This window comes from Streptococcus thalassemiae, from assembly GCF_903645285.1.
Taxonomy (GTDB): Bacteria; Bacillota; Bacilli; order Lactobacillales; family Streptococcaceae; genus Streptococcus; species Streptococcus thalassemiae.
In genome coordinates this window covers 57,672-173,014 of sequence record NZ_CAHJXN010000002.1, presented here as the reverse complement: position 1 = coordinate 173,014, position 115,343 = coordinate 57,672, and the positions used below count along the sequence as shown (strand labels likewise).

The 115,343-nt window shown below is 41.0% G+C and carries 104 protein-coding genes, 1 other RNA gene, 2 pseudogenes and 2 riboswitches (1 of these 109 only partly in view); of the genes and pseudogenes, 81 read left to right on the top strand and 26 right to left on the bottom strand.

All coding sequences use genetic code 11. The annotated features are described in order from the left end of the window. Both pbp1a and recU read right to left on the bottom strand, forming a co-directional pair. Positions 1 to 307, bottom strand: the 5' portion of a protein-coding gene (gene pbp1a, locus HWX15_RS03415; protein ID WP_175880288.1) for a penicillin-binding protein PBP1A. 1,847 nt of this gene lie to the left of the window's left edge; only the first 307 of its 2,154 coding nucleotides appear in the window; its start codon is at positions 305 to 307; the stop codon falls past the left edge of the window. Then, entirely contained in the window at positions 304 to 900 is a 597-nt protein-coding gene (gene recU / locus HWX15_RS03410; protein WP_000248777.1) for a Holliday junction resolvase RecU, read from the bottom strand. The genes pbp1a and recU overlap by 4 nt, the downstream gene beginning before the upstream one ends. Before the next feature lie 66 nt (positions 901 to 966). Between recU and HWX15_RS03405 the strand changes: the two genes are divergently transcribed. From HWX15_RS03405 to tig, 20 genes are all read left to right on the top strand, one after another. Next, on the top strand, positions 967 to 1,494 hold the full coding sequence (locus HWX15_RS03405; RefSeq protein ID WP_175880287.1) for an SLOG family protein: 528 nt from the start codon (positions 967 to 969) through the stop codon (positions 1,492 to 1,494). 69 nt (positions 1,495 to 1,563) lie between these two features. Next, positions 1,564 to 1,905, top strand: coding sequence for a cell division regulator GpsB (gene gpsB / locus HWX15_RS03400; RefSeq protein ID WP_000200644.1), 342 nt, complete (start codon positions 1,564 to 1,566; stop codon positions 1,903 to 1,905). A 20-nt stretch (positions 1,906 to 1,925) separates the two neighbouring features. Beyond that, an RNA gene (rnpB, locus tag HWX15_RS03395) (RNase P RNA component class B) lies at positions 1,926 to 2,306 on the top strand. Positions 2,307 to 2,390: 84 nt separating this feature from the next. Continuing rightward, positions 2,391 to 3,548: a THUMP domain-containing class I SAM-dependent RNA methyltransferase gene (locus HWX15_RS03390; RefSeq protein ID WP_000711397.1), complete on the top strand. Its 1,158-nt coding sequence runs from the start codon at positions 2,391 to 2,393 to the stop codon at positions 3,546 to 3,548. Between the two features lie 12 nt (positions 3,549 to 3,560). Continuing rightward, a complete protein-coding gene (mapZ, locus tag HWX15_RS03385; RefSeq protein ID WP_175880286.1) occupies positions 3,561 to 4,973 on the top strand; it encodes a cell division site-positioning protein MapZ in 1,413 nt (470 codons plus the stop codon). A 75-nt stretch (positions 4,974 to 5,048) separates the two neighbouring features. Next, positions 5,049 to 6,473 carry an NADP-dependent phosphogluconate dehydrogenase gene (gene gndA, locus HWX15_RS03380; RefSeq protein ID WP_175880285.1) on the top strand — a complete coding sequence of 475 codons (1,425 nt, stop codon included), beginning with the start codon at positions 5,049 to 5,051 and terminating at the stop codon, positions 6,471 to 6,473. 11 nt (positions 6,474 to 6,484) lie between these two features. Continuing rightward, a complete protein-coding gene (locus HWX15_RS03375; RefSeq protein WP_175880284.1) occupies positions 6,485 to 7,174 on the top strand; it encodes a response regulator transcription factor in 690 nt (229 codons plus the stop codon). Positions 7,175 to 7,272: 98 nt separating this feature from the next. Then, complete coding sequence (cbpF, locus tag HWX15_RS03370; protein WP_175880283.1) at positions 7,273 to 8,268, top strand: choline-binding protein CbpF; 996 nt, start codon at positions 7,273 to 7,275, stop codon at positions 8,266 to 8,268. A gap of 367 nt (positions 8,269 to 8,635) precedes the next feature. Then, positions 8,636 to 11,713 (top strand): SHIRT domain-containing protein, encoded by a 3,078-nt coding sequence (locus tag HWX15_RS03365; protein WP_175880282.1) that lies wholly within the window; start codon positions 8,636 to 8,638, stop codon positions 11,711 to 11,713. Positions 11,714 to 11,886: 173 nt separating this feature from the next. Further along, on the top strand, positions 11,887 to 12,765 hold the full coding sequence (mvk, locus tag HWX15_RS03360) for a mevalonate kinase (RefSeq protein ID WP_175880281.1): 879 nt from the start codon (positions 11,887 to 11,889) through the stop codon (positions 12,763 to 12,765). Then, a complete protein-coding gene (gene mvaD / locus HWX15_RS03355; protein ID WP_175880280.1) occupies positions 12,747 to 13,700 on the top strand; it encodes a diphosphomevalonate decarboxylase in 954 nt (317 codons plus the stop codon). The genes mvk and mvaD overlap by 19 nt, the downstream gene beginning before the upstream one ends. Next, positions 13,687 to 14,694 (top strand): phosphomevalonate kinase, encoded by a 1,008-nt coding sequence (locus HWX15_RS03350; RefSeq protein ID WP_175880279.1) that lies wholly within the window; start codon positions 13,687 to 13,689, stop codon positions 14,692 to 14,694. Before mvaD ends, HWX15_RS03350 begins: the two co-directional genes overlap by 14 nt. Next, positions 14,678 to 15,688 (top strand): type 2 isopentenyl-diphosphate Delta-isomerase, encoded by a 1,011-nt coding sequence (fni, locus tag HWX15_RS03345; protein WP_175880278.1) that lies wholly within the window; start codon positions 14,678 to 14,680, stop codon positions 15,686 to 15,688. Before HWX15_RS03350 ends, fni begins: the two co-directional genes overlap by 17 nt. 76 nt (positions 15,689 to 15,764) lie before the next feature. After that, positions 15,765 to 16,463, top strand: coding sequence for a cell wall-active antibiotics response protein LiaF (gene liaF, locus HWX15_RS03340; RefSeq protein ID WP_119948206.1), 699 nt, complete (start codon positions 15,765 to 15,767; stop codon positions 16,461 to 16,463). Further along, positions 16,460 to 17,455 carry an envelope stress sensor histidine kinase LiaS gene (locus tag HWX15_RS03335; RefSeq protein WP_175880277.1) on the top strand — a complete coding sequence of 332 codons (996 nt, stop codon included), beginning with the start codon at positions 16,460 to 16,462 and terminating at the stop codon, positions 17,453 to 17,455. Before liaF ends, HWX15_RS03335 begins: the two co-directional genes overlap by 4 nt. 13 nt (positions 17,456 to 17,468) lie before the next feature. Continuing rightward, the gene (locus HWX15_RS03330; protein WP_175880276.1) at positions 17,469 to 18,101 is read left to right on the top strand and encodes a response regulator transcription factor; all 633 of its coding nucleotides are present in this window, start codon (positions 17,469 to 17,471) and stop codon (positions 18,099 to 18,101) included. A 280-nt stretch (positions 18,102 to 18,381) separates the two neighbouring features. Further along, positions 18,382 to 19,287 (top strand): C40 family peptidase, encoded by a 906-nt coding sequence (locus HWX15_RS03325; RefSeq protein ID WP_175880275.1) that lies wholly within the window; start codon positions 18,382 to 18,384, stop codon positions 19,285 to 19,287. A gap of 88 nt (positions 19,288 to 19,375) precedes the next feature. Beyond that, positions 19,376 to 20,557 (top strand): N-acetylmuramoyl-L-alanine amidase family protein, encoded by a 1,182-nt coding sequence (locus HWX15_RS03320; protein WP_175880274.1) that lies wholly within the window; start codon positions 19,376 to 19,378, stop codon positions 20,555 to 20,557. Positions 20,558 to 20,645: 88 nt separating this feature from the next. Next, positions 20,646 to 21,824 carry a PspC-like choline-binding domain-containing protein gene (locus HWX15_RS03315; RefSeq protein WP_175880273.1) on the top strand — a complete coding sequence of 393 codons (1,179 nt, stop codon included), beginning with the start codon at positions 20,646 to 20,648 and terminating at the stop codon, positions 21,822 to 21,824. 221 nt (positions 21,825 to 22,045) lie between these two features. After that, positions 22,046 to 23,329: a trigger factor gene (gene tig / locus HWX15_RS03310; protein ID WP_175880272.1), complete on the top strand. Its 1,284-nt coding sequence runs from the start codon at positions 22,046 to 22,048 to the stop codon at positions 23,327 to 23,329. Between the two features lie 47 nt (positions 23,330 to 23,376). Here tig and recD2 read toward each other — a convergent pair whose 3' ends face one another. The 3 genes from recD2 to rnhC form a co-directional block, all read right to left on the bottom strand. After that, on the bottom strand, positions 23,377 to 25,743 hold the full coding sequence (gene recD2 / locus HWX15_RS03305) for an SF1B family DNA helicase RecD2 (RefSeq protein WP_175880271.1): 2,367 nt from the start codon (positions 25,741 to 25,743) through the stop codon (positions 23,377 to 23,379). A 128-nt stretch (positions 25,744 to 25,871) separates the two neighbouring features. Beyond that, positions 25,872 to 26,486, bottom strand: a complete 615-nt coding sequence (gene lepB / locus HWX15_RS03300) for a signal peptidase I (protein WP_175880270.1) — start codon at positions 26,484 to 26,486, stop codon at positions 25,872 to 25,874. Between the two features lie 3 nt (positions 26,487 to 26,489). After that, entirely contained in the window at positions 26,490 to 27,371 is an 882-nt protein-coding gene (rnhC, locus tag HWX15_RS03295; protein WP_175880269.1) for a ribonuclease HIII, read from the bottom strand. 86 nt (positions 27,372 to 27,457) lie between these two features. Here rnhC and zapA point away from each other — a divergent pair, with 86 nt between their 5' ends. From zapA to HWX15_RS03265, 6 genes are all read left to right on the top strand, one after another. Continuing rightward, entirely contained in the window at positions 27,458 to 27,760 is a 303-nt protein-coding gene (gene zapA, locus HWX15_RS03290; protein WP_000002019.1) for a cell division protein ZapA, read from the top strand. After that, entirely contained in the window at positions 27,757 to 28,305 is a 549-nt protein-coding gene (locus HWX15_RS03285; RefSeq protein WP_000624509.1) for a CvpA family protein, read from the top strand. Before zapA ends, HWX15_RS03285 begins: the two co-directional genes overlap by 4 nt. Before the next feature lie 198 nt (positions 28,306 to 28,503). Then, positions 28,504 to 30,840: an endonuclease MutS2 gene (locus tag HWX15_RS03280; protein ID WP_173214203.1), complete on the top strand. Its 2,337-nt coding sequence runs from the start codon at positions 28,504 to 28,506 to the stop codon at positions 30,838 to 30,840. Between the two features lie 163 nt (positions 30,841 to 31,003). Then, positions 31,004 to 31,092: riboswitch (glycine riboswitch) on the top strand. Between the two features lie 90 nt (positions 31,093 to 31,182). Next, complete coding sequence (locus tag HWX15_RS03275) at positions 31,183 to 32,505, top strand: alanine/glycine:cation symporter family protein (protein ID WP_175880268.1); 1,323 nt, start codon at positions 31,183 to 31,185, stop codon at positions 32,503 to 32,505. Positions 32,506 to 32,721: 216 nt separating this feature from the next. Further along, positions 32,722 to 33,270 carry a carboxymuconolactone decarboxylase family protein gene (locus HWX15_RS03270; RefSeq protein ID WP_175880267.1) on the top strand — a complete coding sequence of 183 codons (549 nt, stop codon included), beginning with the start codon at positions 32,722 to 32,724 and terminating at the stop codon, positions 33,268 to 33,270. Between the two features lie 108 nt (positions 33,271 to 33,378). Beyond that, the gene (locus tag HWX15_RS03265; RefSeq protein ID WP_175880266.1) at positions 33,379 to 34,278 is read left to right on the top strand and encodes a TDT family transporter; all 900 of its coding nucleotides are present in this window, start codon (positions 33,379 to 33,381) and stop codon (positions 34,276 to 34,278) included. A 24-nt stretch (positions 34,279 to 34,302) separates the two neighbouring features. Here HWX15_RS03265 and serS read toward each other — a convergent pair whose 3' ends face one another. From serS to HWX15_RS03250, 3 genes are all read right to left on the bottom strand, one after another. After that, the gene (serS, locus tag HWX15_RS03260) at positions 34,303 to 35,577 is read right to left on the bottom strand and encodes a serine--tRNA ligase (protein ID WP_175880265.1); all 1,275 of its coding nucleotides are present in this window, start codon (positions 35,575 to 35,577) and stop codon (positions 34,303 to 34,305) included. 213 nt (positions 35,578 to 35,790) lie between these two features. Beyond that, the gene (locus HWX15_RS03255) at positions 35,791 to 36,162 is read right to left on the bottom strand and encodes a DUF956 family protein (RefSeq protein ID WP_000079350.1); all 372 of its coding nucleotides are present in this window, start codon (positions 36,160 to 36,162) and stop codon (positions 35,791 to 35,793) included. Positions 36,163 to 36,164: 2 nt separating this feature from the next. Beyond that, positions 36,165 to 37,529: an aspartate kinase gene (locus HWX15_RS03250; RefSeq protein ID WP_119919960.1), complete on the bottom strand. Its 1,365-nt coding sequence runs from the start codon at positions 37,527 to 37,529 to the stop codon at positions 36,165 to 36,167. A gap of 187 nt (positions 37,530 to 37,716) precedes the next feature. Here HWX15_RS03250 and HWX15_RS03245 point away from each other — a divergent pair, with 187 nt between their 5' ends. From HWX15_RS03245 to HWX15_RS03180, 14 genes are all read left to right on the top strand, one after another. Further along, the gene (locus HWX15_RS03245; protein ID WP_173254662.1) at positions 37,717 to 37,962 is read left to right on the top strand and encodes a hypothetical protein; all 246 of its coding nucleotides are present in this window, start codon (positions 37,717 to 37,719) and stop codon (positions 37,960 to 37,962) included. Then, on the top strand, positions 37,937 to 38,722 hold the full coding sequence (locus HWX15_RS03240) for an enoyl-CoA hydratase (protein ID WP_175880264.1): 786 nt from the start codon (positions 37,937 to 37,939) through the stop codon (positions 38,720 to 38,722). The genes HWX15_RS03245 and HWX15_RS03240 overlap by 26 nt, the downstream gene beginning before the upstream one ends. Before the next feature lie 93 nt (positions 38,723 to 38,815). After that, on the top strand, positions 38,816 to 39,250 hold the full coding sequence (gene fabT, locus HWX15_RS03235) for a fatty acid biosynthesis transcriptional regulator FabT (RefSeq protein WP_175880263.1): 435 nt from the start codon (positions 38,816 to 38,818) through the stop codon (positions 39,248 to 39,250). After that, a complete protein-coding gene (locus tag HWX15_RS03230) occupies positions 39,250 to 40,224 on the top strand; it encodes a beta-ketoacyl-ACP synthase III (RefSeq protein WP_175880262.1) in 975 nt (324 codons plus the stop codon). The genes fabT and HWX15_RS03230 overlap by 1 nt, the downstream gene beginning before the upstream one ends. Before the next feature lie 57 nt (positions 40,225 to 40,281). Beyond that, a complete protein-coding gene (locus HWX15_RS03225; protein WP_000257838.1) occupies positions 40,282 to 40,506 on the top strand; it encodes an acyl carrier protein in 225 nt (74 codons plus the stop codon). Between the two features lie 117 nt (positions 40,507 to 40,623). Next, positions 40,624 to 41,598, top strand: a complete 975-nt coding sequence (gene fabK, locus HWX15_RS03220; RefSeq protein ID WP_175880261.1) for an enoyl-[acyl-carrier-protein] reductase FabK — start codon at positions 40,624 to 40,626, stop codon at positions 41,596 to 41,598. After that, positions 41,591 to 42,514 (top strand): ACP S-malonyltransferase, encoded by a 924-nt coding sequence (gene fabD / locus HWX15_RS03215; protein ID WP_175880260.1) that lies wholly within the window; start codon positions 41,591 to 41,593, stop codon positions 42,512 to 42,514. The genes fabK and fabD overlap by 8 nt, the downstream gene beginning before the upstream one ends. A gap of 40 nt (positions 42,515 to 42,554) precedes the next feature. After that, positions 42,555 to 43,286 carry a 3-oxoacyl-[acyl-carrier-protein] reductase gene (gene fabG / locus HWX15_RS03210; protein WP_175880259.1) on the top strand — a complete coding sequence of 244 codons (732 nt, stop codon included), beginning with the start codon at positions 42,555 to 42,557 and terminating at the stop codon, positions 43,284 to 43,286. A gap of 21 nt (positions 43,287 to 43,307) precedes the next feature. Beyond that, positions 43,308 to 44,543 (top strand): beta-ketoacyl-ACP synthase II, encoded by a 1,236-nt coding sequence (fabF, locus tag HWX15_RS03205; RefSeq protein ID WP_175880258.1) that lies wholly within the window; start codon positions 43,308 to 43,310, stop codon positions 44,541 to 44,543. A 2-nt stretch (positions 44,544 to 44,545) separates the two neighbouring features. Beyond that, complete coding sequence (gene accB / locus HWX15_RS03200) at positions 44,546 to 45,031, top strand: acetyl-CoA carboxylase biotin carboxyl carrier protein (protein WP_175880257.1); 486 nt, start codon at positions 44,546 to 44,548, stop codon at positions 45,029 to 45,031. Further along, complete coding sequence (gene fabZ, locus HWX15_RS03195) at positions 45,028 to 45,450, top strand: 3-hydroxyacyl-ACP dehydratase FabZ (RefSeq protein ID WP_175880256.1); 423 nt, start codon at positions 45,028 to 45,030, stop codon at positions 45,448 to 45,450. The genes accB and fabZ overlap by 4 nt, the downstream gene beginning before the upstream one ends. 11 nt (positions 45,451 to 45,461) lie before the next feature. After that, the gene (accC, locus tag HWX15_RS03190) at positions 45,462 to 46,829 is read left to right on the top strand and encodes an acetyl-CoA carboxylase biotin carboxylase subunit (protein ID WP_175880255.1); all 1,368 of its coding nucleotides are present in this window, start codon (positions 45,462 to 45,464) and stop codon (positions 46,827 to 46,829) included. Between the two features lie 36 nt (positions 46,830 to 46,865). Continuing rightward, positions 46,866 to 47,732, top strand: a complete 867-nt coding sequence (gene accD / locus HWX15_RS03185; protein ID WP_175880254.1) for an acetyl-CoA carboxylase, carboxyltransferase subunit beta — start codon at positions 46,866 to 46,868, stop codon at positions 47,730 to 47,732. Further along, positions 47,729 to 48,496 (top strand): acetyl-CoA carboxylase carboxyl transferase subunit alpha, encoded by a 768-nt coding sequence (locus HWX15_RS03180; RefSeq protein WP_173229353.1) that lies wholly within the window; start codon positions 47,729 to 47,731, stop codon positions 48,494 to 48,496. Before accD ends, HWX15_RS03180 begins: the two co-directional genes overlap by 4 nt. 265 nt (positions 48,497 to 48,761) lie before the next feature. On the opposite strand, the gene nusB is transcribed toward HWX15_RS03180, so the two are convergent. The 4 genes from nusB to HWX15_RS03160 all read right to left on the bottom strand — a co-directional run bounded on the left by nusB (position 48,762) and on the right by HWX15_RS03160 (position 50,700). Further along, entirely contained in the window at positions 48,762 to 49,187 is a 426-nt protein-coding gene (gene nusB, locus HWX15_RS03175) for a transcription antitermination factor NusB (protein WP_000203638.1), read from the bottom strand. Then, on the bottom strand, positions 49,180 to 49,569 hold the full coding sequence (locus HWX15_RS03170) for an Asp23/Gls24 family envelope stress response protein (RefSeq protein WP_175880253.1): 390 nt from the start codon (positions 49,567 to 49,569) through the stop codon (positions 49,180 to 49,182). Before HWX15_RS03170 ends, nusB begins: the two co-directional genes overlap by 8 nt. A gap of 21 nt (positions 49,570 to 49,590) precedes the next feature. Continuing rightward, positions 49,591 to 50,151 carry an elongation factor P gene (gene efp, locus HWX15_RS03165; RefSeq protein WP_000568643.1) on the bottom strand — a complete coding sequence of 187 codons (561 nt, stop codon included), beginning with the start codon at positions 50,149 to 50,151 and terminating at the stop codon, positions 49,591 to 49,593. Between the two features lie 339 nt (positions 50,152 to 50,490). Then, the gene (locus HWX15_RS03160; RefSeq protein WP_175880252.1) at positions 50,491 to 50,700 is read right to left on the bottom strand and encodes a hypothetical protein; all 210 of its coding nucleotides are present in this window, start codon (positions 50,698 to 50,700) and stop codon (positions 50,491 to 50,493) included. 31 nt (positions 50,701 to 50,731) lie between these two features. On the opposite strand from HWX15_RS03160, the gene HWX15_RS03155 reads away from it, so the two are divergent. After that, on the top strand, positions 50,732 to 59,269 hold the full coding sequence (locus HWX15_RS03155; RefSeq protein WP_175880251.1) for a MucBP domain-containing protein: 8,538 nt from the start codon (positions 50,732 to 50,734) through the stop codon (positions 59,267 to 59,269). Positions 59,270 to 59,454: 185 nt separating this feature from the next. Here the strand turns inward: HWX15_RS03155 and gatB are convergent, their stop codons facing one another. Genes gatB through gatC form a run of 3 tightly spaced genes read right to left on the bottom strand, consistent with a single transcriptional unit; the run spans position 59,455 to position 62,665 of the window. After that, complete coding sequence (gene gatB / locus HWX15_RS03150) at positions 59,455 to 60,897, bottom strand: Asp-tRNA(Asn)/Glu-tRNA(Gln) amidotransferase subunit GatB (RefSeq protein WP_175880250.1); 1,443 nt, start codon at positions 60,895 to 60,897, stop codon at positions 59,455 to 59,457. Beyond that, positions 60,897 to 62,363 (bottom strand): Asp-tRNA(Asn)/Glu-tRNA(Gln) amidotransferase subunit GatA, encoded by a 1,467-nt coding sequence (gene gatA, locus HWX15_RS03145; RefSeq protein WP_175880249.1) that lies wholly within the window; start codon positions 62,361 to 62,363, stop codon positions 60,897 to 60,899. Before gatA ends, gatB begins: the two co-directional genes overlap by 1 nt. Further along, positions 62,363 to 62,665 carry an Asp-tRNA(Asn)/Glu-tRNA(Gln) amidotransferase subunit GatC gene (gene gatC / locus HWX15_RS03140; protein WP_000705419.1) on the bottom strand — a complete coding sequence of 101 codons (303 nt, stop codon included), beginning with the start codon at positions 62,663 to 62,665 and terminating at the stop codon, positions 62,363 to 62,365. The genes gatA and gatC overlap by 1 nt, the downstream gene beginning before the upstream one ends. A 213-nt stretch (positions 62,666 to 62,878) precedes the next feature. Between gatC and HWX15_RS03135 the strand changes: the two genes are divergently transcribed. Together HWX15_RS03135 and HWX15_RS09865 are read left to right on the top strand one after the other, a co-directional pair. Next, positions 62,879 to 64,423 carry a peptide chain release factor 3 gene (locus tag HWX15_RS03135; protein ID WP_175880248.1) on the top strand — a complete coding sequence of 515 codons (1,545 nt, stop codon included), beginning with the start codon at positions 62,879 to 62,881 and terminating at the stop codon, positions 64,421 to 64,423. Positions 64,424 to 64,794: 371 nt separating this feature from the next. Then, a complete protein-coding gene (locus HWX15_RS09865; RefSeq protein WP_367948259.1) occupies positions 64,795 to 65,070 on the top strand; it encodes a glycosyltransferase in 276 nt (91 codons plus the stop codon). Between the two features lie 131 nt (positions 65,071 to 65,201). On the opposite strand, the pseudogene HWX15_RS03125 reads toward HWX15_RS09865, so the two are convergent. Both HWX15_RS03125 and HWX15_RS03120 read right to left on the bottom strand, forming a co-directional pair. Then, positions 65,202 to 65,363 (bottom strand): annotated as a pseudogene (locus tag HWX15_RS03125) (ISNCY family transposase); the annotation flags it as partial. 346 nt (positions 65,364 to 65,709) lie between these two features. Beyond that, positions 65,710 to 66,876: an IS30 family transposase gene (locus HWX15_RS03120; protein WP_175880220.1), complete on the bottom strand. Its 1,167-nt coding sequence runs from the start codon at positions 66,874 to 66,876 to the stop codon at positions 65,710 to 65,712. 236 nt (positions 66,877 to 67,112) lie between these two features. Here HWX15_RS03120 and rpmB point away from each other — a divergent pair, with 236 nt between their 5' ends. The 10 genes and pseudogenes from rpmB to HWX15_RS03075 all read left to right on the top strand — a co-directional run bounded on the left by rpmB (position 67,113) and on the right by HWX15_RS03075 (position 75,768). Then, positions 67,113 to 67,301 carry a 50S ribosomal protein L28 gene (gene rpmB, locus HWX15_RS03115; RefSeq protein WP_001140948.1) on the top strand — a complete coding sequence of 63 codons (189 nt, stop codon included), beginning with the start codon at positions 67,113 to 67,115 and terminating at the stop codon, positions 67,299 to 67,301. 154 nt (positions 67,302 to 67,455) lie between these two features. Beyond that, a complete protein-coding gene (locus tag HWX15_RS03110; protein ID WP_050089938.1) occupies positions 67,456 to 67,821 on the top strand; it encodes an Asp23/Gls24 family envelope stress response protein in 366 nt (121 codons plus the stop codon). A gap of 2 nt (positions 67,822 to 67,823) precedes the next feature. Then, on the top strand, positions 67,824 to 69,491 hold the full coding sequence (locus HWX15_RS03105) for a DAK2 domain-containing protein (RefSeq protein WP_175880247.1): 1,668 nt from the start codon (positions 67,824 to 67,826) through the stop codon (positions 69,489 to 69,491). 201 nt (positions 69,492 to 69,692) lie between these two features. Next, entirely contained in the window at positions 69,693 to 71,393 is a 1,701-nt protein-coding gene (locus HWX15_RS03100; protein WP_175880246.1) for an acetolactate synthase large subunit, read from the top strand. After that, positions 71,386 to 71,862, top strand: coding sequence for an acetolactate synthase small subunit (gene ilvN / locus HWX15_RS03095; protein WP_175880245.1), 477 nt, complete (start codon positions 71,386 to 71,388; stop codon positions 71,860 to 71,862). Before HWX15_RS03100 ends, ilvN begins: the two co-directional genes overlap by 8 nt. Positions 71,863 to 72,031: 169 nt before the next feature. After that, positions 72,032 to 73,054, top strand: coding sequence for a ketol-acid reductoisomerase (ilvC, locus tag HWX15_RS03090; protein ID WP_000290683.1), 1,023 nt, complete (start codon positions 72,032 to 72,034; stop codon positions 73,052 to 73,054). 83 nt (positions 73,055 to 73,137) lie between these two features. Next, positions 73,138 to 73,494 (top strand): ketol-acid reductoisomerase, encoded by a 357-nt coding sequence (locus tag HWX15_RS03085; RefSeq protein ID WP_175880244.1) that lies wholly within the window; start codon positions 73,138 to 73,140, stop codon positions 73,492 to 73,494. A 49-nt stretch (positions 73,495 to 73,543) separates the two neighbouring features. Beyond that, entirely contained in the window at positions 73,544 to 74,794 is a 1,251-nt protein-coding gene (ilvA, locus tag HWX15_RS03080; RefSeq protein WP_000952975.1) for a threonine ammonia-lyase IlvA, read from the top strand. A 529-nt stretch (positions 74,795 to 75,323) separates the two neighbouring features. Further along, a pseudogene (locus HWX15_RS09860) lies at positions 75,324 to 75,446 on the top strand (SPFH domain-containing protein); the annotation flags it as partial. A gap of 106 nt (positions 75,447 to 75,552) precedes the next feature. Then, a complete protein-coding gene (locus HWX15_RS03075; RefSeq protein ID WP_001130036.1) occupies positions 75,553 to 75,768 on the top strand; it encodes a capsule biosynthesis transcriptional regulator in 216 nt (71 codons plus the stop codon). 106 nt (positions 75,769 to 75,874) lie between these two features. Here the strand turns inward: HWX15_RS03075 and HWX15_RS03070 are convergent, their stop codons facing one another. After that, on the bottom strand, positions 75,875 to 76,615 hold the full coding sequence (locus HWX15_RS03070; protein WP_000189477.1) for an amino acid ABC transporter ATP-binding protein: 741 nt from the start codon (positions 76,613 to 76,615) through the stop codon (positions 75,875 to 75,877). Next, entirely contained in the window at positions 76,615 to 78,180 is a 1,566-nt protein-coding gene (locus HWX15_RS03065) for an ABC transporter substrate-binding protein/permease (protein ID WP_175880243.1), read from the bottom strand. The genes HWX15_RS03070 and HWX15_RS03065 overlap by 1 nt, the downstream gene beginning before the upstream one ends. A gap of 138 nt (positions 78,181 to 78,318) precedes the next feature. Here HWX15_RS03065 and HWX15_RS03060 point away from each other — a divergent pair, with 138 nt between their 5' ends. Next, positions 78,319 to 80,208, top strand: a complete 1,890-nt coding sequence (locus HWX15_RS03060; RefSeq protein WP_175880242.1) for a DUF2207 domain-containing protein — start codon at positions 78,319 to 78,321, stop codon at positions 80,206 to 80,208. A 60-nt stretch (positions 80,209 to 80,268) separates the two neighbouring features. Further along, positions 80,269 to 81,114: an undecaprenyl-diphosphate phosphatase gene (locus tag HWX15_RS03055; protein WP_175880241.1), complete on the top strand. Its 846-nt coding sequence runs from the start codon at positions 80,269 to 80,271 to the stop codon at positions 81,112 to 81,114. A gap of 32 nt (positions 81,115 to 81,146) precedes the next feature. On the opposite strand, the gene dinB is transcribed toward HWX15_RS03055, so the two are convergent. Next, positions 81,147 to 82,208 (bottom strand): DNA polymerase IV, encoded by a 1,062-nt coding sequence (dinB, locus tag HWX15_RS03050; protein WP_175880240.1) that lies wholly within the window; start codon positions 82,206 to 82,208, stop codon positions 81,147 to 81,149. A gap of 237 nt (positions 82,209 to 82,445) precedes the next feature. Here dinB and pflB point away from each other — a divergent pair, with 237 nt between their 5' ends. Beyond that, the gene (gene pflB / locus HWX15_RS03045; protein WP_000260628.1) at positions 82,446 to 84,770 is read left to right on the top strand and encodes a formate C-acetyltransferase; all 2,325 of its coding nucleotides are present in this window, start codon (positions 82,446 to 82,448) and stop codon (positions 84,768 to 84,770) included. 336 nt (positions 84,771 to 85,106) lie between these two features. Here the strand turns inward: pflB and HWX15_RS03040 are convergent, their stop codons facing one another. Next, positions 85,107 to 86,546, bottom strand: a complete 1,440-nt coding sequence (locus HWX15_RS03040) for a TrkH family potassium uptake protein (protein WP_173214313.1) — start codon at positions 86,544 to 86,546, stop codon at positions 85,107 to 85,109. Between the two features lie 3 nt (positions 86,547 to 86,549). Further along, the gene (gene trkA / locus HWX15_RS03035; protein WP_049521075.1) at positions 86,550 to 87,899 is read right to left on the bottom strand and encodes a Trk system potassium transporter TrkA; all 1,350 of its coding nucleotides are present in this window, start codon (positions 87,897 to 87,899) and stop codon (positions 86,550 to 86,552) included. Between the two features lie 188 nt (positions 87,900 to 88,087). Here trkA and HWX15_RS03030 point away from each other — a divergent pair, with 188 nt between their 5' ends. The 11 genes from HWX15_RS03030 to HWX15_RS02980 all read left to right on the top strand — a co-directional run bounded on the left by HWX15_RS03030 (position 88,088) and on the right by HWX15_RS02980 (position 98,225). Then, the gene (locus HWX15_RS03030; protein ID WP_001063590.1) at positions 88,088 to 88,936 is read left to right on the top strand and encodes an SAM hydrolase/SAM-dependent halogenase family protein; all 849 of its coding nucleotides are present in this window, start codon (positions 88,088 to 88,090) and stop codon (positions 88,934 to 88,936) included. Between the two features lie 15 nt (positions 88,937 to 88,951). Beyond that, entirely contained in the window at positions 88,952 to 89,497 is a 546-nt protein-coding gene (locus HWX15_RS03025; RefSeq protein ID WP_173277116.1) for an ECF-type riboflavin transporter substrate-binding protein, read from the top strand. Positions 89,498 to 89,779: 282 nt separating this feature from the next. Further along, entirely contained in the window at positions 89,780 to 91,462 is a 1,683-nt protein-coding gene (locus tag HWX15_RS03020; protein ID WP_175880239.1) for an ABC transporter ATP-binding protein, read from the top strand. Beyond that, positions 91,447 to 92,277, top strand: coding sequence for an energy-coupling factor transporter transmembrane component T family protein (locus HWX15_RS03015; RefSeq protein WP_175880238.1), 831 nt, complete (start codon positions 91,447 to 91,449; stop codon positions 92,275 to 92,277). The genes HWX15_RS03020 and HWX15_RS03015 overlap by 16 nt, the downstream gene beginning before the upstream one ends. A 192-nt stretch (positions 92,278 to 92,469) precedes the next feature. Beyond that, positions 92,470 to 92,973: a tRNA (cytidine(34)-2'-O)-methyltransferase gene (locus HWX15_RS03010; protein WP_175880237.1), complete on the top strand. Its 504-nt coding sequence runs from the start codon at positions 92,470 to 92,472 to the stop codon at positions 92,971 to 92,973. Positions 92,974 to 93,026: 53 nt separating this feature from the next. After that, a riboswitch (FMN riboswitch) is annotated at positions 93,027 to 93,245 on the top strand. 163 nt (positions 93,246 to 93,408) lie between these two features. Continuing rightward, positions 93,409 to 93,972 (top strand): ECF transporter S component, encoded by a 564-nt coding sequence (locus tag HWX15_RS03005; RefSeq protein ID WP_000185823.1) that lies wholly within the window; start codon positions 93,409 to 93,411, stop codon positions 93,970 to 93,972. Continuing rightward, a complete protein-coding gene (locus tag HWX15_RS03000; RefSeq protein WP_303048044.1) occupies positions 93,962 to 94,612 on the top strand; it encodes a phosphatase PAP2 family protein in 651 nt (216 codons plus the stop codon). The genes HWX15_RS03005 and HWX15_RS03000 overlap by 11 nt, the downstream gene beginning before the upstream one ends. Positions 94,613 to 94,639: 27 nt before the next feature. Further along, on the top strand, positions 94,640 to 95,059 hold the full coding sequence (locus HWX15_RS02995; protein ID WP_175880235.1) for a chromosome partitioning protein ParB: 420 nt from the start codon (positions 94,640 to 94,642) through the stop codon (positions 95,057 to 95,059). Positions 95,060 to 95,063: 4 nt separating this feature from the next. Then, positions 95,064 to 95,513 carry a GNAT family N-acetyltransferase gene (locus HWX15_RS02990; protein ID WP_175880451.1) on the top strand — a complete coding sequence of 150 codons (450 nt, stop codon included), beginning with the start codon at positions 95,064 to 95,066 and terminating at the stop codon, positions 95,511 to 95,513. Between the two features lie 127 nt (positions 95,514 to 95,640). Then, the gene (gene rpoE, locus HWX15_RS02985; RefSeq protein WP_049512146.1) at positions 95,641 to 96,228 is read left to right on the top strand and encodes a DNA-directed RNA polymerase subunit delta; all 588 of its coding nucleotides are present in this window, start codon (positions 95,641 to 95,643) and stop codon (positions 96,226 to 96,228) included. A gap of 389 nt (positions 96,229 to 96,617) precedes the next feature. Next, on the top strand, positions 96,618 to 98,225 hold the full coding sequence (locus HWX15_RS02980; RefSeq protein ID WP_057487515.1) for a CTP synthase: 1,608 nt from the start codon (positions 96,618 to 96,620) through the stop codon (positions 98,223 to 98,225). A gap of 368 nt (positions 98,226 to 98,593) precedes the next feature. Here the strand turns inward: HWX15_RS02980 and HWX15_RS02975 are convergent, their stop codons facing one another. After that, on the bottom strand, positions 98,594 to 100,225 hold the full coding sequence (locus HWX15_RS02975; protein WP_175880234.1) for a Na/Pi cotransporter family protein: 1,632 nt from the start codon (positions 100,223 to 100,225) through the stop codon (positions 98,594 to 98,596). 239 nt (positions 100,226 to 100,464) lie between these two features. Here HWX15_RS02975 and HWX15_RS02970 point away from each other — a divergent pair, with 239 nt between their 5' ends. From HWX15_RS02970 to dnaJ, 12 genes are all read left to right on the top strand, one after another. After that, positions 100,465 to 101,661, top strand: a complete 1,197-nt coding sequence (locus HWX15_RS02970; protein WP_001096743.1) for a phosphoglycerate kinase — start codon at positions 100,465 to 100,467, stop codon at positions 101,659 to 101,661. A gap of 135 nt (positions 101,662 to 101,796) precedes the next feature. After that, positions 101,797 to 102,324: an FUSC family protein gene (locus HWX15_RS02965; RefSeq protein ID WP_000119915.1), complete on the top strand. Its 528-nt coding sequence runs from the start codon at positions 101,797 to 101,799 to the stop codon at positions 102,322 to 102,324. A gap of 76 nt (positions 102,325 to 102,400) precedes the next feature. Beyond that, complete coding sequence (gene glnR / locus HWX15_RS02960) at positions 102,401 to 102,757, top strand: transcriptional repressor GlnR (RefSeq protein ID WP_081529909.1); 357 nt, start codon at positions 102,401 to 102,403, stop codon at positions 102,755 to 102,757. A gap of 36 nt (positions 102,758 to 102,793) precedes the next feature. Beyond that, positions 102,794 to 104,140 carry a type I glutamate--ammonia ligase gene (glnA, locus tag HWX15_RS02955; protein WP_001122886.1) on the top strand — a complete coding sequence of 449 codons (1,347 nt, stop codon included), beginning with the start codon at positions 102,794 to 102,796 and terminating at the stop codon, positions 104,138 to 104,140. Positions 104,141 to 104,253: 113 nt separating this feature from the next. Further along, entirely contained in the window at positions 104,254 to 104,574 is a 321-nt protein-coding gene (locus HWX15_RS02950) for a PadR family transcriptional regulator (RefSeq protein ID WP_175880233.1), read from the top strand. Continuing rightward, a complete protein-coding gene (locus tag HWX15_RS10230; protein WP_175880232.1) occupies positions 104,574 to 105,149 on the top strand; it encodes a DUF2812 domain-containing protein in 576 nt (191 codons plus the stop codon). The genes HWX15_RS02950 and HWX15_RS10230 overlap by 1 nt, the downstream gene beginning before the upstream one ends. A gap of 34 nt (positions 105,150 to 105,183) precedes the next feature. After that, positions 105,184 to 105,681: a DUF2812 domain-containing protein gene (locus HWX15_RS02940; RefSeq protein ID WP_175880231.1), complete on the top strand. Its 498-nt coding sequence runs from the start codon at positions 105,184 to 105,186 to the stop codon at positions 105,679 to 105,681. A 175-nt stretch (positions 105,682 to 105,856) separates the two neighbouring features. Further along, positions 105,857 to 106,891: a heat-inducible transcriptional repressor HrcA gene (hrcA, locus tag HWX15_RS02935; protein WP_000255759.1), complete on the top strand. Its 1,035-nt coding sequence runs from the start codon at positions 105,857 to 105,859 to the stop codon at positions 106,889 to 106,891. 26 nt (positions 106,892 to 106,917) lie between these two features. Continuing rightward, positions 106,918 to 107,442 carry a nucleotide exchange factor GrpE gene (grpE, locus tag HWX15_RS02930; protein WP_175880230.1) on the top strand — a complete coding sequence of 175 codons (525 nt, stop codon included), beginning with the start codon at positions 106,918 to 106,920 and terminating at the stop codon, positions 107,440 to 107,442. Positions 107,443 to 107,815: 373 nt separating this feature from the next. Further along, complete coding sequence (gene dnaK / locus HWX15_RS02925) at positions 107,816 to 109,639, top strand: molecular chaperone DnaK (protein ID WP_000034661.1); 1,824 nt, start codon at positions 107,816 to 107,818, stop codon at positions 109,637 to 109,639. 215 nt (positions 109,640 to 109,854) lie between these two features. Further along, the gene (locus tag HWX15_RS02920; protein ID WP_175880229.1) at positions 109,855 to 110,487 is read left to right on the top strand and encodes a DJ-1/PfpI family protein; all 633 of its coding nucleotides are present in this window, start codon (positions 109,855 to 109,857) and stop codon (positions 110,485 to 110,487) included. Between the two features lie 270 nt (positions 110,488 to 110,757). Next, a complete protein-coding gene (dnaJ, locus tag HWX15_RS02915) occupies positions 110,758 to 111,894 on the top strand; it encodes a molecular chaperone DnaJ (RefSeq protein ID WP_033679702.1) in 1,137 nt (378 codons plus the stop codon). A 384-nt stretch (positions 111,895 to 112,278) separates the two neighbouring features. Here dnaJ and HWX15_RS02910 read toward each other — a convergent pair whose 3' ends face one another. Both HWX15_RS02910 and HWX15_RS02905 read right to left on the bottom strand, forming a co-directional pair. Next, the gene (locus HWX15_RS02910; protein ID WP_175880228.1) at positions 112,279 to 112,566 is read right to left on the bottom strand and encodes a hypothetical protein; all 288 of its coding nucleotides are present in this window, start codon (positions 112,564 to 112,566) and stop codon (positions 112,279 to 112,281) included. 9 nt (positions 112,567 to 112,575) lie between these two features. Next, positions 112,576 to 112,986: an HIT family protein gene (locus HWX15_RS02905; RefSeq protein ID WP_050275810.1), complete on the bottom strand. Its 411-nt coding sequence runs from the start codon at positions 112,984 to 112,986 to the stop codon at positions 112,576 to 112,578. Positions 112,987 to 113,053: 67 nt separating this feature from the next. Here HWX15_RS02905 and HWX15_RS02900 point away from each other — a divergent pair, with 67 nt between their 5' ends. Both HWX15_RS02900 and HWX15_RS02895 read left to right on the top strand, forming a co-directional pair. Then, positions 113,054 to 113,785, top strand: a complete 732-nt coding sequence (locus tag HWX15_RS02900; RefSeq protein WP_000889954.1) for an ABC transporter ATP-binding protein — start codon at positions 113,054 to 113,056, stop codon at positions 113,783 to 113,785. Next, positions 113,782 to 114,831, top strand: coding sequence for an ABC transporter permease (locus tag HWX15_RS02895; RefSeq protein ID WP_175880227.1), 1,050 nt, complete (start codon positions 113,782 to 113,784; stop codon positions 114,829 to 114,831). Before HWX15_RS02900 ends, HWX15_RS02895 begins: the two co-directional genes overlap by 4 nt. Before the next feature lie 60 nt (positions 114,832 to 114,891). Here HWX15_RS02895 and HWX15_RS02890 read toward each other — a convergent pair whose 3' ends face one another. Next, positions 114,892 to 115,221 carry a helicase BlpT gene (locus HWX15_RS02890; protein ID WP_175880226.1) on the bottom strand — a complete coding sequence of 110 codons (330 nt, stop codon included), beginning with the start codon at positions 115,219 to 115,221 and terminating at the stop codon, positions 114,892 to 114,894. Between the last annotated feature and the right edge of the window lie 122 nt (positions 115,222 to 115,343).

The following is a 115,343-nucleotide window of genomic DNA, read 5'->3' as shown; positions in this document are numbered from 1 at the left end:
AATCAATCCCCCTGTGGTCGAAGAAGCGATGGTCTTCGATAGAAACGATTGCCTTAACCAAATCTGTGGGAATATCATTAGCTTGGGCATTGACGCGGCGTTCAGAACCCAAGTCAGCAATGAGTTGATTTTTATTGTCGTAGATTTTACTAGAAGTTGTTGCAACTAGTTTACTCTCGGATAGGCTAGGAGCCTTGCTAACGTAGTAGAAAAAAACTCCTCCGCCTAAGACAATGGCTGCGATAACCAAGCTTAAGAAGCTAATGCTCAGATACTTGATTAGGCGCAGAATCGTTGGTTTGTTCATCTTGTTTTACCACCTAATAAATGTTCTTTGATAACATTGAGATAAGGAATTTGAGGGAAGGCACCAGCCTTGATTTCATATCCATATTCTCGAATATATCCAAGTGGCATTGATTTTTGTCCCTTATCTTGATGATAGAAGCGAATCAAATCGAATGCCGGCAATAAGTAGGTTTCTTGCTGAGAAGAAAAGTGAAGAAGGACAAAGCAGATTCCTTGTTGGGCAAGGACTTGTTCCATATGCTGAATTTGATGTGGATGAAAATTTTTCATCGGAATCGCACGTTTTTGTTTTGTTTCCTTGGCTTCAAAGTCGATGTAATATCCATTATAAACGCCAGAATAGTCCGTCGTTGAAGCTTGTCGAAAATAGGCTTCAACAATCTTGGCACGACTTCGTTGTGGATAGTCCACTCGTACGATTTGAATAGGGGTTGGTTTCTTATGTATAACAGCCAAGCCCTGAGACAAATAGTAGTCGTTGGTAGCATTGATCATCTTTTCAAAAGACATTCCTCGATTTGCGAAATTTTTGGGTTGAGAAAGAGATGTTTGTCTTTTTTGTGATGAAAGTTTATGTGGATAGTTGACCATAATTCTCCTTATTGGTACAATAACATCACTCTATTATACCATAAATTTGCACAGAAAGGGTTAAAAATGGCTACAGCTTTGGTTTTAGGCTATTCTGCTTTTGATTTGGGTTTATTTTCTGATAAGGATCCTCGTCTTAAATTGATAAAAAAAGCAATACGTAAAGATTTAGAGGCTATGGCAGCAGATGGGGTGTCTTGGCTTGTATTTACAGGGACTTTGGGCTTTGAATATTGGGTTTTAGAGGTTGCTCAGGAGATGAAAACCGAGTACGGTTTCCAGTTGGCGACCATTTTTGCTTTTGAAACCCATGGGGAAAATTGGAATGAAGGCAATCAGATGAAACTGAGCCGCTTTAAGCAGGTAGACTTTGTCAAATATGCTTATCCTCGCTATGAACACAAGGGGCAGTTAAGAGACTACCAGCAGTTTTTACTGGAAAATACGAATAGTTCCTATCTTTTTTATGATGAAGAAAATGAAACGAAACTAGCTTATTTTTACCAAAAGATGAAAAATCAAGAGGACTATTTTATAAAGAGATTAACATTTGATCAATTAAATGAACTGGCTGAAAATTTTTCCGAAAATTGAAGCTTTGACCTTGATTTTTGTTTGCCTTTTTTTATATAATAATACTAGCAAGCGAGAATGGAGAGAGACATGACAAGTATTATTTTTTCAGCAAAAGATATTTTTGAACAAGAGTTTGGACGTGAAGTTCGTGGGTATAGCAAGGTAGAAGTTGATGAGTTTTTAGACGATGTCATCAAGGACTATGAAACCTATGCTGCCTTGGTTAAGTCACTTCGTCAGGAGATTGCGGATTTGAAGGAAGAATTAACTCGTAAACCGCAAGTGAGTTCGGCTCCAAGTCCTAGTCACCCAGATCCAATTGATGTGGCTGCTTCATCTTCTATGACGAATTTTGATATTTTGAAACGCTTGAATCGTCTTGAAAAAGAAGTATTCGGTAAACAAATTTTAGACAATACTGATTTGTAATTCAGGTCTTGTTACATGCAATTTTTGGATAATCGCGTGAGGAGAATTGCTTCTCATGAGGAAAGTCCATGCTAGCACAGGCTGTGATGCCTGTAGTGTTTGTGCTAGGCGAAACCATAAGCCTAGGGACGAGAAATCGTTACGGCAGTTGAAATGGCTAAGTCCTTGGATAGGCCAGAGTAGGCTTGAAAGTGCCACAGTGACGGAGTCTTTCTGGAAACAGAGAGAGTGGAACGCGGTAAACCCCTCAAGCTAGCAACCCAAATTTTGGTCGGGGCATGGAGTACGCGGAAACGAACGTAGTATTCTGACTGCTATCAGCTAGAGCTGTTAGTGGTAGACAGATGATTATCGAAGGAAGTGGTCCTAGTCACTTCTGGAACAAAACATGGCTTATAGAAAATTGCATATAGGTTGGGGCTGAGAAATTTTCTCAACCTCATTTTTTAAAGTGGACATATAGAAAGGTCTTGCAAGACTGTAACATGAAAAAAGAATTTAATTTAATTGCAACTGTGGCAGCAGGGCTTGAAGCTGTTGTAGGACGAGAAGTGCGAGAGCTGGGCTACGATTGTCAGGTTGAAAATGGACGTGTTCGTTTTCAAGGAGACGTGAGAGCTATTATCGAAACCAACCTGTGGCTTCGGGCAGCAGATCGTATCAAGATTATCGTAGGAACGTTCCCAGCTAAGACTTTTGAAGAGCTGTTTCAGGGAGTTTTCGCTTTAGATTGGGAAAATTATTTACCACTTGGAGCTCGGTTCCCGATTTCAAAAGCAAAATGTGTTAAATCTAAACTTCACAATGAGCCCAGTGTACAGGCTATTTCTAAGAAAGCTGTTGTCAAGAAATTGCAGAAACACTACGCCCGCCCAGAAGGTGTTCCTCTGATGGAGAATGGCCCAGAGTTTAAGATTGAGGTCTCTATTCTCAAAGATGTGGCAACTGTCATGATTGATACGACAGGATCTAGCCTCTTTAAACGTGGTTATCGTACCGAAAAAGGTGGCGCTCCTATCAAGGAAAATATGGCGGCAGCTATTTTACAACTTTCTAACTGGTATCCAGATAAGCCTTTGATTGATCCGACCTGTGGTTCAGGAACTTTCTGTATCGAGGCAGTCATGATTGCTCGAAAGATGGCACCAGGACTTCGTCGCTCTTTTGCATTTGAGGAGTGGAACTGGGTCAGCGACCGCTTGATTCAGGAAGTGCGCACAGAAGCAGCCAAAAAAGTAGACCGTGAGCTGGAACTGGATATTATGGGCTGTGATATCGATGCTCGCATGGTAGAAATTGCTAAAGCTAATGCTCAGGCAGCTGGTGTTGCAGGAGACATTACCTTTAAGCAGATGCGCGTGCAGGATTTACGTTCCGATAAAATCAATGGTGTAATCATCTCCAATCCTCCTTACGGGGAGCGTTTATCAGATGATGCAGGGGTGACCAAGCTTTATGCTGAGATGGGTCAAGTATTTGCACCACTGAAAACTTGGAGCAAATTTATCTTGACTAGTGATGAAGCCTTTGAAAGCAAGTATGGTAGCCAAGCAGATAAGAAGCGTAAGTTATACAACGGAACCTTGAAAGTGGATCTGTATCAATATTTTGGTCAGCGTGTCAAACGGCAAGAGGTAAAATAGAAAGGGATACTCATGAGTAAAAAAAGACGAAATCGTCATAAAAAAGAAGGTCAAGAACCGCAATTTGATTTTGATGAAGCAAAAGAGCTAACAGTTGGTCAAGCTATTCGTAAAAATGAGGAAGTGGAAGCAGGAGTCTTGCCTGAGGATTCCATTTTGGACAAGTATGTCAAACAACACAAAGATGAAATCGAAGCAGATAAGTTTGCGACTCGTCAATACAAAAAAGAGGAGTTAGTTGAAACTCAGAGTCTGGATGATTTAATTCAAGAGATGCGTGAGGCTGTAGAGGAGTCAGAAGCTTCTTCGGAGGAAGTTCCATCTTCTGAAGACATCTTACCTCCCTTACCTCTGGACGATGAGGAGCAAGGCTTGGATCCTCTATTGCTAGAGGATGAAAATCCAACAGAAATGACTGAAGAAGCGGAAGAGGAGCAGAGTCTTTCTCGTCTGGAACAAGAAGAGTCAGAAGAGAAAAGCAAAAAAGGCTTTGTTTTAACTGCTTTGGCGCTTGTATCAGTAATTATCTGTGTCAGTGCTTATTATGTCTATCGTCAAGTGAATCGCTCGACCAAGGAAATTCAGACTTCTCAATCAACTACAGCCAATCAATCGGATGTGGATGATTTTAATACACTTTATGACGCCTTTTACACAGATAGCAATAAAATTGCTTTGAAAAACAGCCAGTTTGATAAACTAAGTCAACTTAAAACCTTACTTGATAAGCTGGAAGGTAGTCGTGAACATACGCTTGCCAAATCTAAATATGATAGTCTAGCAACGCAAATCAAGGCCATTCAAGATGTCAATGCACAATTTGAAAAACCAGCTATTGTTGATGGTGTGTTGGATACCAATGCCAAAGCCAAATCGGATGCTAAATTTACAGATATTAAAACTGGAAATACGGAGCTTGATAAAGTGCTAGATAAGGCTATCAGCCTTGGTAAGAGCCAGCAAACAAGTACTTCTAGCTCTAGCTCAAGTTCAAGTCAAACTAGTAGCTCAAGCTCTAGTCAAGCAAGCTCAAATACGACTAGTGAGACAAGCCCAAGTAGTTCAAATGTTGCCTCAAATGAAACTAGAAGTACTCGCAGTGAAGTCAATATGGGTCTCTCGAGTGCAGGGGTTGCTGTTCAAAGAAGTGCTAGTCGTGTTGCCTATAATCAGTCTGCTATTGATGATAGTAACAACTCTGCTTGGGATTTTGCGGATGGTGTCTTGGAACAAATTCTAGCGACTTCACGTTCGCGTGGCTATATCACTGGAGACCAATATATCCTTGAACGCGTCAATATCGTTAACGGCAATGGTTATTACAACCTCTACAAGCCAGATGGAACCTATCTCTTTACCCTTAACTGTAAGACAGGCTACTTTGTCGGAAATGGCGCTGGTCATGCGGATGACTTGGACTACTAAGCAGTCGTTACAAAATTCTTTCTTTTCAAAAGTAAAAATGATAAAATAAAACAAATCAAACAAGAGGAGTGTCAAATGACAAAAGCTAACTTTGGTGTCGTAGGTATGGCCGTAATGGGTCGTAACCTTGCCCTTAATATTGAATCTCGTGGTTACACAGTTGCTATTTACAACCGTAGTAAAGAAAAAACGGAAGATGTAATTTCTTGCCATCCTGAAAAGAACTTTGTGCCAAGCTATGATGTTGAAAGTTTTGTAAACTCAATCGAAAAACCTCGTCGTATCATGCTGATGGTTCAAGCTGGACCTGGTACAGATGCTACAATTCAAGCCCTTCTTCCACACCTTGACAAGGGTGATATCTTGATTGACGGAGGAAACACTTTCTACAAAGATACAATCCGTCGTAATGAAGAATTGGCAAACTCTGGTATCAACTTTATCGGTACAGGAGTTTCTGGTGGTGAAAAAGGTGCCCTTGAAGGTCCTTCTATCATGCCTGGTGGACAAAAAGAAGCTTATGAATTGGTTGCGGATGTTCTTGAAGAAATCTCAGCTAAAGCACCAGAAGATGGCAAACCATGTGTGACTTACATCGGTCCTGACGGAGCTGGTCACTATGTGAAAATGGTTCACAACGGTATCGAGTATGGTGATATGCAATTGATCGCAGAAAGCTATGACTTGATGCAACACTTGCTAGGCCTTTCTGCAGAAGACATGGCTGAAATCTTTACTGAGTGGAACAAGGGTGAATTGGACAGCTACTTGATCGAAATCACAGCTGATATCTTGAGCCGCAAAGACGATGAAGGTCAAGATGGACCAATCGTAGACTACATCCTTGACGCTGCAGGTAACAAGGGAACTGGTAAATGGACTAGCCAATCATCACTTGACCTTGGTGTGCCATTGTCACTCATCACTGAGTCGGTATTTGCACGTTACATCTCTACTTACAAGGAAGAACGTGTGCATGCTAGCAAGGTTCTTCCAAAACCAGCTGCCTTCAAATTTGAAGGAGACAAGGCTGAGTTGATTGAAAAGATCCGTCAAGCCCTTTACTTCTCAAAAATCATTTCATACGCACAAGGTTTTGCGCAATTGCGTGTAGCTTCTAAAGAAAACAACTGGAACTTGCCATTTGCAGACATCGCATCTATCTGGCGTGATGGCTGTATCATCCGTTCTCGTTTCTTGCAAAAGATTACAGATGCTTACAACCGTGATGCAGACCTTGCTAATCTTCTTTTGGATGAGTACTTCTTGGATGTTACTGCTAAGTACCAACAAGCAGTGCGTGACATCGTAGCTCTTGCTGTTCAAGCTGGTGTACCAGTACCAACTTTCTCGGCAGCTATTACTTACTTTGATAGCTACCGTTCAGCTGACCTTCCAGCTAACTTAATCCAAGCGCAACGTGACTACTTTGGTGCCCACACTTACCAACGTAAAGACAAAGAAGGAATCTTCCACTACTCTTGGTATGACGAAAAATAAGTAGGTCTGCCATGGGGAAACGGATTTTATTACTTGAGAAAGAACGAAATCTAGCTCATTTTTTAAGTTTGGAACTCCAAAAAGAGCAATACCGAGTTGATCAGGTTGAGGAGGGGCAAAAAGCCCTCTCCACGGCTCTTCAGACAGACTATGACTTGATTTTATTGAATGCTCATCTGGGGGATATGACAGCCCAGGATTTTGCAGATAAGCTGAGTCGGACTAAGCCAGCCTCGGTCATCATGGTCTTGGACCATCGCGAAGAATTGCAAGACCAGCTCGAGACAATCCAACGCTTTGCCGTTTCTTACATCTATAAGCCAGTTATTATTGAGAATCTGGTAGCTCGTATTTCAGCGATTTTCCGAGGTCGGGACTTCATCGACCAACACTGTAGTCAGATGAAGGTTCCAACCTCTTACCGCAATCTGCGTATGGATGTAGAGCATCATACCGCTTATCGTGGCGAGGAGATGATTGCTCTGACCCGTCGTGAGTATGACCTTCTGGCTACTCTCATGGGAAGCAAGAAGGTTCTGACTCGTGAGCAGTTATTGGAAAGTGTTTGGAAGTACGAAAGTGCGACAGAGACCAATATCGTGGATGTCTATATTCGTTATCTACGTAGCAAGCTTGATGTAAAAGGTCAAAAAAGCTACATTAAAACCGTGCGTGGTGTAGGTTACACCATGCAAGAATAGAGAGTAGTTGCAGTTATGTAACTACTTTTTTTGAGGAGTTTTTATATATTGACATTCAGTCGGGTCTTTGCTACAATCAGTTATGGAGGATAGGTCTAATGAAAATAATAAAAAAATTGATGCAAATTGCATTAGCAGTTTTTTTCTTTAGCTTACTGGCAACAAGTGCAGTATTGGCGGATGATGCTGATTCAGAAGGATGGCATTTTGTACAAGAAAACGGAAGAACCTACTACAAGAAGGGGGAACTCAAAGAAACCTACTGGCGAGTGATTGATGGAAAATACTATTATTTTGATTCTTTATCTGGAGAGATGGTTGTCGGCTGGCAATATATACCTGCTCCACACGAAGGGGTTACGATTGGTTCTTCTCTAAGGCAAGATATTGCTTTTAGACCAGATTGGTTTTACTTTGGTCAAGATGGGGTACTACAAGAATTTGTTGGTAAGCAAGTTTTAGAAGCAAAAACTGCTACAAATACCAACAAACATCATGGGGAACAATATGATAGTCCAGCAGAGAAACGAGTCTATTATTTTGAAGATCAGCGTAGCTATCACACTTTAAAAACTGGTTGGATTTCTGACGAAGGGCATTGGTATTATTTACAGGAGGATGGTAGCTTCGATGCTCGTATCGACAGTTTGACGGTTGGGGAGCTAGTGCGTGGCTGGACCAATGATAATTCAACTTGGTACTATCTGGATCCAACAAGTGCTGCAATGCAAACGGGTTGGCAATATCTTGGTAATAAGTGGTACTACCTCCGTTCATCAGGAGCCATGGCGACTGGTTGGTATCAGGAAGGTTCAACTTGGTATTATTTAGACCAGTCAAATGGTGATATGAAAACTGGTTGGCAAAACCTTGGTAACAAGTGGTACTATCTCCGTTCATCAGGAGCTATGGCAACTGGTTGGTATCAAGATGGTTCAACTTGGTATTATTTAGATAATAAAAATGGTGATATGACGACAGGCTGGTTCCAGGTCAATGGCAAATGGTACTATGCTTATAGCTCAGGTGCTTTGGCAGTGAATACCACTGTAGATGGCTATTCTGTCAATTATAATGGTGAATGGGTTCAGTAAGTAATGGTAGTATTTTGTAATTTGAGATAAATTTTAAGTAAGAGTGCAGCTTCACGAAGTGATACTGGATAAAAAGTTTTTAAAATCAGAAAACCGCATATTATCAGGTGGCAAAACCTTGATAATATGCGGTTTATTAAGGAAGGATTTACTTATTTACTTATTTTTAACAAAATTGAGTTTTTGCCCAGTTTTACATGACATGTTTTAGAAAAAGGTATATAATGTTAGTGTAATATCAAGTGTTTTTTTGAAAGCACCATAACAATTACAATTTTAGGCTTAAAAATCGAACCTTCTTTAAATACTTAAATATTTAAGGGGGGGGGTATAAGTACCCATTTGTAAAAAAGAAATGAGGTTGAAAATGAACTTTAAGTCAAGAAAATGTGAAGAAAACGGGAAAAAAGTTTTACGCTATTCTATTAGAAAGCATCATTTGGGAGTAGCTAGTGTAGCAGTAGCTTCGGTGTTGTTTTTTGCAACTGGTGTGGCGACTGTTCAAGCGGATGGAGCAATATCAGGTGAACCAGTATCAGGCACACCAGCCCCACCAAGTACACCAGGTTCAGCAAGTACAACAAGCACAACAAGCACACTAGGCACTTCTGGTGCTAATACTGGTGACACAGAAATAGAAAATACAAATATAGATACAAATACAGATACAAATACAGCTGCATTAACTGAGAGTAATGGAAACTCTCTTCAAGGAGTACCTCGTGCAGCGGAAGTAAGAAATGGAAATGATATGCCTAGTACAACGCTAGGTAGTGATAGAGCTGTATCAACAGATATTAAGCCAGAGGATAGCGATGGAGCAAGAAATAATGAGGAAAAACCTAACTATGCTGGTAAGGTAACACTTATGAAACAGTGGGATGTAAACGCAAATGATCCTACTATCAGAAAAGATACACCTAGGGAATATAAGACGGGGGAAGATAAGTTAGGAAAGCCAGCATTTTCTTCTAGTACTGCCAACACTTTTCTTGGTTGGTCTGACAAACCTTCAGTAGATGGGAAAATTGATGAAAAGAACGGAGCTAGACTATTTTCACCAGAAGATACATTAGCAACAGCCTTTCCAAAAGGTTTAAAACCAGATTCAAAGTTATATGGTGTTTACACAAGCTTTACCAAGAATGAAGAACCTGTCCCAACGGATGGGCGAAGGTATAGTATTCTTTTAAAAGGCTTAAAAAGATTCACCATTAATGCTAACAAGGTTAAAATTGATACGAAAGTTGAATCGGAAGATGTATTACCGAATACTAAGTTAAGCAAAGCAACAGAAGATGTAGAAGATGAAAAAAATACACGTCGTATCATTGATAAGTACAACCCGGAAAATAATGATACTACAAAAGTGAATGAAGTGGTTCTAAAAGCTGAGTTTGAAATGGATAATAGTACAGCGATGACTGTTTACAGAAATCCTGATGCAAGAGGACAGGGACCTGTTTTATCAAACTCATACAAAAATAATAAATTTGAAATAGATGAAAAGAAAAAAACGTACACATATGTAGACTTGAATGTGAATTTAGACAAAGATTTAGTTGTTCCGGAAAAACTATATGCGGAGTTTAATGGTTATTCATGGAGACCGTTATATGCTATAGGAATTAAGAAAGATGGAACAAAAGAAATTCTAAATGTTTATTCAAAAGATGGAACAAATTTAGGAAATACAAAAGATAGCTTTAATTCATTAGTTAGTAATACAGATCCTAAAGTGACATTTGGTGTTGAAACTAAAGGCTACAATAATATAACATTCAGGATGATCCTTAGATCTTTAAATGAAAAGGATAGTAATAGGCCAGAAAGTGAACGTGATAAACGTAATGAGCGTATCGCTGAAAGTGTTATAAAACCAGATGAAGGAAAATCTATTGCCGAAACCATTATGCGTAATATGACACTTAAAACTCTTTCATCAACAGAGCTTAAAACCTTATTCCCTGATAAGAATGATGAAGAAATCAATCAGATGGTTGTTCGTATTGCACAAGATAAAGCCAAAAAGTTAGCAGATACAAATGGTGTACTAAGCGTAACAGGTTCTGTTGAGGGTAATGTTCACCCAAGTGCAGGTCGAGTAGGATTTAGTTTTTTGAGTTTTGATTTGTCTGACAATTTACCTATTAAAGAAGTAAAAGCTAATGTTTTAGAACTAGGTTATGTTTATCCTTATAAAGCAACGTATAAGTTTATAAGTGGAACAGAAGGAAAAGATTTGCCAGAAGCAATAGAAGGCTATAAACCAACAGACCCAAAAACGTATGAAAATACAGCTAATGTAAATGCGATTCAACCAACTACAAAAGAGTACCCAGTTGCAGAAGAAGATGGTAAATGGGTATTTAAAGGCTACGATAAAGATATTAAAGCAGTAAATGAAGCAGATATAGAGTTTATAGGAACATGGGTATTCGAAGCTAATAAATACGGTGTAACCTATAAATTTGAAAGTGGGACACCAGGTAAGACATTGCCAGCAGCAATAGAAGGCTATAAACCAACAGACCAAAACCGTTATGTAGATAAATCAAATGTAACAACAATTCAACCAACAAAAACAGAGTATGTTGATACAGAAAATGATGGGAAATGGGTATTCAAGAGTTACGATGCAGAAAATAAAGTAGTAAATAAAGCAGATGTAGAGTTTATAGGAACATGGGTATTCGAAGCTAATAAATACGGTGTAACCTACAAATTCCAAAGTGGGACACCAGGTAAGACATTGCCAGCAGCAATCGAAGGCTATAAACCAACAGACCCAAATCGTTATGTAGATAAAGCAAATGTAAATGCGACTCAACCGACAAAAACAGAGTACGTAGATGCAGAAAATGATGGAAAATGGGTATTCAAGAGTTACGATGCTGAAAATAAACAAGTAAATAAAGCAGATGTAGAGTTTATAGGAACATGGGTATTTACAGCTAGCGCACCGAAGCCGGAACCTAAGCCAGAGCCTAAGCCAGAACCAAAACCGGAGCCTAAGCCGGAGCCAAAACCGGAGCCTAAGCCGGAGCCAAAACCAGAGCCTAAGCCGGAGCCAAAACCAGAGCCTAAGCCAGAACCAAAACCGGAGCCTAAGCCAGAGCCTAAACCGGAACCAAAACCAGAGCCTAAGCCAGAACCAAAACCGGAGCCAAAACCGGAACCAAAACCGGAGCCTAAGCCGGAGCCAAAACCAGAGCCAAAACCTGAGCCTCAGCCATCACCCCAACCAACACCACAGCCAGTACCGCAACCAACCCCAACTCCTACTCCAACTTCTTCAGAGAATTGGAATCAAGGAAGTACTGAAGTGCACAAGCAGGATGAACTACCTCAGACAGGTAGTCAACAAGATGAATGGTTGGTAGCTCTAGGTGGCTTATCTATCCTAGGTGCTTTGACGGTATTTCCTAAAAAACGAGAAGAATAGGACATACTAGAAATCGTTTAAATAATAAAATGATGTAAATATATCCTTATAATGGGAAAAGCGATTGTGAAGGAAACAATCGCTTTTTTTGTGAAAATATAATAAAATAGATAGGAGAGAAGCAATACTTGTATGATAAATAAGACGACTTTTTCGTCTAGTAAAAGGAAAATATGACAAAAAAAGTTGGTGTCGGTCAGGCACATAGTAAGATTATTTTAATAGGGGAGCATGCGGTCGTTTATGGCTATCCTGCCATTTCCCTGCCTCTTTTGGAGGTGGAGGTGACTTGTAAGGTAGTTCCTGCTGTCAGACCTTGGCGCCTTTATGAGGAAGATACCTTGTCCATGGCAGTTTATGCTTCGCTGGAGTATTTGGATATCAAAGAAGCCTGCATTCGCTGTGAGATTGACTCGGCTATCCCTGAAAAACGGGGAATGGGTTCGTCAGCGGCTATTAGCATAGCGGCCATTCGTGCGGTATTTGACTATTATCAGGCAGAACTGCCTTATGATGTATTAGAAATCTTGGTCAATCGGGCGGAGATGATTGCCCATATGAATCCTAGTGGTTTGGATGCTAAGACCTGTCTTAGTGACCAACCTATTCGCTTTATCAAGAACGTAGGATTTACAGAGCTTGAGATGGATTTATCCGCCTATTTGGTGATTGCCGATACGGGTGTTTATGGTCACACTCGTGAAGCGATTCAAGTGGTTCAAAACAAGGGTAAGGATGCCCTACCGTTTTTACATGCCTTGGGGGAATTGACCCAGCAGGCAGAAGAAGCAATTACACGAAAAGATGCTGAAAGGCTGGGACAAATCCTCAGTCAAGCGCATTTACATTTAAGAGAAATTGGTGTCAGTAGCCCTGAGGCGGATTCCCTCGTTGAAACGGCTCTTAGCCATGGTGCTTTGGGTGCCAAGATGAGCGGTGGTGGACTAGGAGGCTGTATTATAGCCTTGGCAGATAATTTAATACACGCACAAGAACTAGCAGAAAGATTAGAAGAGAAAGGAGCTGTTCAGACATGGATAGAGAGCCTGTAACAGTACGTTCCTACGCAAATATTGCTATTATCAAATATTGGGGAAAGAAAAAAGAAAAAGAGATGGTACCTGCTACTAGCAGTATTTCTCTGACTTTGGAGAATATGTATACGGAGACGACCTTGTCGCCTCCACCGACGGATGCGACAGCTGATGCCTTTTATATCAATGGTCAGCTACAAAATGAGGCGGAGCATGCCAAGATGAGTAAGATTATTGACCGCTACCGTCCAGCTGGAGAAGGCTTTGTCCGTATCGACACTCAAAACAATATGCCTACCGCAGCGGGCTTGTCCTCAAGTTCTAGCGGTTTGTCAGCCTTGGTTAAGGTTTGCAATGCTTATTTCAATCTTGGTCTGAATCGGAGCCAGTTGGCGCAGGAGGCTAAGTTTGCATCAGGTTCTTCTTCTCGGAGTTTTTACGGACCTCTAGGTGCTTGGGATAAGGATAGTGGGGAAATTTATCCTGTAGAGACAGACCTGAAACTAGCTATGATTATGTTGGTGCTAGAAGACAAGAAAAAACCAATCTCTAGTCGTGATGGGATGAAACTTTGTGTGGAAACTTCGACGACCTTTGATGACTGGGTGCGTCAGTCTGAGAAAGACTATCAGGATATGCTGGTTTATCTCAAGGAAAATGACTTTGCCAAGGTTGGGGAGCTAACGGAGAAAAATGCCCTGTCTATGCACGCTACGACCAAAACTGCATCACCAGCCTTTTCTTATCTGACGGATGCTTCTTATGAGGCCATGGACTTTGTTCGCCAGCTCCGTGAGCAAGGAGAGGCCTGCTACTTTACCATGGATGCTGGTCCCAATGTCAAGGTTCTCTGTCAAGAGAAAGACTTGGAGCATTTATCAGAAATCTTCGGTCAACGTTATCGCTTGATTGTGTCAAAAACAAAGGATTTGAGCCAAGATGATTGCTGTTAAAACTTGCGGGAAACTCTATTGGGCAGGTGAATACGCTATTTTAGAGCCAGGGCAGTTGGCCTTGATAAAGGCCATTCCCATCTATATGAAGGGCGAGATTACTTTTTCTGATAGTTACCGTATCTACTCAGATCTGTTTGATTTCGCAGTAGATTTGACGCCAAATCCTGACTATAGCTTGATTCAAGAAACGATTGCTTTAGTGCAAGATTTCCTTGTTTATCGTGGGCAGACCTTGCGACCTTTTTCTTTGGAAATTCGAGGAAAAATGGAACGGGAAGGGAAAAAGTTTGGTCTAGGTTCTAGCGGTAGCGTCGTTGTCTTGGTTATCAAGGCCCTGCTGACTCTATATGATATTACGGTTGATCAGGAGCTCTTATTCAAGCTGGCCAGTGCTGTCTTGCTCAAGCGCGGAGACAATGGTTCCATGGGGGACCTTGCCTGTATTGTGGCAGAGGAATTGGTTCTCTACCAGTCATTTGATCGCCAGAAGGTAGCAGCTTGGCTAAAAGAAGAAAATTTGTCGACAGTTTTAGAGCGTGATTGGGGCTTTTCCATCTTACAAGTGAAACCTGCCCTAGAATGTGATTTCCTAGTGGGATGGACCAAGGAAGTAGCTGTGTCTAGTAACATGGTCCAGCAAATCAAGCAAAATATCAATCAGAATTTTTTAAGTTCCTCAAAAGAAACAGTGGCTACTTTGGTAGAAGCCTTGGAGCAGGGGAAAGTCGAAAAAGTTATTGAGCAAGTAGAAGTAGCCAGTCAACTTTTAGAAGGCTTGAGCGTAGATATTTACACGCCTTCGCTCAGACAGCTGAAAGAAGCCAGTCAAGATTTGCAGGCTGTTGCCAAGAGTAGTGGCGCTGGTGGTGGTGACTGTGGCATTGCCTTGAGTTTTGATGTGCAATCAACTGAAACCTTAAAAACTCGCTGGGCCGATCTGGGGATTGAGCTCTTATACCAAGAAAGGATAGGACATGATGACAAATCGTAAGGACGAGCATATCCGCTATGCCCTTGAGCAGAAAAGCTCCTATAATAGCTTTGATGAGGTGGAGTTGATTCATTCTTCCTTGCCTCTTTATGACCTGGATGAAATCGATCTGTCGACAGAGTTTGCAGGTCGCAAGTGGGACTTTCCTTTCTATATCAATGCCATGACAGGAGGGAGTGATAAAGGGCGAGAAATCAATCAAAAGCTGGCTCAGGTGGCAGATGCCTGTGGGATTTTGTTTGTGACAGGATCTTATAGTGCAGCCCTCAAAGATCCAGCAGATGATTCATTTTCTGTCAAGTCTAGTCATCCAAATCTCCTTCTTGGAACCAATATTGGATTGGACAAGCCTGTCGAGTTAGGACTTCAGACTGTAGATGAGATGACCCCTCTTCTCTTGCAGGTTCATGTCAATGTTATGCAGGAATTGCTCATGCCAGAGGGAGAAAGAATGTTCAGAAGCTGGCAATCGCATCTGGCAGACTATAGCCAGCAAATCCCTGTTCCGATTGTCCTAAAGGAAGTCGGCTTTGGAATGGATGTCAAGACCATTGAAAGAGCCTATGAATTGGGCGTTCGAGCCTTTGACCTGTCAGGCCGTGGTGGCACCAGCTTTGCCTATATCGAAAACCGTCGCAGTGGTCAGCGTGATTATCTCAATCAATGGGGCCAGTCAACTATGCAAGCCCTTCTCAACGCTCAAGACTGGAAAGATAAGGTCGAACTCTTGGTTAGTGGAGGTGTTCGGAATCCGCTGGATATGATTAAGTGTTTAGTTTTTGGCGCCAAGGCTGTAGGACTGTCTCGAACAGTTCTGGAATTGGTTGAAATCTATTCAGTCGAAGAAGTGATTGGCATTGTTCAAGGCTGGAAAGAAGATTTACGCTTAATCATGTGTGCTCTTAATTGTGTCACCATAGCAGATCTGCAAAAAGTAGACTATCTTCTTTATGGAAAATTAAAAGAAGCAAAAGATCAGATGAAAAAGGCGTAATCACCGCCTTTTTTCCATCCTCAGACTGAGGTGACTTTTTTGAATTGTGATAAAATAGAAAGGAGAGGATGCACCTATGAGAAAATTTAAAATCTTTTTATTTATCGAAGCCTGTCTTCTGACAGGAGCTCTGATTTTGATGGTATCAGAGCATTTTTCGCGTTTTCTGCTGATACTATTCCTCTTTTTACTTTTGATTCGCTATTACACTGGTAAAGAGGGCAATAATCTTCTTTTAGTGGTGGCAAGCATTCTCTTCTTTTTCATCGTCATGCTCAATCCTTTTGTGATTCTAGCTATTTTTGTTGCGGTCATCTACAGCCTCTTTCTTCTTTATCCGATGATGAACCAGGAAAAAGAGCAGACCAATTTGGTTTTTGAAGAGGTGGTAACGGTTAAGAAGGAGAAAAATCGTTGGTTTGGAAATCTTCATCATTTTTCAAGCTACCAGACTTGCCAATTCGATGATATCAATCTCTTTCGCCTCATGGGTAAGGATACTATTCATCTGGAGAGGGTCATCCTAACCAATCATGACAATGTTATTATCCTTAGAAAGATGGTAGGCACGACCAAAATCATCGTACCTGTAGATGTGGAAGTCAGTCTTAGCGTTAACTGTCTCTATGGGGATTTGACTTTTTTCAATCAGCCCAAGCGAGCCCTCCGAAATGAACACTATCATCAGGAAACGAAAGACTATCTCAAGAGTAACAAGAGTGTCAAGATTTTCTTGACCACTATGATTGGGGATGTGGAGGTGGTCAGAGGATGAAAAAACAAGCTTATGTAATCATTGCTCTCACCTCCGTCCTGTTTGTCTTATTTTTCTCCCACAGCTTGCTGGAAATCCTTGACTTTGACTGGACTATTTTCTTACATGATGTCGAAAAAACAGAAAAATTTGTCTTTTTGTTGTTAGTATTCAGCATGTCCATGACCTGTCTCTTAGTCCTGTTTTGGCGAGGTATTGAAGAGCTTTCTCTAAGAAAAATGCAGGCTAATCTCAAGCGTTTGTTGGCAGGGAAAGAAGTGATTCAGGTTTCCGATTCAGATTTGGACGCCAGTTTCAAGTCTTTGTCAGGGAAACTTAACCTCTTGACAGAAGCACTTCAAAAGGCTGAAAATCACAGTCTTGCTCAGGAAGAGGAAATCATTGAGCAGGAAAGAAAGCGGATTGCTCGGGATTTGCACGATACAGTCAGTCAGGAGTTGTTTGCGGCCCACATGATTTTATCAGGCGTCAGCCAGCAGGCTTTGAAATTGGATAGAGAAAAGATGCAAATCCAGTTGCAGAGTGTCACAGCTATTTTAGAAACTGCCCAGAAAGATTTACGGGTCTTGCTCTTGCATTTGCGACCAGTTGAGCTGGAGCAGAAGAGTCTGGTTGAGGGAATTCAAATCCTCTTAAAAGAGCTTGAGGACAAGAGTGACCTCAAAGTTAGTCTTAAGCAAAATGTGACGAAATTGCCTAAGAAAATCGAGGAGCATATCTTCCGTATCCTGCAAGAGTTGATTAGCAATACCCTCCGCCATGCCCAGGCATCTTGTTTGGATGTCTATCTCTATCAGACGGATCTTGAATTGCAACTGAAGGTGGTGGACAATGGGATTGGTTTCCAGTTAGGGAGCTTAGACGACTTGAGTTATGGACTGCGAAATATCAAGGAGCGGGTTGAAGATATGGCAGGGACGGTTCAGTTATTAACAGCTCCCAAGCAAGGGCTGGCAGTTGATATCCGTATTCCCCTGTTAGATAAGGAATGATAAAGGAGTAAAGATGAAAATTTTACTAGTAGATGACCATGAAATGGTCCGTTTGGGTTTGAAAAGCTACTTTGACCTCCAAGACGATGTAGAAGTTGTGGGTGAGGCGTCCAACGGGTCTCAAGGGATTGACTTGGCCTTGGAACTGCGTCCAGATGTCATTGTCATGGATATTGTCATGCCTGAGATGAATGGAATTGATGCGACCTTGGCTATCCTCAAAGAATGGCCTGAAGCCAAGATTTTGATTGTGAGCTCTTATTTGGACAATGAAAAAATCATGCCGGTCTTGAATGCTGGTGCCAAAGGCTATATGCTCAAGACTTCTAGTGCCGACGAACTGCTCCATGCTGTCCGTAAGGTGGCTGCTGGGGAGTTGGCCATTGAGCAAGAGGTCAGCAAAAAAGTCGAATACCACCGCAATCACATAGAACTACATGAGGACCTGACTGCGCGTGAGCGAGATGTGCTCCAACTCATCGCTAAGGGTTACGAAAATCAGCGCATCGCAGACGAACTTTTTATCTCTCTCAAGACGGTCAAGACCCACGTGTCCAATATCCTTGCCAAACTTGAGGTCAGCGATCGTACCCAGGCTGCAGTCTATGCCTTCCAGCATCACTTGGTAGGGCGTGAGGACTTTTAATAGTTATGTAAAAATAGTGTTGGAGAAATGATTTGATTTAGTATCAAGGAAGCGAGCAAGTACCTCTAGCATGATAAAATATTTTTTTCACAATGTTTTTATGTTATTTGTTGACATTCATTTTATAGGGGAGTAGAATAGAGTTATAAATAGATAAAATAATATATTGACCATAAAAAAGATTGATATAAACTCAAAAGGAGGTTAAAATCATGTCCCCATAAATTATTAAAATAAGGTCACTAGAGCGTTAAGGAATTTTGAAGAAAGGATTTTTGTCATGAAAAAATATATTACTTATGCAGCTTTATTACTTACTTCAGGAGCTTTGTTATCAACTACTTATGTAGTTAATGCAGAAACTACAACGTCTACCACTAAAGTGACTACATCACAAACAACTTCACAGTATACAAGCGAAAAAGAAGCAATTGATCAACTTGTTAAAGAAGGTAAAATTAAGGTTGAAGATGCAGAACAAGTTAAGTTGGTAGGATTTTCTCCTAGAGAATTAACGCAAGTAGAAGGCAATCAAGAAAAAATAGCATTTAATCAAAATAGAGATGGTAAAGGAACCTGGATGCAAACAGATGGCCGCTGGTGGTTCAAATATACTTCAGGTGGGTATGCTAAACATTGGGAATTGTTAGATGAGAAATGGTATTATTTTGATGATCAAGGTTGGATGAAATCAAATGAGTGGATTAACCCAGATGGTAATTGGTACTATCTTTCAAATGACGGTTCCATGCTAACTGATTACAATAGAGTTAATGGGAAACCTTATTTCTTCAGACCTAACGGTGTTTGCGTAGAAAATAAGGGTCAGGCAATTGCTGAATATGCAGAAACCTTTATAGGTTCATTACCTTATCAATATGGAGCAGCTACATTAAATAAGAGTATCGGTGCTGATTGTTCTGGATTCACTCAAGCAATTCATGCCTGCTTTGATATTTATATTAGGAGAACTTCTTACGAGCAAGCTGTAGGTGGAAGTTATGTATCTCATGGTAGTGAAGAAATTGGTGATTTAATGTTTTATAGTTATAATAAAACAAACGATCATGTAGGTATTTATGTCGGAAATGGCCGAATTGTGAATGAACCTGATGAAAAACAAATGGCGTCATATGCTAACTCATCTGCTATGCCATATTCAGTCAGTAGAAGATATTGGGAATAAGGTCTTTATTTCATATCTTTAAGAGTGCTATAAAAAATATGATTAAACTAACTCTATCTCTCAGTTTCAATTCGTGGAGGAAATGGCTATGAAAAAATCTAAATTACTCACACTTGGTTTGCTTGTAGGTGCTGGTCTACTTTTATCTATCAACCAAGCACAGGCTGCAGATACTTGGGTTAAAAATGGTGCTGACTGGAATCTTTCTCAAGATGGCAGTCTTGCTAAAAATAAATGGGTACAAAATGCTGGTTATTGGTACCACTTTGACGGTTCTGGAAAAATGCAGACAGGCTGGCTCAAAGACGGTAACAATTGGTATTCGCTCGCAGATAGTGGCGCCATGCGTACTGGCTGGTACAAGGAAGGCAATACCTGGTATTCACTCGCGGATAGTGGCGCTATGCGCACTGGTTGGTACAAAGAAGGGTCTACATGGTATTACCTCAAAGACAGTGGCGCTATGGCAACAGGATGGACTACTGAAAATGGTCAATGGTCTTACTTTGAAAACTCAGGTGCTATGGTTGCAGACAGAGCTGTTCCAGCCAGCGATGGAGAAAGTTATGTCATTGGTAAGGATGGCTATCTGTTAACCAAACTCCCAAGTCAGGTTGAACAATCTCAAGCGGATGATACAATTATCACAAATATTGTTACTTTGTCTGATGGTTATGATTATCACCTTATTTATACAAAAGATGGAGTCATTGTTGAAAAGAATGCCTGGTACATCAAACCAGAGTTTAAAAAGTTTTCTGATAAATATGGAGATAAAGTTTCCAATACGATGTTGGCTTTAACAGATAATAAAGATCAAGGACAGGAAATTGATCCTAAAGCTGTTATAAAGAATTTCCAAAACTTACCAAACAGGTATTACTTTGGGGCAGATGGTCGTCGAGTAACAAATTTACCAGAAATGACTACCTATTCAGAGATTAAAAAAATTGGAAATGATGTCTATCTAGAAAATCCAGGTGCACGACTTTTTCTTGGAGCTACCAGCTTCACAATCAATAATAATAAACTATATTACTTAGATGGTGCTAATGACAAACTCAAAACAGGTTATTTTGCATTGATTGATGATAGACCAAGCTATCATCACTATCATATTCTTGTTTATGCAGACCAATCTGGTGAAATTCTTAAAATGAAACGATTGCCAACAGGAATTTCAGATTATCTTAATAAAGAAATTGACGGTTTCTACGATCAAACTGTTAAAATCGATAGTAGGACAGGAAATGTTTCTGTTGTGAAATAAGACGTCTGACAGAGTAAAACGAAAAAGCGAACAGCTTTGTATACTAGGAAGTCATGTTCATTTCGCTATAGAATAGGAGAAAATGGCTATGAAAAAATCTAAACTTCTTACACTTGGTTTGCTTGCAGGTGCTGGTCTGCTTTTGTCTATCAATCAAGCACAGGCTGCAGATACTTGGGTTAAAAATGGTGCTGACTGGAATCTTTCTCAAGATGGAAGCCTCGCTAAGGATAAATGGGTACAAAATGCTGGTTCTTGGTATCACTTCGACAGCACTGGTAACATGCAGACAGGCTGGCTCAAAGACGGAAATACATGGTATTCGCTCGCAGATAGTGGCGCTATGCGTACTGGCTGGTACAAGGAAGGTAGCACATGGTATTCGCTCGCAGATAGTGGCGCCATGCGTACAGGTTGGTACAAAGAAGGGTCTACATGGTATTACCTCAAAGGCAGTGGCGCTATGGCAACAGGATGGGCGACTGCAAATGGTGAATGGTCTTACTTTGAAAAATCAGGTGCTATGGTCGCAGACAGAGCTGTTCCAGCCAGCGATGGAGAAAGTTATATCATTGGTAAGGATGGCTATATGTTGACTTTAAAAAATAGCCCTTATAAAAATGATGATATTGTCCGTTTAGGTGATGGATATGAGTATCTGATTACATCAAAATTTGACGGAAATAACTTTACTGATGTTATCGTGGCTAAAAACACTTGGTATATCAAACCTGAGTTCAAGAAGTTTTCCGACAAATACGGGGATGAGGTTGCAAATACTACCTTAGCTTTAGTGGATAATAAAGAAGAAGGACAAGAAATTGATCCTAAAGCTGTTATTCGTAATTTCCAAAATCTACCAGGTCGATATTACTTTGGAGCAGATGGTCGTAGAGTATTACCACTTCCAGAGATGACAACTAGATCAGAAATCAAAAAAGTTGGCAATGATCTTTATCTAGAAGACCCAGGTGTACGACTTCGATTTGATAACTTCACAATCAATAACAATAAACTATACTATTTAGATAATGGACAAGGTAAGCTCAAAACAGGTTACTTTGTATTGATTGATGACGGTATGGCTACAACCCTCCATCACTTACTTGTATATGCAGACCAATCTGGTGAGGTTCTTAAGATGAAACGCTTGCCATCAAGATTTTCAGATTATTTTGACAAAGAAATCGATGGTTTCTATGGTCAAAAAATTAAGATTACACAGCCAAATAAGTATGAATATTACAAGGTTCTTGTGGTTAAATAATACAAAACGAATCGCCTAATGAGGGATGTGTGGGCGATTCGTTTTTTACTGTAATCAGCCATTATTAAACATCTTTTATAAGATTATATTCGAAACCTAAAGAAAACTAAGAAGAAACCATACTTCCAGCATGATTGAAAAGCGCAGTCATTACTTGAAAAAAGTCGCTCGTTTATGTTATAATAGACTGTATTTAAAAAATTTTAAGGAGAAATGACAGAATGTCTGTATCATTTGAAAACAAAGAAACAAACCGTGGTGTCTTGACTTTCACTATCTCTCAAGACCAAATCAAACCAGAATTGGATCGTGTCTTCAACTCAGTGAAGAAATCTCTTAATGTTCCAGGTTTCCGTAAAGGTCACCTTCCACGCCCTATCTTCGACAAAAAGTTTGGTGAAGAATCACTTTACCAAGACGTTATGAACGCTCTTTTGCCAAATGCTTATGAAGCAGCTGTAAAAGAAGCTGGTCTTGAAGTGGTTGCTCAACCAAAAATTGACGTGACTTCAATGGAAAAAGGTCAAGACTGGGTTATCACAGCTGAAGTCGTGACAAAACCTGAAGTTAAATTGGGTGACTACAAAAACCTTGAAGTATCAGTAGATGTAGAAAAAGAAGTAACTGACGCTGACGTTGAAGAGCGTATCGAACGCGAACGCAACAACTTGGCTGAATTGGTTATCAAAGAAGCTGCTGCTGAAAACGGCGACACTGTTGTTATCGACTTCCTTGGTTCTATCGACGGTGTTGAATTTGACGGTGGAAAAGGTGAAAACTTCTCACTTGGACTTGGTTCAGGTCAATTCATCCCTGGTTTCGAAGACCAATTGGTAGGTCACTCAGCTGGCGAAACTGTTGATGTAGTTGTAACATTCCCAGAAGACTACCAAGCAGAAGACCTTGCAGGTAAAGAAGCTAAATTCGTAACAACTATCCACGAAGTAAAAGCTAAAGAAGTTCCAGCTCTTGACGATGAACTTGCAAAAGACATCGACGAAGAAGTTGAAACACTTGCTGAATTGAAAGAAAAATACCGCAAGGAATTGGCTGCTGCTAAAGAAGAAGCTTACAAAGATGCAGTAGAAGGTGCAGCAATTGATAAAGCTGTAGAAAACGCTGAAATCGTAGAACTTCCAGAAGAAATGATTCACGAAGAAGTTCATCGCTCAGTAAACGAATTCCTTGGAAACTTGCAACGTCAAGGTATCAACCCTGACATGTACTTCCAAATCACTGGAACTACTCAAGAAGACCTTCACAACCAATACCAAGCAGAAGCTGAGTCACGTACTAAGACTAACCTTGTTATCGAAGCAGTTGCCAAAGCTGAAGGATTTGATGCTTCAGAAGAAGAAATCCAAAAAGAAGTTGAGCAATTGGCAACAGACTACAACATGGAAGTTGCACAAGTACAAAGCTTGCTTTCAGCTGATATGTTGAAACACGATATCACAATCAAAAAAGCTGTTGAATTGATTACAAGCACAGCAACAGTTAAATAATCTTAATAAACAAAAAGCCCACCTGATTAGGTGGGTTTTCTGATACATTATTTTCCAAAAATCTCTTTGAGGTCTGCGTCTGTAATCCCAATCATGGCCGGGATGCTGTCCCAGTTTTCTTCGGTTAGGATGTAGGATTGTTTAGAGGTACTTGATGTGGCTGTTTCAGAGACAGCTGGTTGCTTTTCTTCAACATTCTCCAATAAATCACTGAAGCGTTCAATCAGATAGGTTTTTCGAGCAGTTCCGATGTGCTGAGTAGCATAATCGAAGGCCTGTAATTCGCCTAGTAAGATAAGCTTGCTTTTGGCGCGTGTAATGGCTGTATAGATGAGATTGCGCTCCAGCATACGCCTACTAGCACTGGTAATCGGTAGGATGACAACAGGGAACTCACTTCCCTGGGACTTATGGATACTCATGGCATAGGCCAGGCGAATTTTGTACCATTCGTTACGTGGGTAAGAGACCTCGTTGCCATCAAAATCAATGACAATCTCGTCTTGTTTCGACTCGGTGTATTTACCAGGAATCAGGTCTGTGATAGCTCCTAAATCTCCATTAAAGACATTGATTTCAGCATCGTTGACCAAGTGAATGACCTTGTCGCCCTTACGATAGTGACACTGGGGAGCTTCAAAACTGAGTTGGTCTTTTTGTGGTGGGTTGAGCAGGTCTTGCATGAGCTGGTTGATGGCATCAATCCCTGCTGTCCCTCGGTACATGGGAGCCAGAACCTGAATATCACGGGCAGGGATACCACTTCTGAGGGCGGCACCTAAGATTTTCTCAATCGTAGCTGGAATATGACCACTAGCAATTTCAAAGTAGGAGCGGTCTGCTTTTTTCTGGGTAAAATCAGATGGTAAGATGCCCTGTCGAATCTGACTAGCTAGGGTGACGATGGTTGATTCTTCGCTTTGCCGGTAAATTTTTTCCAAGCGAGTCTGAGGAATCAAAGGAATATGAAGCAGATCCGCTAGAACCTGTCCAGGACTGACAGAAGGCAACTGGTCGCTGTCACCTACGATGAGGATTTTACTGTTAGAAGAGATGTTGGAGAAGAGTTGATTGGCCAGCCAAGTATCCACCATGGAGAATTCATCTACGATAATAAAGTCGGCATCCAGATAATCTTCCAAATGACTGGTATCATCGTCGCCTGTCATTCCCAAGTGGCGGTGTATGGTCGCGCTTGGCAAGCCTGTCAATTCATTCATGCGCCGAGCAGCTCGACCAGTTGGAGCGGCAAGAAGAATGGGCAGGTTGCTTTTTTTCCTGAGGTCAAGACCTTCTAAAAGTGCGTAAACAGCGATAATCCCATTGATAACCGTTGTCTTACCAGTACCTGGTCCACCTGTCAGAATAAAGACCTTGTTCTGGATAGCATCACAGATAGCTTGTTTTTGAATGTTATCATACTCAATCTCCAGATCTTCTTCGACAGTAGCGATATGTTTTTGAATGGTTTCTAAATCCTGACTCTTCTGTTTTCCTTTTTCAAGGATACGAACCAAGTGACTGCGGATGCCTTCCTCAGCGAAAAAGAGGCTGTTATCAAAGATTTTGGTATCAATCTGCTGAACCTTGTCTTCTTCGATCAGGTAGGAGAGTTCTTGGGCTACTTGGCTGGGGTCCAGTTCCACGGGGCGGGAAGACTCAAGGAGAGTAAGGGTTTGTTCTAGCAAATTCCGTGCTTCAACATAGGTATCCCCTGTTTCCATACAGGCCTGAAAAAGACTGTGAACTAGACCAGCACGGAAGCGTTCAGGAGCCTGACTTTCGATGCCTAGTTCTTCCGCTAATTGGTCAGCAATGGTAAATCCCAAACCCTTAATATCCTCAACCAGTTGGTAGGGATAATTTTCAACCACATCAAGGGTTTCTTCCTTGTAAAAGTCTTGAATCTGGAAGGCTAATTTATTGGGAATACCGTAGTTGGCCAGTTTGGCCAAAACCATCTCGGTTCCGTAGTTGAGACGGAGAGTGGAGACGAAAGCCTCGCGATTTTTGGCAGATAGTCCTGCGATGCCTTCTAACTTTTCTGGGTGTTGCAAAATTTCGTCAATGGTATTGTCGCCATAGGTGTCCACTATTTTCTGAGCTGTCTTGAGACCAATTCCCTTGAAATGGCTACTTGAAAAGTACTTGACCAAGCCCTTGCTAGTTGGTTTTGCGCGTTCATATCGGCTGATTTGCAGTTGTTCCCCATATTTGGAGTGCTGGACAATTTGTCCCCAAAAAGTATAGTCTTCTCCCTCAATCACATCAGCCATGGTGCCCGTGATAATGATTTCAAAATCATCAAAGCTTTCTGCGTCTGTATCGTCGATTTCTAGGAGAAGGATACGATAAAAATTGCTGGGATTTTCAAAAATAATCCGTTCAATGGTTCCTGAAAAATAAACTTCCATAAAATTCCTTTGCATAGATAGGTGAGAGCTGGGGTTGTTTCTATCCTAGTTAGACTGGGTAGTGAATAATCATCTTCTCACGATAGAAGAAGAGGCTGAGATTCTTGATTCTCGGCCTCTTCGATTTCTTAAAATGTTCCGATACGGGTGATTGGCCAGAAGCGGAATTTAGCTTCCCCTGTGATATCTTTTGCTTTAAAAGTACCTACGTGACGACTGTCACTAGAAACCAGGCGGTCGTCTCCGAGGAGAAGGTATTCTCCTTCTGGGACAGTAAAGATGAAGTTGGTATTGTAGTTGACATCAACTGTGAAGGCTTGGGCTTTTTGAGCGATACTTCTAAAGAAAGTTCCTTTATTTCCTTCAAAACCCTTGCCTGAATAGGTGCTTTGGAGTTTGTCATCCTTGAAACGTTTGATGTAGTCAGCTAGATAAGGTTCATCTGTCTCTTTGTCATTGATGTAAAGTTTATCGTTCTCGTAACGGATGGTGTCGCCAGGCATTCCGATAACACGTTTGACGATGTCCTTATTGCCATCTTCCTCATGGGCCACCACGATATCAAAACGGTCAATAGGGAGGTGCTTAACGACAAAGAGGATTTCGCCATCCGCTAGGGTAGGATCCATGGAATGCCCTTCTACGCGGACATTACTCCAAAAAAAGATACGGCTCAAAGCTAGTAATGACAGAATCAGGAGGAACAATCCCCACTCTTTTAAGAAATTTTTAAATGAATTCATAACTTACCTTTCTAAGCGTTTTTTCGCTTTTTCAGTATTTTTAAAGTGCAGTTTGGCGCAGAAGTTAAGTCCCTGCATACCATAGGCTTGTAAAATCTGGCTAGCCACCTTGTCAGAAGCCGTTCCAGCCCCACTTGGGAGTTGATAACCCAGTTCTCGTCCCAGATTTTCAAGATTTTCCAGAAAGAGATCACGCGCAATGATAGAAGAAACTGCGACAGCCAAGTATTTGCCCTCAGCCTTTTCTTCTAAGCTGATAGGATTGCTGAAACGATTGGCCTCTTGTGCCAAGTACTTGTCATAATTTTTAGCACTAGTAAAGGCATCAATCACAATTTTCTCAGGCTGAATGCCTTTTTGAAGAAGGAGATAGATAGCCTGGTTATGGAGGGCTACCTTAACCGAAACAGCATTGTAGCGGTCTCCGATGACCTCGTTGTACTTGCTTGGTGAGAGAAGCAATGCCTGGTGCTGGATTTTTTCTTTGAGAATAGGGGCAATCTGACGGATCTTTTGGTCGGTCAGTGTCTTGGAATCCCCCACACCGAGTTTTCGCAAGAAGTCATGCTGGTCAGGTGTGACAAAGGAAGCCACAACTGCAAGCCCACCAAAGTAGGAACCATTTCCCACCTCATCTGTCCCAATCAAAGGGAGATTTTGTCCGCTGGTTTCCTTTACAACTTGATAGCCAAAGAAACTAGCATATTTCTCAGCTCCTTCGCCCTGAAGCAAGACCTTTCCAGAAGTATAGATAGAAGCCGTTGCCTGAGGCAGTCTCAAAAAGTAGCGGATATAGGGATTCTTACTGGGAGCCAGACTGGTTTGATAGTGTTCAAGAAAAGCCTGAATCTCCTTTTCGCTTGGTGTGAGTGTTATACTTGCCATAGTTTCTATTGTACCATAAAAGCAGGAAAATTTGTAAAAACTGACAAAATTAGCGAATTTTGGTATAATATCGTGAGGTGAATTTTATGGCAAATCTAAATCGATTCAAATTTACATTCGGGAAAAAATCATTAACCTTGACAAGCGAGCATGATAACCTTTTTATGGAGGAAATCGCCAAGGTTGCGACAGAAAAATACCAAGCGATTAAAGAACAAATGCCTAGCGCAGATGATGAAACAATCGCTCTTTTGTTGGCAGTCAACTGTTTATCAACTCAGCTCAGCCGTGAGATTGAATTTGACGATAAGGAGCAAGAGCTAGAAGAACTGCGCCACAAGCTTGTAACTTGTAAGCAAGAACAGAGCAAGATTGAGGACTCCTTATGATTTCACTCCTTCTTCTATTGGTCTTGGCTTGGGGATTTTATATCGGCTATCGGAGAGGTCTGCTCTTACAAGTTTATTACCTGATTTCAGCCATGGCATCGGCTTTTATGGCTGGCCAGTTTTACAAGGGGCTTGGAGAGCAATTCCATTTATTGCTCCCTTATGCAAATCCGCAGGAAGGTCAGGGAACTTTCTTTTTCCCATCGGATCAACTCTTTCAATTGGATAAGGTCTTTTATGCAGGTATCGGCTACTTGCTTGTATTTGGGATTGTCTATAGCATCGGTCGTTTGCTTGGTCTCCTCTTACACTTGATCCCTAGTAAAAAACTGGGTGGTAAGTTGTTCCAAGTTTCAGCAGGGATCTTGTCCATGTTGGTGACCTTATTTGTCTTGCAAATGGCCTTGACCATCTTGGCGACCATCCCCATGGCAGCTATACAAAATCCTCTTGAAAAGAGTATCGTTGCAAAACATATCATCCAGAGCATACCAGTAACAACCAGTTGGCTCAAACAAATCTGGGTGACAAATTTAATCGGATAAAAAGGGCAGGAAATTTCCTAGCCCTTTGTTTACAGATTTGACTGAATGTAAAAAGTTACTACACATAATACTCAATGAAAATCAAAGAGCAAACTAGGAAGCTAGCCGCAGGCTGTACTTGAGTACGGTAAGGCGACGCTGACGTGGTTTGAATTTGATTTTCGAAGAGTATAGACATTCAAAGACAAGGAAATAACGATGAATAAGAAAATATTAGAAACATTAGAGTTCAATAAGGTCAAGGCTTTGTTTGAACCCCATTTGTTGACCGAGCAGGGCTTGGAGCAATTGAGACAGCTGGCTCCGACTGCCAAAGCAGATAAAATCAAACAGGCTTTTGCTGAGATGAAGGAAATGCAGGCTCTTTTCGTTGAGCAACCGCATTTTACCATTCTCGCAACTAAGGAAATTGCAGGAGTTTGCAAGCGGTTGGAGATGGGAGCAGACCTCAATATTGAGGAGTTCCTACTCTTGAAGCGCGTGCTTCTGTCTAGCCGAGAGCTGCAAAGTTTTTATGCCAATCTGGAAAATGTCAGCTTGGAAGAATTAGCCCTTTGGTTTGAGAAATTACATGATTTTCCGCAATTACAAGGAAATCTCCAAGCCTTTAATGATGCAGGTTTCATTGAAAATTTTGCCAGTGAAGAATTGGCGCGCATCCGCAGAAAAATCCATGATAGCGAGAGTCAGGTACGCGATGTTTTACAGGACCTGCTCAAGCAAAAAGCGCAGATGTTGACAGAAGGGATCGTTGCCAGTAGAAATGGCCGTCAGGTTTTACCAGTCAAAAACACCTACCGCAATAAGATCGCAGGTGTCGTTCATGATATTTCTGCTAGTGGAAATACCGTCTACATCGAACCCCGTGAGGTGGTCAAACTGAGCGAAGAAATTGCCAGTTTACGAGCAGATGAGCGCTATGAAATGCTTCGCATTCTCCAAGAAATCTCGGAGCGTGTCCGCCCTCATGCGGCTGAGATTGCCAATGATGCTTGGATTATCGGCCATCTGGACTTGATTCGTGCCAAGGTCCGCTTTATCCAAGAAAGGCAAGCAGTCGTACCTCAGCTATCAGAAAATCAGGAGATTCAACTGCTCCATGTCTGCCATCCTTTGGTCAAAAATGCCGTCGCAAATGATGTCCATTTTGGTCAAGATTTAACAGCCATTGTTATTACAGGTCCCAATACAGGCGGAAAGACCATCATGCTCAAAACCCTCGGCTTGACACAGGTGATGGCCCAGTCTGGTTTGCCGATTTTAGCAGACAAGGGAAGTCGTGTTGGTATTTTTGAAGAAATCTTTGCCGATATTGGAGATGAGCAGTCTATTGAGCAGAGCTTGTCTACCTTCTCTAGTCACATGACCAATATCGTGGATATTCTTGGCAAGGTTAACCAACATTCACTCTTACTCTTGGATGAGTTGGGGGCTGGTACAGATCCCCAAGAGGGAGCTGCCCTTGCCATGGCTATTCTGGAGGACCTTCGCCTGCGTCAGGTCAAGACCATGGCGACCACCCACTATCCAGAACTCAAGGCCTACGGTATTGAGACAGCCTTTGTGCAAAATGCCAGCATGGAGTTTGATACTGCAACTCTTCGCCCAACCTATCGCTTTATGCAGGGTGTTCCTGGCCGAAGCAATGCCTTTGAGATTGCCAAACGTCTAGGCCTATCTGAAGTTATCGTAGGAGATGCCAGTCAGCAGGTCGATCAGGACAATGATGTCAACCGGATTATTGAGCAACTGGAAGAGCAGACGCTAGAGAGCCGCAAACGCTTGGATAATATCCGTGAGGTGGAGCAAGAAAATCTCAAGATGAACCGTGCTCTCAAAAAACTCTACAACGAGCTCAATCGTGAAAAGGAAACCGAGCTTAATAAGGCGCGTGAACAGGCTGCTGAGATTGTGGACATGGCTCTCAGTGAAAGTGACCAGATTCTTAAGAATCTTCATAGTAAATCTCAACTCAAACCCCATGAAATCATTGAAGCCAAGGCCAAGTTGAAAAAATTGGCTCCTGAAAAAGTGGACTTGTCAAAAAATAAGGTTCTTCAAAAGGCCAAGAAAAAACGTGCTCCAAAGGTGGGAGATGATATCGTTGTTCTCAGTTATGGCCAGCGTGGTACCTTGACCAGTCAACTCAAGGACGGCCGCTGGGAAGCCCAAGTTGGCTTGATTAAGATGACCTTGGAAGAGAAAGAGTTTGACCTTGTTCAAGCCCAGCAAGAAAAGCAAGTCAAGAAGAAACAGGTCAATGTTGTGAAACGAACTTCTGGTCGTGGTCCACAAGCCAGACTGGATCTTCGAGGCAAGCGCTATGAAGAAGCCATGAATGAGCTAGATGCCTTTATCGACCAAGCCTTGCTTAACAATATGGCTCAAGTTGATATCATCCATGGTATCGGAACTGGTGTCATCCGTGAAGGAGTCACTAAATATCTACAAAGAAACAAGCATGTCAAGAGTTTCGGCTATGCCCCACAAAATGCTGGAGGCAGTGGTGCGACTATTGTGACCTTTAAAGGATAGCAGTATTCTGGACTTTATAAAGTAAAAACTGTTGAACTAATTTTTACTAATAAACACATTGACAAAAGCCAACATTTTTTGTAAAATAAGAATCAATTAAATACCAACACCGAATGAAGTTTAATAGAAGTGGGGAATCGTTTGATTTTCCATGACTGTAAATGGACGGAACTCTGGAGAGACCGTAAAGGCACCGAAGGGGCAAGGCAGGCAACTGCTCAAACTCTCAGGTAAAAGGACAGAGCTAGGATAGACCGCTTTTTAGCATTTATCTAAGCATTCCAGAGTACATGTATCTTGCATGTGCTCTTTCTTTTGGGGTTGAAAAGATAGGAGAAGGAAATGTTAGAATTGCTTAAATCAATCGATGCTTTTGCTTGGGGACCGCCCCTCTTGATTTTATTGGTCGGAACAGGGATTTACCTAACTATTCGGCTAGGGCTCTTGCAGGTTTTGCGTCTGCCCAAGGCCTTTCAGCTTATTTTTATCCAGGATAAGGGACATGGTGATGTATCCAGTTTTGCAGCTCTGTGTACAGCCTTGGCATCAACCGTTGGAACAGGGAATATTATAGGAGTTGCGACGGCTATCAAGGTTGGTGGACCAGGAGCCCTCTTTTGGATGTGGATGGCGGCTTTCTTTGGAATGGCTACCAAGTATGCGGAAGGACTCTTGGCCATCAAATACCGTACCAAGGACGACCATGGTGAAGTAGCGGGAGGTCCCATGCACTATATTCTTCTAGGAATGGGAGAAAAGTGGCGACCACTTGCTGTTTTGTTTGCAGTAGCAGGAGTACTGGTTGCTCTCTTGGGAATCGGAACCTTCACCCAAGTCAACTCGATTACAGAATCTATCCAAAATACAACGACGATTTCACCAGCCATCACAGCTCTCGTCTTATCTGTTTTTGTAGCGATTGCAGTCTTTGGCGGACTCAAGTCCATTTCAAAGGTTTCAACTACTGTTGTTCCTTTTATGGCTATCATTTATATTTTAGGAACTCTTACAGTTATTTTCTTTAATATTGGGAAAATCCCTGCCACAATCGCTTTAGTCTTTACCTCAGCTTTTAGTCCCCTTGCTGCGGTAAGTGGATTTGCTGGTGCTAGCGTTCGGATGGCTATTCAAAATGGTGTGGCGCGTGGTGTGTTCTCAAATGAATCTGGTCTGGGTTCTGCTCCTATTGCAGCGGCTGCGGCTAAGACAAATGAACCAGTAGAGCAAGGTTTGATTTCCATGACAGGAACCTTTATTGACACCCTCATTATCTGTACTCTGACTGGTTTGACCATCTTGGTAACTGGTGTTTGGAGTGGTGACTTGAATGGGGTTGCCTTGACTCAGTCAGCTTTCTCAACAGTCTTTTCACACTTTGGGCCTGCCCTCCTGACCATCTTCCTTGTACTCTTTGCCTTCACGACGATTCTAGGTTGGAACTATTACGGAGAACGCTGTTTCGAGTTTCTCTTTGGGGTTCGTTTTATCTGGCTCTACCGTGTGATCTTTGTGCTCATGGTCTTGTTGGGAGGATTTATCGAGTTGGATATGGTCTGGATTATCGCAGATATTGTTAATGCCTTGATGGCTCTGCCAAACTTGATTGCCCTCTTAGTCTTGTCGCCAGTCGTTATTGTTGAGACTAAAAAGTATTTTGACAAATAATGAAATCACACAGCTCGTGTGATTTTTTTGCCTATAAATGATTTTTATCAAGCTGATATATAATATATATTATGCAAGTGATTGGAAGTGTGATAAACTAATATACAACGAAAATCTTATGAGAGAATAAAGCTTTATCTTAGATAAACTTAGGAATCAGGATTTTATAAGATTTTCCAATAATATTAGTGTCAATAACAAGAAAAGAGGTATCTTATGACAACATTTACCATCCATACAGTAGAATCAGCACCAGCAGAAGTGAAAGAAGTTCTTGAAACAGTAGAAAAAGATAACAATGGCTATATTCCCAACCTAATCGGTCTCTTGGCTAATGCACCGACTGCTTTAGAAGCCTACCGAACTGTCGCATCTATCAATCGTCGCAACAGCCTGACACCCGTTGAGCGTGAAGTGGTTCAAATCACGGCAGCCGTGACAAATGGTTGTGCCTTCTGTGTCGCAGGTCATACAGCCTTTTCAATTAAACAAATCCAGATGAACGATGACCTTCTACAAGCCCTTCGCAATCGTACTCCAATTGAAACAGATCCTAAATTGGACACCCTAGCTAAGTTTACCTTGGCGGTTATCAATACCAAGGGTCGTGTAGGAGATGAAGCCCTATCTGAATTTTTAGAAGCCGGCTACACCCAACAAAATGCCTTGGATGTGGTTCTTGGTGTCAGCCTAGCGAGCCTCTGTAACTATGCCAATAATCTAGCTAATACCCCAATTAACCCAGAATTGCAACCTTATGCCTAATTCATATCTGAGTAAAATGAAGTCTGAAATAATCGGACTTCATTTTTTATCCCCTCATTTAAGCGCTTTTATGCTATACTGAAACTAACATGATTATTGGAGGTTAGGATGAAAAAACTCCCCTTAGTATTTTCTGGTTGTTTGCTAGGTTTAGCAGGAGCTGGGAATCTCGTTTTAGATACGTTGCCGGTTCTGTCCCATCTGTTGAGTCTGACAGGTTTGATTTTGTGGATTTACTTTCTGATTCTTCATCTCTTTAATTGGAAGGAAACCAAGCAAGAATTGACCAAGCCCCCTCTTTTATCAGGGATGGCAACCTTTCCCATGGCTGGGATGATTTTATCAACTTATGTCTTTCGCGTATTCCCTCATCTTCCTTTGGTAGCGCAAGGGCTCTGGTGGTTTTCATTTCTCTTGGACTTGGCCTTGATTGCTGATTTCACCATCAAGTTTGCCTGTCCAGGTCGTAGGGTTCATGCGACTCCTAGCTGGACGGTTCTCTATGTGGGGATAGCGGTGGCTGCCTTGACCTATCCTCTGGTAGGTATCATCGAAATTGCCTATGCGACCTTGAGTTTTGGTTTTCTCTTGACCTTCTATCTCTATCCCCTTATTTATAGCGATTTAAAGAAACATCCACTCCCACTAGCCTTGCTTGGACAAGAAGGAATCTATTGCGCTCCCTTCTCTCTACTCTTGGCTTCTCTAGTTCGAGTTGGAGGAGAGAGTCTACCAACTTGGCTCTTAATCGTTATGATTTTGGCTTCTCAATCCTTCTTTTTCTTTGTTTTGAGTCGCTTGCCCAACATTTTAAAACAAGGTTTTCAACCAGCCTTCTCAGCCCTCACCTTCCCAACCATTATCACAGCTACCTCGCTCAAGATGGCTCAGGGACTCTTGAAACTTCCATTTTTGGATTATTTGGTAGTGGTTGAAACTGTTATTTGCCTAATCATTTTGCTCTTTGTATTAGGTGCTTATTTGATTTGGTTACGAAAAAAGGTCTAGCTAGAAATAGCTAAACCTTATTTTTTATGGTTTGATGACTTCAGCTCCACCCATGTATGGACGAAGAACTTCTGGGATGGTCACAGAACCATCTTCATTTTGGTAGTTTTCAAGAATAGCAGCCACTGTACGTCCAACTGCAAGTCCAGAACCGTTCAAGGTGTGAAGCAATTTCACCTTGCCATCTGCTTCATCACGGTAACGGATTTGGGCACGACGGGCTTGGAAATCTTCTGTGTTTGAACAGCTTGAGATTTCACGGTAAGTATTTTGGGCTGGAATCCACACTTCCAAGTCGTAAGTTTTAGCAGCTGAGAAGCCCATATCTCCAGTAGAGAGAGCAACGACACGGTATGGAAGGTTAAGTTTTTGAAGAATGTTTTCAGCGTTGGCTGTCATTTTTTCCAATTCTTCGTAAGATTCTTCTGGTTTGGCAAATTTAACCATTTCAACCTTGTGGAATTGGTGCAAACGAATCAAGCCACGAGTATCACGGCCAGCTGAACCAGCTTCAGAACGGAATGATGGGCTCATAGCAGTGAAGTAGATTGGCAGGTCTTTACCGTCAAGGATTTCATCGCGGTAATAGTTTGTCAAAGGCACTTCAGCTGTAGGAATAAGGACATAATTAGTGTCTTTCAATTCAAAAGTATCTTCCTTGAATTTTGGATATTGACCAGTCCCAAACATAGAATCGTGGTTAACCATGTAAGGTGTGATAACTTCTGTATAGCCTTCTTTTCCATGTTCATCCAACATAAAGTTGTAGATGGCACGTTCCAAACGAGCGCCGAGGCCTTTATAGAAGAGGAAGCGAGCGCCTGTTACCTTACCACCGCGTTCCCAATCAAGGATACCAAGGTCTTCACCAAGATCCCAGTGAGCTTTAGGCTCGAAATCGAACTCGCGTGGAGTACCCCAACGGCGAACTTCCACATTGTCATCTTCGTCAGCCCCAACAGGAACGCTGTCAGCTGGGATGTTTGGAAGAGTAGTAGTAAATTCTGTCAATTTAGCATCGATTTCTGCCAATTCAGCATCCAAGGCTTTGACTTCAGCAGATAGAGTTTGCATGGCAGCAATCTTGTCATCTGCATTTTCCTTGTTGCGTTTGGCTTGGGCAATCTCAGCAGAAACTGTGTTTCGTTCTGCTTTGAGAGTTTCAACCTTGACCAAGATGTCACGACGTTTGGCATCGATTTCTTTCATCTCATTCAAGACAGCAGCATCTACACCACGTGTAGCCAATTTTTCTGCGACAGCATCAAAGTCTGTACGAATACGTTTGATATCTAACATAAGAACTCCTTTATGAAAAAAGCACACCTGACAAAGCGTTGGAGTGGCAGGGCCACGGTTCCATCCAACTTCACAGGTGTGCACTTGATTGTGTATGTAATTGTTACTAACGGTAGAATTTCACCTATCCCTCCTATCTGCTCGCAGCACCCGCAGACTTTCTGAAAGAAGAAGATAACCTACTTATCCGTTGCTATGATTATACTAAAGTTTCTACTTTTTTGCAAATAGATTTTTAAATTTTTGGCTAATTGTCTGAATCAGGGTAGGAAGTTTGACGACCTTGTCATTGCCCAGTTTTTCGCGAGCAATTTTAAGAATGGCACCTGAGTCTTTTGAAGCAAAGAGGAATTTTCCTCTGTCTGTAAAGACTTCGAAGTGGCGACTGATTTTGCGACCAGTGACATTGGCTCCAATCTGGTTGATATGGCTCCAAGGAATCTGGATAAATTGTTCGACATTGACATCTGGGTAAAATTCCAGAGCCTGATCTCCGACAAGAAATTTCCCAACTTTCCCAGCTATAGAGAGGTAGGAGGTACCTGTTGTATTGAGAAGCACTGTTTTGTTAAGAGATTGGGCCATGGTTAGTCTTCCTTACTTTCACCGAAAAAGGCATTGTAGAGGGCTTTGATTGCTGCTTTCTCTTGGTCTTTATTGACAACAAACATGATAGAAACTTCACTAGAACCTTGAGACATCATCTGGATATTGATCTTGTTTTCAGATAGAGCGCGTGTTGCAGTAGCAGTTACTCCGATATGACTCTTCATCTTTTCACCAACAATCATAATGATTGAAAGGTCGTGTTCGATTTCTGCATGATCTACTTCAGCCTTTTGAACCAACTGACGAAGGATTTCTTCTTCCTTGATAGGAGTTAGTTCACGAGAACGAAGGATGATTGAAAGATCGTCGATGCCTGTTGGCATATGTTCCCAACCGATGTTAAGATCTTCAAGGATTTGCAGAACCTTGCGACCAAATCCAACCTCACGGTTCATGAGGTATTTCGACATATTAATGCTGACAAAGCCTGAGTCACCAGCAATTCCCACAACTGGAAATTCATCACTACTGTGTTTTAGAACGATACGAGTACCTGGATGGTCAGGGTTGTTGGTATTCTTGATAACCAGAGGAATTTTTCCACGGTAGGCAGGAAGAAGCGCTTCGTCATGAAGGACTGAGAATCCTGCATAGGCCAACTCACGCATTTCACGGTAGGTTAACTCAGGGATTGAGTGTGGTTGGTGAATAATACCAGGGTGGGCTGCAAAGATACCATCAACGTCTGTAAAGTTTTCATAGAGGTCTGCCTTAACACCGGCAGCAATGATAGAACCTGTAATGTCTGATCCTCCACGTGAGAAGGTACAGATTTGATTTTCCTTGGTAACTCCAAAGAAACCAGGAATGACAAGGACTTCATTTGTATTTGTCAATTCTTCAATCTTGTCATAACTTGATGGAATGATGCGAGCGTGACCAGGCTCACTTGTGACCACAATACCAGCTTCTCTAGGGTGCACATAGCGTGCATCAATCCCGTTTTGATTAAAGTAGGCAGCAATCAATTTAGCATTGTTATTTTCACCGGCTGCTAGGAAAGTATCGTAGAGAAATTCATTTTCTTCGATAGGAAGAGTGGCTAAGGCACGAATGCTTTTGGAAATTTTTTCTAGCACAGCTGGTTTAAGACCTAGTTCACTAACCATCGCAGCATAGCGGTCGATAATCCAGTTTTGGCTCTTGCTAATATCGTTACCAGCAACATAGTCGCGGTAGTATTTAATCAAGGCATCCGTAACCTTAGTATCTTCAGCATTGCGTTTACCAGGCGCAGAAACGACTACAAAACGACGCTCTGGATCGCTTTTAACGATGTTTAAAACTTTTTCTAATTGACTAGCAGAGGCAAGAGAGCTACCTCCAAATTTAACAACTTTCATAAGAACTCCTAAAGTAAGTATTTTATACGATTATAGCAGAAAGAAAGCCTTTTTTCAATGAAGAAAATAAGATGCTTTCTAGCCTAAAACGATGCTTTCTAATCGGCTGAGACACTTTCAGTCAATTTTTTCTTGCTTTCTGTTCCTAAAAAAGATATATTTTGAAAATAAAATAATTTAATTTTCAATGAAAATCAAAGGGCAAACTAGGAAGCTAGCCGCAGACTGCTCAAAGCACTGCTTTGAGGTTGTAAATAAGACTGATGAAGTCAGCTCAAAACACTGTTTTGAGGTTGTGGATAGAACTGACGAAGTCAGTAACCATACCTACGGCAAGGCGAAGCTGACGTGGTTTGAAGAGATTTTCGAAGAGTATAAACTGCTTATAAAAATAAAAAGGAGTCCTAATGGAACACATTATTTATCAGCTTGAAGAGGACTTGGCAATCCTTACCTTGAACCGTCCTGAAGTTGCAAATGGCTTTCATATTCCTATGTGTGAAGAAATTTTAGAAGCCTTGACTCTGGCAGAAGAAAATTCAGCTGTGCATTTTATCTTAATCAATGCCAATGGCAAAGTCTTTTCAGTTGGAGGAGATTTGGTAGAGATGAAGCGGGCAGTGGATGAGGATGATATTCCATCATTGACAAAAATCGCAGAGTTGGTCAATGCTATTTCTTATAAAATCAAGCAAATAGCCAAACCTGTTTTAATGGAAGTTGACGGTGCTGTTGCAGGTGCCGCAGCGAATATGGCTGTTGCGGCAGATTTCTGTTTGGCGACGGATAAGGCTAAGTTTATTCAAGCCTTTGTTGGCGTTGGCTTGGCTCCAGATGCTGGTGGGATTGATCTCTTGAGCCGTAGTATCGGTGTGACGCGTGCTGCCCAACTAGCTATGACAGGTGAGGCTTTGAACGCAGAAAAAGCCCTAGAATGGGGACTAGTTTACCGCGTTTCTGAAGTTGATAAACTTGAAAAGACGAGAGAACAGCTTCTTAAAAAATTAAGACGTGGTTCAAGTAATTCCTATGCAGCCATTAAGAAGTTGGTTTGGGAGAGCCAATTTAAAGACTGGCAGGATTACGCTACTTTAGAACTGAACTTACAGGAATCCTTAGCTCAAACAGAGGATTTCAAAGAAGGAGTGCGAGCTCATTCGGAGAGAAGACGGCCTAAATTTACAGGAAAATAAAAAAATACTTGCATCATTCTTTGAACTTTGATATAATTCTCTTGTCAAATGTTTTGATTGTAAAAGTTTTTTTGAGAAGGAGGGAAAGAAAGATTGGACTACCAACGAATTAATGAATATTTAACATCTATATTTAACAATGTCCTTGTCATTGAGGAAGTGAGCTTGAGAGGTAGTCGTTTCAAGGATATCTCCATCAAAGAAATGCATACGATTGATGTGATTGGGAAATTCCCAGACGTGACACCAAGTCAAGTGTCAAAAGAGTTGATGGTGACTCTTGGGACAGTTACGACTAGTTTGAATAATCTCGAACGCAAGGGTTACATTGAACGCATTCGCTCAGAGCAGGATCGTCGTGTGGTGCATCTACATTTGACAAAGAAGGGTCGCTTGATTCATAGGCTGCATAAACGCTTCCACAAGGCCATGGTTGAAAAAATCATTGATGGTATGAGTAAGGAAGAAATTGATGTTATGAGCAAAGGTTTGACCAATCTTTATCAATTTTTGGAGGATTTGAAATAATGGCTTTTGCAAAAATAAGCCAGGTTGCTCATTATGTGCCAGAGCAAGTGGTTACAAATCACGACTTGGCTCAGATTATGGATACCAATGATGAGTGGATTTCAAGTCGGACGGGAATACGACAAAGGCATATTTCAAGAACAGAATCTACCAGTGATTTGGCTACAGAGGTTGCTAAGAAACTGATGACAAAAGCAGGAATCACAGGGGAGGAGTTGGATTTTATCATCCTAGCTACCATTACTCCAGATTCGATGATGCCCTCTACAGCTGCTCGTGTTCAAGCTAATATTGGTGCAAAAAAAGCTTTTGCTTTTGACCTAACAGCTGCTTGCAGTGGATTTGTATTTGCTCTTTCAACTGCTGAAAAGTTTATCGCTTCTGGTCGCTTTCAAAAAGGCTTGGTGATTGGTAGTGAAACCCTCTCTAAAGCAGTCGATTGGTCGGACCGATCAACAGCTGTTTTGTTTGGAGATGGTGCTGGTGGCGTCTTGTTAGAAGCTAGCGATAAGCAACATTTCCTAGCGGAGAGTCTCAATAGTGATGGAAGTCGCAGCGAGTGTCTGACCTATGGACACTCAGGTCTACATTCACCATTTTCAGATCAAGAAAGTGTAGATTCATTTTTGAAGATGGATGGACGCGCAGTCTTTGATTTTGCCATTCGGGATGTAGCCAAGTCTATCAAGCAGACTATTGATGAATCTCCTATAGAGGCGACAGACTTGGATTATCTGCTACTTCATCAGGCTAATGACCGTATTTTGGATAAAATGGCTAGAAAAATTGGTGTCGACCGAGATAAACTTCCAGCCAATATGATGGAATATGGCAATACCAGTGCAGCCAGTATCCCGATTTTACTTTCAGAGTGTGTAGAACAAGGTCTCATCCATTTAGATGGTAGCCAGACTGTTCTTCTATCCGGCTTCGGTGGAGGCTTGACCTGGGGCACGCTCATTCTTACAATTTAGGTAATCATGTGGTGAACACATTGTTATAAAAACTATTTATTTTAAAGGAGTCCTATCATGGCAGTATTTGAAAAAGTACAAGAAATTATCGTTGAAGAACTTGGAAAAGACGCATCAGAAGTAACACTTGAATCAACTTTTGATGATTTGGACGCAGATTCATTGGACTTGTTCCAAGTAATCTCAGAAATCGAAGATGCTTTTGATATCCAGATCGAAGCAGAAGATGACTTGAAAACAGTTGGTGACTTGGTTGCCTACGTTGAAGAGCAAACAAAATAAGCAGAATATAAGATAGAAGGAGTAGGGGAACCCGCTCCCTCTTGTTTAGGCAATAGTTTGATTGTCAAATTATGACGGTATCGAACTATTACGTAAGCAAGAAACGATGGAGGCACTATGAAAACGCGTATTACAGAATTATTGAACATTGAGTATCCTATTTTCCAAGGAGGAATGGCTTGGGTTGCTGATGGTGATTTGGCAGGAGCTGTTTCCAAGGCTGGAGGACTAGGCATTATCGGTGGTGGGAATGCACCGAAAGAAGTCGTCAAGGCCAATATTGACAAGATCAAATCGTTGACGGATAAACCCTTCGGTGTCAACATCATGCTCTTGTCTCCTTTTGTGGAAGATATTGTAGACCTCGTTATCGAGGAAGGTGTTAAGGTAGTGACAACAGGTGCAGGAAATCCTGGTAAATACATGGAACGTTTCCATGAAGCGGGGATTACAGTTATTCCTGTTGTACCAAGCGTTGCCCTAGCTAAACGCATGGAAAAAATTGGTGCGGACGCTGTTATTGCAGAAGGAATGGAAGCTGGGGGACATATCGGTAAATTAACAACCATGACCTTGGTGCGTCAAGTGTCGGCAGCTGTATCTATCCCTGTTATTGCGGCAGGAGGGATTGCGGATGGTGAAGGTGCTGCGGCTGGCTTTATGCTAGGTGCAGAGGCTGTTCAGGTTGGAACTCGTTTTGTCGTTGCAAAAGAGTCTAATGCCCATCCAAATTACAAGGCCAAGATTTTAAAAGCTAGAGATATTGATACTACGATTTCAGCTCAACACTTTGGACATGCTGTTCGTGCAATTAAAAATCAGTTGACTCGTGATTTTGAAAAAGCTGAAAAAGATGCCTTTAAACAAGAAAATCCTGATTTGGAAATTTTTGAACAAATGGGAGCAGGTGCCCTAGCCAAAGCAGTTGTTCACGGTGATGTGGATGGTGGCTCTGTTATGGCAGGTCAAATCGCAGGCCTTGTTTCCAAAGAAGAAACCGTTGAAGAAATCCTAAAAGATTTGTACTATGGAGCAGCTAAGAAAATACAAGAAGAAGCCTCTCGTTGGGCAGGAGTTGTAAGAAATGACTAAAACAGCCTTTTTATTTGCTGGTCAAGGTGCCCAGTATCTAGGGATGGGACGGGATCTCTATGATCAGTATCCGATTGTCAAAGAAACGATTGATCAAGCCAGTCAGGTTCTTGGTTATGATTTGCGTCATCTCATCGATACAGAAGAAGAAAAACTCAATCAGACCCGCTATACGCAACCAGCTATTCTAGCGACTTCGGTTGCTATCTACCGTTTATTGCAAGAAAAGAGCTATCAGCCTGATATGGTTGCTGGTTTGTCCCTTGGAGAATATTCTGCCTTGGTGGCCAGTGGCGCCTTGGATTTTGAAGATGCGGTAGCCTTAATCGCTAAGCGTGGCGCCTATATGGAAGAAGCAGTTCCTGCTGGTTCTGGAAAGATGGTAGCAGTTCTCAATACGCCAGTAGAGGTCATTGAAGAAGCCTGTCAAAAAGCTTCTGAACTTGGAGTGGTTACTCCAGCCAACTATAATACACCTGCACAAATCGTGATTGGTGGAGAAGTGGTTGCAGTTGATCGAGCTGTCGAACTCTTGCAGGAATCAGGTGCTAAACGCTTGATTCCTCTCAAGGTTTCAGGGCCTTTTCATACCGCTCTCCTTGAGCCTGCTAGTCAGAAACTAGCTGAAACTCTAGCTCAGGTAAGTTTTTCAGATTTTACTTGTCCCCTAGTCGGCAATACAGAAGCTGCAGTTATGCAAAAAGAAGACATTGCTCAACTCTTGACGCGTCAGGTCAAGGAGCCAGTTCGTTTCTATGAAAGTATTGCAGTTATGCAAGAAGCAGGCGTAACCAACTTTATCGAGATTGGACCGGGGAAAGTCTTGTCAGGCTTTGTCAAAAAAATTGATAAGACAGCTAAACTAGCCAATGTTGAAGATCAGGCTAGTTTGGAAGCCTTGCTAGAAAACAAGTAATCCCTTCTCCCATAAATACAGGAGGAAACAGGAGAAAAGAATGCAACTAAAAAATAAAAATATCTTTGTTACAGGTTCGAGTCGTGGAATTGGTCTTGCCATCGCCCACAAGTTTGCTCAAGCAGGAGCCAACATTGTCTTAAACAGTCGTGGGTCTATCTCAGAAGAATTGCTCACTGAGTTTTCAGACTACGGTGTCAAGGTGGTTCCTATTTCAGGAGACGTGTCGGATTTTGCAGACGCTAAGCGTATGGTTGATCAAGCTATTGCAGAGCTGGGTTCAGTAGATGTTTTGGTCAACAATGCAGGGATTACCCAAGATACCCTGATGCTCAAGATGACAGAAGCGGATTTTGAAAAAGTGCTCAAGGTTAACTTGACTGGTGCCTTTAACATGACACAATCAGTCTTGAAACCGATGATGAAAGCCAGAGAAGGTGCTATCATTAACATGTCTAGTGTTGTTGGTTTGATGGGAAATATCGGTCAAGCTAACTATGCAGCTTCTAAGGCTGGTTTGATTGGTTTTACCAAGTCTGTGGCGCGTGAAGTGGCCAATCGCAATGTCAGAGTTAATGCTATTGCACCAGGAATGATTGAGTCCGATATGACAGCTGTTCTATCAGACAAGGTAAAAGATGCTATGCTGGCACAAATTCCTATGAAAGAATTTGGGCAGGCAGAACAGGTTGCAGATTTGACAGTATTTTTAGCAGGCCAAGATTATCTAACTGGTCAAGTGGTTGCCATTGATGGCGGCCTCAGTATGTAGCAGAAGCTAGAGGTAAAAAAGATGAAACTAAATCGCGTAGTAGTAACAGGTTATGGAGTGACATCTCCAATCGGAAATACACCAGAAGAATTTTGGAATAGTTTGACAACTGGAAAAATCGGAATTGGTCAAATTACGAAATTTGATCATAGTGACTTTGATGTGCATAATGCGGCAGAAATCCAAGATTTTCCTTTTGATAAATACTTTGTAAAGAAAGATACCAATCGTTTCGATAACTATTCTTTATATGCCTTGTATGCAGCCCAAGAAGCTGTCAACCATGCTAATCTGGATGTAGAGGCTCTTGACAAGGATCGTTTTGGTGTTATCGTGGCCTCTGGTATTGGTGGAATCAAGGAAATTGAAGATCAAGTGCTTCGTCTCAACGAAAAAGGACCAAAACGTGTGAAACCATTGACCCTTCCAAAAGCCTTGCCAAATATGGCTTCAGGAAATGTTGCCATGCGTTTTGGAGCAAACGGTGTTTGTAAATCCATCAATACTGCCTGTGCTTCATCAAATGACGCGATTGGGGATGCCTTCCGCTCAATTAAGTTTGGCTTTCAAGATGTTATGTTGGTAGGTGGTTCAGAAGCCTCTATCACACCTTTTGCTATTGCTGGTTTCCAAGCCCTGACGGCTCTCTCAACTACAGAAGATCCAACTCGTGCTTCCATCCCATTTGATAAGGATCGCAATGGGTTTGTTATGGGTGAAGGTTCAGGGATGTTGGTTCTTGAAAGTCTGGAACACGCTGAAAAACGTGGGGCTACTATCCTGGCTGAAGTGGTTGGTTACGGAAATACCTGTGATGCCTACCATATGACTTCTCCACATCCAGAAGGTCAGGGAGCTATCAAGGCCATCAAACTAGCCTTGGAAGAAGCTGAGATTTCTCCAGAGCAAGTAGCCTATGTCAATGCTCACGGAACGTCAACTCCTGCTAATGAAAAAGGAGAAAGTGGTGCTATCGTAGCTGTTCTTGGTAAGGAAGTGCCTGTATCATCAACTAAGTCTTTCACAGGACATTTGCTGGGTGCTGCAGGTGCGGTAGAAGCTATCGTCACAATCGAAGCTATGCGTCATAACTTTGTACCAATGACAGCTGGAACAAGTGAAGTATCAGACTATATCGAAGCCAATGTCGTTTATGGACAAGGCTTGGAGCAAGAAATTCCATACGCTATTTCAAATACTTTTGGTTTTGGTGGCCACAATGCAGTTCTTGCTTTCAAACGTTGGGAGAATAAATAAGTATGAATTTAAACGATATTAAAGACTTGATGGCCCAATTTGACCAGTCAAGTTTGAGAGAATTTTCTTATAAAAATGGGACGGATGAGTTGCAGTTTAGCAAGAATGAAGCGAGACTGGTATCTGAAGTTGCAGCTCAAGTCGCTCCAGCGCCCGTTCTAGCAACACCAAGTCCAGTAGCTCCTTCATCTGCTTCAACAGAAACTGTAGTGGAAGAGGTTCCAACTCCAATTGAAGCAAGTGTGGCTGCTGAGGGAGATCTTGTAGAGAGCCCACTTGTTGGAGTGGCTTACTTGGCTGCTGGCCCAGATAAACCTGCCTTCGTTACAGTTGGTGATACTGTTAAAAAGGGTCAAACACTGGTCATCATCGAAGCCATGAAAGTCATGAATGAAATCCCAGCACCTAAGGATGGTGTGGTAACAGAAATTCTCGTTTCTAACGAAGAAATGGTTGAATTTGGTAAAGGATTGGTACGTATCAAATGATCGATATTCAAGGAATCAAAGAAGCCCTTCCCCACCGTTATCCTATGCTCCTAGTAGACCGTGTATTGGAAGTGAGCGATGACACCATTGTTGCCATCAAAAATGTGACCATCAATGAGCCCTTCTTTAACGGCCATTTTCCTCAATATCCAGTTATGCCAGGTGTTCTGATCATGGAAGCCTTGGCGCAAACAGCTGGTGTCTTGGAGTTGTCAAAACCTGAAAATAAGGGGAAACTGGTCTTTTACGCTGGTATGGACAAGGTTAAATTCAAGAAGCAAGTTGTACCAGGTGACCAATTAGTTATGACGGCAACGTTTGTAAAACGCCGTGGTACCATTGCCGTGGTTGAAGCAAAGGCTGAAGTGGATGGCAAGCTTGCAGCCAGTGGTACTCTTACCTTTGCAATTGGGAACTAAGGAGGTTCTCCATGTTTCGAAAAATTTTAATTGCCAATCGTGGTGAAATTGCGGTTCGTATTATCCGTGCAGCGCGTGAATTGGGGATTACAACGGTGGCGGTTTATTCAACTGCTGATAAGGAAGCCCTTCATACGCTTTTGGCAGATGAGGCTGTTTGCATCGGTCCTGGTAAGGCAACTGAGTCTTATCTCAATATCAATGCGGTTCTATCAGCTGCAGTCTTGACTGAGGCAGAAGCCATTCACCCCGGTTTTGGGTTTCTCAGTGAAAATTCCAAATTTGCGACCATGTGTGAAGAGGTAGGAATCAAGTTTATAGGTCCATCTGGTCATGTCATGGATATGATGGGGGATAAGATCAATGCGCGCGCTCAGATGATCAAAGCAGGCGTGCCAGTTATTCCAGGTTCGGATGGAGAAGTGCATAACTCTGAGGAAGCTTTGATTGTTGCTGAAAAAATTGGCTATCCTGTTATGCTCAAGGCTTCAGCAGGTGGTGGTGGTAAAGGGATTCGTAAGGTTGAAAAACCAGAAGACCTTGTTTCAGCCTTTGAAACTGCCTCTAGCGAAGCCAAGGCCAATTATGGCAATGGTGCCATGTACATAGAACGGGTTATCTATCCAGCTCGTCACATCGAGGTTCAAATTCTAGGAGATGAACACGGAAATGTGATTCACTTGGGGGAACGGGATTGTTCTCTTCAACGAAATAACCAAAAGGTTTTAGAAGAAAGTCCTTCGATTGCAATCGGAAAAACGCTACGTCATGAAATCGGTGCTGCTGCTGTTCGAGCGGCAGAGTCTGTTGGCTATGAGAATGCAGGGACTATTGAGTTTCTACTTGATGAAGCCAGTGGAAACTTCTATTTCATGGAAATGAATACTCGTGTGCAGGTGGAACATCCAGTAACAGAATTTGTTTCAGGCGTGGATATCGTTAAGGAACAGATTCGCATTGCGGCAGGTCAGCCCCTGTCTGTGAAGCAAGAAGATATTGTTCTAAGAGGCCATGCCATCGAGTGTCGGATCAATGCAGAAAACCCAGCCTTTAACTTTGCTCCAAGTCCAGGTAAGATTACCAATCTCTATCTGCCAAGTGGTGGAGTTGGCTTACGCGTGGATTCAGCAGTTTATCCAGGTTATACCATTCCGCCTTATTATGATAGTATGATTGCCAAAATCATCGTTCACGGTGAAAATCGTTTTGATGCCTTGATGAAAATGCAACGTGCTCTCTATGAATTAGAGATAGAAGGAGTGCAGACCAATGCAGATTTCCAGCTTGACCTCATTTCAGATCGCAATGTCATTGCTGGAGATTACGATACTTCCTTCTTGATGGAAACCTTCTTACCTAAATATCAAGAAAAAGAATAAAATGACTTCAAGAGTTTAAACCGAAAAGGGGAATCAATGGCTCTATTTAGTAAAAAAGATAAGTATATTCGAATCAATCCCAATCGTTCGGTTAGGGAAAAACCTCAAGCCAAGCCAGAGGTTCCAGATGAATTATTTTCTAAGTGTCCAGGCTGTAAGCATACCATCTATCAGAAGGATCTGGGAAGTGAGCGTATCTGTCCGCACTGTAGCTATACCTTTCGTATTTCTGCCCAAGAACGCTTGGTTTTGACGATTGATATGGGAACCTTCAAGGAATTGTTTACAGGGATTGAAAGCAAGGATCCCTTGCATTTCCCTGGTTATCAAAAGAAACTAGCAGCTATGCGTGAAAAAACAGGGCTGGATGAAGCTGTTGTGACAGGAACTGCTCTTATTAAAGGTCAGACTGTAGCTCTTGGGATTATGGATTCCAACTTTATTATGGCTTCTATGGGTACAGTTGTAGGTGAAAAAATTACTCGCTTATTTGAGTATGCGACTGTCGAAAAATTGCCAGTTGTCCTATTCACAGCCTCTGGTGGAGCCCGTATGCAGGAAGGAATCATGAGTCTCATGCAGATGGCCAAGATTTCTGCAGCAGTTAAACGCCATTCAAATGCAGGTCTCTTTTACCTGACCATTTTGACAGATCCAACGACAGGTGGTGTGACAGCTTCTTTCGCTATGGAAGGGGATATTATTCTGGCTGAACCACAGAGCTTGGTTGGTTTTGCTGGGCGTCGTGTCATTGAAAATACGGTTCGTGAAAGCTTGCCTGAGGGGTTCCAAAAGGCAGAATTCCTATTGGAGCATGGATTTGTGGATGCTATTGTCAAAAGAAGAGACTTACCAGATACGATTGCTAGTCTAGTCAGATTGCACGGAGGGGGTCCCAGATGAATATTGCAAAAATAGTCAGAGAAGCGCGTGAGCAGAGTCGCTTGACAACTTTGGACTTTGCGACAGGCATTTTTGATGAATTTATCCAATTACATGGTGACCGTTCTTTTCGTGATGATGGTGCAGTTGTTGGTGGTATCGGCTGGCTTGGAGATCAAGCTGTAACAGTGGTTGGTATCCAAAAAGGCAAGAGTTTACAAGATAACCTCAAGCGGAATTTTGGTCAACCGCATCCAGAAGGCTACCGCAAGGCCCTACGGTTGATGAAACAGGCTGAAAAATTTGGCCGTCCAGTTGTGACCTTTATCAATACAGCAGGTGCTTATCCTGGTGTGGGAGCGGAAGAACGTGGACAGGGAGAAGCCATTGCTCGCAATCTCATGGAAATGAGTGATCTGAGAGTTCCTATTATCGCTATCATTATCGGTGAAGGTGGTTCAGGTGGTGCTCTGGCTCTAGCAGTCGCAGACCGTGTCTGGATGCTGGAAAATTCTATCTATGCTATTCTCAGTCCAGAAGGCTTTGCTTCCATTCTATGGAAGGACGGCAGTCGTGCCATGGAAGCAGCAGAGTTGATGAAAATCACTTCACACGAGTTATTAGAAATGGACGTGGTGGATAAAGTGATTTCTGAAGCAGGACTTTCTAGTAAGGAACTGATTAAGAATGTCAAAAGAGAACTTCAAGCTGAGCTAGCTAGACTTTCACAAAAACCGCTAGAAGAGCTGTTGGAAGAACGTTATCAACGATTTAGAAAATACTAATACTCTTCGAAAATCTCTTCAAACCACGTCAGCTTCGCCTTGCCGTATATATGTTACTGACTTCGTCAGTTCTATCCACAACCTCAAAACCGTGTTTTGAGCAGCCTACGGCTAGCTTCCTAGTTTGCTTTTTGATTTTCATTGAGTATAATTCTTTAGAATACGCAAAAACTAGAACTGACTGCCAGTTCTAGTTTTTATGTGGTTCTTACTCTGTGCAGAGGGGAAAGTCAAAAGGTGCTTGGAAGACCAAACACCTTTTTGATTATTCATTTTCTTCAGTTACAAATTGACTAAGTAGTCCGTTAATAAAGCGGGCTGATTTTTGATCTGAAAAATTCTTGGCGAGTTCAATGGCTTCATTGACTGCTACTAGCTGAGGTGTATCAAATGATGTAATTTCAAAGATACCCAAGCGTAGTAAGTTTTTTTCGACCAAGGTCAAGCGTTCAACTGTCCAGCCTGACTTGAGGTGCTGGTTGATTTGTTTATCCAACTCGTCTTTTTGAGCTTGAACACCAGAAACCAAGTTTAGAAGAAAGGCTGGGATTTGCACATCAGCATCTTCACGGTCATGTGTGTAGGCAAAGTGACAAGCTGTTTCCATATCTGTGCCGAATTCAAGGCTCATAAGAGCTTGAAAAGCACATTTACGAAGTTCGCGTCTAGATTCTAATAATGGACTAGTCATTGAGGAAGTCCTCGTTAAATAGATCTTTCAATTCAGGTTTTGGTGTTTTGTCTGGAACGATTCCCGCAACGTGAATATTGACAGCAGTAAGTTCCACATCAGCCATATCACGGACAGCATCTTTGACCGCTTTTTGAATAGCAAGAGCAACTTTTGGTACTTTCACACCGTACTCAAGATAGAGGTAGATGTCAGCAGTTAGCTCTTCGTTGCTTTCTTTTAAGTAGACGCCACGACCAAGAGAGAGTTTTGATAGGGTGTCAGATACGGATTTATTTGAAAATGAGTGGACACCATCAACTTTAGCAGTTGCGATGGCAATGATTTTTTCAAGTACACGTGGAGCGATAACGATTTCGCCAAATTGTTCTTCAATTCCCATAGAATGACCTCTTTCTAGAGATTAGGCACGAGAAACGTAAGTTCCTTCTGCAGTGTTGATGATCAATTTTTGTCCAGCTTCGATGAAGTCAGGAACGTTGACAACAAGTCCAGTTTCCATAGTTGCTGGTTTACCAGAACCTGTAACAGTAGCACCCTTGATAGATGGTTGTGTTTCAGCGACTGTCAATTCAACAGTAGTTGGTACAGTGACACCGATTACTTCAGTTCCGTAGAATTGGATTTTCACATCAGAGTTTTCAAGGATGTAAAGCAACTCATTTTCAACATTTACGACTGGTATTTCGTATTGGTCGTAAGTTTCAGTGTTCATGAAGTAGGCAGTTTCATCCATTTTGTACAAGTATTGAGCTGGAACAGTTTCGATAATAGCTTGTTCGAATTTTTCTTCTGGACGGTAGCTTGTATCAAATGTAGAACCAGTACGGACATCACGCAATTTCATACGCATGATTGTGTTCCCTTTACCTGGTTTGTGGTGGCTAGCTTCCAAAACGCGGATCAATTTTCCGTCTGCAGTTTCAAATGTCATACCAGCTTTCAATTTGCTTGCTTCAATCATGTTTTTACCTCTTTAATAAATATTATTACTCTTCATTCTACCATAAAAGGAATGAAAAAGAAAGTTGGAGGTGGGATAATGGAAATATTTACCTATATTTTTTAATGAAATTTATCAGTAAATATCTTAAAAATTTCTTTGAAATATGATACGAAGTATGTACAGTCGATATATATAAGTGGCAAATTCTTAATTATCGAGAACAAAGATCATCGTTTGAAATGATTAAAATCGATTGAATTTAAGAGATCTATCGGGCAGATAATACGATAATGAGCTGCCTCGCTAGAAACACGAAGCGGTAGTAACAAAGGATGCTGATACGGGACTAAACCAAGTTCAAGAAAATACGCAAGCAGGAACTGTCTCTGAGTCAAAATCAGATAGTGAAACAACATCAGAGTTAGCTGAGCAACCAAAAATAAATGAAGAAAAGTCAGCTGAGCCAGCGACACCTGTAAAAGAAAATGAAAAAGAAGCTGAACAAGCTTCAGCAGTTTCAGAACATACTAACACTGCAGAAGCAACTGAGACAAAACCATCTATCAATTTATCTCTTTTGCAAACGAAATTAGCTGATTTGGAAGCTCAAATTGAACGTATCCGAGGAAATAAAAAACAAGCTTCTCAAATCCAAAATGCCGAAAAACTCGTTGCAGAAGCTAAGCAATATTTAGGCACTTTGGATGCAACACAGTCAGGAGCTGATAAAAAAGCTAAAGAAATCAGCTCATTAACTTCTATCTTAAAATCAATTAAAGCTGAAGAAACACCTAAAGAAAATAAAAATCAAGATAGTCGTAATGGCAAAAAGATGGAAGAAGGAGTAAGCTTTAGAGAGGGAGTTACAAGCCAAGCTATATCCGGAGATGTTCATTTTGATAGTCATAATGGACCAACAGAAAAACAAATTCCTGTTGCAAATGAAGGGAATGGGAGTCGTTATCAAAAAGTATCTATAACTTACTCTGCATCCTCTGATGAAACGGTTGTTGATGGAAAAGTTCGTATTACAGTTCCGAAAGAATTTTTACATTCAAAATCGCAACCAGAATTTAAACACTCTACATTTGTTAAGAAAGTAGAAGATAAATCAACAGAGGCTGCTTATATTTATGAATTGAGTCTTAATCCTATGACAGGTGGAACAGTTGCAGAGAGTGAGATGATATTGCGAGTTGGTACCTCTATAAAAAACGCTCCAAGTAATGGTGATCGACTTCCTATTACTGTAGAATTAGGAACTGGTGATAATTATACGGTTTCTAAGACTATAACTGCAACGTTTGATTATTTATCTGAAATTCTTTATCGAGAATCAGATACTCGTACAAAAGAAGTAGGAAGCTTTATTTTTGGCAATCTATATATTGACTATACAAAACATGAAGCTGAATGGAAATTAGGAAATGTTATTGATGGTACTTTTAAGCCTATTGAAAATGCAACGTACAAATTACCTTTTATTGCAGCAAATACAGCCTATATCCGGAATAGAGAAGCAGATGAGAATGGAACTGCTTCTCATAACGGGAATGGTCGATTGTTAAAATATGATTACACAATTAGTGGAATTCCTGACATTTTTGAAATAGCTCCAGGTATGAGAGGTAGTGATAGGTGGAAACTGGAAAATGGAGTGGCAACTTTTATACCAGAGAATGGGGTTAGTGAAGGTACTAATACTAATGATTATGCTCTTTATTTACGATTAAAAAAGGGAGTTTTGACGACATCTGATGAAATTCAAAAATATATTGATACTACACCGACTAAAGGGTATCTTCCACCAATTACTTATACTGCAGTAGGGCATCGACCAGATGGCTCAACATTTACACAAGAATTACCAAGTAACAATGCATTTCGTGTTTATGCCACAAATGGACTTTCTACTATCGGAAGCTTATATACCTATATTTGGACTCCTAGTAATCAGAAATTATATTCAAATCAATCAGATACAGATACTTTTAGGGCTTCGGTTAGATTGGAAGATTCTCAGATGAAAGGTGATGGGGGAATCTTTTCGGGTAATTTTGTTAATTACTTTATTCCGAAAGATCAGAAAGATAATTATTTTACATCTGTTAGACTAGGAGATTTTAAATATGCTAAGTTAAACGCAAATGGAACTAAATCAACTCTTAATTATACTGATGCAAGTGGAACGTTAGTAAAACCATTTAAATTATATGGAATAAATGAGCAAAATCAACCTGAATTGATTAAAGAGTACTCAAATGCAGAAGAAATGGCAACTACCATTAAACTTGATTCGTCCAAACACTATCAACATCTTGTGTTAGAACATTCAGGAATTGAAGACAAGTATTATAAAGATGGGGAAAAAATAAAAATTAAAGAATTTAATGCTTTTCTAGATGTAAAGGTACCTAGTTGGAAAGAAAAAAGTGAAGATGATAAAATTACTAGTTATAAAAATCGAATCAATTTAAGTTTCAGTGAAAATCTAACTCAAGCTTCTAATGAAGTTCGCCCACAAACAGGAAAATTTAGAGAAGCTGTTCATAATAAAACACCTTATGAGTTATCACTCGAAATGAATGTACTGAATGGCAGAGGAGTTAATAGTAAAGATATTTCTAGAGGAAAAATTCTTCCAGTAATTGTTAGTTATCATGCAACTGATTATTTTAAATCATTAAATGAAAGTGAAAATGGTGTACAAACAAGAAACCTATCAAAATTGGATCCAAATATAACTGAAACGAAAATAATGCTACTTGCAGATCCTAAAGTTCCGTTAAAAGACTTTCGTGTGACAACTGATAATCGATTATTAACAACAGATGTAGTGTATACTCCAAATGAAGGTAGAGCTTTATATGATTATGATAAAATAAAAGAAAAATATACTACTGTAATACCAACTAGAACAATTACTAACTATAAAAACACAGGAAAAACAGCATATATTTTTGATACAAAAGATTTAGGAATAACGAAATATGATGTTTCTGAGAATATAACGGCAGAGCAGGGATATAGACCTGTGGCTTTAACTTTTGAAGTTGAAAATAATGGATTAGTAGAAAGTAATACTTATAATATTGAGTCTTATTTAGTTTGGAATAGTAATTCACAAACATTAAAAGGACGAGATCGTTCGTTGAATTCGGATTATGTTGATGGGCATGAAAGTGGTAATACAATATCCAGAGCAAGTGTTGATGTAAAATTTACAAATGTTATTGAGTATTACACTGCACTTGGTATCTCAAAACCTGGAACTCCAGTTGTTCGAGGAATTATAGATGTAGTAAATGGAAATGAAGTGACCTTAACGCCAACTATTCAAAACTTAACAGATAATCCACAACAAATTAAAGAGGCAGTTGTATTAGTACCTAAAAAAGAAGCAGTTACATATTTAGAAGGACCAATTGTTGATAAATCTGATTCATGGGACGTTGTTTATACGACTTCAACTGTGGCAGATAAAACTACAGCGACATATGTAACAGCAGATCAGATTTCTAATTGGAAAGATGTAACAGCTGTAAAATATGTTTTCAAATCTGATTATCAAGTAACTAAAGAAACACCTTTTGTAGATCATTTTAATGTTAGAGTCGACCAACAAAATCCAAACTTTATCCAAAGTACATCACAAATATTTTTGAAAAATGCTTCAAATACTTGGTTAGAATCAAATGTTGTAGGTCTTAGAACAGAAGATATTAGAGGTAAAGTTATTTCTCGCTACTATACAACTAGTGGATTGGATTTATCACCAAGAGATTCTGAAGCAAGAAGAACTACCGAAGGATTTGCAAATGAGCCATACACGACCAATAAAGATGACGTTATGACTAAAAATGGACGAACTTACATTTATAAAGAGTTAGATCCAACCTCTGCAACACCATCGGGAACATATGAAAAGCAAGTCACTAAGAAAGTAACTTATTTATATGAAGAAGCTAAGGAAGTAACTGAAACAAAAGAAGTTAAACGAACTATTCATTATTTAGAAAAAAATAACGAAACTAATGTGATTTCACAACCTGTTGAACAAGTTGTTACAGCATCGAGAAAAGTTTATACAGGAAAAGAAACAGGTCGAGTGGTAGAAGGTAATTGGGAAATTCCTGCAAATGCTAAATGGGAGTCTGTAACTTCTCCAACACCTTCAGAATGGGAAAAACCAGAAGTAAAAGTTAATGATCAATATATTGCTAAAGCGGCAATTGATGAAGTAAGAATTACACCTGAAGTCCTTAATAATGGTGATATTGTTGAAAATGTATACTATGAGCGATTTGTCCCAGTTGGTGGAGATGTAGTTGCAAAATACGTTATTGAAGGTACAACAACTGAATTAAAACCATCAACAGATGTCGCTAAGGGATTAAAAGTTGGAACAAGCTATACTTCAACAGCGCCAGTAGCAGGTGAAGAATTAACAGATACTGATGGGAAAGTTTATGTATATAAAGGACATAAAGCTACATCAGCTGGAGAACAAGGTACAGTTACAGCGGATAAACAAGAAGTCGTTTATGAGTACGCACCAAAAGTAGGTGGAAACGTCGAAGTTAAATATGTCATTGCAGGCACAGAAACCAACCTAAAAGATCCAGTAGCACTAGTAACAAATGGACAAGTAGGAAGTGACTATACTGCGACGAAAGAAAACACACTTACAAAAGACGGCTTAGTCTATGAATTAGTTAAAACAAATAATGGACTAAAAGCAGGTTCAGCTACAGAAACAGGTAAAGTAACAGAAGCGAAACAAGAAGTTGTTTATGAGTACGCACCAAAAGTAGGTGGAAATGTCGAAGTTAAATACGTCATCGCAGGCACAGAAACCAACCTAAAAGATCCAGTAGCATTAGTAACAGATGGACAAGTAGGAAGTGACTACACTGCGACGAAAGAAAACACACTTACAAAAGACGGCTTAGTCTATGAATTAGTTAAAACAAATAATGGACTAAAAGCAGATTCAGCTCCAGAAACAGGTAAAGTAACAGAAGCGAAACAAGAAGTCGTTTATGAGTATGCACCAAAAGTAGGTGGAAATGTCGAAGTTAAATACGTCATCGCAGGCACAGAAACCAACCTAAAAGATCCAGTAGCACTAGTAACAAATGGACAAGTAGGAAGTGACTACACTGCGACAAAAGAAAACACACTCACAAAAGACGGCTTAGTCTATGAATTAGTTAAAACAAATAATGGACTAAAAGCAGGTTCAGCTACAGAAACAGGTAAAGTAACAGAAGCGAAACAAGAAGTCGTTTATGAGTACGCACCAAAAGTAGGTGGAAACGTCGAAGTTAAATATGTCATTGCAGGCACAGAAACCAACCTAAAAGATCCAGTAGCACTAGTAACAAATGGACAAGTAGGAAGTGACTATACTGCGACGAAAGAAAACACACTTACAAAAGACGGCTTAGTCTATGAATTAGTTAAAACAAATAATGGACTAAAAGCAGGTTCAGCTACAGAAACAGGTAAAGTAACAGAAGCGAAACAAGAAGTCGTTTATGAGTATGCACCAAAAGTAGGTGGAAATGTCGAAGTTAAATACGTCATCGCAGGCACAGAAACCAACCTAAAAGATCCAGTAGCACTAGTAACAAATGGACAAGTAGGAAGTGACTACACTGCGACGAAAGAAAACACACTTACAAAAGACGGCTTAGTCTATGAATTAGTTAAAACAAATAATGGACTAAAAGCAGATTCAGCTCCAGAAACAGGTAAAGTAACAGAAGCGAAACAAGAAGTCGTTTATGAGTATGCACCAAAAGTAGGTGGAAATGTCGAAGTTAAATACGTCATCGCAGGCACAGAAACCAACCTAAAAGATCCAGTAGCACTAGTAACAAATGGACAAGTAGGAAGTGACTATACTGCGACGAAAGACGCAACTATAAGAAAAGAAGATGGACGAGTTTATAAGCTTGTTGAAGCAAATAATGGATTAAAAACAGGTTCAGCTGCAGAAATAGGTAAAGTATCTACAGAAAAACAAACAGTTACTTATGAGTATGTGTTGCAAAATGGTGACGTAACCGTTAAGTACGAAGACGAAACAGGAACAGCAATCTCAACACCAAATGAATTGAAAAAAGGTGTCGAAACAGGAACAGCTTACGATACAAGGCCAGAAGATGTTAAGAAACCAAGAATTCAAACAGCAGACGGCAAAGTATATAAACTGAAAGAGACCAAAGCAGATTCCGCCCCAGAAACTGGTAAAGTAAGTGATACACCAGCGGTCATCACATACGTATACACATTAGAAAATGGTGACGTAACTGTTAAGTACGAAGACGAAACAGGAACAGCAATTTCAACACCAAATGAATTGAAAAAAGGTGTCGAAACAGGAACAGCTTACGATACAACGCCAGAAGATGTTAAGAAACCAAGAATTCAAACAGCAGACGGCAAAGTATATAAACTGAAAGAGACCAAAGCAGATTCCGCCCCAGAAACTGGTAAAGTAAGTGATACCCCAGCGGTCATCACCTATGTGTATACCTTAGAAAATGGAGACGTAACTGTTAAGTACGAAGACGAGACAGGAACAGCAATTTCAACACCAAATGAATTGAAAAAAGGTGTCGAAACAGGAACAGCTTACGATACAAGGCCAGAAACTGTTAAGAAACCAAGAATTCAAACAGAAGATGGAAAAGTATATAAACTGAAAGAGACCAAAGCAGACTCCGCCCCAGAAACTGGTAAAGTAAGTGATACCCCAGCGGTCATCACCTATGTGTATACCTTAGAAAATGGAGACGTAACTGTTAAGTACGAAGACGAAACAGGAACAGCAATTTCAACACCAAATGAATTGAAAAAAGGTGTCGAAACAGGAACAGCTTACGATACAACGTCAGAAGATGTTAAGAAACCAAGAATTCAAACAGCAGACGGCAAAGTATATAAACTGAAAGAGACCAAAGCAGATTCCGCCCCAGAAACTGGTAAAGTAAGTGATACCCCAGCGGTCATCACCTATGTGTATACCTTACAAAATGGTGATGTGACTGTTAAGTACGAAGACGAAGCAGGTGAATCAATCAAACCTGATAACCACTTGAAATCTCAAGTTCCAACAGGAGATGAATATAATACTACAACTGTTAAAGACTTAACGATTACGAAAGATGGAAAACTTTATAAACTTGTAGAGAAAAATGGTGGGGTGAAAGAAGGCTCTTCAAAAGAGAATGGTAAAGTAACTGAAACTCCAACTGTTGTAACTTATGTTTACACTGAAGTAAAAGGTGAAATTATTCAAAAATTTGTTAATGAATCTGGAAAAGAAATCAAAGATCCAACAAATACTGGTAAGAAATCACTAAACGAAAAAGTAAACTTAGAACATCTAAATCGCATTACAGATAAAGATGGTAAGGTTTATGAATTTGTAAAAGTAGATAAAATTCCAACTAATTTCACTGAACAACCTCAAACAGCTACTTACACTTATAGAGCAGTTAAAGGTCAAGGAGTAACAGTATCTTATGAAACAACTACTGGAGTTACATTAAAAGAAACTCAAACAGTACAACCAAAAGATACTGTAGTGGGAACAGATTACGATACTTCAACATCAGACTTTAAACCTGAACGTATCGAAAAAGATGGTAAAGTATACATTCTTACTGCAACAACTAAACCAGGTTCAGCTGAGGAAAAAGGTAAGGTAAGTGAACAACCACAAAATGTTACTTATGTTTATGAAGAAGTACCGGAACATGAAACAAAACAAAAATATGGTAATGTAATTGTTACTTATATTGATAAAGCTGGTCGTCCATTATCAGGAACTACTGAAACTGGTGTTAAAGTTGATAAATCAGTAATCGATACTCCAGCGTCGCTAGTGAAAACACCATATGACACAACAGACAATAAACCAGAAACTATTAAAACAGCTGATGGAAAAGTTTACAAATTTATAAAAGTAACGCAATATTCAGATGCAGAAAAATCAGATGTAAAAGGTAGAACATCGGTTGTCACTTATGTATATGAATTACAAAATGCTACAGAAGAATTACCAGAAGCTCATATTGGATTTGTAGTTGTTAACTATGTAGATGAGAATGGATTATCAATTTCAGGTACATCTGAAGGTAAAGAAATTCCTACAACAGTGATGGATGTTAATGGTGATTTAGTTGGAACTCAGTACGATACAACTGATCACAAACCAACAACAATTACAACTGCTGACGGAGATGTTTATGAATTCGTGAAGAAATCTGAAACATCTGATCCTGAGTCAGGAGAATTAAAAGAAGGAGTTGCAACTGTTGAGTATGTCTACCGTAAGGTTGTTACAACTTATGTAGATGAAGAAGGCAAAGAAATCAACCCTTCAGATAAAGGAACGAAGGATAAGAAAGACATTCCAGAGTACATTTACAAAGAAAGTAAGAAAGACGAAAAAGGAAATACAAGGCATGTATACCGTCAAGTCGTAACAAGTTATGTAGATGAAGAAGGCAAAGAAATCAATCCTTCAGACAAAGGAACGAAGGATAAGAAAGACATTCCAGAGTATATTTACAAAGAAACTAAGAAAGATAAAGATGGAAATACAATTCATGTGTATACTAAGAAATCTTCTTCAACACCATATTCACCAACACCTTCAACTCCAAGTAATGAAGAAAGTAAATCAACAGTTTGGAAAGATACTGAAGGTAATATTCTAAAACCTCAAGAAGATGGTACAAAAGATAAGGGAACATTTACTGGCTATGAATATGTCAAGACTATTTTAGTTGGAAATGTAACAACCCATATCTTTAAGAAAGTGATTACTCCAAGTCATGATGGAACTCCTTCTCATCCAGAAGTGCCTAGACAATCGGATAAGCCAAATCATCCAGATGTTCCTGGACAATCAGATACCCCAGATCATTCAGATGTAACAGTGACATCAGATAAATCAACTCAAATAGTGAATTCAAATGAATCAACATTTGTAGATGGTAAACGGGAACTTCCGAATACAGGTACTCAATCATCAACTTCATCTCTCCTTCTTGGAGCTTTAGCCGCAATGACTGGCTTAGGTTTAGTTTCAAGACGTCGTAAAGATGATAAGGAGTAAGAAATGGTATAAAGCGTAATAAGTCGCTTATCTATCATTCTGAAGTTTATGATAATCAAGAAAAAAGCCTTTCCTCTACTCCTAGAGGAAGGGCTTTTTTAAGTGTAACCGCCTAATAACGAAGTATATTGAAAAATCTCCAGACTAGAGAACTCACGGATAGTTCCTAATCTGGAGATTATTTTTTAATCTTCTTTCAACTTCGCCAATTCTTGTGCAAGGAGTTTAAGGGCGACTTGTGGGTTGGCTTGGCCTTTGGTTGCTTTCATAAGGAAGCCTGTGAAGGCCTTGTCTGCGTTACGTTTACCTGACTTGAAGTCGGCAACCGCGGCTTCGTTATCCGCAAAGACTTGGTGGATGATTGGAATCAAGATTTCTGGATCTGAGATTTGAACCATGCCTGCTTTCTCAACGTATTCACGCGCGCCACCGCCATTTTTAGCCAGGTGGACAAAGACTTTCTTGGCAATCTTAGAAGAGATAGTGCCGTCTTCGATGATGGCAATCATTTCAACCAAGTTTTCTGGCGTCAATTTGATTTGTTCAAGTGTCTTGCCTTCGGCATTCAAGAACTGAGCAACTTCTCCTTGGAGCCAGTTAGAGACTTGTTTAGCGTCACCGCCAAGGGCAACAGCTTTTTCAAAGAAGTCAGAAGTGACTTTGTTTGCGGTCAACTGGCTGGCATCGTAGTCTGACAAGCCAAGGTCAGCCACGTAACGCGCACGTCGTTCTTTTGGAAACTCTGGCAACTCTGTACGCATTTCCTCAATCCACTCATCTGAAATTTCAAAGAGAGGTAGGTCTGGTTCTGGGAAGTAGCGGTAGTCTGCAGCCCCTTCCTTGACACGCATGAGGATGGTTGCCTTGTTAGCTTCATCGTAACGGCGGGTTTCTTGGCGAATTTGACCACCTGATCGAAGGATTTCGGCTTGACGTTGGACTTCGTATTCAAGACCTTTGCGAACATTTGAGAAGGAGTTGAGGTTCTTCAACTCAGTTTTGGTACCGAATTTTTCTTGACCATAAGGGCGAAGGGAGATATTGGCATCCACACGCATAGAACCTTCTTCCATCTTAACGTCAGAAATACCAGCATACTGGATAACTTCCTTGAGGGCTGTTAGGTAAGCATAGGCTTCTTCTGGCGAACGCATGTCAGCTTCAGATACAATCTCAATCAATGGCACCCCTTGGCGGTTTAGGTCAACGTAAGAGTAGCCGTCTGTACCGTGGGTGTTTTTACCAGCGTCTTCCTCTAGGTGGGCACGTTCGATACCGATTTTCTTAGTTGTACCGTCTTCTAGCTCGACTTCAATCCAACCATTATAGCCGATTGGCTCATCAAACTGAGAAATTTGGTAGGCCTTTGGATTATCAGGATAGAAGTAGTTCTTGCGGTCAAAGTGCATCTTTTTATGGATGTCCATGTTGAGGGCAAGAGCAGCCTTGATACCAGCATCGACAACCCCTTTATTGAGAACTGGCAGAACTCCTGGGAAGGACCAGTCAATCACGTTAGTGTTGGCATTTTGGTCATTTCCAAAGTGGGCAGAAGTAGGTGAGAAGATTTTTGAATTGGTGTTGAGCTCTACGTGGACTTCAAGTCCAATGACTGTTTCAAAGTTCATTAGTTGTCACCTCCAAAAATCACAGGTTGTTGTTTGTGGTAGTCTGTTGTTGCCTCAAAAGCAGCAGCAGCTTGGTAAATGGTTTCCTCAGAATATTTAGGACCAATCAATTGTAGACCGACAGGTAGACCTTGAGAGAATCCAGCAGGAATCGAAATCCCTGGTAGACCAGCTAAGTTGACTGGGATGGTCAAGAGGTCAGCCAAGTACATGGCAACTGGGTCATGGTTGAGTGAGTCCAAGTCATAGGCAACACTAGGAGCAGTTGGACCCAAAATCAAGTCGTAATCCGCGAAGACTTTTTCGAAATCTTGGATGATGAGGGTACGGACTTGACCAGCCTTCTTGTAGTAAGCATCGTAATAACCTGATGAAAGACTGAAAGTACCTAACATGATACGACGTTTCACTTCTTCACCGAAACCTTGGCTACGGCTGTTTACATAGATTTCATCAAGATTAGTCGCATCCTCTGCGCGGTAGCCGTAACGGATACCGTCAAAGCGTTGCAAGTTTGATGAAGCTTCAGATGAAGCGATGATGTAGTATACGGCAACCCCGTATTTAGAGTGAGGAAGGCTGACTTCTTCAACGATAGCACCAAGTTTCTCAAAGTGCTTAGCGGCATTCAGGATGGTTTCTTTAACTTCTGGGTCAATTCCTTCACCGAGATATTCCTTAGGCAAAGCGATTTTCATGCCCTTGATGTCTTGACCGATTTTTGAAGTAAAGTCGGCAATGCGGACAGGAGCAGAAGTAGAGTCTTTTGCATCTTCGTTGGCAATAGCGTTGAGCAAGAGGGCGTTTTCCTTAACAGTTGGTGCGAAAGGTCCGATTTGATCTAATGAGCTACCGAAGGCAATGAGACCGAAACGAGAAACTGTTCCGTAGGTTGGTTTGAGACCAACAATCCCGTTGAAGGCAGCAGGTTGGCGGATAGAACCACCCGTATCAGAACCAAGTGACAAGCGGACTTGTCCTGAGGCTACAGCTGCAGCAGAACCACTTGATGATCCACCAGGAACCTTGCTGTGGTCCCAAGCATTTTTAGTGGCACCGTAGTGAGAAGTTTCACCTGACCCCCCCATGGCAAATTCGTCCATGTTGGTTTTCCCTACGACAATCATACACTTGGCTTTTGCATTGGCAACGGCTGTCGCATCAAAAATTGGCTCATAGTTGTAGAGCATTTTTGAGGCAGCAGTTGTGAGAATGCCGTCTGTAGAGATATTATCCTTAACAGCAAGTGGAATTCCTGAAAGGACATTGTCAGCGTCAATTCCAGCTTCATCAATAGCTTTGGCTTGAGCAAGAGCTTGTTCCTCAGCGATGGTGACAAAAGCGTTGATAGCTGTCTCGCGAGACTTGATATCTTCAAACGTTGCTTGGGTCAATTCTGTTGCAGAAATTTCCTTAGAGACAAGGAGATTGTGCAAGTCTTCAATGGTTTTATTGTTGAAAGTCATTAGGCATCTCCTCCATCGTCTAGGATAGCTGGTACCTTGATATAGTAGTTGTCTTTTTCAGGTACGTTTTTAAATAAGCGGTCACGGTCTGTTCCTTCTTCGGCGACATCAGGGCGGAGTACAGTCTTGCGGTCAGCCATGGTCGTAGTAGGTGCGACACCAGTTGTGTCAACTTCGCCCAGCAATTCAACCATGTCAACAATCTTAGACAAGGTAGTCGCAAAGGCAGCAGTTTCTTCTTCAGAGAATCTTAATTTTGAAAGATTGGCAACGTGTGTTACCTCTTCTTGCGTAATTTTCATCTTGCATCCTTTCGTGAAATGATGATTTTTAGTCTGTTCTATTTTACCATATTTTCCTATAAATAAGGGAGGGGGAAGTGAAAAGAAATAGAAATTGAAAAAAATGCTAAAATCCGATATAATGGAGTGTTGAAAGGAATGGTACAATCCAATGTAGAAATCATTCTTAGCTATATGAAACAAGAAAAATAGAGAATCAAAGAAAGAGAACTTATGAATATTCAAGAAGAAATTAAGAGACGTCGTACCTTTGCCATCATCTCTCACCCGGACGCGGGGAAAACAACCATCACTGAGCAACTGCTCTACTTTGGGGGCGAGATTCGTGAGGCTGGTACGGTTAAAGGAAAGAAAACAGGGACTTTTGCTAAGTCTGACTGGATGGATATCGAGAAGCAACGTGGGATTTCCGTTACTTCATCTGTGATGCAGTTTGACTACGATGGTAAGCGCGTCAACATCCTAGACACGCCAGGGCATGAGGACTTCTCAGAAGATACCTATCGTACCTTGATGGCGGTGGATGCTGCGGTCATGGTCGTGGATTCTGCCAAGGGTATCGAGGCCCAAACTAAGAAATTGTTTGAGGTTGTGAAACACCGTGGAATTCCAGTCTTTACCTTTATGAATAAGCTGGACCGTGACGGTCGTGAGCCACTAGACCTCTTGCAAGAGTTGGAAGAAGTCTTGGGCATTGCTAGCTACCCGATGAACTGGCCTATCGGGATGGGGAAAGCCTTTGAAGGCTTGTATGACCTCTATAACCAACGCTTGGAACTCTATAGAGGGGATGAGCGTTTTGCCAGTCTAGAAGATGGGGACAAGCTTTTTGGCAACAATCCTTTCTACGAGCAAGTCAAGGATGATATTGAACTTTTAAATGAAGCTGGGAATGAGTTTTCAGAGGAAGCTATCCTTGCTGGAGAATTGACGCCAGTCTTCTTCGGTTCAGCTTTGACAAACTTTGGTGTGCAGACCTTCCTTGAAACCTTTCTCAAGTTTGCTCCAGAACCACATGGTCACAAGAAAACAGACGGTGAAATTGTGGCTCCTTATGACAAGGATTTCTCAGGATTTGTCTTTAAAATCCAAGCCAACATGGACCCTCGTCACCGTGATCGTATCGCCTTTGTCCGTATCGTATCAGGTGAATTTGAGCGTGGTATGAGTGTCAATCTGCCTCGTACTGGTAAGGGAGCTAAGCTGTCAAATGTTACTCAATTTATGGCGGAAAGTCGTGAGAATGTAACCAATGCCGTGGCGGGTGATATTATCGGTGTATACGATACAGGTACTTATCAAGTTGGGGATACCTTGACAGTTGGAAAAAACAAGTTTGAGTTTGAGCCACTGCCAACCTTTACTCCTGAAATTTTCATGAAAGTTTCTGCTAAGAATGTCATGAAGCAAAAATCCTTCCACAAGGGGATTGAGCAATTGGTGCAAGAAGGAGCTATTCAGCTTTATAAGAATTACCAAACAGGCGAGTACATGCTGGGAGCTGTTGGTCAACTCCAGTTTGAAGTCTTTAAACACCGTATGGAAGGCGAGTACAATGCAGAAGTGGTTATGAGCCCAATGGGTAAAAAGACTGTTCGTTGGATCAAGCCTGAGGACTTGGATGAACGGATGTCATCAAGCCGAAATATCTTGGCCAAAGACCGTTTCGACCAACCAGTCTTCCTCTTTGAAAATGACTTTGCCCTTCGTTGGTTTGCGGATAAGTATCCAGATGTAGAGTTGGAAGAGAAGATGTAAATCGTTACAAATGACTAGCAACATAAAGTTGCTGTCATTTGACGGTAACCGCTATGGCGGCTTACCTAAACGCTTCAATAGGAAAAATCCACGAATGGTATCGATTCGTGGACTTTTCCGTCGTAATGGGAAGGAAGCGAACTAGCTAACTGCCTCATTAACTACGTTTGGCAAATAGAATCGATTTGCCAAACTCCGTGTCCTAGTGGGAAAATCGTAAACCGTAATGGGATTTCATCTAAAATCTCCACGGGTATGGTTTTACGAACGAATGGGCGAAAATAATGGTTACGTAGAAACATATGATGGGAAAAAAGAAATGAGATAAAGAGTGAAAGAAGAGAAAAAAGCGATTGTCTTAGGCGCAGGTAATGCTCAGTATGAATAAAGTTGAAACAACAATAAAATCCCTGTGTGTTCATTATGATAATCGGAAGTTTTATATTTTTAATGATGGTCTTCCGATTGACAGTAGTATTCTGAGAGATTATCGTTTACCATTTGAGGGACTTTCTTACGCTACCTTCTTTAGGTATTTTATTCCAAAGTATGTAAGTGAGGTTCGTGTACTGTATTTAGACTCGGATATTATCGTAAGAAAACCGATAGATGAGCTGTGGTACTTAGACTTAACAGCCATCTCCTGAGTAGTAGTTAGAGATGATTTTTATACACTTATTTTCAATGCTGGTTTTTTGTTAATCAACAATGACATGTGAAGAGCAGAAAATGTCACGTAAAATCTGATTTAAGACACAAATAAAAAATCTTCCAATTCTCTGTTTCCGTGTCTGAAGGCTTCTTTTCCTTTCTGTTGATAGGCTAGTAGCAGACGATTGAGTTATCTTTCAGAAAGCTTAAGTTCGACACAGGCCCGTTTCTTTGCTTTCTTTCCTTGAGCTATAGCTGTTATCACAAGATATTTTTTCGTTTCATTCATATTCAGTTGGATCTTTTTTATATGACTATTCTACCAAATGGGACATTTTCACGTTTGATTTACTAAAGACATTATCACATTCGAATCACAAATAGGTAAATTCCCAAACTAAGTTCCACCGCTAGTAGAAGTGGAAGTTAGTCTGATAAAAATTGTAAAAACCAGTGGAAATCCGTGTCAGGGTAAGTTCCACTGGTTTTACTAATGCTTGATTTTATTGCTTTTGTAGCCAAAATGAATAGAAAAAAAGAGCGCACAAAATCCCCTCATCTGAAAGCGTTTCAGATTAAGTTCCGCTATGGTGGAAGTTAGTGTGAGACGTTTGAATGTGGTTAAAGGTTAGTTTTTAGAACTTATGTTGGAGTAATTTAGACGACTGACAGACGTCTTCTGCAGGTATTTTAGAAATACCTAGAAGTTTAGGAATTTCTTCTCCGTAAGTAAAGGCAAAGAGTTCATAGGCTGACTTTCCATTCAAAGCAGCGCGTTTGACACTGTTGACATGCGAACAGACGAGATTGATTTCCTCTTGAGTTAAATTGTCAAAAGAAGTTCCTTTAGGCAGAATGTCGCGAATCAGCGTGTGATTTTTCTCAATTCTCCCTTTCTGGTCAGAGCGATTAGGGTCACAAAAGAAGAGTTTACTCTCTCCTCGCACATCCATTTCGATATCATCAACCCTGGCAAACTCTCCACCATTATCTGTCAGGATGACAGGAAAGAGTTGACAGAAATCTTTATCAGCTTGGTGAAGAGTGTTCTTGATGTCATAGAGGTGTTTGGTAACCTCAAGGGCAGTTTTATTATCCAGAAGTCTAGCGAAGATAAAGTTACAGAAAGAGAGATTGAAGGTGAGTAGGACTTTACCTCCCATTCTGCCCATAACCGTATCCATTTCCAGCCAAGAGTCTAGTTGATGCAGTGCTAAATAGTTTTGGAAATCCTCATAGGAACGGCCTTTTTTAGCTTCTTTAGGGATGGAAGGTAGCTTAGTTTTCCGTCTTTCTTTGAATTTAACGGCTCTGGCTAGGTCAATAGGAGCGATAGATAGGTATCCTTTTCGGATGTGTCGATAGACGGTTGAGGAGCTGACATCAAGGTTATGAGTTTTGAGGATATGATAGATGTGTTGTCCCTTTTTAACCCCATCAGAAATGACTTTGTCCATTTCCCAGAAGGTCTTGGAATTGAGGGGAGTTCCTTCACGAGCTTCAACAAGAGTTTGTTCGTACTGTTTTTGAGCTTGTTTAGCGAGGTAGAAGATTTTCTGATAGCCACAGTTTTGTCTTCTTTTAGGACATCCATTACAGACAAAGGGAGCTTTGTCGAGTAGAGGGCAAGGAAGATTATTGCATGTAGACTCTCGGACTTGTCTGTTTCGTTTGACTTCTTTAGAAACAGTGGTTGGGTCTTTTAGAATGGATTGTCCAATAGCTTTGAAGGTTTCACCGCGCTCTAAGCCTAGTTGGATATCGTTACGGTCTGAAAGGGTAAGGTGTTTATGTTTTGTCATAGTGAGCCTCATTTCTAATTCAAACGTCTCATACTTAATTCCACCATAAAAATCCGTTTTAGACTAATTTCCACTTTGGTCAGGCAAGTGGAAGTTACTTTGAGAAGTTACCCGAATCACAAATAAATAAAAAAATCTTCCAATTCCCTTGCAAAAAAGAAGAAAGTGTGATAACATAGTACGGTATGTGGTGCTAGCACATCCGCTATATTAGATCTAATAGGAGGAAAACACAAATGGCTAAAGTATGTTACTTTACAGGTCGTAAGACTGTATCAGGAAACAACCGTTCACACGCGATGAACCAAACAAAACGTGCCGTAAAACCAAACCTTCAAAAAGTTACTGTTCTTATCGATGGTAAACCTAAAAAAGTTTGGGCTTCAGCTCGTGCTTTGAAATCAGGTAAAGTTGAACGCGTTTAATAATAAAAGCAAGGAGACCTCAGGGTCTTTTTCTTTTGTCATAGCGAAAAAATCATTTTAAAAGCAGAGTAAATATCAGCTGATACAGTATTCTGCTTTTACACTTGGGCTGAAATATGATAAAATAGAGTATCAACTAGTTGAGGTAAAAAGGATGACTGTAAAAATCAATACAAAAGATGGTCAAATCGAACTAACAGATGAAGTGATTGCAACTGTCGTAGGCGGTGCAACAACTGAGATTTTTGGTGTGGTCGGTATGGCTAGTAAAAATGCCCTCAAAGATAATTTCCAAGCCCTTCTAGGTAAGGAAAATTATTCTAAAGGTGTCGTCGTAAAGGCAGCCGAAGATGGCAGCATTGCAGTTGATGTGTATACCGTGTTGAGCTACGGAACAAAGATTAGTGAAGTGTCAAAAAACATTCAAGAGCGTGTTGCCTTTAGCTTGGAAAACCAGCTTGGAATTACTGCTCAGACTGTAAATGTCTACATTCAAAATATCAAAGTTGTAGGAGAATAACCGTGTCAAAAATTACTACTAGCTTATTTCAAGAAATGGTGCAGGCTGCATCAACTCGCTTGAATAAGCAAGCTGAATATGTCAATTCATTAAACGTCTTCCCTGTTCCAGATGGAGATACTGGAACAAACATGGGGATGACCATTGAAAATGGTGCTAAAGAAGTTGCAGACAAGCCAGCTTCTACAGTTGGCGAGGTAGCGAGCATTCTTGCCAAAGGGCTTTTGATGGGTGCGCGTGGGAACTCAGGTGTTATTACGTCTCAGCTTTTCCGTGGATTTTCACAAGCCATCAAGGATAAAGACGAGTTAACAGGTCAAGACTTGGCCCTTGCTTTCCAATCAGGTGTGGAAGTTGCCTATAAGGCAGTTATGAAACCAGTTGAAGGAACGATTTTGACAGTTTCTCGTGGGGCTGCTATCGGTGCTAAGAAAAAAGCTGAGCAAACCGATGACGCTGTTGAAGTCATGCGCGCAGCCTTGGAAGGTGCTAAAACAGCTCTAGCTAAAACACCAGACATGCTTCCAGTCTTGAAAGAAGTTGGTGTTGTGGACTCAGGTGGTCAAGGATTGGTCTTAATCTACGAAGGTTTCCTTTCAGCCCTTACTGGCGAATATATTGCATCTGAGGACTTTGTAGCCACTCCTGCCAACATGAGTGAGATGATCAATGCAGAGCACCACAAGTCTGTAGCTGGTCATGTAGCGACTGAGGACATTACCTTTGGTTATTGTACTGAAATCATGGTAGCTCTTAAACAAGGTCCAACCTATGCCAAAGATTTTGACTACGACGAATTTCGTAACTATTTGAATGAACTTGGGGATTCTCTCCTCGTTGTTAACGATGATGAAATTGTTAAAGTCCATGTCCATACAGAAGATCCAGGACTTGTTATGCAAGAAGGACTCAAATATGGTAGCTTGGTCAAGGTAAAAGTTGACAATATGCGCAACCAACACGAAGCACAGGTTGAGAAAGAAGCTACTCAAGTTAGCAAGCCTGCTGAAGAAAAAGAGTATGCTTTGATTGCTGTAGTGGCTGGTAAAGGTCTAGCAGATATCTTCCGTTCTCAAGGTGTGGATTATGTTATCGAAGGCGGTCAAACCATGAACCCTTCAACAGAAGACTTTATCAAGGCTGTTGAACAGGTCAATGCCCGTAACATTATCTTCCTGCCAAACAACAAAAACATTTTCATGGCAGCTCAATCTGCAGCAGAAGTTTTGGAGCAACCAGCAGTAGTGGTAGAAGCTCGCACTCTTCCTCAAGGTTTGACAAGTCTTCTCGCCTTTGATCCAAGCAAGTCCATCGAAGAAAACCAAGAGCGTATGACTGCAGCCCTTAGCGATGTCATTAGCGGAAGCGTCACAACAGCTGTGCGTGATACAACCATTGATGGTTTAGAAATCCATGAAAATGATAATCTTGGTATGGTGGATGGGAAAATTCTCGTGTCAAACCCTGACATGCACCAAACCTTGACTGAAACATTGAAACATATGTTGGATGAAGATAGTGAAATCGTAACCTTCTATGTCGGTGAAGACGGAAGCGAAGAACTTGCCAATGAAATTGCTCAAGAAATCGCAGAAGAATTCGAAGATGTTGAAGTCGAAATCCACCAAGGCCAACAACCAGTTTACCCATACCTATTTAGTGTGGAATAAGATTAATGAAGGACTGAGAAATCAGTTCTTTTTTTCTTTTTTAAATAATGAAATCGGTATCTTTTTAATAAAAACAAAAATAATATTCATAAATAAACGTTAAAATAGAAAATTCAGAAAATTTCTTCTTTTGTCTTGAAAAATTTTGAAAAAGTGGTATGATAGTAACAAGTTATTTTTAAGAGGAAAGAAAGGGGAACAATGGAGAAAATCAGTTTAGAATCTCCTAAGACGGGGTCGGACCTAGTTTTGGAAACACTTCGTGATTTAGGAATTGATACCATCTTTGGTTATCCTGGTGGTGCTGTCTTGCCTTTTTATGATGCGATATATAATTTTAAAGGTATTCGCCACATTCTAGGACGTCATGAGCAAGGTTGTTTGCATGAAGCTGAAGGTTATGCCAAATCAACTGGAAAGTTGGGTGTTGCCGTCGTCACTAGTGGACCAGGAGCAACAAATGCCATTACAGGGATTGCAGATGCCATGAGCGATAGCGTTCCCCTTTTGGTCTTTACAGGTCAGGTGGCGCGAGCAGGGATTGGGAAAGATGCCTTTCAGGAGGCAGATATCGTGGGAATTACCATGCCAATCACTAAGTACAATTACCAAGTTCGTGAGACAGCAGATATTCCGCGTATCATTACGGAAGCTGTCCATATCGCAACTACAGGTCGCCCAGGGCCAGTTGTAATTGACCTGCCTAAAGACGTATCTGCTTTAGAAACAGACTTCATTTATTCACCAGAAGTGAACCTACCAAGCTATCAACCGACTCTTGAGCCAAATGATATGCAAATCAAGAAAATCTTGAAGCAATTATCCAAGGCTAAAAAGCCAGTCTTGCTAGCTGGTGGTGGAATTAGTTATACTGAAGCTGCTGCAGAATTAAATGAATTTGCAGAACGTTACCAAATTCCAGTGGTAACCAGCCTTTTGGGGCAAGGAACGATTGCAACGAGTCATCCACTCTTCCTTGGAATGGGGGGGATGCATGGGTCATTCGCAGCTAATATTGCCATGACGGAAGCGGACTTTATGATTAGTATTGGTTGTCGTTTCGATGACCGCTTGACTGGGAATCCTAAGACTTTCGCTAAGAATGCTAAGGTTGCCCATATTGATATTGACCCAGCTGAGATCGGAAAGATTATCAGTGCGGATATTCCAGTAGTTGGAGATGCTAAGAAAGCCTTGCAAATGTTACTAGCAGAACCGACAGTTCATAACAATACTGAAAAATGGATTGAAAAAGTTACTAAAGACAAGAACCGCGTTCGTTCTTATGATAAGAAAGAACGAGTTGTTCAACCTCAAGCCGTTATTGAGCGAATTGGTGAGTTGACGAATGGAGATGCCATTGTGGTAACAGACGTTGGTCAACATCAGATGTGGACAGCCCAGTATTATCCCTACCAAAATGAACGTCAGTTAGTGACTTCAGGTGGTTTAGGAACCATGGGATTTGGAATTCCAGCAGCAATCGGTGCTAAAATTGCCAACCCAGATAAGGAAGTAGTCTTGTTTGTTGGGGATGGTGGTTTCCAAATGACCAACCAGGAATTGGCGATTTTGAACATTTATAAGGTGCCAATCAAGGTGGTTATGCTAAACAACCACTCACTTGGAATGGTTCGTCAGTGGCAGGAATCCTTCTATGAAGGTAGAACATCAGAGTCGGTCTTTGATACCCTTCCTGATTTCCAATTGATGGCACAAGCTTACGGTATTAAAAACTATAAATTTGACAATCCTGAGACCTTGGCTCAAGACCTTGAAGTCATCACTGAGGATGTTCCTATGCTAATCGAGGTAGATATTTCTCGTAAGGAACAGGTGTTACCAATGGTACCAGCTGGTAAGAGTAATCATGAGATGTTGGGGGTGAAGTTCCATGCGTAGAATGTTAACAGCAAAACTACAAAATCGTTCAGGAGTCCTCAATCGCTTTACAGGTGTCCTATCTCGTCGTCAGGTTAATATCGAAAGTATCTCTGTTGGAGCAACAGAAGATCCGAATGTATCGCGTATCACCATTATTATTGATGTAGATTCACATGATGAGGTGGAGCAAATCATCAAGCAACTCAATCGTCAGATTGATGTGATTCGCATTCGTGATATTACGGATAAACCACACTTGGAACGCGAGGTGATTTTGGTTAAGATGTCAGCGCCAGCTGAGAAGCGTGCTGAGATTCTAGCCATTATTCAACCTTTCCGTGCAACAGTGGTAGACGTAGCGCCAAGCTCGATTACCATTCAGATGACAGGAAATGCTGAAAAGAGTGAAGCTCTATTGCGAGTCATTCGACCATACGGTATTCGCAATATTGCTCGAACGGGTGCAACTGGATTTACCCGTGATTAACACTCTTCGAAAATCAAATTCAAATCACGTCAGCTTTGCCTTGCCGTACTCAAGTACAGCCTGCGGCTAGCTTCCTAATTTGCTCTTTGATTTTCATTGAGTATAAAAATATTTTAAATTTGTTAAACCAGCCTAAAAGGCAATAAATAATAGAAAAGAGAGAAAAACTATGGCAGTTCAAATGGAATACGAAAAAGATGTTAAAGTAGCAGCACTTGACGGTAAAAAAATTGCCGTTATCGGTTATGGTTCACAAGGACATGCGCATGCTCAAAACTTGCGTGACTCAGGTCGCGATGTCATCATCGGTGTACGTCCAGGTAAATCTTTTGACAAAGCAAAAGAAGACGGATTTGACACTTACACAGTAGCAGAAGCAACTAAATTGGCTGACGTTATCATGATTTTGGCACCAGACGAAATCCAACAAGAATTGTACGAAGCAGAAATCGCTCCAAACTTGGAAGCTGGAAACGCAGTTGGATTTGCTCATGGTTTCAACATTCATTTTGAATTTATCAAAGTTCCTGCAGATGTAGATGTCTTCATGTGTGCTCCTAAAGGACCAGGACACTTGGTACGTCGTACTTACGAAGAAGGATTTGGTGTTCCAGCTCTTTACGCAGTATATCAAGATGCAACAGGAAATGCTAAAAACATTGCTATGGACTGGTGTAAAGGTGTTGGAGCAGCTCGTGTAGGTCTTCTTGAAACAACTTACAAAGAAGAAACTGAAGAAGATTTGTTTGGTGAACAAGCTGTACTTTGTGGTGGTTTGACTGCCCTTATCGAAGCAGGTTTCGAAGTCTTGACAGAAGCAGGTTACGCTCCAGAATTGGCTTACTTTGAAGTTCTTCACGAAATGAAATTGATCGTTGACTTGATCTACGAAGGTGGATTCAAGAAAATGCGTCAATCAATTTCAAACACTGCTGAGTACGGTGACTATGTATCAGGTCCACGTGTCATCACTGAGCAAGTTAAAGAAAACATGAAAGCTGTCTTGGCGGACATCCAAAATGGTAAATTTGCAAATGACTTTGTAAATGACTATAAAGCTGGACGTCCAAAATTGACTGCTTACCGTGAACAAGCAGCTAACCTTGAAATTGAAAAAGTTGGTGCAGAATTGCGTAAAGCAATGCCATTCGTTGGTAAAAACGACGATGATGCATTCAAGATCTATAACTAATTAGAAAGCAAAGAATTTTGCTAAAATAGTAGCTTCAGCTATTCGTGGGATATTAGATGCACTTATTTAGGGGTTGAAATCATATGAATATTACCAATTTGTTTTCTATCAAGACAGGATGTGATGGAACTGATAGGCAACTGCAAAAACTATTTTTTCAGTTGGATTTACAATTGGGAGAATTGACAGATCAACTAAGAAAATTAGATTCTAATTTTGTTCCTCGTAGTCAATTTGTAGACACGCTGGATTTGAATGATGTAGAATATAAAGAAATTTTAAACTATTTTATCTTCCATCGTAATGATAGTGAAGAAAGTTTGGCAGAATGGTTATATGATTGGATTTCCACAAATCGTTATGAACTTCCTAAAGAGTTTTCAATTCGTATGGCTCATAAATACCGTGAAAGTGTTGCTGAAGTTTTCGGAGATGAATAACTAAAAAACAGTCATTAGTGACTGTTTTTTATAGAAAAAGAGGTTTTGTATGTTAAGTTCAAAAGATATAATCAAGGCTCATAAGGTCTTGAATGGTGTGGTCGTTAATACACCGCTTGATTATGACCATTATTTATCGGAGAAGTATGGTGCTAAGATTTATTTGAAAAAAGAAAATGCCCAGCGTGTTCGCTCTTTTAAAATTCGTGGTGCCTATTATGCTATTTCTCAGCTCAGCAAGGAAGAGCGTGAGCGTGGGGTGGTCTGCGCTTCTGCGGGAAATCATGCGCAGGGAGTAGCCTATACCTGTAATGAGATGAAAATTCCTGCTACTATTTTTATGCCAATTACAACTCCGCAACAAAAAATTGGTCAAGTTCGCTTTTTTGGTGGGGACTTCGTAACCATTAAACTAGTTGGAGATACCTTTGATGCTTCAGCTAAAGCAGCCCAAGAATTTACAGTCTCTGAAAATCGTACCTTTATTGATCCCTTTGATGATGCTCATGTTCAAGCTGGTCAAGGGACAGTTGCTTATGAGATTTTAGAAGAGGCTCGAAAAGAATCGATTGATTTTGATGCTGTCTTGGTTCCTGTTGGTGGTGGTGGTCTCATTGCTGGGGTTTCTACCTATATCAAGGAAACAAGTCCAGAAATTGAAGTCATTGGGGTAGAGGCTAATGGAGCACGTTCCATGAAGGCTGCCTTTGAAGCTGGTGGGCCTGTTAAACTCAAGGAAATTGACAAATTTGCGGATGGGATTGCTGTACAAAAGGTAGGTCAATTGACCTATGAAGCAACTCGTCAACATGTTCAAACTTTGGTAGGTGTCGATGAGGGATTGATTTCTGAAACTTTGATTGACCTTTACTCTAAGCAAGGGATTGTCGCAGAACCTGCTGGAGCGGCTAGTATCGCTTCTTTAGAGGTTTTAGCTGAATATATCAAGGGGAAAACCATTTGTTGTATCATTTCTGGAGGAAATAATGATATCAACCGTATGCCAGAAATGGAAGAGCGCGCCTTGATTTATGATGGGATCAAGCATTACTTTGTGGTCAATTTTCCACAGCGTCCAGGAGCATTGCGTGAATTTGTAAATGATATCCTGGGGCCAAACGATGATATCACACGTTTTGAGTATATCAAAAGAGCTAGTAAGGGGACAGGGCCTGTATTGATCGGGATTGCTTTGGCAGATAAGCATGATTATGCAGGTTTGATCCGTAGAATGGAAGGTTTTGATCCGGCTTATATTAACTTAAATGGGAATGAAACGCTTTATAATATGCTTGTCTGAGGACTAATAAAAAAATATCATATTATTTGCACAACTGATGTATAGGTGCTATAATGAAGATGAAGAAAGGGGGCGATTCCTATGGTTTTAGGAAGCTTATCGTGCAATTCTTACTTCTGTTCATTATAGCACTTATGATATTTGGCTCAGATTTCCATCCTTCATTTTGATTTCCCATCTATTTTGAAAAGTAAACTCACACGGTCTTTAAGATGTGATTTGATTTCTTTTTATTGACAAACATACCATATTAAAAGGATATATGAGTAATTGACTGAACTTATCTGTCTTGTCATCTTTATTAAGGATGGTTTAGAGAATCGGGTGTTTGGTTTTAGGTTAGCACCTCAATATCCAAATGAGTGATGGATTTGAAGAATATAAGGAATAGCTATCTATCAGATGATTTCTTGAGGAAGAAAGATAGGAGTTTTTGAGCTAGTGAATGCTTGGATTTCTAAAGGTTAGGATTGTCATATTCAGTTATTAAATCGAAGAAATAAGCTATCTTACGGAAATAGGGAAGCATTTTTTTAAAAGCTTGAATAATTTTGCACCTCAAGAGGGTAATAATACAATATTTTTATTAGCAAATATTTATGGTGTAGAGGCTAGCAAAACCTATATATTATCGGCTTTAAAAAGGAAGTAAGAAAATTCTGAACTAATTATTTTCGTTGAATATATGTTTTTTTATTGACAAAAGTAGTAAAAACGTATACAATTAAATATTGTAAAGAAGAAAATAGGAGAAAAACATGGCTAAGTCAAACTTTGAAAAAGTAGAATCAGTTGTTGGCTGGGTTCGTGATAAGAAAATCACAGGCTACCGTATCTCTAAAGAAACGAATGCGCGTGAAATGTCTATCATTGCTCTGGCGCAGGGTCGTGCAAAAGTAAAGAATATTTCATTTGAAACAGCCCTAGGCTTAATTGATTTCTATGAAAAAAATCATGAAAAATTTGAAGATTAATCTTTGGATACCGGCGGATTCTTGACCCTCAAGTAGTAGAGATAGAGAATCTGCCTTTTCATTTTGAACAGCAAAAAGACTGCATGGTTGATGCAGCCTTTTCTTTTTATTTGAGATAGCGTTGAAGGAATTCTTTTGTACGGTCTTCTTTAGGATTAGTGAAGAGGTCTTCTGGTTTACCTTCTTCAGCAATCACACCCTTATCCATAAAGATAACACGGTGAGAGACATCACGGGCGAATTCCATCTCGTGAGTTACGACAATCATAGTCAAGCCTTCCTGAGCCAGATCTTGCATGATTTTGAGGACCTCTCCAACCATTTCTGGATCGAGAGCTGATGTTGGTTCATCAAAGAGAATAGCGTCAGGATTCATTGAAAGGGCGCGAGCGATGGCCACACGTTGTTTTTGACCACCTGAGAGTTGTTTTGGTTTCGCTTGCCAGTAGCGTTCTCCCATGCCGACTTTTTCTAGGTTTTCTTTGGCAATTTTTTCAGCTTCTGTGCGTTCGCGTTTAAGGACTGTTGTCTGAGCGACGATTGTGTTTTCGAGAACGTTAAGATTTTCAAAGAGGTTAAAGGATTGGAACACCATCCCCAACTTTTCACGGTATTGCGTGAGGTCGTAGCCTTTTTCGAGGACGTTTTGTCCATGATAAAGGATTTGTCCATCGGTTGGTGTTTCAAGAAGGTTAATGGAGCGTAGGAAGGTCGATTTCCCGCTTCCTGAGCTTCCGATGATAGAGATAACCTCTCCCTTGTGGACAGTGAGTGAAATGTCTTTTAGCACTTCGTTTTGGCCATAGGATTTTTTGAGGTGTTTAATTTCAAGGATTGCTTGGGTCATTATTTCAAATCCTCCGTTTGCATTTGGTTAGCACCTGTAGTATAGGTATCCATGTCCATTCGGCGTTCGATGAAGCGTAGGATACGTGTTACGGTGAAGGTGAGGACAAAGTAAATCACGGCGATGATTGTAAATGTTTGGAAGTATTGATAGGTTTGTGTTGCCACGGTATTTCCTGAGAAATAAAGTTCGACAACAGAGATAACGTTCAATACAGATGTATCTTTGATATTGATGACAAATTCATTACCCGTTGCTGGTAGGATGTTGCGGACTACCTGAGGTAGGACAATCTTACGCATGGTCTGGTTATGGGTCATACCAAGAGCAGTCGCAGCTTCAAATTGTCCCTTGTCAACTGCTAGGATACCACCACGGACGATTTCAGTCATGTAGGCACCGGTATTGATTGAAACGATGAAGATAGCAGCTAGTGTACGGTCAAGGTTGATCCCGAAAGCTTGGGCAGTTCCATAGTAGATAACCATCGATTGAACGATCATTGGGGTACCACGGAAAATTTCAATGTAGACATTGAGGATCCAGCCGATTAGTTTTTGTAATCCATAAATGGCTTTATTCTCAGAGAGAGGAGCAGTACGGAAAACACCAATGGCAAGACCGATGATGAGACCGATGATGGTTCCGACGATAGAGATTAAAAGAGTGATACCAGCACCACGCAAGAGTTGTTGCCAGTTTTCAGAAAGAATTTTAGCAACTTGGCTAAAGAAACTACTGCTAGTCTCTTCAGTTGTTGTAGCTTCGGCAGGTTGTTCCTTGATCATACGATCCATCAAGGCAACTTGGTCGTCTTTTGAAATGGTTTCAATGCTGGCATTGATTTGGCTAATACGATTGTCATCTTTACGAAGTCCAATGGCGATAGCTGTATCTTCTTCCCCAGTTTTGAAACCAGGTTCTACTTGAACCATTTTAAACTTAGAGTTCGCAGCTTCGGCAGTCAGTGCTTCTGGGCGTTCAGAAACATAGGCATCAATGACACCAGCCTCAAGAGCTTGGCGCATTTGAGCGAAGTCTCCCATGGCTGTTTCTTTTTTAGCACCTGAGATTTGTGCAATCAAGTCGTAGAGGTAGACCCCTTGTTGAGAAGTGATTTTTGCACCATTAAAGTCATCCAAAGATTTTGCATTTGCGTAGGCAGAATCTTTTTTGACTAGTAGAACTGGTTCGCTAGTGTAGTAACTGCTTGAAAAGGCAATTTCTTGTTTGCGTTCGGCAGTTGGACTCATACCTGCGATAATCATGTCAATCTTACCAGAAGTAAGGGCGGGGACTAGACCTTCCCACTTGGTTTTAACAACCAAAGGTTCTTTGCCTAAGTCCTTAGCGATTTTCTTGGCGATTTGAACATCGTATCCATTGGCATACTGGTTAGTCCCATCAATTTTGACAGCCCCATTGCTATCATCATCCTGGGTCCAGTTAAAGGGAGCATATGCTGCTTCCATCCCGATGCGTAAATATTCATCGGCTTGGGCAACATTGACAAGTCCCAGCATCAGCAAGAGACTTGTGAAAATAGATAAGTATATTTTTTTCATGATTTCTCCTATTTCTAATCTATTAAAAAATAACTGTCTCCTATTTTATCGAAAAATGCGTAATTTTTCAACATAAGTAAGCCTTTACTTACGAAAAAATGCTATAATGATAAGAAAGATAAAAAGGGGGCTTAATTGATGAAAAAAACTTTTTTCTTATTTGTTTTAGGCTTGTTTTGCCTTCTGCCATTCTCTGTTTTTGCCATTGATTTCAAGATAAACTCTTATCAAGGGGATTTGTATATTCATGCAGATAATACGGCAGAATTTAGACAGAAGATAGTTTATCAGTTTGAGGAGGACTTTAAGGGTCAAATCGTGGGACTTGGACGTGCTGGCAAGATGCCTAGTGGATTTGACATTGATTCTCATCCAAAGGTTCAGGCTGCGAAAAATGGTGCTGAACTAGCAGACGTTACGAGCGAAGTGATAGAAGGAGCAGATGGTTATACTGTTAAAGTTTATAATCCAGGTCAAGAAGGCGACACAGTTGAAGTTGACCTCGTTTGGAACTTGAAAAATTTGCTTTTTCTATATGATGACATTGCTGAATTAAATTGGCAACCTTTAACAGATAGTTCAGGGGCTATTGGAAAGTTTGAATTTCATGTAAGGGGCGACAAGGGGGCTGAAAAACTCTTTTTCCATACAGGGCAACTTTTTAGAGAGGGATCGATTGAAAAGAGTAACCTTGATTATACTATCCGTTTAGACAATCTTCCGGCTAAACGTGGAGTTGAATTGCATGCATACTGGCCTCGGACCGATTTTGCTAGCGCTAGGGATCAGGGATTGAAAGGGAATCGTTTAGAAGAGTTTAATAAGATAGAAGACTCGATTTTTAAAGAAAAAGAGCAAAGTAAACAACTCGTTACTTGGATCTTCCCTTCGATACTTTCTATCTCCTTGTTATTGAGTATTTGCTTTTATTTTATTTATAGAAGAAAGACCACTCCTTCCGTCAAATATGCCAAAAATCATCGTCTCTATGAACCACCAATGGAATTAGAGCCTATGGTTTTATCAGAAGCAGTCTACTCGACCTCCTTGGAGGAAGTGAGTCCCTTGGTCAAGGGAGCTGGAAAATTCACCTTTGATCAACTTATTCAAGCTACCTTGCTAGATGTGATAGACCGTGGGAATGTCTCTATCATTTCAGAAGGAGATGCAGTTGGTTTGAGGCTGGTCAAAGAAGATGGTTTGTCCAGTTTTGAGAAAGACTGTCTAAATCTGGCTTTTTCGGGCAAAAAAGAAGAAACTCTTTCCAATTTGTTTGCGGATTACAAGGTATCTGATAGTCTTTATCGTAGAGCAAAAGTCTCTGATGAAAAACGGATTCAAGCAAAGGGGCGTCAGCTCAAATCTTCTTTTGAAGAAGTATTGAGCCAGATGCAAGAAGGAGTGAGAAGTCGAGTTTCCTTCTGGGGACTCCCAGATTATTATCGTCCTTTAACTGGTGGGGAAAAGGCCTTGCAAGTGGGTATGGGGGTCTTGACTATCTTGCCCCTATTTATCGGATTTGGTTTGTTCTTGTACAGTTTGGATGTTTATGGCTATCTTTACCTCCTCTTGCCAATACTTGGTTTTCTAGGTTTAGTTTTGGCTGTTTTCTATTACTGGAAGCTTCGACTAGATAATCGTGATGGTGTCCTAAATGAAGCAGGAGCAGAAGTCTACTATCTCTGGACCAGTTTTGAAAATATGTTGCGGGAGATTGCGCGATTGGATCAGGCAGAGTTGGAAAGTATTGTGGTCTGGAATCGCCTCTTGGTCTATGCGACCTTATTTGGCTATGCGGACAAGGTCAGCCATTTGATGAAGGTTCATCAGATTCAAGTGGAAAATCCAGATATCAATCTATATGTAGCTTATGGTTGGCATAGTATGTTTTATCATTCAAGCGCGCAAATGAGCCAATATGCCAGTGTCGCAAATACAGCAAGTACCTACTCTGTATCTTCTGGAAGTGGAAGTTCTGGCGGTGGCTTCTCTGGCGGTGGAGGCGGTGGCAGTATCGGCGCCTTTTAAAGAGAACTGCCATAGACTGAAAAAGTATGCTATAATGGAAGATAGAAAAAGGAGTAATCTATGTATCTTATTGAAATTTTAAAATCTATCTTCTTCGGGATTGTTGAAGGAATTACGGAATGGTTGCCCATTTCTAGTACAGGTCACTTGATTTTAGCAGAGGAGTTTATCCAATACCAAAATCAAAATGAAGCCTTTATGTCTATGTTTAATGTCGTGATTCAGCTTGGTGCGATTTTAGCGGTTATGGTGATTTACTTTAACAAGCTCAATCCTTTCAAATCGACTAAGGATAAGCAGGAAGTTCGTAAGACTTGGAGACTGTGGTTGAAGGTCTTGGTTGCCACTTTGCCTTTACTTGCCGTCTTTAAATTTGATGATTGGTTTGATACCCACTTCCATAATATGGTTTCTGTTGCTCTCATGTTGATTATCTACGGGATTGCCTTTATCTATTTGGAAAAGCGCAATAAAGCGCGTGCTATCGAGCCAAGTGTAACAGAGTTAGACAAGCTTCCTTATACGACAGCCTTCTATATCGGACTCTTCCAAGTTCTTGCCCTTTTACCAGGGACTAGCCGTTCAGGTGCAACGATTGTCGGTGGTTTGTTAAATGGAACCAGTCGTTCTGTTGTGACAGAATTTACCTTCTATCTTGGAATTCCTGTTATGTTTGGGGCCAGTGCCTTAAAGATTTTTAAATTTTTGAAAGCAGGACAGCTCTTGAGCTTTGGGCAATTGTTCTTGCTCTTGGTTGCGATGGGAGTAGCTTTTGCAGTCAGCATGGTGGCTATTCGTTTCTTGACAAGCTATGTGAAAAAACACGACTTTACCCTTTTTGGTAAATACCGCATCGTGCTTGGTAGTGTTTTGCTACTTTATAGCTTTGTTCGTTTATTTGTATAAGAAAAACCTTGAAGGGGCAACTCTTCAAGGTTTTAAAATCCAGTCACGGTAATCCCCAACAGGCGGACACCTCTTTCTTTCTCGCTTAACTCTTCATAGAGTTGCAGGGCGATTTGGCTTATCTGACTAGCATCCTGTGTTTTTTGAGCCAGACTTTTTCGTTTGGTAAGGGTTGAAAAGTCTTCGTAGCGGATTTTCAAAATGACAATTTTTCCAGCTTTTTCTTGTTGACTGAGATTGAGAGAGACTCTTTCTGATAGAAGAGTCAGCTCTTTTTTGATGTCTTCCTCAGCACGGAGAATCTTCCCGTAGGTTTTCTCCTTCCCGATTGATTTACGGATGCGATTGGATTTGACGGGGGAATTGTGAATGCCACGAGCCTTTCGATAAAGATCATAGCCCAGTCTTCCAAAACGGTCTATTAGGGTTACCTCAGGGACTTCAAGTAGGTCAGCGCCGGTAAAAATTCCCATTTGATGAAGCCGTTCCACCGTCTTTTTTCCTACTCCATGAAACTTGGCCACGTCCATTTGTTTGAGAAAATCCTCAGCCTGGTCAGGTAGAATCACTGTCAGACCATGTGGTTTTTGATAATCGCTCGCCATTTTAGCTAAGAATTTGTTATAAGAAACGCCAGCAGAAGCAGTTAGATGGAGTTCCTGCCAGATATCCTCTTGAATGAGACGAGCGATTTTGACCGCTGACTTAATCCCAAGTTTATTTTCTGTTACATCCAAATAGGCTTCGTCAATACTCATAGGTTCAATCAAATCTGTATAGCGCTTAAAGATAGCTCGAATCTGGAGTCCCACAGTCTTGTATTTTTCATAATTCCCTGAGATAAAGACTGCCTGGGGACAACGTTCGTAGGCTTCCTTGGAGCTCATGGCTGAATGGACACCAAAAACTCGAGCCTCATAGCTACAAGTGGAAACGACACCACGTCCACCTGTTTGCCGAGGGTCGCTTCCGATAATGACAGGTTTTCCTCTGAGTTTAGGATTATCCCTGATTTCCACTGCAGCAAAAAAGGCATCCATGTCAATATGGATGATTTTTCTTGACAAATCATTTAACAAAGGAAAAATCAACATGTCTAGCCCCCTTTTTACCGCTTATTTTCTTTTATTATACCTTTTTTTCTGAAAAAAAGAAAAAAGGACTTTATTTTTTCAAAATATAATACAGTTTGAAATAAAATGTAGACTGTTTTAGAAAAGAAAGTGTAAAAATAGGGAATTTTCACTTGTTGAAATCGGTTACTGTATGGTATACTTGACTCATGAATGTAACAGATGGTTGTTACTAGAAAGAAAAAAGAGGACATTAACATGGTTGTTAAAACAGTTGTTGAAGCACAAGATATTTTTGACAAAGCTTGGGAAGGCTTCAAAGGCGTAGATTGGAAAGAAAAAGCAAGTGTATCACGCTTCGTACAAGCTAACTACACACCTTACGATGGAGATGAAAGCTTCCTTGCTGGACCAACAGAACGTTCACTTCACATCAAAAAAATTGTAGAAGAAACGAAGGCTCACTACGAAGAAACTCGTTTCCCAATGGACACTCGTCCAACATCTATCGCTGATATCCCAGCAGGATTTATCGATAAAGAAAACGAAGTTATCTTCGGTATCCAAAACGATGAACTCTTCAAATTGAACTTCATGCCAAAAGGTGGTATCCGTATGGCTGAAACTACTTTGAAGGAAAATGGATACGAACCAGATCCAGCTGTTCACGAAATCTTTACTAAATACGTAACAACAGTTAACGACGGTATCTTCCGTGCCTACACTTCAAACATCCGTCGCGCTCGTCACGCACACACTGTAACTGGTCTTCCAGATGCATACTCACGCGGACGTATCATCGGTGTTTACGCACGTCTTGCTCTTTACGGTGCAGACTACTTGATGCAAGAAAAAGTAAACGACTGGAATGCAATTGAAGAAATCGATGAAGAAACAATCCGTCTTCGTGAAGAAATCAACCTTCAATACCAAGCATTGCAACAAGTTGTTCGCTTGGGTGACCTTTACGGAGTTGATGTTCGCAAACCAGCGATGAACGTTAAAGAAGCTATCCAATGGGTTAACATCGCCTTCATGGCTGTCTGCCGTGTTATCAACGGTGCTGCTACATCCCTAGGACGTGTACCAATCGTATTGGACATCTTTGCAGAACGTGACCTTGCTCGTGGTACATTTACTGAATCAGAAATCCAAGAATTCGTTGATGATTTCGTTATGAAACTTCGTACAGTTAAATTTGCTCGTACAAAAGCTTACGACCAATTGTACTCAGGTGACCCAACTTTCATCACAACTTCTATGGCTGGTATGGGTAACGACGGTCGTCACCGTGTTACTAAGATGGACTACCGTTTCTTGAACACTCTTGACAACATCGGTAACTCTCCAGAACCAAACTTGACAGTTCTTTGGACTGATAAATTGCCATACAACTTCCGTCGCTACTGTATGCACATGAGCCACAAACACTCTTCTATCCAATACGAAGGTGTAACAACAATGGCTAAAGACGGATATGGGGAAATGAGCTGTATCTCATGCTGTGTGTCTCCACTTGACCCAGAAAATGAAGAACAACGCCACAACATCCAGTACTTCGGTGCGCGTGTAAACGTATTGAAAGCCCTTCTTACTGGTTTGAACGGTGGTTACGACGATGTTCACAAAGACTACAAAGTATTTGACATCGAACCAATCCGTGACGAAGTTCTTGAATTCGAATCAGTTAAAGCTAACTTTGAAAAATCTCTTGACTGGTTGACTGACACTTACGTAGATGCTTTGAACATCATCCACTACATGACTGATAAGTACAACTACGAAGCTGTTCAAATGGCCTTCTTGCCAACTAAACAACGTGCAAACATGGGATTCGGTATCTGTGGATTTGCTAACACTGTTGATACATTGTCAGCTATTAAGTACGCTACAGTTAAACCAATCCGTGATGAAAACGGCTATATCTACGATTACGAAACAATCGGTGAATACCCACGTTGGGGTGAAGATGACCCACGTTCAAACGAATTGGCAGAATGGTTGATTGAAGCTTACACAACTCGTCTACGTAGCCACAAACTTTACAAAGACGCAGAAGCTACTGTATCACTTTTGACAATCACATCTAACGTTGCTTACTCTAAACAAACTGGTAACTCACCAGTTCACAAAGGTGTATACCTCAACGAAGATGGTTCTGTGAACTTGTCTAAACTTGAATTCTTCTCACCAGGTGCTAACCCATCTAACAAAGCTAAAGGTGGCTGGTTGCAAAACTTGAACTCACTTTCTAGCCTTGACTTTAGTTACGCAGCTGACGGTATCTCATTGACAACTCAAGTATCACCACGTGCTCTTGGTAAGACTCGTGACGAACAAGTTGATAACTTGGTAACAATCCTTGATGGTTACTTCGAAAACGGTGGACAACACGTTAACTTGAACGTTATGGACTTGAACGATGTTTACGAAAAGATCATGTCAGGTGAAGACGTTATCGTCCGTATCTCTGGATACTGTGTAAACACTAAATACCTCACTCCAGAACAAAAAACTGAATTGACACAACGTGTCTTCCACGAAGTTCTTTCAATGGATGATGCCTTGGATGCGTTGAGCTAGTCAAGTTTTTGAATAATGAAAAGGAACCCTCGGTCAAACGACTGAGGGTTGTTTTTTGGGCTCTTCAATTCCTTGAGTCAGGTACTGAAATGTCTGACCGAGATTCAAAGATACTTGTTGAGTTGCGGGAAGTATTTGATACTCAATGAAAATCAAAGAGCAAACTAGGAAGCTAGCCACAGGTTGCTCAAAACACTGTTTTGAGGTTGTAGATAAGACTGACAAAGTCAGTCACATATATACGGCAAGGCGAAGCTGACGTGGTTTGAATTTTATTTTCGAAGAGTATGAAAATAAAAACACCACACTTTGTAAGACACAAGGTGTGGTTGTATTTTATCTCTTAGACCAAGTTCTCTTCATAAAGAGAAGTAGGATTGGGTAAATTTCCAAACGACCTGCAATCATTGCAAAGGAGAGGAGAATTTTTGAGATAGGACTAAAGATTGAGAAACTAGAGGTCGTTCCTAGGATAGGCCCGATATTATTGAAGCAGCTAAAGACAGCACTGGTAACGACCAGGAAATCATTGCTGTCTAGACTGACAATAAAGATAAGTGCTAGCAAAATCATAGAATAGATGACAAAGTACTTGAGAATCTTATGCTGGGTATCTTTGTCAATCACCGTTTTATTAACATGGAGGGTCAAAACACGGTGGGGCGATAGGATTGACAAAATCTGATTTTTAGCAATTTTTGAAAGGATGAGGCCTCGAATAACCTTGAGTCCACCTGCGGTTGATCCAGCGGAGCCACCGATTCCCATGAGAAAGAGGAGGATAAACTGGGAGAAGAGAGGCCAGTTAGTAATATCTCCATATCCAAAACCAGTTGTTGTAATGATGTTGGAAACCTGGAAGAAGGCCATTTCAAAACTTTTTGAAAATCCCGGGTAGAGATAGAGGGTATTAAGGCTAATCAAGCCTGTAGAAACCAGCACGATGACCAAGTAAGCACGAAGTTCTTCATCTCCAAAGAAGGCTTTGATGCGACGGAGCATGAGGTAGTAGTAGAGGTTGAAATTGACCCCAAAAACCAGAACTCCGATACTAACCAGATAGGTAATCAGTGAGCTACCATAGTGGGCAATTCCATCGTTATAGACTGTAAAACCTCCTGTACCTGCTGTTCCCATGGCAATGACAAAACTATCAAATAGGGGCATACCAGCTAGATAATAGATGATGACAAAGAGTGAAAAGAGAGCTAGATAAAGGAGATAGAGAATCTGGGCAGTGTTTTTGAGTTTGGATACAACCTTACCGAAGACGGGACCAGGAACCTCAGCCTTCATCACTTCTAGGTGGCTATTCTTGGCATTATCCATAATAGCAAGTGCAAAAACAAGCACTCCCATTCCTCCAATTAAGTGGGTAAAACTTCGCCAAAAGAGGAGGGAACGGCTGAGAACTGAAACGTCATTCAGAATAGTTGCTCCAGTAGTTGTAAAGCCAGAGCTGATCTCAAAAAAGGCATCGATAACGCTGGGAATTTGTCTAGCAAAGACAAAGGGGAGACCACCAAAGAAGGACCAAAGGATCCAACAGAGGGCAACAATCAAGACTCCCTCCTTGGCATAAATCCGTTGATTTTTTGGCTTTTGTAAAATTCCTGAACCGCCAAGTAATACGAGAATCCCAATCGTTGTAAAGAGGGCTGTAAAGACTTGGCTCGATTCACGGTAATAGAGAGCGACAGCTACAGGAACCAAGAGGAGAACAGCTTCAATCAAAAGTAACTTTGAAAGGAGGTAACGAATCATACTTTTATTCATTTCTTACCTCGCAATTAAGTCATAAATCTTGGTGATGTTTGGCAACAAAGTTGTTACTAGGAGCTTGTCTCCAACTTCCAACATATCCTCCCCAGTTGGGAAAATAGTCTTACCCTTTCGAATAATGGCTGCAATAAGAACCCCTTTTTTCAATTTCAGTTGAGAAAGAGGTTTGGCAGTCATCTTATTAGCTTCCTTGATATGGAATTGCAGAGTTTCGATTTGGCCATTGGCTAGATGGTGCATAGCCTGAAGGTCTGAATACTGGGCATTAACCCGACCACGAATAAAGTGCATGATTGTATCTACAGCGATGCTTTTAGGTGTGATGATACTTGAAAAATCAGGCGCATTGATGATCTCGAGGAGACTGGTACGATTGACCTTGGTGATATTTTTCTGTACACCTACCCTGTCAAGGAACATAGAAGTAATCAGATTTTCCTCATCGACTCCTGTTAGAGTCGCAACGGCATCATAGTTTTGAGCACTTTCTTCTAGCAGGATATCTTTTGCAGTACCATCTCCTTGAACGATATGAAGATTTGGGAATTTTTCGCTAAAGAAGCTGGCGATTTCGGGATTGATTTCAATAACCTTGGTATCGATACGACTGTCTTTGAGGATACCTAGTAGATAATAGGCAATTCTACCTGCACCGACGATGAGAAGACTCTTCACGGCACGAGACTTGAAATAATTATGGAAGAGCATCATGTCAACACGGTTACCAGTGACAAAGATTCTATCTTTATCCTGTACAGTCATGTCACCGCTTGGAATGATAATTTGATGATCCCTCTCTATCGCACAGACAATGACATTGCCAAATTTTTTCCGAAAATCAGAAATGGGCATTTGGCAAAGACCGCTGGAGGATTTAACAGTGAATTCCATCAAGCTGACCCGTCCACCAAAGAAACGTTCGACAGATAGGGCGTTGGGGAAGTCAATGATATTCGCGATAGCGCGGGCAGCCAAGAGCTCAGGATTAACGATAAGAGAAAAACCGAGAATATTCTTTTCCTTGAAATAAGAGTTAGAATATTCAGGGTTCCGCACCCGAACGATGGTCTCTTTAGCTCCCATTTTTTTGGCTAGAACGGCTGCAATCATGTTCACTTCATCGTATTCAGTCAGGGCGATAAAGATATCACAATCCTGGACACTGGCTTGCTCAAGGATGGTAAAATCGGCCCCGTTACCAAGGATACCCATGATATCAAAGCGATTAACAATATGATTGAGAACAGCTTCGTCTTGCTCAATCAGCAAAACATCATGCTTTTCTGCAACCAAGGAGCGACAGAGGGCAAAACCAACTTTTCCCCCTCCGACAAGGATAATTTTCATAATAAAACCTACTTCTTCATTATGTAACTATCATACCTTTTTTCAAGAAAAAATGCACCTACTAGCTAATAACCAGAGTTTTTAGTAGGAAATTTGCTATAAGGTAAAACTATACCCTAATCAATTGAAATAGCTATTAGCACCTTTCTCTGAAATATGGTATGATAAAGGATATACAAGGAGATAAAATGAATAATAATTTACTGGTATTACAATCAGACTTTGGTCTGGTTGATGGTGCGGTATCGGCTATGATTGGAGTGGCTTTAGAAGAATCTCCAACCTTAAAAATTCATCATTTGACGCACGATATCACGCCTTATAATATTTTTGAGGGGAGTTACCGTCTCTTTCAGACGGTGGATTACTGGCCTGAGGGAACGACTTTTGTATCGGTTGTCGATCCAGGTGTCGGCTCGAAACGTAAGAGTGTAGTTGCCAAGACTGCAAAAAATCAATACATTGTCACGCCAGATAATGGGACGCTTTCCTTTATCAAGAAACATGTTGGTATTGTAGCCATTCGTGAAATTTCTGAGGTAGCCAATAGACGTCAAAACACAGAGCATTCTTATACCTTCCACGGTCGTGATGTCTATGCCTATACTGGTGCTAAACTGGCCAGTGGTCACATTAGTTTTGAGGAAGTGGGGCCAGAGCTCAGTGTGGACCAGATTGTGGAACTTCCAGTCGTAGAGACCATCATTGAAGATCATCTGGTGAAGGGAGCCATTGATATTCTGGATGTGCGTTTTGGTTCGCTCTGGACCTCGATCACGCGAGAAGAATTTTACAAGCTGGAACCAGCATTCGGTGACCGTTTTGAGGTGACTATCTATCACGCTGATATGCTGGTCTATCAAAATCAGGTTGTCTATGGCAAATCTTTTGCAGATGTGAGAATTGGGCAACCCATCCTTTACATCAACTCTCTCTATCGTTTAGGTCTGGCTATCAACCAAGGTTCTTTTGCCAAGGCCTATAATGTAGGTGTCGGTTCATCTTGGACCATTGAAATAAAGAAAATAGAATCATAAAATAGGAGAACATAGATGAAAAATCAATCAATTAAACAAGTTGTTGCTATCGGTGTTGGAGCTGCGCTCTTTGTTGTCATCGGGATGATCAGCATTCCGACACCTGTTCCAAATACAAGTATCCAGCTTCAGTATGCGGTACAGAGTCTCTTGTCTATCATTTTTGGTCCTCTAGTGGGGCTACTTGTTGGTTTAATTGGGCATGCGGTGAAGGACGCTATTGCTGGTTACGGTTTGTGGTGGACTTGGATTATCGCTAGCGGCCTCTTTGGTCTAGCTGTGGGGCTATTTAGAAAGTACGTTCGCGTGATCAATGGTGTCTTTGACTGGAAAGATATTCTTATTTTTAATCTCATTCAACTACTTGCAAATGCTCTTGTTTGGGGTGTCTTGGCACCACTTGGAGATGTTGTGATTTATCAAGAAGCGGCAGAAAAAGTATTTGCACAAGGAATTGTTGCGGGAATTGCTAATGGTGTATCTGTAGCTATTGCAGGTACTCTTCTCTTGCTTGCCTATGCAGGAACTCAAACTCGTGCAGGAAGTTTGAAAAAGGACTAAAATGATGGGGAAGGCTGGGCAACCAGTCTTTTTCGATGTTTATAGATTAGTTAGGCAAGTAAGCTAGGATAGGAATCTTTTTGGCGCTAAGATTTTAAGAGAAAAGACTGCAAGAAGGGCTTGATTTATGATAAAATAGAAGTCTAATACTCTGCGAAAATCTCTTCAAACCGCGTCAGCTCTATCTGCAACCTCAAAACAGTGTTTTGAGCAACCTACGGCTAGCTTCCTGGTTTGCTCTTTGATTTTCATTGAGTAGAAGAAGCGAATGAAGAGAGTAAGATGAAAGAAGCTATAATTGAGTGGAAGGATTTCTCTTTCCGGTATGAAACACAACAAGAACCGACCTTGCAAGGGGTGGACTTGACCATTTACAAGGGAGAGAAAGTCTTAATTGTTGGGCCATCTGGGTCAGGTAAGTCTACCTTGGGTCAGTGTTTGAATGGGATTATTCCCAATATTTACAAGGGTCAAACGTCTGGAGAATTTTTGATCAAGGGCCAAGCCGCCTTTGATATGAGCATCTATGATAAATCTCATCTAGTCAGCACAGTTTTACAGGATACAGATGGGCAGTTTATCGGTTTATCCGTGGCAGAGGATTTGGCTTTTGCTCTGGAAAATGACGTGAAAGCTCTAGATGAGATGAAAAGTCGTGTTCATAAATGGGCTGAAAAGCTGGACCTTCTTTCTTTACTGTCTCAGCGTCCTCAGGATTTGTCAGGTGGACAAAAGCAGCGAGTCAGTCTGGCTGGTGTCTTGATTGATGAGAGTCCGATTCTTTTGTTTGATGAGCCACTCGCCAATCTGGATCCCAAGTCAGGTCAGGATATTATTGAATTGATTGATCAGATTCATAAGGAAGAAGGAACGACGACTCTTATTATCGAGCACCGTTTGGAGGACGTTCTGCATCGTCCTGTGGATCGGATTGTCTTGATCAATGATGGTCGTATTCTCTTTAATGGGAGCCCTGACCAGTTACTTTCGACTGATTTATTGACACAAAATGGAATTCGGGAACCCCTTTATCTAACGACTCTCCGTCAATTGGGTGTGGATTTAGCCAAGGAAGAACAATTAGCGAATCTGGATAACATGTCTATCTCAAAAGGTCAGGTTCAGTTGCAGAATGAACTGGCAAAAGAAACCCTAGAATTGCAGTCACTCTTTAAATTAGAGGACGTGTCTTTTTCTTATGATGATAGACCGATTTTAAAATTCATTCATTTAGATATTAAAAAGGGTGAAAAAATTGCCATTGTCGGAAAAAATGGAGCAGGGAAGTCAACTCTAGCCAAGGCCTTAAGTAGCTTTATCCAGACTGAAGGCCACTATCTTTGGGAAGGACAGGATATAAAAGGAGATTCTGTTGCAGAGCGGGCGGAACGAGTAGGCTATGTACTACAAAATCCCAATCAAATGATTTCGACCAACATGATTTTTGATGAAGTGGCTCTGGGACTTCGCTTGCGAGGTGTGAACGAGCAGGAAATTGAAACAAGAGTCTATGAAACCTTGAGAATTTGTGGGCTTTATGAATTCCGTAATTGGCCTATTTCTGCCCTGTCATTTGGTCAGAAAAAACGTGTGACTATTGCTTCGATTTTGGTCTTAGGGGCTGAAATTATCCTCTTAGATGAACCGACAGCAGGTCAAGACCAGAAGAACTATACTGAGATTATGGAATTTCTCGAAGAGCTGCATCAAAAAGGGCATACGATTGTCATGATTACGCATGATATGCAATTGATGCTGGATTATTCAGACCGAGCCCTTGTTATGGTGGATGGGGAATTGATTGCCGATACTGATCCAGCTAGTCTGTTGAGCAATCCTGAGCTGTTAGTAAAAGCCAATCTAAAAGAAACTTCTATCTTCAACTTGGCAAAGAAACTCGACGTGGATCCACTTGCTTTAACGGCATTTTATAAAGAAAGGAGAGAAGGATGCAAGCTAAACTAATTGGTTACCAGCATAGATATACTGTGATTCATCGCTTGTCAGGAGCTGCTAAACTCCTCTTTTTCATCCTTGTATCATTGGCGGCCATGATTAGCTATGATACTAGACTGCTTGTTCTGATTGCCATCTTTTCGGTCTTTCTCCTCTATTTATCACAAATCCGCTTTAAAGATGTTTCCTTTGTGGCCGTTTTTGCGACGGTATTTGCCGTTTTAAATGTCTTGATGGTCTATCTCTTTTCTCCCGAGTATGGGGTTGGACTTTACGGAGAGAGAAGTGTGATTTGGCAGGGAATCGGAGCCTACACTCTGACCAGCCAAGAACTCTTTTATCTGCTAAATCTGGTCATTAAGTATCTTTGCACTATTCCTCTGGCTATTATCTTTTTGATGACAACTCATCCTAGTCAGTTTGCTTCCAGTTTAAATCAAATTGGTGTGCCTTATAAGATTGCCTATTCAGTCAGTCTGACCTTGCGCTATATTCCAGATTTGCAGGAAGAATTCTTTACTATCAAGATGTCTCAGGAAGCGCGTGGGATGGAATTATCCAAGAAAGCTTCTCTTATGCAACGAATCAAAGGCAATCTGCGCATTATTACGCCCTTGATTTTTAGCTCGCTAGAACGCATTGATACCATTGCGACCGCCATGGAACTTCGACGCTTTGGGAAAGAGAAAAAACGCACATGGTATAGTTATCAGGCCTTGAAAAAAGGAGACTATCTTACCTTGCTCTTGGCAACCTTGTTTTTAGTAGCTAGTTTACTACTTATCTTGCAGAATCAGGGACGATTTTACAACCCTTGGAAATAGCTTGAAAAAATTGAAAAAATCAAGTCGTTTCTATTGACAATGATTCTGAAAGTGTTATACTAAGAAAGTAGTTTCGCTGATTTACTTCAAACCTGTTGTGAGGTAAGTTAACGATGCCTTAACCACGCTGTTTGCTGAGCTTGACTCCGGGCAGTGTGGCTATTTTTTTGCAATGTTGAAAGGAAGCAAGTCATGACAAATCACATTGTATTATTTGAACCTCAAATTCCACAAAATACAGGCAATATCGCGCGTACTTGTGCTGCGACCAATTCTCCTCTCCACATCATCAAGCCCATGGGATTTCCTATCGATGACCGCAAGATGAAGCGAGCTGGATTGGATTATTGGGATAAGCTAGAGATTTATTTTTACGAGAGTTTAGAAGATTTCATGTCTCAGATGAAGGGCAAACTCTATCTGATTTCGAAATTCGCTGAGAACGTGTATTCTGAGGTGGATTTATCGACTGACGAGGACCACTATTTTCTCTTTGGACGTGAAGACAAGGGTTTGCCGGAGGACTTTATGCGCGAACATCCTGAAAAGGCTCTCCGTATTCCTATGAATGATGAACATGTCCGCAGTCTCAATGTGTCGAATACTGTCTGCATGATTGTCTACGAAGCCCTCCGCCAGCAGAACTTTGCAGGTCTTGAGCTCGTTCATACCTATGAAGCAGATAAATTGAAATAAAAAATGAAAATGAACAAAATGCTTGCGCTTGCAAGCGTTTTTTGTTATGATAAAAGAGTCTTCAGGGCAGGGTGTGATTCCCGACCGGCGGTAAATTTGCCTAGCTATTTTAGCTTTCTCGTCGTTGTCTTGTCTCGATATACTTTAAGTATTATCTTCGACTGCGACGCCTAGATAAATCTAAAATATCTTAGCCAAATAAGTCCGCGAGCGCAAGCTGATGTGGTGAGATTCCACAACCGACAGTATAGTCTGGATGGGAGAAGACGAAAGAATAGCTTTGTCTGTTCTGATAGATTTATAGCTGAACTGTAACCGCTTGCTTGAATTTTCTTAATAGAGTGAGAGGGAAGATTTGGGATATAAAAAGTGAGAATAGATAGAGAAATCCTTTCTAACTTCTTCTGATTTTATAGAAAATTGGAGGAACCTGTTATGACAAACACACGTCGACTTTCGACCATTGCGATTTTATCAGCCATCTCATTTGTGCTGATGTACTTTGACTTTCCGCTTTTGCCAGCGGCGTCCTTCCTCAAGATCGAATTTAGTATCTTGCCAGTCCTTGTGGGCTTGGTGGTCATGGATCTGCCTGCTGCTCTAGGAATTCTCTTGCTTCGCTCACTCTTGAAATTGCTTCTTAATAGTCAAGGAGTGAATACTTACATTGGTTTGCCGATGAATATCGTAGCTTTGGGAGTTTTTGTCATCGTATTTGCTTTGATTTGGAAAAAGGAACGGACAACCCTTCGTTTCCTACTAGGCTCTCTAGCTGGGACTATTGGTTTAACCGTGGCAATGTTAGTTCTCAACTATGTTTACGCTGTTCCTTTGTACGCTAAGTTTGCTAACTTTGATATTGGAAAAATTTTGGGACTTTCCAACTACCTAATGACTATGGTGTTACCTTTTAACTTGATTGAGGGTGTAATCTTTTCCGTTTCATTCTGGTTGTTGTACGTCCTTTTGAAACCAACCTTAAAACATTATGAAAGATAAACAAATATTTTTAATGAAGGGCAGTTTTGCCCTTTTACTTTTCGTTATTCTTGGCTACATGGTCAAATTTTACCCTGAAATGTTGATCGGTTTTGACCAACCGATACAGACTGCCGTTCGAGGAGACTTACCAGATTATTTGACTATTCTTTTCCGAGCCATTACACGCCTGATTGATATTCCAGTGATTATCACTTGGGTTGTGATTACAGTTTTTGTCTTTTATCGTAAGAGGTGGAAGATAGAAAGTTTCTTCATGCTGGGAAATCTGGCTTTGGCAGGACTTTTAATCGTGACCTTTAAAAATATCTACCAGCGCCCGCGACCAGCTATTTTACATCTGGTAGAGGAGAAGGGATTTTCTTTCCCAAGTGGCCATTCTCTGGCTGTAACTTTGATGGTAGGTACTCTAATTGTCATTGTCAGTCAACGAATTAAAAATCCAGTCTGGAGAAAAATCGTACAAATCGTCCTTGGCCTCTACCTAGTCAGTGTGTTGGTATCAAGGGTCTATCTGGGAGTTCATTATCCATCAGACGTTCTTGCCAGTCTCTGTGTGGGTTTGGGAGTCCTGTTTGTAGAGTTTCCTTTCTATGACAAGCTACGCTTCCAATGGCGATTTAAATGTAAACAGAAGTGAGTATCAAATTCCCTTGAGGAGAAAGAAATGAAAGTCAGTATAGCAGATCTTCATCCGACTCAACTATACTTATCAGAAAAGAAACTAGCAGGCATCCAGACACTTTACCAGTCGGCAGAAGCGATCCAAGTTGATCCAATTAGTATTCTTGCCTTTGGAAATTGCTTGTTGATTACAGATGGGCATCACAGGGCTTATCAGGCTTTATTGGCAGGTCGGGATACGATTTCTGCTGAGTGGGATAGAGATGGTGGTGATGAACTATATCATCTCTATGCGCAAGCTTGCGAGGAAAGAAAGATTTACTCTGTTTTTGATTTAAAAAATCATATCTTAGATCAAGATGGGTATGAAGCAAAATGGTATAATTGGTGTGATGGTTTTAATCAAGCAGTAACTCTTTTGTTGAAAAGGAAAGCAGATGAAACGGATTTTACAAATAGATAATGCACTGCGTCTTGTTCCTTATGATAAGGTCAATCATTGTGAAGAAGCTTTTGCTTGGTATCAGGATGTGAACTTGGTTTACCTCGTAGATGGGGTGAAGAGACCTTATAGTCCAGCGACCCTGGAAGCTATGTATTCTTATTTGGATAAGCATGGAGAGCTTTTTTGGATTGAAGTCAAGGAGAAGGGAGAATGGTTTCCAATTGGGGATGTTACACTATCTCAGGATAATCTCCCCATTGTGATTGGGAATTCCGCTTACCAACATCGAGGACTTGGAAAAAAGATTCTAAGTGCTTTGATTGAATTGGCTCGAGTAAAAGGATGGAAAGAATTGAGAGTCAAGGAAATCTACACCTACAATCATGCTTCTAGGAGGTGTTTCAAGTCGCTTGGATTTGTGGAAAATGGAGCAACAGAAAAAGGAAGGAGTTTTGTACTGAAATTAGTCTAATCCTGCCATTTTCTCCCCCTTAACCTTTGACTATTCTGCAAAATTATCGTAAAATAAAGAGTAAATGATAAAATGAGGTCAGAGTCTGTTCGCTCTGGCGATAGTAGTATAAATGAGGAGAAACGCTTTGGAATTAGAAGTATTTGCTGGGCAAGAAAAAAGTGAACTATCTATGATTGAGGTAGCGCGTGCTATCTTGGAACTTCGTGGTCGCGATCATGAGATGCATTTTAGCGATCTTGTAAACGAAATTCAAAACTACCTTGGAACATCAAACAGCGATATCCGCGAAGCCTTGCCTCTGTTCTACACAGAGTTGAACTTTGACGGTAGCTTCATCTCACTTGGAGACAACAAATGGGGCCTTCGTTCATGGTATGGTGTGGACGAAATCGACGAAGAGATCATCGCTCTTGAAGAAAATGATGACGATGAAGTGGCACCAAAAGCTAAGAAAAAACGTGTCAATGCCTTTATGGATGGCGATTCAGATGCTATTGACTACAATGCAGATGATCCAGAAGACGAAGATGCATACGAAGCAGATCCAGCTCTTTCATACGATGATGAAAATCCAGATGATGAGAAAAATGAAGTGGAAGCTTACGATGCAGAAATCAACGAAATCGCTCCTGATGACTTGGGTGAAGACGTGGATCTCAACGAGGAAGATGACGAGTTCTCAGAAGATGATGCTGAAACCAGCGAGGAATAAAAGTTAGCTATTGACAATTATCCTATTTTTAGGTATCATATTGTTCGGGCACCTCTTTTAGAGGTCGGGGCTCCCTAGTTTTTAGGGAGCTATTTTTGTTTTTTCAAGAAGTTATCTTCTTGTATTTTATACTCAATGAAAATCAAAGAGCAAACTAGGAAACTAGCCGCAGGTTGCTCAAAACACTGTTTTGAGGTTGTAGATAAGACTGACAAAGTCAGGAACACATATCTACGGCAAGGCGACGTTGACGCGGTTTGAAGAGATTTTCGAAGAGTATTAGTTGTGAATCTGGTGCAGTAGTCCCAGATTATTCTTATTAGTAGGGTCTTGTTTTCTATGTCCCCTCGTAGTTAACAAGGCCTTGAGCATTTTAGAAAGAGGAATCTATGTCTACGAAATATATTTTTGTAACTGGTGGTGTGGTATCGTCTATTGGGAAAGGGATTGTGGCAGCAAGTCTGGGCCGTCTCTTGAAAAATCGTGGTCTCAAAGTAACCATTCAAAAATTTGACCCTTATATCAATATCGATCCGGGAACTATGAGTCCTTATCAGCACGGGGAAGTTTTTGTGACAGATGACGGAGCTGAGACAGATTTGGACTTGGGTCACTATGAACGTTTCATCGATATCAATCTCAACAAATATTCCAACGTGACAACTGGGAAAATTTACAGTGAAGTGCTTCGTAAAGAACGCCGTGGAGAATACCTTGGGGCAACTGTTCAGGTCATTCCTCATATCACAGATGCTTTGAAAGAAAAAATTAAGCGTGCCGCTCTAACGACCGACTCTGATGTCATTATCACAGAGGTTGGTGGAACCGTTGGGGATATCGAGTCCTTGCCATTTTTAGAGGCCCTTCGTCAGATGAAGGCAGATGTGGGTGCGGATAATGTCATGTACATCCATACAACCTTGCTTCCATACCTCAAGGCTGCTGGTGAAATGAAGACCAAACCAACTCAACACTCTGTAAAAGAATTGCGTGGATTGGGAATCCAACCAAATATGTTGGTTATTCGTACAGAAGAGCCGGCTGGTCAAGGAATTAAAAATAAACTAGCCCAGTTCTGTGATGTGGCACCAGAAGCCGTTATCGAATCGTTGGATGTCGAACATCTTTACCAAATTCCGCTGAATTTGCAGGCGCAAGGTATGGACCAAATTGTCTGTGACCATTTGAAATTAGACGCACCAGTAGCAGATATGACAGAATGGTCAGCCATGGTGGACAAGGTCATGAACCTCAAGAAACAAGTTAAAATTTCCCTTGTCGGTAAGTATGTTGAACTGCAAGATGCCTACATTTCTGTGGTTGAAGCCTTGAAACACTCTGGTTATGCCAACGACGCAGAAGTTAAAATCAATTGGATCAATGCCAATGATGTGACAGCAGAGAATGTGGCAGAGCTCTTGTCTGATGCGGACGGAATTATCGTACCAGGTGGTTTTGGTCAACGTGGTACGGAAGGGAAAATCCAAGCCATTCGCTATGCGCGTGAAAATGACGTTCCAATGTTGGGTGTCTGCTTGGGAATGCAGTTAACTTGTATCGAATTTGCTCGTCACGTTTTAGGTCTTGAAGGTGCCAATTCTGCAGAGCTTGCACCAGAAACAAAATACCCTATCATTGATATCATGCGTGATCAGATTGATGTTGAGGATATGGGGGGAACCCTTCGCTTGGGGCTTTATCCATCTAAGTTGAAACGTGGCTCTAAGGCAGCAGCTGCTTATCACAATCAAGAAGTGGTGCAACGCCGTCACCGTCACCGTTATGAGTTTAACAATGCCTTCCGTGAGCAGTTTGAGGCAGCAGGTTTTGTCTTCTCAGGAGTTTCGCCAGACAATCGTTTGGTCGAAATCGTGGAAATTCCTGAAAATAAATTCTTTGTAGCGTGTCAGTATCACCCTGAACTGTCAAGTCGTCCAAATCGTCCAGAAGAACTCTACACTGCCTTTATTACTGCAGCGGTTGAGAACAGCAATTAGCAAAATCAGAACCTTTGAGAAGAATCTCAGAGGTTTTTTGCATACAATGATATTGCAGTATATCTGAGTTAGGAGTCCTCTGTATGTACCTGCTACCGTTGAAATCAATAGCGACTCCCTCTTGCCCTGTGCTAGTGAATGGATTTATCAGTATATTGAAGTGAAATAAAATCTGAACAAATTAATTCGGAAAGCCAAATCAATTTCTAGAAATATTTTAGCAGTCAAGGTGTACTGTTATAGATTCAATACACTATACTTTTTTAATTTAATCCACTATATCTGCAGAATACTCTCTCAGTTTCATTCAGCCTAGTCTTGCTTAGGAAAAGCAAAAAGCCATCCCATTCAGGATAGCTTCTTGGTTCTTAGATTTGTTCTGCAAAAACCTTTTCAGCAAGGTTCATAGCGTGGTCTGATACACGAGTGTAGTGTGAGATGATGTCGATAAAGTTGACCCCAGCTTGTGTTGAACATTCGCCTTTGTTGAGGCGTTTGATGTGGGTTTTTCTGAGAACACGTTCTATCTTATTGATTGCTTCATGGCGTTCTACAAGACTGCGTGCTTTTTCAATATCATTGTTTTCCACACTATCCAGAGCATCTTTGATAAAGTCACTAGTTTGACGATAAACTTCCTCTAATTCTTTCAAGGCAGCATCAGAAAATTCAACATTTTTCCGTTGAAGATAGTCAGTTAGATTGAGTAGAGCCTCCGCGTGGTCTCCAATCCGTTCCAAATCACGGGAGGAATCAAGGATATTGGTGAGAACTTCGCTTTCTTTTTGACTGAGAGCTTCGCTTGAAAGGGCAATGAGATAACGTGTTAATTGCTCATCGATGGTGTTAATGGCTTCTTCGGTTTTATGCCCTTTTTCAGCTACATTTTTATCCAAGTCAATGATATACTTATAGGAAAGGTCAAAGGCTTTAGCAGCGTAGTTTCCTAAGTGCAAGAGCTCTTTCTTAGCATTTCCGAGAGCGATAGATGGGGCTTGTTTGATGAAATGTTCATCAAGATATAAGGGTTCGTATTTGACAACCTCGTCTTCTCCAGGAATAATCTTGGTTACAAAGTAAGCCAGAGCTCCGATAAATGGAAATTGGACAATGGTGTTGGTAATATTAAAAGTTCCGTGAGCAAAGGCGATGGTCATTTCTGGTGCTAGATTTAGCGTAGATTCAAACCAATGAATCAGGGCTGTAAAAGGAACTAGAAAAATAACGCAGACGACTGTTCCGATAACGTTGAAGGCAACATGAGCTCCTGCTACCCGTTTAGCTGCAATATTAGCACCTAAAGAGGCAATGATGGCTGTAATGGTTGTCCCGATATTGTCACCAAATAGAACTGGCAAAGCTCCTTGCAGGTCAATGAGATTGCTGGCGTAGAGGTTTTGTAAAATCCCGATGGTAGCCGAGGAAGCTTGAATCAGTAAGGTCAAGCCGGTACCGACAAAGACACCCAAAACAGGATTCTTACTTAGCTCAATCATATAGTCTTTAAAGACCTGTAAATCTTTGAGTGGAGCCATTGCACCGCTCATGAGATTGAGGGCAAAAAAGATACCACCGACACCAAAGAGGATGCGTCCGATATTATTGACTGTCCGATTTTTTGTAAAGAAGAGACAGACAGCACCGATAAAGAGCATAGGCAGGGCATAGTCACCTAGTTTAAACCCAATAAGAAAGGATGTGACTGTTGTCCCGATATTAGCCCCCATGACAATTCCGATAGCCTGACGTAAGGTTAGGAGACCGGCACTGACCAGACCGACTGTGATAACTGTTACACCAGAACTAGACTGAATTAGAGCAGTCATCCCAATACCAACCAGAACTCCAAAGAAAGGATTACTAGTATATTTGTCAATGTAAAAACGAAGGCGATCTCCAGCAGCTTGTTGCAAACCGTCTCCCATGGTCTTGATACTATATAAGAATAGCCCCAGACCACCTAAAAAGTGAAATAAAATTTCCTGCCAATTAATGGACATTTCTTTTTCCTCCGAAAAATAATCGCGGAATATCTCCTATTCTATTTTAAAGGATAAAAGTAAATCTAACAAGTGTTAAGCTAAGATTTTAGAAAGAAAATTCGTGAGAAAAAGCAAAAATAATATACTCTAGCATGCCACAAAGATTAAATATCGAAAAATCTTGTGAAATCTTTCCTTATATTTCCAAAGTGTGATATAATAGTTTCGAATAAAATAAATAAAGGGGTTTTTGTAACATGGCAAAACTTACTGTTAAAGACGTTGACTTGAAAGGTAAAAAAGTCCTCGTTCGTGTTGACTTCAACGTACCATTGAAAGATGGCGTAATCACTAACGACAACCGTATCACAGCAGCTCTTCCAACTATTAAGTACATCATCGAACAAGGTGGACGTGCAATTCTTTTCTCTCACCTTGGACGTGTGAAAGAAGAAGCTGATAAAGCTGGTAAATCACTTGCTCCTGTAGCTGCTGACTTGGCAGCAAAACTTGGTCAAGATGTTGTGTTCCCAGGTGTCACTCGTGGTGCTGAATTGGAAGCAGCTATCAACGCTCTTGAAGATGGACAAGTTCTCTTGGTTGAAAACACTCGTTATGAAGATGTTGACGGCAAGAAAGAATCTAAAAACGATCCTGAACTTGGTAAATACTGGGCATCACTTGGAGATGGTATCTTCGTAAACGATGCATTCGGTACAGCTCACCGTGCACACGCATCTAACGTTGGTATCTCAGCAAATGTTGAAAAAGCAGTTGCTGGTTTCCTTCTTGAAAACGAAATTGCCTACATCCAAGAAGCAGTTGAAACTCCAGAACGTCCATTCGTAGCAATCCTTGGTGGTTCAAAAGTTTCAGACAAGATCGGTGTTATCGAAAACTTGCTTGAAAAAGCTGATAAAGTCCTTATCGGTGGTGGTATGACTTACACATTCTACAAAGCACAAGGTATCGAAATCGGTAACTCACTTGTAGAAGAAGACAAATTGGATGTTGCGAAAGCTCTTCTTGAAAAAGCAAACGGTAAATTGATCTTGCCAGTTGACTCTAAAGAAGCTAACGCATTTGCTGGTTACACTGAAGTGCGTGACACTGAAGGTGAAGCAGTTTCTGAAGGCTTCCTTGGTCTTGACATCGGTCCAAAATCTATCGCTAAATTTGACGAAGCTTTGACTGGTGCCAAAACAGTTGTATGGAACGGACCTATGGGTGTATTTGAAAACCCAGACTTCCAAGCTGGTACAATCGGTGTGATGGATGCTATCGTGAAACAACCAGGCGTTAAATCAATCATCGGTGGTGGTGACTCAGCTGCCGCAGCGATTAACCTTGGTCGTGCAGACAAATTCTCATGGATTAGTACGGGCGGAGGCGCTTCAATGGAGCTTCTCGAAGGTAAAGTTCTTCCAGGACTTGCAGCCTTGACAGAAAAATAAGATTTTATAAACAAATCAAAGAAGAGAGGAATGAAAGTTCCTCTTTTCTTTTGCTTAAAATAAAAACGCTTCATCTCAACTATTACTCATAAAATCAGTCAATTTATGATAAAATGGAAATAGAAAGTTGAGATTATGAGTTATTTTAAAAAATATAAATTCGATAAATCCCAGTTCAAACTTGGTATGCGAACCTTTAAAACAGGTATTGCTGTTTTTCTAGTTCTCTTGATTTTTGGCTTTTTTGGTTGGAAAGGTCTTCAAATTGGTGCTTTGACAGCTGTTTTTAGCCTGAGGGAGAGTTTTGATAAGAGTGTTCATTTTGGGACTTCGCGTATTCTAGGAAATAGTATCGGTGGCCTCTATGCCTTGGTTTTCTTCTTATTAAATACCTTTTTCCACGAAGCCTTTTGGGTGACCTTGGTAGTTGTTCCAATCTGCACCATGTTAACCATTATGACAAATGTAGCCATGAATAATAAAGCAGGGGTTATTGGTGGTGTAGCAGCTATGTTAATCATTACCCTATCGATCCCGAGTGGCGAAACAATTTTGTACGTATTTGCGCGTGTATCAGAAACGTTCATGGGAGTTTTTGTCGCAATTCTCGTAAATTACGACATTGATCGTATTCGTCTCTTTTTAGAGAAAAAAGAAAAATAATGTTACATTTTATAACATTATCAATTGACGTTTATCTTTTTTTAGACTATAATAGACAGAAAGAAGGAAATTGTAAATGAAGGAAAAAGAATTTCGCCGAAATATGGCTGTTTTTCCTATCGGCAGTGTTATGAAGTTGACTGATCTATCGGCGCGTCAGATTCGTTATTATGAAGATCAAGAGTTGATTAAGCCTGATCGAAACGAAGGGAACCGTCGCATGTATTCCTTGAATGACATGGATCGTCTACTTGAAATCAAAGATTATCTCTCTGAAGGTTATAATATCGCTGCCATTAAGAAAAAATATGCTGAACGTGAAGCGAAATCCAAGAAAGCGGTGAGTCAGACTGAGGTGCGTCGTGCACTTCACAATGAACTCCTCCAACAGGGTCGCTTTGCTTCAGTACAGTCACCTTTTGGTCGCGGTTAGGCAACCGTAAGTAGTCATACATTAAGGAGAAAACTCATGCCAATCACAGCTGCAGATATTCGTCGTGAAGTCAAGGAAAAAAATGTTACCTTTATTCGTCTCATGTTTTCAGATATTTTGGGAACCATGAAAAACGTCGAAATTCCTGCTACAGATGAACAATTAGATAAGGTCTTGTCAAATAAGGCTATGTTTGATGGATCTTCTATTGAAGGTTTTGTACGTATCAATGAGTCGGATATGTACTTGTACCCAGACTTGGATACATGGACAGTCTTCCCGTGGGGAGATGAAAATGGAAGTGTTGCAGGTTTGATCTGTGATGTCTATACAACAGAAGGTGAACCATTTGCAGGGGACCCTCGTGGTAATTTGAAACGTGCTCTTCGTCACATGGAAGAAGTGGGATTCAAATCCTTCAACCTTGGTCCAGAGCCAGAATTCTTCCTATTTAAACTAGATGAAAATGGTGATCCAACACTTGAAGTAAATGACAAGGGTGGCTACTTTGATTTGGCGCCTACTGACCTTGCGGACAATACACGTCGTGAGATTGTCAATGTCTTGACCAAAATGGGATTTGAAGTAGAAGCGAGTCACCACGAGGTTGCGGTTGGACAACATGAGATTGACTTCAAGTACGATGAAGTTCTCCGTGCTTGTGATAAGATTCAAATCTTTAAACTTGTTGTTAAAACCATTGCTCGCAAACACGGACTTTACGCAACCTTTATGGCGAAACCAAAATTTGGTATTGCCGGATCAGGTATGCACTGTAATATGTCCTTGTTTGATGCAGAAGGAAACAATGCCTTCTTTGATCCAAATGATCCAAAAGGAATGCAGTTGTCAGAAACGGCCTACCATTTCCTTGGCGGTTTGATCAAGCATGCCTACAACTATACTGCTATCATGAATCCAACGGTTAACTCATACAAACGTTTGGTTCCAGGTTATGAAGCGCCTGTTTACATTGCTTGGGCTGGTCGTAACCGTTCGCCACTTGTGCGTGTACCTGCTTCACGTGGTATGGGAACTCGTCTTGAGTTGCGTTCAGTAGATCCGATGGCAAACCCATATATTGCTATGGCAGTTCTTTTGGAAGTTGGTTTGCATGGTATTGAGAATAAAATCGAAGCACCAGCTCCTATCGAAGAAAATATCTACATCATGACAGCAGAAGAGCGTAAGGAAGCTGGTATTACAGACCTTCCATCAACTCTTCACAACGCTTTGAAAGCTTTGACAGAAGATGAGGTTGTCAGAGCAGCTCTTGGAGAACACATCTATACTAGTTTCCTTGAAGCCAAACGAATCGAATGGGCAAGTTATGCAACCTTCGTTTCACAATGGGAAATTGATAATTATTTAGACCTTTACTAATATAGAGGAAAGATTACCTGTGGGTGATCTTTTTTCTTGTGTTTTATATCGAGGTGTGATATATTTTGTATAACGAAGTGCGATATATCGAACTGAATAGGAGGTGCTTATAAATGGAATTAACGGATAAGATTCGTCGAGTTTATCTTCCGATGACGGAAACGGGCTTTTATATCTTGTTCTGTCTGCAAAAGGAAGGTCATGGTTATAGTATTGCGCAAAAGGTTAAGGAGATGACAGATTCGCAGGTTTCGATTAGTCCTGGAACTATGTATGGAACCTTGTCAAAAATGGAAAAGGATGGTTTGATTTCCTTTGTCCGAGAAGAGGAAAAACGAAAAATCTATCAGATAACAGACTTGGGACGAAAAGTCTTAGATATTGAATTGAAGCGTATTAAACGGCTCTATAGAAACAGTCGGGAGGAAGTATGATGGAAAAGAAAGTTGTTTATCGACTTTTTACAATTGCGGATTATGAGAGGGAGGCTCTATACTTTAGAGAAATGCATGCTAAGGGCTGGAAACTTAGAAAAGTAAGCTATTCTATCTTATTGTTTGCAGTTAAGTATACCTTTGAAAAGGGTCACCCTGAGCAAGTGTCTTATCAGTTGGACTTTTATCCCATGAAAAAATCAGATAGAGCCTCCTATTTACAATTATTTAAAGACTGTGGCTGGGAGCATATTACAGACTTTAATGGTTTTTCCTACTTTAGAAAACTTCATTCTGGAATTGAGTCGGATGCTGAGTTTGAAATTTATAATGACGCGGCCGGGAAGTTAGCGGTGGTCAAACGGATTTTAACGAGGCGGATGCTTCCTATTTTGCTTCTCTTTTTAGCTCTACTACCGGTTTTCTCAAGGTTTGTCAGTGGAGCTAGTTCTTTCAGTTGGGAAGTGTTTTTGATTTTCATAATAGATTGGGTTTTATTGATAGTTTTTGCGATTCAGATTTCTTATATTTTTTGGAGATTGAGTCAAAAGTGGAAAGAATTATCTAATAAATAACGCCAGGCATGTTTTCTAATTTTGGGGTAAGACAATGAATAGCAGAGTAGAATTTCGGATTTTCACCATTGTTGATTTGGACAAGGAAGAAGAATATTTGCATGAGATGCACTTGAAAGGCTGGAGATATAGAACGAGTTGTTTTGGTTTGTTCTATTTTGACCAATGTCAACCAGACGATGTCATCTACTGTATCTATGATTCTAGATTTCTTAAAAAGCATAAGCATGAACTGCAAGATTTTAGAAATAGAGGTTGGGAATTGATAGGAGCAGGTTCTTGTTCGATTCTTCGTAAATCGTCTTCTAATTTACTTCCAGAGGATCAAGTCTATATGAGTAAGGGGCACAGATGGGAAGTTATGCGATATAGATTTCGTTCATGTGCAGCTACTTTCTTAGGTGGTCTTGTTGTTTGTATAAGTTTATTTAAAGAAGAACTTTCTATGTCTTTCTTCGTTATTTTTCTTTTATATGCTTTAATGATTTCTTATCTAATCTATGGTTATTTCAGATTAAAAATGAAATACTAAGTAGATGAATAGCAAGGTTCTAGGTCTTCAGACTGATTTTTAGCACTCTTGATAAAAGAGTGCTAATTTTTTGAGTTTTTATCTTGACATTCTTTTTTAAGGGTGTATAATAGAATCATGAGTTAGCACTTAAGTATATCGAGTGCTAATTGATCAGACAGAGAGGAGTGATGAGGTGGTTACAGAGCGTCAGCAGGATATTTTAAATCTGATTATTGACATCTTTACCAAAACGCACGAACCTGTCGGATCCAAAGCCTTGCAAGAGTCTATTAACTCTAGCAGTGCAACCATTCGTAATGACATGGCGGCTCTAGAAAAGCAAGGTTTGCTTGAGAAGGCTCATACTTCAAGTGGTCGGATGCCAAGTGTTGCTGGTTTTCAGTACTATGTAAAACACTCACTGGATTTTGACCGACTAGCTGAAAATGAGGTATATGAGATTGTCAAAGCCTTTGACCAGGAATTCTTCAAATTGGAGGATATTCTGCAAGAGGCTGCTAATCTACTGACAGACTTGAGTGGCTGTACGGTAGTAGCACTGGATGTTGAGCCGAGCAGGCAACGTTTGACAGCCTTTGATATCGTTGTTTTGGGGCAACATACAGCCTTGGCAGTATTTACCCTAGACGAGTCGCGAACGGTTACTAGTCAGTTTCTGATTCCAAGGAACTTTTTACAGGAGGATTTGCTGAAGCTGAAGAGCATCATTCAGGAACGTTTCCTCGGTCATACTGTTCTAGATATTCACTACAAGATTCGGACGGAGATTCCGCAGATTATCCAGCGTTACTTTACAACAACGGACAATGTTATCGATCTCTTTGAACATATCTTTAAGGAAATGTTCAATGAAAACATTGTGGTGGCGGGCAAGGTTAATCTCTTGAATTTTGCCAATCTGGCAGCTTATCAGTTCTTTGACCAACCGCAAAAGGTGGCTCTGGAGATTCGTGAGGGGTTGCGTGAGGATCAGATGCAAAACGTCCGTGTTGCAGACAGTCAAGAGTCCTGTCTAGCTGACCTAGCGGTGATTAGTAGCAAGTTCCTCATTCCTTATCGGGGAGTTGGAATTCTAGCCATTATCGGTCCTGTTAATCTGGATTATCAGCAGCTAATCAACCAAGTCAACGTAGTCAACCGTGTTTTGACCATGAAGTTGACAGATTTTTACCGCTACCTCAGCAGTAATCATTACGAAGTACATTAAGATTGAAATCATTAAAGGAGGCGAAAATGGCCCAAGATATAAAAAATGAAGAAGTAGAAGAAGTCCAAGAAGAGGAAGTTGTGGAAACGGTAGAAGAAACAACTCCTGAGAAATCTGAGTTGGACTTGGCAAATGAACGTGCAGATGAGTTCGAAAACAAATACCTTCGCGCTCATGCAGAAATGCAAAATATCCAACGCCGTGCCAATGAAGAGCGTCAAAACTTACAACGTTATCGTAGTCAGGACTTGGCAAAAGCAATCTTACCATCGCTCGACAACCTTGAGCGTGCACTCGCAGTTGAAGGTTTGACAGATGATGTGAAGAAGGGCTTGGAAATGGTGCAAGAAAGCTTGATTCACGCTTTGAAAGAAGAAGGAATCGAAGAAATCGCAGCTGACGGTGAATTTGACCATAACTACCATATGGCTATCCAAACTCTCCCAGCAGATGATGAACACCTAGCAGATACTATCGCCCAAGTCTTCCAAAAAGGCTACAAACTCCATGATCGCATCCTGCGCCCAGCAATGGTAGTGGTGTATAGCTAAGATACAAAGCCCGTATAAAGCTTACAGTAAAAATAGGAGATTGACGAAGTGTTCGGTTAGGCAATTCTGACGGTAGCTGAAGCAACTCGTCGTCGAAATAAAATTGATTTCGACTCCTCGTGTCGTAACATAATAGAAAACTTGTCCGAAACGACAATAAACTATGAAGAAAGATAAGAGGCAAGCCGGAGGCTTGCAAGGAAGATATTTCCCGCCGTGGTGAAAGTTTCAGTAGCTTCTGCTACTGAAACAGGGGATTTTTGAGACAATAGGCTCAAAAATAAGTGATTAAATCCCGAAGGGAGTTGCTCACGTCCCCACCACTTAAGGGAAATATCAAAAATAGAAAATTAACTAACAAGGAGAAAAACACATGTCTAAAATTATCGGTATTGACTTAGGTACAACAAACTCAGCAGTTGCAGTTCTTGAAGGAACTGAAAGCAAAATCATCGCAAACCCAGAAGGAAACCGCACAACTCCATCTGTAGTATCATTCAAAAACGGCGAAATCATCGTTGGTGATGCTGCAAAACGCCAAGCAGTAACAAATCCAGATACAGTTATTTCTATCAAATCTAAGATGGGAACTTCTGAAAAAGTTTCTGCAAACGGCAAAGAATACACTCCACAAGAAATCTCAGCTATGATTCTTCAATACTTGAAAGGTTATGCTGAAGACTACCTTGGTGAAAAAGTAACTAAAGCAGTTATCACAGTTCCAGCTTACTTTAACGATGCTCAACGTCAAGCAACAAAAGACGCTGGTAAAATCGCTGGTCTTGAAGTAGAACGTATTGTCAACGAACCAACTGCAGCAGCCCTTGCTTATGGTTTGGACAAGACTGATAAAGAAGAAAAAATCTTGGTATTTGACCTTGGTGGTGGTACATTCGACGTTTCTATCCTTGAATTGGGTGACGGTGTCTTCGACGTATTGTCAACTGCAGGGGACAACAAACTTGGTGGTGACGACTTTGACCAAAAAATCATCGACCACTTGGTAGCAGAATTCAAGAAAGAAAACGGTATTGACTTGTCTACTGACAAGATGGCAATGCAACGTTTGAAAGATGCAGCTGAAAAAGCGAAGAAAGACCTTTCTGGTGTAACTTCAACACAAATCAGCTTGCCATTTATCACTGCAGGTGAGGCTGGACCTCTTCACTTGGAAATGACTTTGACTCGTGCTAAATTTGACGATTTGACTCGTGACCTTGTAGAACGTACAAAAGTTCCAGTCCGTCAAGCCCTTTCAGATGCAGGTTTGAGCTTGTCAGAAATCGACGAAGTTATCCTTGTTGGTGGTTCAACTCGTATCCCAGCCGTTGTAGAAGCTGTTAAAGCTGAAACTGGTAAAGAACCAAACAAATCAGTAAACCCTGATGAAGTTGTTGCCATGGGTGCTGCTATCCAAGGTGGTGTGATTACTGGTGATGTCAAAGACGTTGTCCTTCTTGATGTAACACCATTGTCACTTGGTATCGAAACAATGGGTGGTGTATTCACAAAACTCATCGACCGCAACACAACAATTCCAACATCTAAATCACAAGTCTTCTCAACAGCAGCAGACAACCAACCAGCCGTTGATATCCACGTTCTTCAAGGTGAACGCCCAATGGCAGCAGATAACAAGACTCTTGGACGCTTCCAATTGACAGATATCCCAGCTGCACCTCGTGGTATTCCTCAAATTGAAGTAACATTTGACATCGACAAGAACGGTATCGTGTCTGTTAAGGCTAAAGATCTTGGAACTCAAAAAGAACAAACTATTGTGATCCAATCGAACTCAGGTTTGACTGACGAAGAAATCGACCGCATGATGAAAGATGCAGAAGCAAACGCTGAAGCAGATAAGAAACGTAAAGAAGAAGTTGACCTTCGTAATGAAGTAGACCAAGCAATCTTTGCGACTGAAAAGACAATCAAGGAAACTGAAGGCAAAGGCTTCGACGCAGAACGTGACGCTGCCCAAGCTGCCCTTGATGACCTTAAAAAAGCTCAAGAAGACAACAACTTGGACGACATGAAAGCAAAACTTGAAGCATTGAACGAAAAAGCTCAAGGACTTGCTGTTAAACTCTACGAACAAGCCGCAGCAGCCCAACAAGCTCAAGCAGGAGCAGAAGGTGCACAAGCAACAGGAAACGCAGGCGATGACGTCGTAGACGGAGAGTTTACTGAGAAATAAGATGCAAAGCCCGTTAAAACCTCACAGTGAAAATAGGAAATCTGATGCAGAAACTTTAGTTTCTAGGAAGATTTGTCTTTTTCACCAAGAGGTTAGGGCGTGCTCGATTTAGCATTACTAGTTTGATTTTTAAAACTCGAACGTCGTAATGATAAGAAGAAATCCAGAGGTTGCAACCCAGCCTCTGTTTTTCGGTAAAATAGAGGATGTTGCGTATGAAAAAAGTACTTTGTATCATTTATCCTAATTTTTCTCTTTATGAGATAACCACTTTAACGAGTACTTTAGCTCTGTCTTTTGACATCACGATTGATTATGTAGCTTCAGATCATTCGATGGTGGTCTCTGAGGATGGTTTGTCCTGTCAACCGACGAAAACATTGGATCAGATCCGTATAGAAGATTATTCTTGTGTGATTTTGCCAGGAATGGTAAATATAGGTCCTGCTCTACAAGATGAGAAATTGATCTCGTTTTTGAGAAGTCTTAATGAGCAAGATATCCTAATTGCCACCATTTCTTCAGCGCCCCTTTTATTGGCGAAAGCAGGCTTGTTGAACGACACGAAATTTACAGGTGGAATTTGGCAAAACTTCTTTGACTATTTTGAATTTCTTCCACGTGAGAATTTCCAACCGAAAGTTCTTGTCCAAGATAAACAAATCATTACGGCTATCGGTTTTGCACATCAAGAGTTTGCAAGAAAAGTGATTTTCGGTCTAGGTTTGGCAGAAAATACTGACAACTATTTTAGAGAACAGAACGAGTATGCTGAAGAGGATTTGATATTTACTCTATCAGATGAAGAGTTTGATCAAGTGAAGCAGAGTATAGAAAACAGCCTCTAAAGATTTACATGAAAATTATAGAAAGGAACAAGGGTGTTCGTAACTGAACACGGGTTCTCAAATTTCTTACTCAATATAAAAGAAAGGAATTGACCCCGACCTAAATGGTGGTTCGATTCACAACATCAATAGAAAGGAACAAAGGTGTTCAGGGAATTGAACACGGGCTACGGACTGTGCCAAAAAGATAGTTTTTTCTAGGACGCAAGCGTCCGTCGTCAAAACCCCTATTTTGGCTGTGTCCGTTTGACGCCCTTTGTATCTTGAATTATGAACAATACTGAATTTTATGATCGTCTGGGGGTGTCCAAAAACGCTTCGGCAGACGAGATCAAAAAGGCTTATCGTAAGCTTTCGAAAAAATATCACCCAGATATCAATAAGGAGCCTGGTGCTGAGGAAAAGTACAAGGAAGTTCAGGAAGCCTATGAGACTTTGAGTGACGACCAAAAACGTGCGGCCTATGACCAATATGGTGCTGCGGGTGCCAACGGTGGCTTTGGTGGTGCAGGTGGTTTTGGCGGTTTCAACGGTGCAGGTGGCTTCGGTGGTTTTGAAGATATCTTCTCAAGTTTCTTCGGCGGAGGCGGTGCTTCACGCAATCCAAATGCTCCTCGTCAGGGGGATGACCTCCAATACCGTGTGAATTTGACCTTTGAAGAAGCTATTTTTGGAGCTGAAAAAGAGGTTAAGTACAATCGTGAAGCAAGCTGTAGTACATGTAATGGCTCTGGTGCTAAGCCAGGAACAAGTCCAGTCACTTGTGGACGCTGTCATGGAGCTGGTGTCATTAACGTTGATACACAAACTCCTCTTGGTATGATGCGTCGTCAAGTAACCTGTGATGTCTGTCACGGTCGCGGAAAAGAAATCAAAGATCCATGTACAACTTGTCACGGAACAGGTCATGAAAAACAAGCCCATAGTGTACATGTGAAAATTCCTGCTGGTGTGGAAACTGGTCAACAAATTCGCCTAGCAGGCCAAGGTGAAGCAGGATTTAACGGTGGACCATACGGTGACTTGTACGTGGTGGTTTCTGTGGAAGCCAGCGACAAGTTTGAACGTGAAGGAACTACTATTTTCTACAATCTCAACCTCAACTTTGTCCAAGCGGCTCTTGGTGATACAGTAGATATCCCAACTGTTCATGGTGATGTTGAATTGGTTATTCCAGAGGGAACTCAGACTGGTAAGAAATTCCGCCTACGTGGCAAAGGAGCTCCGAGCCTTCGTGGTGGTGCAGTTGGTGACCAATATGTTACCGTTAATGTCGTAACACCGACAGGCTTGAATGACCGCCAAAAAGCAGCCTTGAAAGAATTCGCAGCTGCTGGTGACTTGAAAGTAAATCCAAAGAAAAAGGGCTTCTTTGACCATATTAAAGATGCCTTTGAAGGAGAATAATACTCTTCGAAAATCAAATTCAAACCACGTCAGCGTTGCCTTGCCGTACTCAAGTACAGCCTGCGGCTAGCTTCCTAGTTTGCTCTTTGATTTTCATTGAGTATAAACAAAAAGAGCCGAGTGGCTCTTTTTGTTTATAGATTTTTTAAGACTTTCCTTAAGTAATGACGGACGGTAGCGACCTTTTTCGAAGTTCCATACCTAAACTTTGAGCCCAGGTCTCAAAGTTTCCGGACACCTGAAAGCAAGCTGTTTCAGGTGTTTTCATTACGGCGAAAAGTCTTCGATTTAGTTGTGAAATGGTGAATGAGTTGCCTAAATTATGATGTATAGTTGATGGGATATAACTTGTTTACCTTTTAAAAAAGAGCTAAGTAGCTCTTTTTACTTATCTTCAATTACCTGTGTTTCTTTGATGACAGCTAGTCTAGTCTGGATATCTTTTTCCAAGACTTTAAACTTGTAAGTTAGGTCTTCTTGGTATTCCTTGATGAGTTCTTTTTGCTGGTCGATGATTTGCAGGCTGTTTTGGATAATATCCACATCATCCTTGATAGCTTGAACGCGGTCAGTGGTATTCAAGACTTCATCTGTGATGGTGTGGCGATTTTTTGTGACCAGATAACTTCCGGCTGCGGCTCCTGCAAATAGCAGTAGGTTGGATAATTTCATGGTAACTCCTTAGGCGTTTTTGATGGTTTCAGCGACTTGAGCGAGTTTGTCAAAGTCAGGTTCGTGGGCGATAAAATCAATCTTGAGGTCATCGTCCGCACTGTAGCGAGGCACGAGGTGAACGTGGGTATGAAAGACGGTTTGACCTGCGATTTCTTCACAGTTAGCAATGATATTCATACCAGCAGCCTTGGTAGCTTTCATGACTTTTTGAGCTACTTTTGGTACTTGGGCAAAGAGTTGGCTGGCGCTAGTAGCGTTCATTTCCAAAAGATTGCGATAGTGTTCTTTTGGCACGACTAAGGTGTGTCCTGGTGTCACTTGAGAAATATCCAGAAAGGCAAGAACCTGCTCATCTTCATATACTTTTGAAGCAGGAATTTCCCCTGCGATGATTTTACAAAAAATGCAATCTGACATAAAATCTACCTCTACTGTATTGAATTTTGATATAATATAGCTACATTATACCAGATTTGGAGAAAATATGTTAGAAATTAAAAACCTGACAGGTGGCTATGTCCATGTCCCTGTCTTGAAAGATGTGTCTTTTACTGTTGAAAGTGGGCAGCTGGTCGGTTTGATTGGTCTCAATGGTGCTGGGAAATCGACGACAATCAATGAGATTATCGGCCTGTTGACACCTTATAGTGGCTCCATCAATATCAATGGCCTGACCCTGCAAGAAGATGCGACAAGTTACCGCAAGCAAATTGGCTACATTCCTGAGACACCTAGCTTGTATGAGGAATTGACCCTCAGAGAGCATATCGAAACGGTTGCCATGGCTTATGGTATTGAGCAGAAAGTGGCTTTTGATCGAGTAGAACCTTTGTTAAAAATGTTCCGTCTGGACCAGAAATTGGACTGGTTCCCTGTTCATTTTTCAAAAGGGATGAAGCAGAAAGTCATGATTATCTGTGCTTTTGTGGTGGATCCGAGTCTTTTCATCGTGGATGAGCCTTTCCTTGGTCTCGATCCGCTGGCTATTGCAGACTTGATTCAGCTTTTGGAAGTGGAAAAGCAAAAGGGCAAGTCCATTCTCATGAGTACCCACGTGCTGGATTCGGCGGAGAAGATGTGTGATGCTTTTGTTATTCTTCACAAAGGGGAAGTGCGTGCCAAAGGCAATCTCCTACAACTGCGCGAAGCCTTTGATATGCCTGAGGCTAGTTTGAATGATATTTACTTGGCTCTGACCAAAGAGGAGGAGCTATGAAAGACTTGTTTTTAAAGAGAAAGCAGGCTTTTCGTAAGGAGTGTCTTGGTTATCTGCGCTATGTTCTCAATGACCACTTTGTCTTGTTTCTGCTTGTTCTGCTGGGCTTTCTAGCCTACCAGTACAGTCAACTTTTACAGCATTTTCCTGAAAACCATTGGCCTATCCTTTTGTTTGTAGGAATTACCTCTGTTTTACTTTTGCTTTGGGGAGGAATTGCCACCTATATGGAGGCTCCAGACAAGCTCTTTCTCTTAGTCGGAGAAGAGGAAATCAAACTCCATCTCAAGCGTCAAACTGGCATTTCCCTAGTCTTTTGGCTCTTTGTCCAGACCCTTTTCTTGCTTTTATTTGCGCCCTTATTTTTAGCCATGGGTTATGGCTTGCCTGTTTTTCTGGTCTATGTACTTTTAGTGGGGGTAGGTAAATATTTCCTCTTTCGTCAAAAGGCCAGCAAATTTTTCACTGAAACTGGACTGGACTGGGACTATGTTATTTCTCAAGAAAGCAAGCGCAAGCAAGTCTTGCTTCGTTTCTTTGCCCTCTTTACGCAGGTAAAGGGAATTTCAAACAGCGTCAAGCGTCGTGCCTATCTGGACTTTATCCTAAAGGCTGTTCAGAAGGTGCCTGGGAAGATTTGGCAAAATCTCTATCTGCGTTCTTATTTGCGAAATGGAGACCTCTTTGCGCTCAGTCTCCGTCTGCTCTTGCTTTCCATACTGGCACAGGTCTTTATCGAGCAAGCTTGGATTGCGACAGCAGTGGTGGTTCTCTTTAACTACCTCTTGCTCTTCCAGTTGCTGGCCCTCTATCATGCCTTTGACTACCAGTATTTGACCCAACTCTTTCCACTGGACAAGGGGCAAAAGGAAAAAGGCTTACAGGCTGTAGTCCGAGGATTGACCAGTTTTGTTTTACTTGTGGAATTAGTCGTCGGCCTTGTGACCTTCCAAGAAAAACTAGCCCTTCTAGCTTTACTGGGAGCTGGTTTGGTTTTACTAGTCTTGTACTTACCTTATCAGGTAAAACGTCAGATGCAGGACTAAGATGCTTATATGACACTAAAAAAGAAGTTGAGTTCAGTTTGTCTCAACTTCTTTTATTTTCTACAAGATTATAGTTGGCCCATAGAGGTTCAACTTGGTCTTGACTTGGTCAAAGTGGAAGCGGTCATAGGCTCGCCAGGCGGCGCGTGTAGGAGCATCTGGATCAAGAGAGCTGAGTCCCATGAGAAGACTGGAAGTCTGGTAAAATTTTTCCAGTTCAATCAAGACTCGATTATCCATTGTCTCAGCCTTGGCTAGAAAGCTAAGAACAGAGTTTAATTGCTCCTGAAAGCGGACGTCGTCAGCGGTTGCCTGTTTGCATGCTTGGTAGGCTTTGTTTAAGTCAGTAATCAAAGTCTGAGCTCTTTTGATAGGGTCTGTATCTGTCATGAGAATTCCTCCTTTAATCTGGGTGCTAGTCTTGATTCTAGCAACTGTGTTTTGATACTGTCAGTTTATCACTTTTATCTCCTTTTTCACCATAAAATCTTTAATTGCCCTTGAAATTTCCT

Bases quoted from the DNA above. Each gene is read 5' to 3' on its own strand.
- recU (WP_000248777.1), bottom strand. From the start codon at position 900: ATGGTCAACTATCCACATAAACTTTCATCACAAAAAAGACAAACATCT.
- HWX15_RS03405 (WP_175880287.1), top strand. From the start codon at position 967: ATGGCTACAGCTTTGGTTTTAGGCTATTCTGCTTTTGATTTGGGTTTA.
- gpsB (WP_000200644.1), top strand. From the start codon at position 1,564: ATGACAAGTATTATTTTTTCAGCAAAAGATATTTTTGAACAAGAGTTT.
- HWX15_RS03390 (WP_000711397.1), top strand. From the start codon at position 2,391: ATGAAAAAAGAATTTAATTTAATTGCAACTGTGGCAGCAGGGCTTGAA.
- mapZ (WP_175880286.1), top strand. From the start codon at position 3,561: ATGAGTAAAAAAAGACGAAATCGTCATAAAAAAGAAGGTCAAGAACCG.
- gndA (WP_175880285.1), top strand. From the start codon at position 5,049: ATGACAAAAGCTAACTTTGGTGTCGTAGGTATGGCCGTAATGGGTCGT.
- HWX15_RS03375 (WP_175880284.1), top strand. From the start codon at position 6,485: ATGGGGAAACGGATTTTATTACTTGAGAAAGAACGAAATCTAGCTCAT.
- cbpF (WP_175880283.1), top strand. From the start codon at position 7,273: ATGAAAATAATAAAAAAATTGATGCAAATTGCATTAGCAGTTTTTTTC.
- HWX15_RS03365 (WP_175880282.1), top strand. From the start codon at position 8,636: ATGAACTTTAAGTCAAGAAAATGTGAAGAAAACGGGAAAAAAGTTTTA.
- mvk (WP_175880281.1), top strand. From the start codon at position 11,887: ATGACAAAAAAAGTTGGTGTCGGTCAGGCACATAGTAAGATTATTTTA.
- mvaD (WP_175880280.1), top strand. From the start codon at position 12,747: ATGGATAGAGAGCCTGTAACAGTACGTTCCTACGCAAATATTGCTATT.
- HWX15_RS03350 (WP_175880279.1), top strand. From the start codon at position 13,687: ATGATTGCTGTTAAAACTTGCGGGAAACTCTATTGGGCAGGTGAATAC.
- fni (WP_175880278.1), top strand. From the start codon at position 14,678: ATGATGACAAATCGTAAGGACGAGCATATCCGCTATGCCCTTGAGCAG.
- liaF (WP_119948206.1), top strand. From the start codon at position 15,765: ATGAGAAAATTTAAAATCTTTTTATTTATCGAAGCCTGTCTTCTGACA.
- HWX15_RS03335 (WP_175880277.1), top strand. From the start codon at position 16,460: ATGAAAAAACAAGCTTATGTAATCATTGCTCTCACCTCCGTCCTGTTT.
- HWX15_RS03330 (WP_175880276.1), top strand. From the start codon at position 17,469: ATGAAAATTTTACTAGTAGATGACCATGAAATGGTCCGTTTGGGTTTG.
- HWX15_RS03325 (WP_175880275.1), top strand. From the start codon at position 18,382: ATGAAAAAATATATTACTTATGCAGCTTTATTACTTACTTCAGGAGCT.
- HWX15_RS03320 (WP_175880274.1), top strand. From the start codon at position 19,376: ATGAAAAAATCTAAATTACTCACACTTGGTTTGCTTGTAGGTGCTGGT.
- HWX15_RS03315 (WP_175880273.1), top strand. From the start codon at position 20,646: ATGAAAAAATCTAAACTTCTTACACTTGGTTTGCTTGCAGGTGCTGGT.
- tig (WP_175880272.1), top strand. From the start codon at position 22,046: ATGTCTGTATCATTTGAAAACAAAGAAACAAACCGTGGTGTCTTGACT.
- recD2 (WP_175880271.1), bottom strand. From the start codon at position 25,743: ATGGAAGTTTATTTTTCAGGAACCATTGAACGGATTATTTTTGAAAAT.
- lepB (WP_175880270.1), bottom strand. From the start codon at position 26,486: ATGAATTCATTTAAAAATTTCTTAAAAGAGTGGGGATTGTTCCTCCTG.
- rnhC (WP_175880269.1), bottom strand. From the start codon at position 27,371: ATGGCAAGTATAACACTCACACCAAGCGAAAAGGAGATTCAGGCTTTT.
- zapA (WP_000002019.1), top strand. From the start codon at position 27,458: ATGGCAAATCTAAATCGATTCAAATTTACATTCGGGAAAAAATCATTA.
- HWX15_RS03285 (WP_000624509.1), top strand. From the start codon at position 27,757: ATGATTTCACTCCTTCTTCTATTGGTCTTGGCTTGGGGATTTTATATC.
- HWX15_RS03280 (WP_173214203.1), top strand. From the start codon at position 28,504: ATGAATAAGAAAATATTAGAAACATTAGAGTTCAATAAGGTCAAGGCT.
- HWX15_RS03275 (WP_175880268.1), top strand. From the start codon at position 31,183: ATGTTAGAATTGCTTAAATCAATCGATGCTTTTGCTTGGGGACCGCCC.
- HWX15_RS03270 (WP_175880267.1), top strand. From the start codon at position 32,722: ATGACAACATTTACCATCCATACAGTAGAATCAGCACCAGCAGAAGTG.
- HWX15_RS03265 (WP_175880266.1), top strand. From the start codon at position 33,379: ATGAAAAAACTCCCCTTAGTATTTTCTGGTTGTTTGCTAGGTTTAGCA.
- serS (WP_175880265.1), bottom strand. From the start codon at position 35,577: ATGTTAGATATCAAACGTATTCGTACAGACTTTGATGCTGTCGCAGAA.
- HWX15_RS03255 (WP_000079350.1), bottom strand. From the start codon at position 36,162: ATGGCCCAATCTCTTAACAAAACAGTGCTTCTCAATACAACAGGTACC.
- HWX15_RS03250 (WP_119919960.1), bottom strand. From the start codon at position 37,529: ATGAAAGTTGTTAAATTTGGAGGTAGCTCTCTTGCCTCTGCTAGTCAA.
- HWX15_RS03245 (WP_173254662.1), top strand. From the start codon at position 37,717: ATGAAAATCAAAGGGCAAACTAGGAAGCTAGCCGCAGACTGCTCAAAG.
- HWX15_RS03240 (WP_175880264.1), top strand. From the start codon at position 37,937: ATGGAACACATTATTTATCAGCTTGAAGAGGACTTGGCAATCCTTACC.
- HWX15_RS03230 (WP_175880262.1), top strand. From the start codon at position 39,250: ATGGCTTTTGCAAAAATAAGCCAGGTTGCTCATTATGTGCCAGAGCAA.
- HWX15_RS03225 (WP_000257838.1), top strand. From the start codon at position 40,282: ATGGCAGTATTTGAAAAAGTACAAGAAATTATCGTTGAAGAACTTGGA.
- fabK (WP_175880261.1), top strand. From the start codon at position 40,624: ATGAAAACGCGTATTACAGAATTATTGAACATTGAGTATCCTATTTTC.
- fabD (WP_175880260.1), top strand. From the start codon at position 41,591: ATGACTAAAACAGCCTTTTTATTTGCTGGTCAAGGTGCCCAGTATCTA.
- fabG (WP_175880259.1), top strand. From the start codon at position 42,555: ATGCAACTAAAAAATAAAAATATCTTTGTTACAGGTTCGAGTCGTGGA.
- fabF (WP_175880258.1), top strand. From the start codon at position 43,308: ATGAAACTAAATCGCGTAGTAGTAACAGGTTATGGAGTGACATCTCCA.
- accB (WP_175880257.1), top strand. From the start codon at position 44,546: ATGAATTTAAACGATATTAAAGACTTGATGGCCCAATTTGACCAGTCA.
- fabZ (WP_175880256.1), top strand. From the start codon at position 45,028: ATGATCGATATTCAAGGAATCAAAGAAGCCCTTCCCCACCGTTATCCT.
- accC (WP_175880255.1), top strand. From the start codon at position 45,462: ATGTTTCGAAAAATTTTAATTGCCAATCGTGGTGAAATTGCGGTTCGT.
- accD (WP_175880254.1), top strand. From the start codon at position 46,866: ATGGCTCTATTTAGTAAAAAAGATAAGTATATTCGAATCAATCCCAAT.
- HWX15_RS03180 (WP_173229353.1), top strand. From the start codon at position 47,729: ATGAATATTGCAAAAATAGTCAGAGAAGCGCGTGAGCAGAGTCGCTTG.
- nusB (WP_000203638.1), bottom strand. From the start codon at position 49,187: ATGACTAGTCCATTATTAGAATCTAGACGCGAACTTCGTAAATGTGCT.
- HWX15_RS03170 (WP_175880253.1), bottom strand. From the start codon at position 49,569: ATGGGAATTGAAGAACAATTTGGCGAAATCGTTATCGCTCCACGTGTA.
- efp (WP_000568643.1), bottom strand. From the start codon at position 50,151: ATGATTGAAGCAAGCAAATTGAAAGCTGGTATGACATTTGAAACTGCA.
- gatB (WP_175880250.1), bottom strand. From the start codon at position 60,897: ATGAACTTTGAAACAGTCATTGGACTTGAAGTCCACGTAGAGCTCAAC.
- gatA (WP_175880249.1), bottom strand. From the start codon at position 62,363: ATGACTTTCAACAATAAAACCATTGAAGACTTGCACAATCTCCTTGTC.
- gatC (WP_000705419.1), bottom strand. From the start codon at position 62,665: ATGAAAATTACGCAAGAAGAGGTAACACACGTTGCCAATCTTTCAAAA.
- HWX15_RS03135 (WP_175880248.1), top strand. From the start codon at position 62,879: ATGAATATTCAAGAAGAAATTAAGAGACGTCGTACCTTTGCCATCATC.
- HWX15_RS09865 (WP_367948259.1), top strand. From the start codon at position 64,795: ATGCTCAGTATGAATAAAGTTGAAACAACAATAAAATCCCTGTGTGTT.
- HWX15_RS03120 (WP_175880220.1), bottom strand. From the start codon at position 66,876: ATGACAAAACATAAACACCTTACCCTTTCAGACCGTAACGATATCCAA.
- rpmB (WP_001140948.1), top strand. From the start codon at position 67,113: ATGGCTAAAGTATGTTACTTTACAGGTCGTAAGACTGTATCAGGAAAC.
- HWX15_RS03110 (WP_050089938.1), top strand. From the start codon at position 67,456: ATGACTGTAAAAATCAATACAAAAGATGGTCAAATCGAACTAACAGAT.
- HWX15_RS03100 (WP_175880246.1), top strand. From the start codon at position 69,693: ATGGAGAAAATCAGTTTAGAATCTCCTAAGACGGGGTCGGACCTAGTT.
- ilvN (WP_175880245.1), top strand. From the start codon at position 71,386: ATGCGTAGAATGTTAACAGCAAAACTACAAAATCGTTCAGGAGTCCTC.
- ilvC (WP_000290683.1), top strand. From the start codon at position 72,032: ATGGCAGTTCAAATGGAATACGAAAAAGATGTTAAAGTAGCAGCACTT.
- HWX15_RS03085 (WP_175880244.1), top strand. From the start codon at position 73,138: ATGAATATTACCAATTTGTTTTCTATCAAGACAGGATGTGATGGAACT.
- ilvA (WP_000952975.1), top strand. From the start codon at position 73,544: ATGTTAAGTTCAAAAGATATAATCAAGGCTCATAAGGTCTTGAATGGT.
- HWX15_RS03075 (WP_001130036.1), top strand. From the start codon at position 75,553: ATGGCTAAGTCAAACTTTGAAAAAGTAGAATCAGTTGTTGGCTGGGTT.
- HWX15_RS03070 (WP_000189477.1), bottom strand. From the start codon at position 76,615: ATGACCCAAGCAATCCTTGAAATTAAACACCTCAAAAAATCCTATGGC.
- HWX15_RS03065 (WP_175880243.1), bottom strand. From the start codon at position 78,180: ATGAAAAAAATATACTTATCTATTTTCACAAGTCTCTTGCTGATGCTG.
- HWX15_RS03060 (WP_175880242.1), top strand. From the start codon at position 78,319: ATGAAAAAAACTTTTTTCTTATTTGTTTTAGGCTTGTTTTGCCTTCTG.
- HWX15_RS03055 (WP_175880241.1), top strand. From the start codon at position 80,269: ATGTATCTTATTGAAATTTTAAAATCTATCTTCTTCGGGATTGTTGAA.
- dinB (WP_175880240.1), bottom strand. From the start codon at position 82,208: ATGTTGATTTTTCCTTTGTTAAATGATTTGTCAAGAAAAATCATCCAT.
- pflB (WP_000260628.1), top strand. From the start codon at position 82,446: ATGGTTGTTAAAACAGTTGTTGAAGCACAAGATATTTTTGACAAAGCT.
- HWX15_RS03040 (WP_173214313.1), bottom strand. From the start codon at position 86,546: ATGAATAAAAGTATGATTCGTTACCTCCTTTCAAAGTTACTTTTGATT.
- trkA (WP_049521075.1), bottom strand. From the start codon at position 87,899: ATGAAAATTATCCTTGTCGGAGGGGGAAAAGTTGGTTTTGCCCTCTGT.
- HWX15_RS03030 (WP_001063590.1), top strand. From the start codon at position 88,088: ATGAATAATAATTTACTGGTATTACAATCAGACTTTGGTCTGGTTGAT.
- HWX15_RS03025 (WP_173277116.1), top strand. From the start codon at position 88,952: ATGAAAAATCAATCAATTAAACAAGTTGTTGCTATCGGTGTTGGAGCT.
- HWX15_RS03020 (WP_175880239.1), top strand. From the start codon at position 89,780: ATGAAAGAAGCTATAATTGAGTGGAAGGATTTCTCTTTCCGGTATGAA.
- HWX15_RS03015 (WP_175880238.1), top strand. From the start codon at position 91,447: ATGCAAGCTAAACTAATTGGTTACCAGCATAGATATACTGTGATTCAT.
- HWX15_RS03010 (WP_175880237.1), top strand. From the start codon at position 92,470: ATGACAAATCACATTGTATTATTTGAACCTCAAATTCCACAAAATACA.
- HWX15_RS03005 (WP_000185823.1), top strand. From the start codon at position 93,409: ATGACAAACACACGTCGACTTTCGACCATTGCGATTTTATCAGCCATC.
- HWX15_RS03000 (WP_303048044.1), top strand. From the start codon at position 93,962: ATGAAAGATAAACAAATATTTTTAATGAAGGGCAGTTTTGCCCTTTTA.
- HWX15_RS02995 (WP_175880235.1), top strand. From the start codon at position 94,640: ATGAAAGTCAGTATAGCAGATCTTCATCCGACTCAACTATACTTATCA.
- HWX15_RS02980 (WP_057487515.1), top strand. From the start codon at position 96,618: ATGTCTACGAAATATATTTTTGTAACTGGTGGTGTGGTATCGTCTATT.
- HWX15_RS02975 (WP_175880234.1), bottom strand. From the start codon at position 100,225: ATGTCCATTAATTGGCAGGAAATTTTATTTCACTTTTTAGGTGGTCTG.
- HWX15_RS02970 (WP_001096743.1), top strand. From the start codon at position 100,465: ATGGCAAAACTTACTGTTAAAGACGTTGACTTGAAAGGTAAAAAAGTC.
- HWX15_RS02965 (WP_000119915.1), top strand. From the start codon at position 101,797: ATGAGTTATTTTAAAAAATATAAATTCGATAAATCCCAGTTCAAACTT.
- glnR (WP_081529909.1), top strand. From the start codon at position 102,401: ATGAAGGAAAAAGAATTTCGCCGAAATATGGCTGTTTTTCCTATCGGC.
- glnA (WP_001122886.1), top strand. From the start codon at position 102,794: ATGCCAATCACAGCTGCAGATATTCGTCGTGAAGTCAAGGAAAAAAAT.
- HWX15_RS02950 (WP_175880233.1), top strand. From the start codon at position 104,254: ATGGAATTAACGGATAAGATTCGTCGAGTTTATCTTCCGATGACGGAA.
- HWX15_RS10230 (WP_175880232.1), top strand. From the start codon at position 104,574: ATGGAAAAGAAAGTTGTTTATCGACTTTTTACAATTGCGGATTATGAG.
- HWX15_RS02940 (WP_175880231.1), top strand. From the start codon at position 105,184: ATGAATAGCAGAGTAGAATTTCGGATTTTCACCATTGTTGATTTGGAC.
- grpE (WP_175880230.1), top strand. From the start codon at position 106,918: ATGGCCCAAGATATAAAAAATGAAGAAGTAGAAGAAGTCCAAGAAGAG.
- dnaK (WP_000034661.1), top strand. From the start codon at position 107,816: ATGTCTAAAATTATCGGTATTGACTTAGGTACAACAAACTCAGCAGTT.
- HWX15_RS02920 (WP_175880229.1), top strand. From the start codon at position 109,855: ATGAAAAAAGTACTTTGTATCATTTATCCTAATTTTTCTCTTTATGAG.
- dnaJ (WP_033679702.1), top strand. From the start codon at position 110,758: ATGAACAATACTGAATTTTATGATCGTCTGGGGGTGTCCAAAAACGCT.
- HWX15_RS02910 (WP_175880228.1), bottom strand. From the start codon at position 112,566: ATGAAATTATCCAACCTACTGCTATTTGCAGGAGCCGCAGCCGGAAGT.
- HWX15_RS02905 (WP_050275810.1), bottom strand. From the start codon at position 112,986: ATGTCAGATTGCATTTTTTGTAAAATCATCGCAGGGGAAATTCCTGCT.
- HWX15_RS02900 (WP_000889954.1), top strand. From the start codon at position 113,054: ATGTTAGAAATTAAAAACCTGACAGGTGGCTATGTCCATGTCCCTGTC.
- HWX15_RS02895 (WP_175880227.1), top strand. From the start codon at position 113,782: ATGAAAGACTTGTTTTTAAAGAGAAAGCAGGCTTTTCGTAAGGAGTGT.
- HWX15_RS02890 (WP_175880226.1), bottom strand. From the start codon at position 115,221: ATGACAGATACAGACCCTATCAAAAGAGCTCAGACTTTGATTACTGAC.